General features: G+C 44.2%; 92 protein-coding genes. 49 read left to right on the forward strand and 43 right to left on the reverse strand.

The genetic code is table 11. The annotated features are described in order from the left end of the window. Window positions 1–462 precede the first annotated feature (462 nt). Window positions 463–1,266, forward strand: a complete 804-nt coding sequence (locus tag AACW75_RS08490; RefSeq protein ID WP_237297706.1) for an AraC family transcriptional regulator — start codon at window positions 463–465, stop codon at window positions 1,264–1,266. Between the two features lie 72 nt (window positions 1,267–1,338). Continuing rightward, window positions 1,339–1,950: a LysE family translocator gene (locus AACW75_RS08495; protein ID WP_237297707.1), complete on the forward strand. Its 612-nt coding sequence runs from the start codon at window positions 1,339–1,341 to the stop codon at window positions 1,948–1,950. Window positions 1,951–2,438: 488 nt separating this feature from the next. Here AACW75_RS08495 and AACW75_RS08500 read toward each other — a convergent pair whose 3' ends face one another. From AACW75_RS08500 to AACW75_RS08560, 13 genes are all read right to left on the reverse strand, one after another. Then, window positions 2,439–2,981: a DUF3833 domain-containing protein gene (locus tag AACW75_RS08500; protein ID WP_145571325.1), complete on the reverse strand. Its 543-nt coding sequence runs from the start codon at window positions 2,979–2,981 to the stop codon at window positions 2,439–2,441. Beyond that, the gene (locus tag AACW75_RS08505; protein ID WP_145571327.1) at window positions 2,978–3,565 is read right to left on the reverse strand and encodes a chalcone isomerase family protein; all 588 of its coding nucleotides are present in this window, start codon (window positions 3,563–3,565) and stop codon (window positions 2,978–2,980) included. The genes AACW75_RS08500 and AACW75_RS08505 overlap by 4 nt, the downstream gene beginning before the upstream one ends. Window positions 3,566–3,568: 3 nt before the next feature. Beyond that, a complete protein-coding gene (locus AACW75_RS08510; RefSeq protein WP_145571329.1) occupies window positions 3,569–4,090 on the reverse strand; it encodes a DUF2878 domain-containing protein in 522 nt (173 codons plus the stop codon). Continuing rightward, window positions 4,068–5,348: an SAM-dependent methyltransferase gene (locus AACW75_RS08515; protein ID WP_145571330.1), complete on the reverse strand. Its 1,281-nt coding sequence runs from the start codon at window positions 5,346–5,348 to the stop codon at window positions 4,068–4,070. Before AACW75_RS08515 ends, AACW75_RS08510 begins: the two co-directional genes overlap by 23 nt. Before the next feature lie 105 nt (window positions 5,349–5,453). Further along, window positions 5,454–6,260, reverse strand: coding sequence for a DUF1365 domain-containing protein (locus AACW75_RS08520; RefSeq protein WP_145571332.1), 807 nt, complete (start codon window positions 6,258–6,260; stop codon window positions 5,454–5,456). Further along, window positions 6,257–7,528, reverse strand: coding sequence for an NAD(P)/FAD-dependent oxidoreductase (locus AACW75_RS08525; RefSeq protein ID WP_145571334.1), 1,272 nt, complete (start codon window positions 7,526–7,528; stop codon window positions 6,257–6,259). The genes AACW75_RS08520 and AACW75_RS08525 overlap by 4 nt, the downstream gene beginning before the upstream one ends. Window positions 7,529–7,530: 2 nt before the next feature. After that, window positions 7,531–8,262, reverse strand: coding sequence for an SDR family NAD(P)-dependent oxidoreductase (locus AACW75_RS08530; RefSeq protein ID WP_145571336.1), 732 nt, complete (start codon window positions 8,260–8,262; stop codon window positions 7,531–7,533). After that, on the reverse strand, window positions 8,262–8,693 hold the full coding sequence (locus AACW75_RS08535) for a nuclear transport factor 2 family protein (protein WP_017075546.1): 432 nt from the start codon (window positions 8,691–8,693) through the stop codon (window positions 8,262–8,264). The genes AACW75_RS08530 and AACW75_RS08535 overlap by 1 nt, the downstream gene beginning before the upstream one ends. 14 nt (window positions 8,694–8,707) lie before the next feature. Then, window positions 8,708–10,153, reverse strand: coding sequence for a deoxyribodipyrimidine photo-lyase (gene phrB / locus AACW75_RS08540; RefSeq protein ID WP_145571337.1), 1,446 nt, complete (start codon window positions 10,151–10,153; stop codon window positions 8,708–8,710). Then, window positions 10,150–11,097, reverse strand: a complete 948-nt coding sequence (locus AACW75_RS08545; RefSeq protein WP_017075544.1) for a YbgA family protein — start codon at window positions 11,095–11,097, stop codon at window positions 10,150–10,152. Before AACW75_RS08545 ends, phrB begins: the two co-directional genes overlap by 4 nt. A 176-nt stretch (window positions 11,098–11,273) precedes the next feature. After that, window positions 11,274–11,963: a ChrR family anti-sigma-E factor gene (locus AACW75_RS08550; protein ID WP_135453999.1), complete on the reverse strand. Its 690-nt coding sequence runs from the start codon at window positions 11,961–11,963 to the stop codon at window positions 11,274–11,276. Continuing rightward, window positions 11,956–12,603, reverse strand: coding sequence for a sigma-70 family RNA polymerase sigma factor (locus AACW75_RS08555; protein ID WP_017075542.1), 648 nt, complete (start codon window positions 12,601–12,603; stop codon window positions 11,956–11,958). Before AACW75_RS08555 ends, AACW75_RS08550 begins: the two co-directional genes overlap by 8 nt. Window positions 12,604–12,713: 110 nt before the next feature. Beyond that, window positions 12,714–13,334: an LON peptidase substrate-binding domain-containing protein gene (locus AACW75_RS08560; RefSeq protein WP_145563267.1), complete on the reverse strand. Its 621-nt coding sequence runs from the start codon at window positions 13,332–13,334 to the stop codon at window positions 12,714–12,716. A gap of 298 nt (window positions 13,335–13,632) precedes the next feature. On the opposite strand from AACW75_RS08560, the gene AACW75_RS08565 reads away from it, so the two are divergent. Next, window positions 13,633–14,019, forward strand: coding sequence for a tautomerase family protein (locus tag AACW75_RS08565; RefSeq protein WP_029225121.1), 387 nt, complete (start codon window positions 13,633–13,635; stop codon window positions 14,017–14,019). Between the two features lie 87 nt (window positions 14,020–14,106). Here the strand turns inward: AACW75_RS08565 and AACW75_RS08570 are convergent, their stop codons facing one another. Beyond that, window positions 14,107–14,928: a DUF4344 domain-containing metallopeptidase gene (locus AACW75_RS08570; protein ID WP_145571339.1), complete on the reverse strand. Its 822-nt coding sequence runs from the start codon at window positions 14,926–14,928 to the stop codon at window positions 14,107–14,109. A 252-nt stretch (window positions 14,929–15,180) separates the two neighbouring features. Between AACW75_RS08570 and AACW75_RS08575 the strand changes: the two genes are divergently transcribed. Further along, entirely contained in the window at window positions 15,181–15,537 is a 357-nt protein-coding gene (locus AACW75_RS08575; protein ID WP_017075538.1) for a YibL family ribosome-associated protein, read from the forward strand. Window positions 15,538–15,852: 315 nt separating this feature from the next. Next, the gene (gene gltS, locus AACW75_RS08580) at window positions 15,853–17,079 is read left to right on the forward strand and encodes a sodium/glutamate symporter (RefSeq protein WP_017075537.1); all 1,227 of its coding nucleotides are present in this window, start codon (window positions 15,853–15,855) and stop codon (window positions 17,077–17,079) included. Between the two features lie 183 nt (window positions 17,080–17,262). Here gltS and norW read toward each other — a convergent pair whose 3' ends face one another. The 4 genes from norW to AACW75_RS08600 all read right to left on the reverse strand — a co-directional run bounded on the left by norW (window position 17,263) and on the right by AACW75_RS08600 (window position 22,206). Then, window positions 17,263–18,411 (reverse strand): NADH:flavorubredoxin reductase NorW, encoded by a 1,149-nt coding sequence (norW, locus tag AACW75_RS08585; protein ID WP_145571341.1) that lies wholly within the window; start codon window positions 18,409–18,411, stop codon window positions 17,263–17,265. Window position 18,412: 1 nt separating this feature from the next. Further along, window positions 18,413–19,918 carry an anaerobic nitric oxide reductase flavorubredoxin gene (gene norV / locus AACW75_RS08590; RefSeq protein ID WP_145571343.1) on the reverse strand — a complete coding sequence of 502 codons (1,506 nt, stop codon included), beginning with the start codon at window positions 19,916–19,918 and terminating at the stop codon, window positions 18,413–18,415. 451 nt (window positions 19,919–20,369) lie between these two features. Next, window positions 20,370–21,026 (reverse strand): NAD(P)H-dependent oxidoreductase, encoded by a 657-nt coding sequence (locus AACW75_RS08595; RefSeq protein ID WP_017075534.1) that lies wholly within the window; start codon window positions 21,024–21,026, stop codon window positions 20,370–20,372. A 313-nt stretch (window positions 21,027–21,339) separates the two neighbouring features. Next, window positions 21,340–22,206, reverse strand: coding sequence for a hypothetical protein (locus AACW75_RS08600; RefSeq protein WP_017075533.1), 867 nt, complete (start codon window positions 22,204–22,206; stop codon window positions 21,340–21,342). A 571-nt stretch (window positions 22,207–22,777) separates the two neighbouring features. Between AACW75_RS08600 and AACW75_RS08605 the strand changes: the two genes are divergently transcribed. The 3 genes from AACW75_RS08605 to AACW75_RS08615 all read left to right on the forward strand — a co-directional run bounded on the left by AACW75_RS08605 (window position 22,778) and on the right by AACW75_RS08615 (window position 26,590). Further along, complete coding sequence (locus tag AACW75_RS08605; RefSeq protein ID WP_054546108.1) at window positions 22,778–24,664, forward strand: PTS mannitol transporter subunit IICBA; 1,887 nt, start codon at window positions 22,778–22,780, stop codon at window positions 24,662–24,664. Window positions 24,665–24,854: 190 nt separating this feature from the next. Continuing rightward, a complete protein-coding gene (locus AACW75_RS08610) occupies window positions 24,855–26,003 on the forward strand; it encodes a mannitol-1-phosphate 5-dehydrogenase (RefSeq protein WP_017075531.1) in 1,149 nt (382 codons plus the stop codon). Window positions 26,004–26,053: 50 nt separating this feature from the next. After that, window positions 26,054–26,590, forward strand: a complete 537-nt coding sequence (locus tag AACW75_RS08615) for an MltR family transcriptional regulator (protein WP_200909002.1) — start codon at window positions 26,054–26,056, stop codon at window positions 26,588–26,590. Window positions 26,591–26,890: 300 nt separating this feature from the next. Here AACW75_RS08615 and nagB read toward each other — a convergent pair whose 3' ends face one another. Then, window positions 26,891–27,691, reverse strand: coding sequence for a glucosamine-6-phosphate deaminase (gene nagB / locus AACW75_RS08620; RefSeq protein ID WP_017075530.1), 801 nt, complete (start codon window positions 27,689–27,691; stop codon window positions 26,891–26,893). 531 nt (window positions 27,692–28,222) lie between these two features. Continuing rightward, window positions 28,223–28,576, reverse strand: a complete 354-nt coding sequence (locus tag AACW75_RS08625; protein WP_017075529.1) for a DUF413 domain-containing protein — start codon at window positions 28,574–28,576, stop codon at window positions 28,223–28,225. Window positions 28,577–28,730: 154 nt separating this feature from the next. On the opposite strand from AACW75_RS08625, the gene AACW75_RS08630 reads away from it, so the two are divergent. Further along, a complete protein-coding gene (locus AACW75_RS08630) occupies window positions 28,731–29,624 on the forward strand; it encodes a LysR family transcriptional regulator (RefSeq protein WP_029225120.1) in 894 nt (297 codons plus the stop codon). Between the two features lie 201 nt (window positions 29,625–29,825). Here AACW75_RS08630 and AACW75_RS08635 read toward each other — a convergent pair whose 3' ends face one another. Further along, window positions 29,826–30,029 (reverse strand): hypothetical protein, encoded by a 204-nt coding sequence (locus tag AACW75_RS08635; RefSeq protein WP_017075527.1) that lies wholly within the window; start codon window positions 30,027–30,029, stop codon window positions 29,826–29,828. A gap of 236 nt (window positions 30,030–30,265) precedes the next feature. Here AACW75_RS08635 and AACW75_RS08640 point away from each other — a divergent pair, with 236 nt between their 5' ends. The 3 genes from AACW75_RS08640 (at window position 30,266) to AACW75_RS08650 (ending at window position 32,921) form a co-directional block, all read left to right on the forward strand. After that, window positions 30,266–31,750 carry a DNA-3-methyladenine glycosylase 2 family protein gene (locus AACW75_RS08640; RefSeq protein WP_145571345.1) on the forward strand — a complete coding sequence of 495 codons (1,485 nt, stop codon included), beginning with the start codon at window positions 30,266–30,268 and terminating at the stop codon, window positions 31,748–31,750. A gap of 46 nt (window positions 31,751–31,796) precedes the next feature. After that, a complete protein-coding gene (locus AACW75_RS08645) occupies window positions 31,797–32,279 on the forward strand; it encodes a methylated-DNA--[protein]-cysteine S-methyltransferase (RefSeq protein WP_017075525.1) in 483 nt (160 codons plus the stop codon). A 255-nt stretch (window positions 32,280–32,534) separates the two neighbouring features. Beyond that, window positions 32,535–32,921 (forward strand): hypothetical protein, encoded by a 387-nt coding sequence (locus AACW75_RS08650; protein WP_145571347.1) that lies wholly within the window; start codon window positions 32,535–32,537, stop codon window positions 32,919–32,921. Here AACW75_RS08650 and nhaD read toward each other — a convergent pair. Further along, the gene (gene nhaD / locus AACW75_RS08655; protein WP_145571349.1) at window positions 32,918–34,357 is read right to left on the reverse strand and encodes a sodium:proton antiporter NhaD; all 1,440 of its coding nucleotides are present in this window, start codon (window positions 34,355–34,357) and stop codon (window positions 32,918–32,920) included. The two genes, AACW75_RS08650 and nhaD, sit on opposite strands and share 4 nt — an antisense overlap. 248 nt (window positions 34,358–34,605) lie before the next feature. Continuing rightward, window positions 34,606–34,776, reverse strand: coding sequence for a hypothetical protein (locus tag AACW75_RS08660; protein WP_186437208.1), 171 nt, complete (start codon window positions 34,774–34,776; stop codon window positions 34,606–34,608). Window positions 34,777–35,310: 534 nt separating this feature from the next. On the opposite strand from AACW75_RS08660, the gene AACW75_RS08665 reads away from it, so the two are divergent. The 4 genes from AACW75_RS08665 (at window position 35,311) to AACW75_RS08680 (ending at window position 38,102) form a co-directional block, all read left to right on the forward strand. After that, a complete protein-coding gene (locus AACW75_RS08665; RefSeq protein WP_017075357.1) occupies window positions 35,311–36,048 on the forward strand; it encodes a nucleoside recognition domain-containing protein in 738 nt (245 codons plus the stop codon). After that, on the forward strand, window positions 36,048–36,515 hold the full coding sequence (locus AACW75_RS08670) for a YjiG family protein (RefSeq protein ID WP_004732741.1): 468 nt from the start codon (window positions 36,048–36,050) through the stop codon (window positions 36,513–36,515). Before AACW75_RS08665 ends, AACW75_RS08670 begins: the two co-directional genes overlap by 1 nt. Before the next feature lie 661 nt (window positions 36,516–37,176). Continuing rightward, the gene (locus tag AACW75_RS08675) at window positions 37,177–37,563 is read left to right on the forward strand and encodes an MAPEG family protein (RefSeq protein WP_017075356.1); all 387 of its coding nucleotides are present in this window, start codon (window positions 37,177–37,179) and stop codon (window positions 37,561–37,563) included. An 8-nt stretch (window positions 37,564–37,571) separates the two neighbouring features. Continuing rightward, the gene (locus AACW75_RS08680) at window positions 37,572–38,102 is read left to right on the forward strand and encodes a DNA mismatch repair protein (protein WP_145571353.1); all 531 of its coding nucleotides are present in this window, start codon (window positions 37,572–37,574) and stop codon (window positions 38,100–38,102) included. Between the two features lie 47 nt (window positions 38,103–38,149). Here AACW75_RS08680 and AACW75_RS08685 read toward each other — a convergent pair whose 3' ends face one another. Continuing rightward, window positions 38,150–38,785, reverse strand: a complete 636-nt coding sequence (locus AACW75_RS08685; protein WP_145571355.1) for an START domain-containing protein — start codon at window positions 38,783–38,785, stop codon at window positions 38,150–38,152. 268 nt (window positions 38,786–39,053) lie between these two features. Then, complete coding sequence (locus tag AACW75_RS08690; RefSeq protein WP_017075352.1) at window positions 39,054–39,530, reverse strand: YHS domain-containing (seleno)protein; 477 nt, start codon at window positions 39,528–39,530, stop codon at window positions 39,054–39,056. 109 nt (window positions 39,531–39,639) lie between these two features. Between AACW75_RS08690 and AACW75_RS08695 the strand changes: the two genes are divergently transcribed. Then, window positions 39,640–40,479 carry an AraC family transcriptional regulator gene (locus tag AACW75_RS08695; protein ID WP_145571357.1) on the forward strand — a complete coding sequence of 280 codons (840 nt, stop codon included), beginning with the start codon at window positions 39,640–39,642 and terminating at the stop codon, window positions 40,477–40,479. Between the two features lie 176 nt (window positions 40,480–40,655). On the opposite strand, the gene AACW75_RS08700 is transcribed toward AACW75_RS08695, so the two are convergent. Beyond that, window positions 40,656–41,696: an acyltransferase gene (locus tag AACW75_RS08700; protein ID WP_145571359.1), complete on the reverse strand. Its 1,041-nt coding sequence runs from the start codon at window positions 41,694–41,696 to the stop codon at window positions 40,656–40,658. Between the two features lie 122 nt (window positions 41,697–41,818). After that, a complete protein-coding gene (locus AACW75_RS08705; protein ID WP_017075349.1) occupies window positions 41,819–42,775 on the reverse strand; it encodes an AEC family transporter in 957 nt (318 codons plus the stop codon). Window positions 42,776–42,999: 224 nt separating this feature from the next. Between AACW75_RS08705 and AACW75_RS08710 the strand changes: the two genes are divergently transcribed. Then, window positions 43,000–43,593 (forward strand): TetR/AcrR family transcriptional regulator, encoded by a 594-nt coding sequence (locus AACW75_RS08710; protein WP_017075348.1) that lies wholly within the window; start codon window positions 43,000–43,002, stop codon window positions 43,591–43,593. A 175-nt stretch (window positions 43,594–43,768) separates the two neighbouring features. Further along, window positions 43,769–44,617: an alpha/beta hydrolase gene (locus tag AACW75_RS08715; RefSeq protein WP_145571360.1), complete on the forward strand. Its 849-nt coding sequence runs from the start codon at window positions 43,769–43,771 to the stop codon at window positions 44,615–44,617. A 154-nt stretch (window positions 44,618–44,771) separates the two neighbouring features. On the opposite strand, the gene AACW75_RS08720 is transcribed toward AACW75_RS08715, so the two are convergent. Then, complete coding sequence (locus AACW75_RS08720) at window positions 44,772–47,312, reverse strand: glycosyl hydrolase family 18 protein (protein WP_145571362.1); 2,541 nt, start codon at window positions 47,310–47,312, stop codon at window positions 44,772–44,774. 427 nt (window positions 47,313–47,739) lie between these two features. After that, entirely contained in the window at window positions 47,740–48,204 is a 465-nt protein-coding gene (locus AACW75_RS08725; protein ID WP_017075345.1) for a DUF2850 domain-containing protein, read from the reverse strand. Between the two features lie 307 nt (window positions 48,205–48,511). Here AACW75_RS08725 and ppnP point away from each other — a divergent pair, with 307 nt between their 5' ends. After that, window positions 48,512–48,793: a pyrimidine/purine nucleoside phosphorylase gene (gene ppnP / locus AACW75_RS08730; RefSeq protein WP_017075344.1), complete on the forward strand. Its 282-nt coding sequence runs from the start codon at window positions 48,512–48,514 to the stop codon at window positions 48,791–48,793. Window positions 48,794–49,031: 238 nt separating this feature from the next. Here the strand turns inward: ppnP and AACW75_RS08735 are convergent, their stop codons facing one another. Next, the gene (locus tag AACW75_RS08735) at window positions 49,032–49,904 is read right to left on the reverse strand and encodes a pirin family protein (protein WP_145571364.1); all 873 of its coding nucleotides are present in this window, start codon (window positions 49,902–49,904) and stop codon (window positions 49,032–49,034) included. A 157-nt stretch (window positions 49,905–50,061) separates the two neighbouring features. On the opposite strand from AACW75_RS08735, the gene AACW75_RS08740 reads away from it, so the two are divergent. Beyond that, window positions 50,062–50,343 (forward strand): hypothetical protein, encoded by a 282-nt coding sequence (locus tag AACW75_RS08740; protein WP_029225092.1) that lies wholly within the window; start codon window positions 50,062–50,064, stop codon window positions 50,341–50,343. A 28-nt stretch (window positions 50,344–50,371) separates the two neighbouring features. Here AACW75_RS08740 and AACW75_RS08745 read toward each other — a convergent pair whose 3' ends face one another. Next, window positions 50,372–51,562, reverse strand: coding sequence for a GGDEF domain-containing protein (locus AACW75_RS08745; protein ID WP_145571412.1), 1,191 nt, complete (start codon window positions 51,560–51,562; stop codon window positions 50,372–50,374). Window positions 51,563–51,895: 333 nt separating this feature from the next. On the opposite strand from AACW75_RS08745, the gene AACW75_RS08750 reads away from it, so the two are divergent. Beyond that, window positions 51,896–52,234 (forward strand): DUF1840 domain-containing protein, encoded by a 339-nt coding sequence (locus AACW75_RS08750; RefSeq protein ID WP_145571367.1) that lies wholly within the window; start codon window positions 51,896–51,898, stop codon window positions 52,232–52,234. A 157-nt stretch (window positions 52,235–52,391) separates the two neighbouring features. Here the strand turns inward: AACW75_RS08750 and AACW75_RS08755 are convergent, their stop codons facing one another. Next, window positions 52,392–53,180 carry a hypothetical protein gene (locus AACW75_RS08755; protein WP_237297708.1) on the reverse strand — a complete coding sequence of 263 codons (789 nt, stop codon included), beginning with the start codon at window positions 53,178–53,180 and terminating at the stop codon, window positions 52,392–52,394. Between the two features lie 241 nt (window positions 53,181–53,421). Here AACW75_RS08755 and AACW75_RS08760 point away from each other — a divergent pair, with 241 nt between their 5' ends. The 7 genes from AACW75_RS08760 to AACW75_RS08790 all read left to right on the forward strand — a co-directional run bounded on the left by AACW75_RS08760 (window position 53,422) and on the right by AACW75_RS08790 (window position 64,097). Beyond that, on the forward strand, window positions 53,422–56,337 hold the full coding sequence (locus AACW75_RS08760) for an alkaline phosphatase family protein (RefSeq protein WP_145571371.1): 2,916 nt from the start codon (window positions 53,422–53,424) through the stop codon (window positions 56,335–56,337). A gap of 389 nt (window positions 56,338–56,726) precedes the next feature. Next, window positions 56,727–58,121 (forward strand): hexose-6-phosphate:phosphate antiporter, encoded by a 1,395-nt coding sequence (gene uhpT / locus AACW75_RS08765; protein WP_017075339.1) that lies wholly within the window; start codon window positions 56,727–56,729, stop codon window positions 58,119–58,121. A gap of 218 nt (window positions 58,122–58,339) precedes the next feature. Beyond that, window positions 58,340–58,948: a transcriptional regulator UhpA gene (gene uhpA / locus AACW75_RS08770; RefSeq protein ID WP_017075338.1), complete on the forward strand. Its 609-nt coding sequence runs from the start codon at window positions 58,340–58,342 to the stop codon at window positions 58,946–58,948. Beyond that, entirely contained in the window at window positions 58,948–60,444 is a 1,497-nt protein-coding gene (gene uhpB / locus AACW75_RS08775; protein WP_145571373.1) for a signal transduction histidine-protein kinase/phosphatase UhpB, read from the forward strand. The genes uhpA and uhpB overlap by 1 nt, the downstream gene beginning before the upstream one ends. Before the next feature lie 8 nt (window positions 60,445–60,452). Beyond that, window positions 60,453–61,793: an MFS transporter gene (locus tag AACW75_RS08780; RefSeq protein WP_145563225.1), complete on the forward strand. Its 1,341-nt coding sequence runs from the start codon at window positions 60,453–60,455 to the stop codon at window positions 61,791–61,793. A gap of 300 nt (window positions 61,794–62,093) precedes the next feature. Beyond that, entirely contained in the window at window positions 62,094–63,299 is a 1,206-nt protein-coding gene (gene manA / locus AACW75_RS08785) for a mannose-6-phosphate isomerase, class I (protein WP_145571375.1), read from the forward strand. A 669-nt stretch (window positions 63,300–63,968) separates the two neighbouring features. Next, entirely contained in the window at window positions 63,969–64,097 is a 129-nt protein-coding gene (locus AACW75_RS08790) for a hypothetical protein (protein ID WP_017075334.1), read from the forward strand. 71 nt (window positions 64,098–64,168) lie between these two features. On the opposite strand, the gene AACW75_RS08795 is transcribed toward AACW75_RS08790, so the two are convergent. The 7 genes from AACW75_RS08795 to AACW75_RS08825 all read right to left on the reverse strand — a co-directional run bounded on the left by AACW75_RS08795 (window position 64,169) and on the right by AACW75_RS08825 (window position 71,873). Further along, entirely contained in the window at window positions 64,169–64,426 is a 258-nt protein-coding gene (locus AACW75_RS08795) for a YdcH family protein (protein ID WP_017075333.1), read from the reverse strand. A gap of 210 nt (window positions 64,427–64,636) precedes the next feature. Continuing rightward, window positions 64,637–65,626 carry an oxygen-dependent tRNA uridine(34) hydroxylase TrhO gene (gene trhO, locus AACW75_RS08800; RefSeq protein WP_135458862.1) on the reverse strand — a complete coding sequence of 330 codons (990 nt, stop codon included), beginning with the start codon at window positions 65,624–65,626 and terminating at the stop codon, window positions 64,637–64,639. 327 nt (window positions 65,627–65,953) lie between these two features. Further along, a complete protein-coding gene (locus AACW75_RS08805; RefSeq protein ID WP_237297710.1) occupies window positions 65,954–66,868 on the reverse strand; it encodes a GNAT family N-acetyltransferase in 915 nt (304 codons plus the stop codon). A 321-nt stretch (window positions 66,869–67,189) separates the two neighbouring features. Next, complete coding sequence (locus AACW75_RS08810; protein WP_017075330.1) at window positions 67,190–69,064, reverse strand: alkyl sulfatase dimerization domain-containing protein; 1,875 nt, start codon at window positions 69,062–69,064, stop codon at window positions 67,190–67,192. A 105-nt stretch (window positions 69,065–69,169) separates the two neighbouring features. After that, on the reverse strand, window positions 69,170–70,081 hold the full coding sequence (locus tag AACW75_RS08815; protein ID WP_102554027.1) for a LysR family transcriptional regulator: 912 nt from the start codon (window positions 70,079–70,081) through the stop codon (window positions 69,170–69,172). Window positions 70,082–70,236: 155 nt separating this feature from the next. Beyond that, window positions 70,237–70,572 carry a 5-carboxymethyl-2-hydroxymuconate Delta-isomerase gene (locus AACW75_RS08820; protein ID WP_145571379.1) on the reverse strand — a complete coding sequence of 112 codons (336 nt, stop codon included), beginning with the start codon at window positions 70,570–70,572 and terminating at the stop codon, window positions 70,237–70,239. A gap of 152 nt (window positions 70,573–70,724) precedes the next feature. Continuing rightward, entirely contained in the window at window positions 70,725–71,873 is a 1,149-nt protein-coding gene (locus AACW75_RS08825; protein WP_145571381.1) for an aminotransferase-like domain-containing protein, read from the reverse strand. A gap of 114 nt (window positions 71,874–71,987) precedes the next feature. On the opposite strand from AACW75_RS08825, the gene AACW75_RS08830 reads away from it, so the two are divergent. The 7 genes from AACW75_RS08830 to AACW75_RS08860 all read left to right on the forward strand — a co-directional run bounded on the left by AACW75_RS08830 (window position 71,988) and on the right by AACW75_RS08860 (window position 79,986). Then, window positions 71,988–72,857, forward strand: a complete 870-nt coding sequence (locus AACW75_RS08830; protein WP_017075327.1) for an AraC family transcriptional regulator — start codon at window positions 71,988–71,990, stop codon at window positions 72,855–72,857. A 256-nt stretch (window positions 72,858–73,113) separates the two neighbouring features. Then, a complete protein-coding gene (locus tag AACW75_RS08835; protein WP_145571383.1) occupies window positions 73,114–74,448 on the forward strand; it encodes an MATE family efflux transporter in 1,335 nt (444 codons plus the stop codon). Between the two features lie 201 nt (window positions 74,449–74,649). Beyond that, on the forward strand, window positions 74,650–75,408 hold the full coding sequence (locus AACW75_RS08840) for an ATP-binding cassette domain-containing protein (protein WP_145571385.1): 759 nt from the start codon (window positions 74,650–74,652) through the stop codon (window positions 75,406–75,408). Continuing rightward, window positions 75,405–76,256, forward strand: a complete 852-nt coding sequence (locus AACW75_RS08845; protein ID WP_145571387.1) for an ABC transporter ATP-binding protein — start codon at window positions 75,405–75,407, stop codon at window positions 76,254–76,256. Before AACW75_RS08840 ends, AACW75_RS08845 begins: the two co-directional genes overlap by 4 nt. An 82-nt stretch (window positions 76,257–76,338) precedes the next feature. Then, entirely contained in the window at window positions 76,339–77,850 is a 1,512-nt protein-coding gene (locus tag AACW75_RS08850; RefSeq protein ID WP_145571389.1) for an ABC transporter substrate-binding protein, read from the forward strand. Between the two features lie 4 nt (window positions 77,851–77,854). Next, the gene (locus AACW75_RS08855; RefSeq protein ID WP_145571391.1) at window positions 77,855–79,591 is read left to right on the forward strand and encodes an ABC transporter permease subunit; all 1,737 of its coding nucleotides are present in this window, start codon (window positions 77,855–77,857) and stop codon (window positions 79,589–79,591) included. A 152-nt stretch (window positions 79,592–79,743) separates the two neighbouring features. Further along, window positions 79,744–79,986 (forward strand): hypothetical protein, encoded by a 243-nt coding sequence (locus AACW75_RS08860; protein ID WP_012601190.1) that lies wholly within the window; start codon window positions 79,744–79,746, stop codon window positions 79,984–79,986. Between the two features lie 148 nt (window positions 79,987–80,134). Here the strand turns inward: AACW75_RS08860 and AACW75_RS08865 are convergent, their stop codons facing one another. From AACW75_RS08865 to AACW75_RS08875, 3 genes are all read right to left on the reverse strand, one after another. Beyond that, a complete protein-coding gene (locus AACW75_RS08865; RefSeq protein WP_145571393.1) occupies window positions 80,135–82,990 on the reverse strand; it encodes an FAD-binding and (Fe-S)-binding domain-containing protein in 2,856 nt (951 codons plus the stop codon). Window positions 82,991–83,430: 440 nt separating this feature from the next. After that, entirely contained in the window at window positions 83,431–84,570 is a 1,140-nt protein-coding gene (lldD, locus tag AACW75_RS08870) for an FMN-dependent L-lactate dehydrogenase LldD (protein ID WP_145571395.1), read from the reverse strand. Window positions 84,571–84,877: 307 nt separating this feature from the next. Then, complete coding sequence (locus AACW75_RS08875) at window positions 84,878–86,584, reverse strand: L-lactate permease (RefSeq protein WP_145571397.1); 1,707 nt, start codon at window positions 86,582–86,584, stop codon at window positions 84,878–84,880. A 247-nt stretch (window positions 86,585–86,831) separates the two neighbouring features. Between AACW75_RS08875 and AACW75_RS08880 the strand changes: the two genes are divergently transcribed. From AACW75_RS08880 to AACW75_RS08930, 11 genes are all read left to right on the forward strand, one after another. Beyond that, entirely contained in the window at window positions 86,832–87,749 is a 918-nt protein-coding gene (locus tag AACW75_RS08880; RefSeq protein WP_145571399.1) for a LysR family transcriptional regulator, read from the forward strand. Window positions 87,750–87,760: 11 nt separating this feature from the next. After that, a complete protein-coding gene (locus AACW75_RS08885; RefSeq protein WP_145571401.1) occupies window positions 87,761–89,815 on the forward strand; it encodes a prolyl oligopeptidase family serine peptidase in 2,055 nt (684 codons plus the stop codon). A 360-nt stretch (window positions 89,816–90,175) separates the two neighbouring features. Further along, a complete protein-coding gene (locus AACW75_RS08890) occupies window positions 90,176–91,465 on the forward strand; it encodes a carbohydrate porin (RefSeq protein ID WP_017075315.1) in 1,290 nt (429 codons plus the stop codon). 229 nt (window positions 91,466–91,694) lie between these two features. Continuing rightward, window positions 91,695–93,713, forward strand: coding sequence for a methyl-accepting chemotaxis protein (locus tag AACW75_RS08895; protein ID WP_145571403.1), 2,019 nt, complete (start codon window positions 91,695–91,697; stop codon window positions 93,711–93,713). Between the two features lie 462 nt (window positions 93,714–94,175). Continuing rightward, window positions 94,176–95,183: a LacI family DNA-binding transcriptional regulator gene (locus AACW75_RS08900; RefSeq protein WP_017075313.1), complete on the forward strand. Its 1,008-nt coding sequence runs from the start codon at window positions 94,176–94,178 to the stop codon at window positions 95,181–95,183. 18 nt (window positions 95,184–95,201) lie between these two features. After that, window positions 95,202–96,446: an ABC transporter substrate-binding protein gene (locus tag AACW75_RS08905; RefSeq protein ID WP_017075312.1), complete on the forward strand. Its 1,245-nt coding sequence runs from the start codon at window positions 95,202–95,204 to the stop codon at window positions 96,444–96,446. 67 nt (window positions 96,447–96,513) lie between these two features. Continuing rightward, window positions 96,514–97,500 (forward strand): carbohydrate ABC transporter permease, encoded by a 987-nt coding sequence (locus AACW75_RS08910; protein ID WP_017075311.1) that lies wholly within the window; start codon window positions 96,514–96,516, stop codon window positions 97,498–97,500. A 46-nt stretch (window positions 97,501–97,546) separates the two neighbouring features. Beyond that, on the forward strand, window positions 97,547–98,395 hold the full coding sequence (locus AACW75_RS08915; RefSeq protein ID WP_016792728.1) for a carbohydrate ABC transporter permease: 849 nt from the start codon (window positions 97,547–97,549) through the stop codon (window positions 98,393–98,395). A 17-nt stretch (window positions 98,396–98,412) separates the two neighbouring features. Continuing rightward, window positions 98,413–99,762: a GH1 family beta-glucosidase gene (locus AACW75_RS08920; protein WP_145571405.1), complete on the forward strand. Its 1,350-nt coding sequence runs from the start codon at window positions 98,413–98,415 to the stop codon at window positions 99,760–99,762. Beyond that, window positions 99,762–100,853: an ABC transporter ATP-binding protein gene (locus AACW75_RS08925; protein ID WP_135458841.1), complete on the forward strand. Its 1,092-nt coding sequence runs from the start codon at window positions 99,762–99,764 to the stop codon at window positions 100,851–100,853. The genes AACW75_RS08920 and AACW75_RS08925 overlap by 1 nt, the downstream gene beginning before the upstream one ends. A 125-nt stretch (window positions 100,854–100,978) precedes the next feature. Further along, window positions 100,979–103,393 carry a GH36-type glycosyl hydrolase domain-containing protein gene (locus AACW75_RS08930; RefSeq protein WP_145571406.1) on the forward strand — a complete coding sequence of 805 codons (2,415 nt, stop codon included), beginning with the start codon at window positions 100,979–100,981 and terminating at the stop codon, window positions 103,391–103,393. A gap of 149 nt (window positions 103,394–103,542) precedes the next feature. Here AACW75_RS08930 and AACW75_RS08935 read toward each other — a convergent pair whose 3' ends face one another. After that, window positions 103,543–104,490 (reverse strand): aldose 1-epimerase, encoded by a 948-nt coding sequence (locus AACW75_RS08935; RefSeq protein ID WP_145571408.1) that lies wholly within the window; start codon window positions 104,488–104,490, stop codon window positions 103,543–103,545. 64 nt (window positions 104,491–104,554) lie between these two features. Here AACW75_RS08935 and AACW75_RS08940 point away from each other — a divergent pair, with 64 nt between their 5' ends. Together AACW75_RS08940 and AACW75_RS08945 are read left to right on the forward strand one after the other, a co-directional pair. Then, window positions 104,555–107,629 carry a GH116 family glycosyl hydrolase gene (locus AACW75_RS08940; RefSeq protein WP_145571410.1) on the forward strand — a complete coding sequence of 1,025 codons (3,075 nt, stop codon included), beginning with the start codon at window positions 104,555–104,557 and terminating at the stop codon, window positions 107,627–107,629. Between the two features lie 98 nt (window positions 107,630–107,727). Further along, the gene (locus tag AACW75_RS08945; RefSeq protein ID WP_017075305.1) at window positions 107,728–108,741 is read left to right on the forward strand and encodes a LacI family DNA-binding transcriptional regulator; all 1,014 of its coding nucleotides are present in this window, start codon (window positions 107,728–107,730) and stop codon (window positions 108,739–108,741) included. Window positions 108,742–109,012: the final 271 nt, after the last annotated feature.

The following is a 109,012-nucleotide window of genomic DNA, read 5'->3' on the forward strand; positions in this document are numbered from 1 at the left end:
CCTGACTAATTCGTAGCACTAGTCAAAGGATTACGTAAAAATAGAGACCGTCAATTTCCCTCGGTAATTAAGCGAATGACAAAGTCGCTTGGTAGTTACGATACGACAGAATCGCTTGGTGATCACACTTACTGGCGGAGCAACTTAACTCATAATTGCCCCACTTTAAGGTAGAGTAAACACTCATTCACACTCTGTTAATGTACATTTGCCCTATAAGAAGTTATCCATTCTTCTGTTGTTGCCCGCTGCGCTGTAATTTTTGAATTGTCGCTGAACTCATACTTCAGAACAATTTTGCGACAGAACCTTTTTTATTTAGAGAGAAGTGAATTCTCATTTACAAAAATCAGATCCTCAATAGTGAACCTGTCGACTTAAGATGAGTCGCCGTTTAAACAGAAGCTTGTTTGATTATTTGATGCGACATATATTGATAATCAAAATGTAAAAGGATTTTCAGTGGAAACAGCAAAGATATGGCAAAGCGAACACTTTTCAGGGATTGAATTGTTGTCCGCTAACTACAACAAATTTGAGTTCGCTAAACATTGGCATGATGAACTTGCTATTGGTTTGATCGAAGAAGGAGCGGAAGGGCTCTTGTATCGCGGTCAAAACATTGTGGTGCCTAAAAATCATATCATCGCTATAAACCCTTCTGAGATTCATACTGGTTACGCAAGTTGTGATGACGGTTGGCGGTATCGTATGTTTTACTTCGACTTACATACAATCTATCAGCAGTTTGAGCAATCAGGGCTTCGCGTCGATCCTATTTTGGATAAACCCGTTATCAACGATCTTGAGTTGTTTGCCGAACTCAAGCAACTGCATTTAGCACTTGAAAATACAAGCTTTGATTTGACTAAAGACACTTTGCTCACGGTGGTGTTAGAGAAGCTATTCTCCCGATATGGTTCGTCGAAATCAAACTGTGGTACTGGTAAGGACGATGATAGAAGTGCATTGTTAACCAGAGAGTATCTGTTGGACAACTGGCATCTCAATGTGTCACTTGAACAACTAGAAGGTGAGACTGGGAGATCTAAGTTTCAGTTAATTCGCGCCTTCAAGCAGGCTTATGGCATCACCCCTCATCAATTTCTACTGTTGGTCAAAGCCCATAAAGCCAAGCAATTATTAGCGTACGGGAATAGCTGCGTCGACACCTCGCTAGCGTGTGGGTTTTATGACCAAAGCCATTTCAATCGTAACTTCAAACGTGCCTTTGGTATAACGCCCAAAAACTACAATCTTCGTTGATTGCAATTTTGTACAAGAGACTTAAAAGCCGATGAAATATCCTCCCTACAAACTGCAGAAGGAGGTAATGCTATGAGTTTGTTTTTTATTTGGTTAGGCGTGATGTTTCCCTTGGTTTTTAGCCCAGGGCCAGCGAACATTATTTTTGCAGCATCAGGTGCGAAGGTGGGCGTTAAGAAATCACTACCGCTTCTGGTTGGCGTGGATCTTGTTTTTATCATCAAGTCACTAATCATTGGTCTTGGGTTAGGTCAAGCTGTTCAGAGTTACCCAAACACAATGAATGTTGTGCAACTTATTGGGGCGGGTTACCTGATTTATTTAGGTATAGCCTTTTTAAAAAACTCAAGTGGCGACTCGCAAAATGAAGATAAAGTATTTGGGTTTGTTGATGGTTTAATCGTTCAGCTTCTTAATAGTAAGGGATGGTTGATGGTCTTTCTGATGTTCTCACTATTTAGCGAGCAAGCTCAGAACACATTTGGCGAACACGGCACTTTAGTCTTGGTTATTTGGCTCGCGATATTGAATGTATCGATGCACTTAGTGTGGATAAAAATGGGCTTTTGGTTGTCTAGAATCAGTAGTAGTGAACACTATGCTAAAGGTTTGAACTTCTTTTATGCGGGATGTTTACTGGTAGTTTCCTTGGGGTTAGTCATTAATAACCCAATCTGGGCTTAAACGAAGGTGCGGACTTAGTCTGCGCCTTTATGGGTTCTGTCGCAAAGTTCCCCCCCCTTTACCAAAAGTGATCTGCACCGTCAATGCTGGACTCCAAATTAAGTGATTTTCCATACTTTTAGTTATTCATAAATTGCTAATTTAGGTGAAGCCCTAACACACATTTGTCCAAAAGTGAGTTGGATGACAAGTGTATATGTGTGTGATCACCAAGGGATTCTGTCGTAATGACTATCAACTTATAGGGAGACCTTAGTTTTTATGACAAGTTTACGCTTGGAAAAGCATCAAAATCAGCCCGATTTACAAAAAATTATGACAACTGCTATAATTGAGGTTCAAAAAGAGAAGTTATTAACCTAACTCACTGTTAAAGATAGAGTTTGTTATAAATCGTCAGAAATTGAGTCCGAAAAAAATTCCAAGGGTAGAAATTTTGGGGTAACGGTTATCACTGATGGAACTGAGAATCAGAAACGACGGTTAAATTAAATCTTCTCGATATATAAGATCACTTCGCCTACTTTAAAACCAAATTTAGACATCTCAGTTTTGTTGAACAAGCGTTTGTCGTCCATCAAGAACATCCAGTCGTCTAATACGACTTCATAGGTGCTGCCGTCGACTTCAATTTCTAAGTCATATTTCCAATATAGAGCAGAACCTAGAGTCTCGCCATAAGCGGTACCGACTACATCATTAGCAGTGCCTGAATAGGTGTTTTCGCCGGTTTTTATTAGGTTCCAAACGCGTGTTGAGCGCTCGCCATCAGCAAAAGAGAACCACTCTTTGATTTCTCCTTTGTCACCGTCCCAAGTCGCGATAAGCTTGACGTCAAAGCGGCGCAGTAAGTCGCCTGAACGATCGAGTACCATACCATAGGCCTTCAGTTCACCATTAAAAAAGGTTTCAAGCTTAAGTTCCGGAGTGGTGTCTACGTGGTTATCTAAACTTGCGGAACCACAGCCTGCTAGCCAAGTCAGCGACAAAATGGCTACCGCGAATTTTATTATTTTTGTTTTTGGATTCATTTGTTCAAACCTAATAGTTGTTTGCGTAGGCCTGGCTCGGATGTGTTTTCAGATAACCAAATCGCTAGAAAGGCTTCACCAAATTGCTTGTCTTGGATGGTGCCTATGGGTTGCTCATCGAAATAGAAGCGACTTACGTTGTCTTCAGCGACACGGATAGTGAGGGTACTTCCTTCTTCAACACTGGGCCACATTGCGTACAAAGGCTTCAACCAACGTTGGATATTGTTGTTGGAGTAACCAAGTTTGCTCCACTGGTCTTTGGTTGCGTCTACAAGGTCTTTGCTGTCAATTGCTCGGTAGTACTCAAGTTTCAAAGCACGCTCAGAGTTAGATGGAGTGGTATAGAACTCTGCAGAATACAAAGTCCAAAACAAGTAACTCATCTCACCTTGACCACGCTTGTTTAAATCATCGACAGCAGAAGCTTTGGCATTTTCGGTAAATAGGAGTGCTGCGCAAATGAGGGTTAAGGTGACTAAGCTAAATAGTCGGTTTCTTGATTGCTCGCTTGTTTGAGTGCGAACGCGACTAACGTTGCTCTCAGATTTGAACGCTTGCGTAGGGTTGTGTGGAAAAGCCATAAGTCACCTCGTTGATGCCATTTTAGGTTGTACTAAGTTGGAGTAGGCGGCCACCAGTAAGGGCAACAAAAACCCCCAACTTATTGCAAGGGCAGCTAACACCGATGCATCTGGCCAAGTAGTAAGAAGGGCGCCTGCTTTGATGCCTCCCCAATAACTACTAGTACCTGCTACGAACCCTATGGCAAACAAGATCACTTTCGAGCATTTTAAAAGCCAATTTAGGCTGTGGTTAAAACTGATTAAAAACATGATCCACAGGCAAACGAGCCACACTGGAAACCACGATTGATTAGCAATTTCAGAGTCGACGGCAAACACGCCGAAGTGAAGTAAGAGGCTATCAAGCAACAGCCCTAATGGTAATAAAACGAGTACTTTCAGATCGCTACTGCGAGTGGGGGAGAGAAGGAAGTGAACGGCCACAATCAGTGGCGTCACGAACGGGGCTTGCGCGGTAAAGAATGCGCTGCAAACCCAGGTCGCTTGAAACAGAACGAGATTAATAATCCAAAACCGTTTCATCTTTTGCTCCAAAGTAACGAGGTTTTCTTGCAACTAGGTGGTGAGTGCTGATCACGCGCTCTAAGAATGCACCTTCACAGTAGCAGAAGTAGAAGATCCACAAGCGTTTGAACTCTTCTGAATACCCTAAAGATTCTAGCTCTTCCCAACTGTTTTCGAACGCGATGTTCCAATCGTTGAGGGTTCGAGCATAGTGCAGACCAATGTCATCAATTTCTTGAACCACAAGATCTGTGCTGGTCGCAAGGTGTTGGGTCATCACTGAAACCGAAGGGAGACAGCCGCCAGGGAAGATGTACTTCTGAATAAAGTCGACGCCTTTGCGATATTTATCGTAACGACTGTCGGCAATAGTGATCGCTTGAATCAGCATTTTTCCCGAAGGCTTTAGCAATGAGGAGCACTTTTCAAAGAATGTCTCTAGATATTCATGTCCGACCGCTTCTATCATCTCGATAGAGACCAACTTGTCGTACTCACCAGAGAGGTTTCGATAATCCTCTTTGAGGAGGGTAATTTTGTCGGTTAAGCCGAGTGCTTTTACTCTCTCTTCTGCGAGAGCGTGTTGAGCATCTGAGATAGTGGTTGTTGTCACTTTGCAGCCGTAATGCTGAGCCATGAATATGGCCAAGCCACCCCAACCAGTACCTATCTCAACCACGCTGTCCGATTCAGACAGCTCTAACCGTTCACAGATAGTCTTCATTTTGTTTTGCTGAGCTTCTGAAAGGGTTAGTGCGTCTTCACGGTATATTGCTGACGAGTATTGCATTGAGTTGTCTAAGAAACGCTCATACAAATCATTGCCGATATCGTAGTGGGCAAGAATATTACGTTTAGAACCCTGCTCGGTGTTGGCATTCTTTCGGCGCAATAATAGGTTTTTGATTCGTGAAATCCATTGTGTTTTATCGTCAAGCTCGTCGAGTTGAGATTGATTTCGAGCCATGATTTGGATCACTTTGGTGAGATCTGGGCTTGTCCATTTGCCGTCAATGTAGGCCTCAGATGCACCAATACTGCCATTGATGACCACATCTCTAAAAAAAGTGGCATCATGAATGACGATTTGACCTTTTAGGTCTGCTTCACGGTCACCGAACACCGAATGTTGGTCTCGCTCAATTATCTCGAGCGTCGCAAATTGTAGACGCTCAAGCACTTTGAATATTAAAGCCCGATATTTACAGTTGCTCGAAACAGCAACGGCTTTAGCTTGTTGCTCAATATTGTTGTTTTGTTTTGCAAGCTGTTCCATGTAAACCTCGCTGAGAACTGGTTCTAATTTTTATCCAACTAAGATTATCTGATGCTCATCTGATTGAGCTAACCAAAGCCTTCTGTTTAGTCGTAATGAAGACGCTTAAGATGTTGAGTCTGGGTGCGTCACAAACGGTACTTTTTTCAGGAATAATTTGAGAGCCTGATAATAAATGCCCATTACGACTTTGATGGTCATCGCTGGGATTTTGAATACCGTTTTTCGAATGTTCGTCTTGGTTACTGACTGCTTTGTCAGTGCTAATGTCGCATCGAAAAGCTTGTCGTCTCGTCGGCTTTCAATGTGGACGAGTGTTCGCTTCGCTGGTGGCTTAATCTTCCAAAAGTAGGTCATGTCTAAATCCATGAACGGCGAAACGTGAAACTCTTTTTTAACCTTCAATTCTTGGTGCATGTCGATCAGGTAGTAATGTCGTTGGCGCCATGGAGTGTTACTCACTTCAGCCAACATAAAGCGACAGTCTCCGGTTTCGTCATAGCAGAAAAAACAGTTAATTGGGCTGAAATAGATACCTAGACAACGGCATTGAGCTAGCATCGTCACACGGTTTGAATCAGACCAAACGCCACCAAGTTGTTGTACTTTGGATGCTATACGTTGCTTAAGTGATTTGGGTTCACTATCGGTGACATTTTCTTTTTTTTCAGCGAGATAATCCGATTCGACAAAGCGAATAGGGTTGTACCATTGAGTCCCGAACAGCGCACTACGCGCTGTGGTTTGGAGTAGCTCATCAAGATCTAACCCCATCATGTAAAGCTCGTAGCTAAACTGGTGTGTGATATCGCCAAAGCGGCGATGTCTGACGTTACCCCAATAGATACCGCTGAGCTCTTCACTCTTTTCTGATGCGATCTCCATTTCGGATGTCAGGGTTTGACTGCTCATAGCGCTGAACTCGTACTCAAATCTAAACCGAAGCGTTTGGTTACATCGAGTGCGCTGTGGACACCATCTTCATGGAACCCGTTATACCAATAAGCACCGGCAAAGTGCGTCTGATTTTTGCCACATATTTGCTCACGCTTGTGCTGAGCTTCTACTGTGTTCGAGTTAAGAACGGGGTGATGATAAACAAAGCTGCGAATGATTTTTTCTGGGTCGATAGCTTCGCTCTGATTCAAGGTCACACAGAAGGTGTCCTGGCTTTCGATGCCTTGCAGGATGTTCATGTTGTAAGTTACACAGGCAGGTCTCTGACTGTTTCCATCCAACATGTAGTTCCAACTTGCCCACGCAAGTTTTCTGTCTGGTAACAATCGGGTATCAGTGTGCAGAACCACTTCATTGCGACTGTACGGAATTTCGCCAAGCACTTGTTGCTCTTGTTCTGTCGCATCGCCGAGTAAACGTAGTGCTTGGTTTGAGTGGCATGCAAAGATAACTTCGTCGAAGTGTTGTGTACCACCGTCTTCGAATTCGATGGTGACGCCTGTTTCTTGGCGAGTCACTTGTTTGATCGATGTGTTTAACGCGACAGGTTTGTTCAGGCGAGAAAGGATGATCTCAACGTAAGAGCGAGAGCCTTTAGGGACTACGTACCATTGAGGGCGATTAGCAATATCTAATAGGCCGTGGTTGTAGAAGAACTGAATGAAGAATTTAAGCTCAAATTCTTCCATCTCTTCTAGACTTGTCGACCAGATAGCTGCGCCCATTGGCAAGATGTAGTGCTGACTGAAAAAGTCTGAAAACTGATTGTCGCGCAGGAAATTACCAAGGGTTACGTCGGGCGTAAATTCGTTACTTTCGAACTGAGCTTTGCACAGCTTGTTGAACTTGAGAATGTCGGAGACTAAAGACCAGAACTGAGGTTTGAAAATGTTACTCCTTTGAGCGAATAACGAATTAATGCTGTGGCCGTTGTATTCAAACTTAGTCGTCGTGTTATGGACACTAAAACTCATCTCAGTGGGTTGCCTTTCGACACCCAATTGTTCTAGCAGTTGGTTAAAGTTTGGGTAGGTTCTATCGTTGAAAACGATGAAGCCCGTATCGATTGAAAACGCCGTGCCTTGGTGTTCAATATCAACCGTGGCGGTGTGACCCCCGACGTAGTCATTTTTTTCGAATACCGTTACGTCGTGGTGCTTATCTAATATGTGTGCGCAAGTCAGCCCAGAAATACCGGAACCTATAATGGCGATTTTCTTCATTGTTATACCATCCTTGAAGCGAGTTTTTGCCAAACTGAAGTTGGAAGCATTCTGAGTAGCTTCATCAACATGATGAATCGTCTTGGAAAATCGATTTCACTCTTTCCTTGAGCAATACCCGTTACGATTCGCTGAGTTGCAGCTTCGCTACTAATAATCATAGGCATAGAGAAAGAGTTTCGCTCGGTAAGTGGTGTCTCAACAAAGCCTGGATGCACAATTGAGACATGAATATTGTGCTCGGCCAGATCAACCGAGAGTGTTCTTCCTAAATACGTCAGTGCCGCCTTTGAAGCGCCATAAGCTTCCGCTCTGGGTAGCGGTAAAAAACTGGCGCTAGAACTTACTAAAACCAAGCGGCCACCGGGCTTGATGTTTTTTAGCCAGGCTTTAAGGGCGTAGCCAATTGAAATTAGATTGATGTTGATGACGCGCTCGAAAAGCTCAGCATCAAAATTCACGGGGTCGTTGATGTATTCACAATCACCCGCATTTAAAATCAGCAGATCGAGCGGCTTGTCTTGGTCGAGCTCTGGGAAGTTGTGGTAATCGGTTAAGTCGAAACAGAGCGGCGTAATGGATGAATGCGCGATGTCTGTCTCGTGAGAATCAACCAAGGCTTGCAGCTTGTCTGGGTTACGGCCGCAAGCAATCACTTGATGCCCTTGCTGAGCATAATCTAGAGCGAGTGATTGGCCGATACCAGAGGTCGCGCCAGTTATCATAATACGCATTATCGGCTCGCTCTTTTTTTGATGGATTTGATCGCGCAGCCTAACACTGGGATGTGTTCATACAACATAGCGCCAACGTCCAGGTAGTCTCTGTGATAGACCACTTGATCATCGAGCATTTTAAGGTGGCTGTGCCCTTGCACTTCGATAGGCTTTTGAGCGTTAAGCTGTTTATGAGCAAACTGCATGGTCCAATAAACCGATGCTTCGTTATTCGCCTCGAAGGCGTGTTCGATATGAAAGTTGCAGCTTGTCACTTGGGTATAAATGTTCTCAAAGTAATGAGTCAACGCATCAATGCCGCTGACGTGATGCAGCGGATCTTGGAATTCAATATCAGAGTGATAAACCGTTTTTAACACGTCGAAATTGTCGGTTCCGAGCTCTTGATACATGTTGAGAAAGTTATTAAGCCAGAGAGAGTTATCCATAATCTTCACTCTAATTATTTGAAAAAGGCTAAGGCTCTCAATCGTGCTTGTTTGTGTTCAACGATGGGTTGCCAGTATTCACTGTCTATTCCGTTTTTCTCGATGTAGTCATGTGGAAAATGCACATGCTTATCAGGAATGTTTTGCAGCTCTGGTATGTACTTACGAATAAAAACGCCTTTTGGATCAAACTTTTCACTCTGCGTGATTGGATTGAAAATTCGAAAGTAGGGTTGAGCATCACAACCAGTACTCGAAGCCCACTGCCAGCCACCATTATTAGCACTAAAATCACCATCGATAAGGTGCGACATAAAGAAACGCTCACCCCAACGCCAATCAATGAGCAGGTGCTTGGTCAGGAAGCTTGCGACCACCATTCTTAATCTGTTGTGCATCCAACCGGTTTCAACCAATTGACGCATTGCCGCATCAACCAATGGGTAGCCGGTTTTACCTTCACACCAAGCTTGGAAGCTAGGGTGATCGTGATACCAATCTAATCCATTGTATTTTTGCTGAAAGTTAGCACCTTTAACCAGTTTAGGATGGTGGAACATCAAATGCTTATAAAAATCTCGCCAAATCAATTCATTGAGCCAAGAAAAAGCAGGCAGCTGAGTATCGAATAGGAGATCAGGTTGTTGTTGAATCAACTGAATCGCTAGCCAGCGCGGACTGACCGCACCAATCGTTAAATACGGCGACAGACCAGAGGTTCCTTTGATCGAAGGAATGTCTCTAAATTTGCCATAATCGTTAACTTTGTTGGCTAAGAAGTTAGGGATCACGCTCTCTAACACGTCTTGGCTTAGTGGCCAGCGCTCTGAATCAATGCGCGGAAAATCAAAATCGTAGTCACTAGAAAATTGAGATGCTGTTAGGTCGCTTGTCTGCTGGTCTTTTTGAAGCTGCGACTGTTGAAGCTGCGTCTGTGGAAGATCTGTTTGCTCGACCGGAGAAGGGCTGCAAATAATACCTTTAACTTGTACTTCCTTTAACCACGCGTTTTTGAAAGGCGTGAAAACTTTGAACATCTCACCTTGTTTGTTTAAAACGCTGCCCAAAGGAAGAATGGTGTCGCAGTCGGTAATTTTGAGTTTGATGCCGCTAGCGATTAAGCGTTTGTCGCGTAATTGCTCATCTACTTCAGGCTCAGAATTCGCGTAAACACACTTGGCATCTAACTGTTTGTATAAATGTGTGAGTTGTGCGGCTTGGTCATCAAAGTCGGTGGCTTTCAAGTGCAACAAATTAATCCCGAATTCAACAAGCTGCAATTCAAGTTGCTTGAGGTGGCGATAAATAAAATCTGCTTTTATTGGTGCGAGATGATGCTGTTGCCATTGTTGCGGGGTTGAGATGAAAACGGCGTTAGTGACACCGTTTTCAACTGCCGCGACGAGCGCTGGGTTATCGTGAATCCGCAGGTCTCGTCTTATCCATAGAATGTCGCTCAATATCCGTATCTCAGCTTAAGTTCTTGAGGGTGAGGGTTTAGGTAAACTTGTGATTCTAGGTACTCGTTTGGATATTCCATCAAATAGTGATTGATCAACGTTAAAGGCACTAATAATGGAACAAGGCCCTCTCGAAATGATGAAATCTGATTGGTAAGCTCTTGCTTATGAGCACTGCTCAATTGCTTCTTAAAGTAACCTTGCAAATGATGCAGAGTATTGGCGTGGCTACCACGGTTCGCGTGGTGAGACAACGCGGTCATCAAACCTTCAATGTATTGTTTTGCCAATTCATCTATTTCGAGATCGTTGCTTGCCAATAATTTCCCAAGGTTCTTATAGCCTTCAATGTGATGACACATCACTAAATACTTGTGCACACTGTGGAACTGAATGAGCTTGTGTTTGGTCACGCCTTCGTCAACAAGGTCGAGCCATTTCTGATAAGTAAAAACACGAGTCATAAAGTTTTCACGCAGAATCGGGTCGTTGAGGCGACCATTTTCTTCGACAGGAAGTAATGGGTTGCCTTCCATCACTTGTTTGGTGAACATGCCTACGCCTGTCGATTCAGAGCCGCGACCGTGGTGATGGTACACTTTTACTCTTTCCATACCGCAGGTTGGGCTTTTTTGACACACAATGAATCCTGCGATGTGCTGGTTGCTCTTTGAGTAGCTTTGTCCAAACTCGATCAGATCATTGGTCACATCACCAGAACCGTCAGGTCTGGAAACGTGAATGATATTGTCTAGCTGACGAACTTGGCGAATGGTTGGGCGAGGTGTTGGAAGACCCACTGCCATCTCTGGGCATACTGGTTCTAGTTCAACATAATCCGCAAGGTCATCTGTACAAAAACGAGAGCGTTTGTGACCTGTATCGAAACGTACCTTATGTCCTGCAACACAAGCACTGATACCTATTTTAATTTTCTTTTCCATTGGCCAACTCCTTTGCTCTTGCTTTGAGCTATTTATTATATTTCAACATTGCTAATCGTACTTACAGAGCCGGGTGTGTTTTAAGTCTCAACACCGTTGATGTTTTAAGCCAGATGTATTTGACGATATACAGGATAACTTCATGCCATCCTGTATATTTATAGCGTGCAACTGGGTTAATAGATATATTTACCGAGTGGATTGAATAACTGGCTAACGCCTTTTGTGAAGTAAAGCGCATCACTTGAAACAGTTAAACAAACACAGCCTTCTTTGGTGGCTGGTTGGTGGGTATGGTCTCCATCTAGCCAAATGAAGTCACCTTTGTTGTAGACACCCATTTCGTCTTCGAAGCTACCCTCTAAAAGAAGCGTAATCTCAAAGCCTTTGTGAGTGTGACAAGGTACCTGCCCATCTTTATCTATATGCAGCAAGCTGGTGTGGTGCGATTCGTCATCGAAATCAAGTCTTGCGCGAGAAATCTTGCCCAAGTTCATCCAGTCTTTTCTGACTATTGAATTGAGCGCTCGAGGAATCGTGAAAGTCGTGTCAGATACCGTCTCTTGTTGCGCTTCAACAACGATTTCAACAGCCTGTGACAAATCCGCCGTGATTTGATTAATAGAATCAAAATCAAACTCTCCGTCGTCGACTAGGAACGCGTCCATTTCGCTATCTGAAAGTTGTAGCCCCGAGGTATCGCTTTCAAAGGCAGAGTCAGCAGCTTGGGCTGTCAGCATGCTGACTTGTTTTTGACAGTGTTCGCAAAGCTCTACATGGCTAGAAACAATCAGAGAGACAGAATCTGCTAAATTTCCATCGACAAAATCTTTCAAGATTGCGGCATTTGGGTGATGTTTAATCATGGTCTTGTTCCCCCATGTGAACTTTTAGTTTAGCGAGTGCGAGTCTTAGACGTGATTTCACAGTTCCAAGCGGGACATCGAGTTGTTGAGCGAGTTGTTCTTGCGATAACTCTTGGAAGTACACACCTTTCACAATGGTTTTCTGAGCGAGAGGCAGCTTCTCTATCTGAGTCATGACGTGACGGCTCATTAGATGATCGCCAAACGGAAGCTGCTCATTTTGTGATTCGGCTACCATGGCGTCTATCGGCCAAATGTCGTCAGCGATCGTTTGTTCTGCTTTGGCTTTTACCTTTCTCAGCATGTCGAAAGCAGCATTTCGCATCACGGTATAGACCCAAGTGGTCGCTGCGCCTTTCTCTTCGTTGTAGAGGTGCGCTTTCTTCCAAACGTTAGTCATCGTGTCTTGAACCAACTCGTTGGCAGCGGCTTCGCCACCCAACTTACTGATGCCGAAACGCTTGATTTTGGGAGCGAAGAATTTGAACAAACAAGTAAATGCCTGTTTATCTCTGTCTGAACCAACCAAAATCAGCCAGCTTGAGAGCTCTGTAGGTACCTTGCTTTCGGTCGGTAATTTATTGTTGGGGATAATGACATGCTCCTTGCCGTTCCCTGTACTTCTGCTTTCCACTTGCATAGTAATTAACCATCATGCGAATTTGAGTGGCATTACGTGGAAGGTGAAGGTCGGGATCACTTTAAATTAAAATAATTTCTACTATACAAAATTATAGTGAATAAAAGTGTTTATTGCCCCGTAATGATTTGATTCAGAAACGGAACTAACGACGGAAAACTAGCGGGCTCTGTGAACTCGGTTTTCTTTTCCAGAGGGATTGGCATCATTTCAAGCAATCGAGCGCATATCCATTGTGGGCTCTCAAAATCGGGTGTTGGATAAAGTGTTCTGATGGAGTCGTGATCTCGAAATAGTTGAGTCAAGAACGCGCTGAATACGTTGGGTACTTTGCATTCTAAGTCTGGCCAATGGGGCAGAGGGCGAAACTGGCTGTGAATCAGACCGTTCTCTGATCGGAAAGGGCAATGAAGTTGTACAAGCTTTTGACCTTCGACGTCTATTTCGAGAATTTGGTCATCAGACATATTAAAGTCAACGATAGTTACTTTGGTTCCCCAAGAACTTAGGTTTTCAGAGTTAGTATCATCTTGGGTGGCGAGAATGAAACCCTCTCCCTGCGCTGCACGAGCAACCATTGCAAGGTACTTGGGCTCAAAAATACGTAATCTTTGACGACCCCCTGGCAAAAGAAAAATGGGGAGGGGAAACACGGCGAGTTCCAGAGAAGACGCTACGGGTGTTTCTGATTCGGCTTCTGTTTGTGTGATCTTCTCAGCTGAATTCTGCACATAGCACTCCTTGGTTCATACATGATTTAGTCTGTACGAGTCTGATTCGTACGTTATTGAAAGATGTATACGCGTGCTTGTTGAAGTTCGATCAATGTGGGGTGATGTTGTTGAACAGGAACTTAGGGAGAAGGAGGCGTCGTTTTTTGTCGCATTTATTCGCAATTTAATTGGTTTAACCTTTTTTAACTTACGTCATTAGGTAATATATGAACAAATAGTAAGCGAATGGATAGCGGCCAAACGATGCTTCTATCTAACGGTCTTCTTTACCTGACATCACATCAAAGGAATGGTCATGATTGTTATCTATGGTATCAAAGAGTGCTTAAACCCAATTAAATTGCAGCTCTCTAATGTTTTGCAGCAATGCTTAAAAAGCGAGATGGGCTTACCTGATGACAAGCGAGCACATAGATTTGTGCCATTGGAAAGAGACGATTTCTTTTACCCTGAAGGAAGAACAGAAGCGTACACTGTCATTGAGATCAATATGATGGAAGGACGAGCGGTGAATACTAAAAAGCGCTTAATTAAGAAAATATTTTCTGAAATAGAAAAGCAGCTGGCTATTTCTCCTATTGATATCGAAATCACCATTAAAGAACAACCATCGCACTGTTGGGGATTCCGTGGGATGACGGGCGATGAAGCCCAAGACCTTAGGTATAAAGTGAAGGTTTAGATCTTCTCCGGTGGTTGGCTCCGCCAGTGTTTATTTACGCGTTTAATTGAGCCTGATTCAACAGTCAGGCTCAAGTGATGATTCTTTCTAGCTTTCATCGCTCTCTTTTAAGTATTGGTGCCAGTTGTCGTTGATGACATCAAAGTGCTCCACGCAAAACTCTTTTCTATCTTTCAAATAGTCGTTTTCCACTTCATCGAGCAAGTTCTTATAGGCTTCAGGGTCACTTCCATAGACTAAACACAGAGTAGAGAAGTAACGCTGGAGATCAAAACTGTGTTCATCGATGTATTCACCTAAATCATAATACTCTGGGCGATCTTCTGACTCGAAAGCAAACATGTCGGCTGCACTTATTGCGGCATCTCCGCCATGTTCTACGTAATTGAGCAGCAATATTGTTGCTAGGTTATCAACGGCATCTTCTTCTTTACCTAATATTGCGATCTTTTGGTCTTCGATGTAGGCGTGTCCTACCTCGTGTAACAGTGTATGCAGCAAGGTATCGATGGCCCCAGTTTGTGCCGATTTCCCGTACTCTTTTTCGTATTGGTTCTTCTCAAAGTAATTGAGTGATTCAGCGTAAAAGCTATAGGGGATGAGTACTTGATGCGTTTGCGGATCGTAGAGTGGGCCTTCATCACCGCCGTATTGAATGGTTAATGGTTTTTCAAACATGAAGAGCTGGTTTGATAGATCAATCATAGTGTCATTGACACCACTGCGTTGAATCTCTTTTTTGACCTGTTGTTCTGCCTTATTTTGAGGCACGGAAAACTCGATCATAAGGTTGCTGGGTAGCGTGTTTTCATTGGATGTTTCACTGGACGCATAAGTTGTGGCAAACACAGATCCAATGGCTAGGCTATAGATAAGTGCTCGTTTCTGCGCGTGTTTCAGAAATGTCATTGTGGATCCCTGTGATTGGTTTCGCATTGGTTGTGCTGCGGTCTTTCTCGTAGTGACACTGGTGAGTGAAATGTCACTTACCGTTGGTTCATATATTCTAGAATGATTACCGAGTAACGAGCGAGTGATAATCAGTTTAGGTTATATTTCATTCTACTGGCTATTTGTCAGATAAATTTCGGTTCAGGTAACCCCTTGTGCTATACTCCGCGCCCCAATCCGAATTGGCTTGCTTAATCTTAGGAAAATATTATGAGTGTTAAAAACGAACTTCAACAAATTAACAACCGTCTAGACAAGTGTCGCAACAAGTTAGCGGCTGCTAAAACTCGTAATGATCGTCCTGTTGTTCGTCAATTTGAAGACGAGATTAAAAAGCTAACCAAGAAAATTGCCCAGCTTAAACACAAAGAAAGCTTTGATGTGAATCAAGAGCGTAAATCGCTGATTGATATGCCATTTAGCCGTGAAATTACAAAAGCTGAGCAAGCGGATATGGGTAAACTGAAAAAGTCTGTAAAAGGATTAGTGATTGTTCACCCAATAACGAAGATTGGTAAAGAACTTCGCATTGAGGTTATGACAGGGTATGCCCCGAAAAAATTCTAATTGCCAGCAATGGTAATAAAAGAGGAGCTAGCAATAGCTCCTTTTTGCTTTTTTAGGTATTCAGAAATAGATTGATCAGCAATATTATTACTGTCGACTTATACTTTCGGGAGGTGATTATGGTCACAAAATCGTCACTCTCCTTTAAAAGTTAACGTGCTACTAACATGGCACTAAGTGGGCGCAGTAATGTGTTCAGTTTTTTCATCTACAATTTCTCACCCATTTTCGTAAATATAGGTAGAGCAGCACACACAATTACAGACAAAACTAGACTCATTAAGGAAGATGAGAACGTAATAAAATAGAGGTTATATGAATCACTTAATTTCAATAGGGCCACTAGAATCTTTCCTAATCGCGATTAGCGTTTTGTTTCTAGGTCATTTTGTTAATGCAAAGCTTCCGGTTCTCAAAAAGTACAATATTCCTGAGCCCATCGTCGGTGGCTTGATCGTCGCTTTTGCTATTACAGCCCTACACTTTAACGGACTTGACCTAGAGTTCTCGTTGCCACTACAGAACACATTCATGTTGATGTTCTTTGCAACTGTTGGCCTTGCTGCTAACTACACCCAATTGATAAAGGGTGGTGCAAAGGTATTTCTGTTCTTAGGGGTAGCCTCGGTTTATATCATTATCCAAAATGGTGTGGGCGTGACGCTAGCAACGGCACTTGGCCTTGAACCTTTGATGGGTTTGATCGCTGGTTCTATCACGCTATCTGGCGGTCACGGTACCGGTGCGGCTTGGTCACAAACCTTCGCAGACACATTTGGTATTGCTAATACCCTAGAGATCGCGATGGCTTCAGCCACATTTGGTTTGATTATTGGCGGTATCATTGGCAGCCCTGTGGCTCAAAAGCTGATTGATAAAAACAAGCTTGAATCTGAATATGGTACTGGCACACAAACGCACGAGCGTTTTCCTGAACTCGTTACTTACAATGAGTATGAAGAAGACAAAGTGACGGCGAAGAAGGTGATTGAAATTTTGTTCATCCTTCTTATCTGTATCACGGGTGCGAAATACCTAGAGCAGTGGGTAGCAACCTTTGAGATTTCTTGGTTGATGATTCCTGACTTCGTTTACGCGTTGTTTATCGGTGTGTTTATCACCAACGTTTTTGAAGTCACTAAGCTGCATAAAACCGACAGCGAAACGGTCGATATTCTTGGTACTGTGTCATTGTCATTGTTTTTAGCCATGGCGCTAATGAGCCTGAAATTGTGGAACATTTTTGATCTTGCGATTCCGTTCTTAGTTATCCTTGGTGTTCAGGCGGTGGTGTTAGGTGTCTTCTCGTACTTTGTTACTTTCAAAGTGATGGGCTCTAACTACGATGCGGCAGTAATGGCTGGCGGTCACTGTGGTTTTGGCTTAGGCGCAACGCCGACAGCGGTAATGAATATGGGCTCTTTGGTGAACCGATTCGGGCCGTCTCCACAAGCGTTCATGGTGGTGCCAATTGTTGGCGCATTCTTCATAGATATCGTTAACCTGATTATCCTACAAGGATACATCTCTTTTATTGGCTAATATGAAATAGCCAATATGATATCTGCTAATACAAAGCAGTTGATACAAAGAAAGCCAGTCGATTGACTGGCTTTTTTATTGCTAGCGTGAAGCTAAGACGTGGCGTTTGGTTATCTAAATGAAAATAACCACTTCAATTTTTCCCGAAATTGAGGCTGTACGTATTGTTTACTCACTCGCTATTTATGACGCTGAACTTACCTGCAACTCTTTCAGTAGAGGAAATGCGGCTTTGATGTGTTCACCAGTGACAATGAAACCCACTAGTTTATTCTCTTCATTGAAGCCTTTCGCAATCATTCCTTTAGGATCAAACCGAGTCTCCCAACTCTGTGCGGTTTGAATATCACGACCTGCCAGTTGAATAGGGTAACTTGGTGTTTTCACCTTAGTAATAATATGCGGTAGATTTAGCTTTCCTTCCCCTGTGGTGAGTTGTTTCGCTAATACGTTAGCTGACAATATAGCGGGTTGTAGGTAAGCCATCACTCGACCTTGAATCTCAGTACAATCCCCAATGGCATAGACATTTTTGATGTTGGTTCTCATGGTTTCGTCAACGAGAATACCTCTATTCACATCAATGTCCGCTTGTTTGGCTAATGCTGTGTTTGGCTTTAACCCTGCTGCGGCGATGACTACATCGGTTTTGATTAATCGAGAAGAGGTCGTTTGTAACCGGACTCCATCAGCAAGGTAAGTCGCATGGCTTACCGTAGCGTCAGTCTCAACAGTTACACCGGCTTTACGAAGCTCTCTCTCCAACTCTAGAGAGACAAAAGGTGGCACCAAACTACTTAATAGGTAACTTGCAGGTTCAATGATCGTAACATTTTTACCCGACGTTTGAAGATCGAAAGCGAGCTCGACTCCAATTAGCCCGCCACCAATAACGGTGATTCGCTTGGCTGCATCGATCTGAGCTTTGTGTTTTTCGAACTCTTCTAAGCTATTTAGCGTAATGGTCGCTCCAGGGTTCAAGCCCTCGGCTGGTGGTATGAAAGGCGTAGCACCTGTCGCCAGTACAAGTTTTGAATACGGGATGACATCGTCACCGGCGACAACGAATTGTTGCTCTGTATTAATCTCGCTTACCCAAACGTTGGTTTTAATGACAACGTTATATTGCTCAGCCAATTGCTGAGCAGTATTGATCGCAAGCTGCTGAGGTGTTTGAGCCTGACTAAACACATGCGAAAGATTGGGTTTACTGTACTCTATGCCTGCATCAGCGGTGACCATAGTGATCGCGATATTTTGGTCAGCTTTACGGAGCATCTTGATGGTTTGTAGGGCAGCAAAACCGCCACCCACAATGACAATATTTTCCATATTACTTCTCCACAAACACTTCTTTACCTAAGTGGCACTCTGGGCAAAGGAAATCATCAGGTACCTGCGCCCAAGGTGTTCCTGGTTCAACTCCTTGGTAAGGTTCGCCCAATTGTGGGTCGTACACCCATTCGCATACTGTGCAACGCCAGCAACTGCAGTCTGCGCTGTGTACTGACTTGTCTTGCGCTTCTTCTGGCTTCTGCTCTGTTGTGTCTTTGAGCTCGGCAGTGGTGTTTGCCGGTGCTGGTGTGGCCTCAATTGGTGTTACATTACGTGATACTTGTTTTGGTACGCTCACTTCATCGGCGTCTACGCGCCATACTTCAGCGAGTGTCATGCCGTAATCGATGCATTGACGTAGTGCGTCCGTGTCTGGTTTCCAGTGGATGTGTTGTGGTGCGCTGACTTCGAAATTGGCTTCATGTAGTCGAGCGTCGATGCGCTTTACTGCGCCTCCCGTCCAGCCTGAAGAGCCAAATGCTGCAGCTCTTTTACCTGCAAAGCGTAAGCCGTGGATCTCTTCTAGTAGTGCAGCGATTTGCGGCATCATCACGTTGTTCATGGTCGATGATCCAACAAGCACACCCTTTGAACGGAAGATATTGGCAAGAATGTCATTCTTGTCGTGCTTAGAGATATTGAAGACCTTGATTGCCGTTTCTGGGCTGCCTTTGCGGATACCCTTAGCGATGGCATCGGCCATCATGCGGGTGTTATTCGACATGGTGTCGTAGACAATGGTGATGCGGTCCTCTTTGTAGGCTTTAGACCACTCGTAATATTGCTCAACGATTTGGGTCGCGTTGTCGCGCCAAATACAGCCATGAGAGGTTGCGATAACATCGATAGGCACACCCAAGCTCAATACTTCTTCGATCTTTGCTTTCACTAAAGGCGCGAAAGGCGTCAAGATGTTCGAGAAGTAACGTAGGCATTGATCATGCAATTCAACTTGGTCTAACTGATCATTGAACAGGTTTTCATCACAGTAGTGCTGACCAAAAGCGTCGTTACTGAACAGAATTTCATCGCCAGTCAGGTAAGTCGCCATTGAATCTGGCCAGTGCAACATCTTCATTTCTACAAAGATAAGCTGTTTACCGTTACCCACGTCAAGTGTGTCACCGGTTTTAACGGTTCTGAAGTTCCAGTCTGGCTGGTGGTGATGACCAACAATTGAGTTAACACCCGCTTCGGTGCAGTAGATCGGTGTGTTTGGAATTTTGGCTAGTAGCGCTGAGAGCGCACCCGAGTGATCTTCTTCAGCGTGTTGACAAATAATGTAGTCGATATCGTTGATGTCGATTTCCATCTCAAGGTTTGCTAAGAATTGCTCAGTAAAGCGGTGGTCAACAGTATCAACTAGAACCGTTTTCTCTTCACGAATCAGGTACGAGTTATAACTTGTACCTTTGTTCATGTGGTATTCCTTACCATGGAAGTGTTCTGTTTCCCAATCGTGGACGCCGACCCAGTGAACATTTGATTTAACGTGAATAGTCATAATGATAATACCTTATTTAAATATCTGAGGTCATCATTGCATTAGCTGTGCCATGTTTTTAACTTGTTGTTTTGCAGGTATTTTGTTTTAGTTTGATAAGTAATCGTGTCATTATGACTTGTGGGTATTTGTACTTGTAATGATACGAATGTGTCGTTATGACTTTATTGGATGTAGATGTAGATGTAGATGTAGATGTAGATGTAGATGTAGATGTAGGCATGGGATGTGGGTAAAGATAGCTGAAACAGTATCTCTACAAATTTGGCTAAGTGATAGGGAAAAATCGGTAGCAGAGATAAAAAAGGCCAGACGAGTGTCTGGCCAAAACAAGGCAGTGTAATTTAACAGTCTAAAGTGCTGTTAAAACTATATTTTTGTAAAACGAAAAAGCGTTTTAAAAATTAAAGCGTTGTAGCTATCAGTACATAATGCATATGCATTGGAGCTATTACAGTGTTGTAACCACTTCATCAAGCGCTAGACGTGCTTTTGGTTTACCGTGGTTATAGTCTTCGCCGTCTTTGTGGTAGCCGATAGCTAGTGCTACATCAACAACGTGACCTTCTAGTTCGTCAGCAAATTCTTCGCCTATCAGAGCTGCGTCTACGCCTTCCATAGGTGTTGAAGCGATGCCAAGACGAGCTAGTGTGTGCAGTGTGTTACCTAGTGCGATGTAAACTTGAGACTTAGTCCAGTTACCGTTAAAACCCGTTTCGTCTGTGTTCATTTCTGCGAATGCGTAAGCACCCAAGAACTGCTCGTACATTTCAGCGGGTAGGTGACCAGAGCTTACTTCTGTGTCAGCACGCTTAGCGAATTTCTCTTTAGTGTACTTAGGATCGTGAGCAAACAAGATCGTATGTGACGCTTCTTTCGCATGTGGTTGGTTAAACTGGAACATGTTCTCGAAAGTATTGTGGAAGCGTTGTTTTGCTGCGTCACTCTCAATGATGATGAATTTCCAAGGCTGAGAGTTGATAGAAGAAGCTGACAAACGAAGTGCTTCTTTGATTACTTCCATGTCTTCCGCAGAGATGCGTTTTTCTGCATCGTATTTTTTAGCTGTGTAGCGAGTGTTTAGGTCTGAAATGATTGGATGAGTCATGTTGAATCCTAATATCTATTAATATAAATGTTGTAGGGTTTAATGTTCGGTAACGTCAACAATAAACGGATAACGCATTTAGGCTGTATATCTATAGAAGAACAGTAAGTCTCTATAAGACCGAACACTTAAATGGCTATCGAACATGCCCCAATAAATCGAGTATCTGCGGTAGCTCAAGTCGATGGGTGTAAGATAATAGAAGATTGGCTCGGGAAAAATAGCGAACACATCAAATCACTATGGAATTTAATGTCCATAATGAGTGATTAAGTGTGATCTTGATGTGCAGTGGAAAGCTAAGATCAGTGACTTAGTACGCCTTTATGCCATGTTGACGCAATAATGGTGGAAGTACGCTATCTAGGTTCGGGATATCTTCCGGTGTCAGTTCGATTAAGCTAAAGCCATGCTCACCGTATATTTCTCTCGTTTCAATGCGTTTTTCTTCAGCGATGGGAGCTGAATCGGTTCCCCAAAACTGGATGTACACCTTGCCACTTGGCAGATAAAAATCACTAATCACTTGTTTGGATATCGGTAGTGGACGTTCGTATGCATGAACGACTCCCGCCATATAAAGCCAGTTATCTATGATCAGCTCTCCTTTTGAACGAACATAGTGCCCATCTAAGGTTCGGTGTTTCGCTTCAAACTTCTGGCGAAAGCTAGAAAACGATACATCAGTAGAATGGCTTTCAGCATCGTGTCCTAAAAACTCGACAACAGATTGCTTTAATCGTTTATTGCGGACTAACGAATCGTGCCACACCACGAATAAGTTCTGAGTCGCTTTATCTTCTCTCTGCTCACCACCGGCCTTCAGTCCCGTTGAGGTGACGTGCCAGCCGTCTTCTTCTTTCTTTATCCAGCCAAGCTCATTGAGCAATAAGTTGATTTTCTTTGCACTGAGCTGAAAGGCACTACCCAACTGAGTCGCGGTTAGCGTTTTTCCTGAGAATGAGTCTAAGTCGATGAGCAGTTTTTCTGGCCATACTATAAAGACACCAAACTTTTTGTGTTCTACATACTCTCCACCAAAGCTTTCTCCACGCTCTGTGAGCACCCAACGTTCTTGTGAGCGCACTATATAGCCAGCAATTTTTAAATCGCTGAACAGAGTTTTAGGTTCAATCCCTTTGTGTTTCGCAAGTGCTGATGTGGAAATCTTGTCTGACATAGTTTTCTCAAATCGCAGAGTGACTGCAGGGTTGGTGTTGAAGGGAAGTTTAGGAAACATCATTTGAACAGATAAATACCATATCACATCTATTAATGCGAACTGCAGATCACTGGTCTATGTTTTTAATAGAGTGCCATGTCTTATTTAAGAATGTTGATTAGGTTCTATTTATGTAATTAAATTACATAAAATAAGCTTAGAACCATACTGATGCATATGGATTGAGCATGATACGGCGTTCCTTTGTACGGTATTTATAGATTCTAGATACTGTTTTTTATTAAGTGTGATTTAAGTCACTATTTATTTTTAAGTATTACAAAAGTAAGTGTGATCTAAATCCACATTGAATGATATTTATTATCGTTTATTTTGCTTTGTAATTTAAATTCATGCTGTTTTTGTGATCCATAATGCCCTTGTTAACCCCAAAGTGTTTTTTGTGTGTGATGTTTGTCACGAAATATGGGGCGAGGTGCATTTTAGAAATGTTGTGATACATTTTAATCGACTTTTGAGTAAACACTTTCGGTCATTTGACCAACCAATACATTACGGGGTTCTACCTATGTTATCACCAGAAGCTAAGATTAAGGTTCAAAACTTTGGTCGTTTCTTATCCAATATGGTAATGCCAAACATCGGCGCATTTATTGCGTGGGGTTTCATTACAGCACTATTTATCCCAACAGGTTGGTGGCCTAACGAAACGTTAGCATCAATGGTTGGTCCTATGATCACATACCTTCTACCGCTATTGATTGGTTACACTGGTGGTAAAATGGTAGGCGGCGACCGTGGTGCGGTTGTTGGCGCGATTACAACGATGGGTGTCATCGTTGGTACTGATATCCCTATGTTCATGGGAGCGATGATTGTCGGCCCTCTAGGTGGTATCGCAATTAAGAAATTCGATGAAGCTGTTCACGGTAAAGTGAAGAGTGGTTTCGAAATGCTAGTGAACAACTTCTCTGCTGGCATCATCGGTATGATCTGCGCAATCATCGCATTCGTTGTGATTGGTCCTGCAGTTAAAGTACTGTCTGGTGCTCTTGCTGCTGGTGTTAACGCGATGGTTGAAGCTGGTGCCCTTCCTTTAGCTTCTATCTTTGTTGAACCTGCGAAAATCCTTTTCCTAAACAACGCAATCAACCACGGTATCTTTTCTCCATTAGGTATCCAGCAATCTGAAGAAATTGGTCGTTCAATTTTCTTCCTAATTGAAGCGAACCCAGGTCCTGGTTTTGGTCTTCTACTTGCTTATATGGTATTTGGTAAAGGTAGTGCGAAACAGTCTGCTGCTGGCGCATCTATCATCCACTTCCTAGGTGGTATCCACGAAATTTACTTCCCTTACGTACTAATGAACCCACGTCTAATTCTTGCTGTTATCGCAGGTGGTATGACAGGTGTATTCACTAACGTAATGTTTGATTCTGGCCTTATCTCTCCAGCATCTCCAGGTTCTATCTTTGCAGTTCTATTGATGACGCCAAAAGGCTCTTACGTTGGTGTTGTTCTTTCTGTTATCGCATCAACCGCAGTGTCTTTCATCGTAGCTTCAATCCTACTTAAGACTGCAGCTCAAGGTGACGACGAAGATTCACTAGAAAAAGCATCAGCGCAAATGAAAGACATGAAAGCGTCTTCTAAAGGTGCGGCATCAGGGGCAAACGTGAACCTAACTGATGTAGAAGCAGTGTACGTAGCGTGTGATGCGGGTATGGGGTCAAGTGCAATGGGTGCCGGTCTACTGCGTAAAAAAGTAGAAGCAGCAGGCCTGAACATTGTGGTAACCAACTACGCAATCAACAATCTACCAGCTGATTCGCAAATTGTTATTACACACAAAGACCTAACAGACCGTGCACGTAAAACCGTACCAGGTGCAATGCATATGTCTCTTAACAACTTCTTAGATGGTGCTGTATACGACCAGTTAGTTGCAGACCTTGTAGAAGCAAAAAGTGGCGAAGCGAAAGCGCCAGTGACTGCAGCCGCTCCTACACAGAAAGGCAACAAACTTGCACTAACTAACGACAGTATCTTCCTTGGCCTTAAAGCTACGCAGAAAGAAGACGCTATCAAGTTTGCTGGCGACCAGTTAGTAAAACTTGGCAACGTGTCACCTGAATACGTAGACGGTATGTTTGCTCGTGAAGAGCTTGTGTCTACTTACTTAGGCGAGTCTATCGCGGTACCACACGGCACAATCGAAGCAAAACAATATGTACAAAAAACCGGCATTGTTTTCTGTCAGTACCCTGAAGGTATTCAGTGGGGTGAAGATGAAGATGATATCGCGAAGATGGTTATCGGTATTGCAGCACAAGGCGATGAACACAACATGGTGTTGATGGCTATTACCAATTCACTTGATGACGAAGAAGCAGTGGAATGCTTACAGAACACAACTAACCCAGATGATGTTCTACGTATTCTAAACGGAAATTAATACGCTCTAGTCAAGCTCCTGAGTGAAGGAGGCCGGTGTCCCCCCACTGGCCTCATTTTCGGTCTTACTCTTTATCGGTTTTAAAGATTCAGTCTGAATAGCTTACTGCTTAATGCTCAGAACGACGATTTCAAGGCATGTTGTTGAGTGGTTAGCTATCTAGATTCAAATATTTATAAGGTCTAAAATTATGAAAGCGTTACATTTTGGTGCAGGTAATATCGGTCGTGGTTTCATTGGTAAGCTTCTTTCTGATGCTGGTATGAAGGTTACGTTTGCAGACGTAAATGAAACGGTTGTTAATGCGTTAATTGAGCGTCAAGAGTACCCAGTAAAGATTGTTGGTGAAGAGTGTGTTGTTGAGATCGTGAAGAACGTAACAGCAGTGAACTCGGCGACAAATGCAGTGGTAGATTGCATTGCTGAGTCTGATCTTGTAACAACAGCGGTAGGCCCAACGGTTCTTAAGATTATCTCTAAATCTATCGCTCAAGGTATTGAAAAACGTGCTGCGGCAGGTAACACAGCTCCAATGAACGTAATCGCGGCAGAAAACATGGTTCGCGGTACTAGCCAATTAAAAGCAGCAGTTTTAGAGCACCTTTCTGATGAAATGAAAGCGTTCACTGAAGAGCACATTGGCTTTGTTGATTCAGCGGTTGACCGTATTGTTCCACCTGCAGAAGCGGGCGAAACAGATCCTCTAGCTGTGACCGTTGAAACGTTCAGCGAGTGGATTGTAGATCAAACACAATTTAAGGGTGAGATTCCAAACATCCCTGGTATGGAATGCACTGATAACCTAATGGCTTTCGTTGAGCGTAAACTGTTTACCCTTAACACTGGTCACTTAGTAACGGCTTACCTTGGTGTTCTTGCTGGCCATGAGACAATCAAAGATTCTATTGAAGACGACGTAATCCGCGCTGAAGTGACGGCAACAATGGAAGAAAGCGGTGCTGTGCTTATTAAGCGTTACGGTTTTGATCCGGAAGCTCACGCAGCCTACATCCAAAAAATCCTTGGTCGTTTTGCAAACCCATTTTTACGTGACGAAGTTGATCGTGTTGGCCGTCAGCCAATCCGTAAACTGAGTCCACAAGACCGCCTAGTTAAGCCATTAAACGGCACATTGGAGTATGGTCTTCCAAACGCTCATCTCGTAAAAGCGATTGCAGCGGCTTTCCATTACAAGAATGAAGATGACCCGCAAGCGGTTGAACTTCAGGCAATGTTTGCAGAAAAAGGGTTCGCTGAGACATTAGCGCATTATTCTGAGCTGAATAGTGACTCAGAAGTTGTTAAACTAGCGGAAGAAGCTTATCTAGCATTGAAATGATAAACCATCAAAGTGCCACACCAGTGGCACTTTCTTATTGCCGAGCCGTTATGCCAATACAAACTAGCCACGAAACTGAATTACTCGAAGCCTTATCTGAAGCTGAGAGCGCTAGCGCCTGTCTAATGGCGGCTTACGATGCATTGGACGACACGGTAGATGCCGTATTAAAAAACATTTTCAAGAAAGACGACACTGCAATTAAATTTGTTGTTGAACCACTTCTCAACAGTGGCGGGCCGTTGGGCGAGATTATGATCCGCGCTAAGCTGCTATTAGGGCTTGGTGTGATCAGTAAAGAGCTCTACGATGATTTAGAGATTTTCGTTACCTTGAAAGAGTGGGCGAAAATACAAGGTGAAGACACCAGCTTCACCGAAGTCGACGTTATATTTGAGCTCAACAAGGTGCAGGCGATTCAACGCATAATGCCTATCGAATATGACTCGGAGATGGTGAAAACCATGTCGGGCCCAATGCTTCAAATGTTTTTGGGTCGACATAACCAGAAAGTGAAGTCGACGATCGTTTTGGCTATCACTGACATTATCACGACCTTATGCCGAGATAACGCGCTGAGCTCTTAGTTCTAGTTTGCAGTCCTGCTTATCTTGTTTCACATCCTACATATCTTGTAGCTGTTCGTTCGTTTCAATCCAAAGCTTAAAATGATGGCGGTTTCTCTCGTTGGGGAAATCGCTTTGTTGTTTTTGTGTCTATCAAAAACTCTCGACACTTTCCCCCGCTTATCAAATACAAAAGTAGCAGATACAAAAAAAGCCACATTCAGTGGCTTTTTCTATTGAAGACGATTGTCTATTACAAACGCTCTTCTATTCGAGACGCTTTTTCTATTACTAACGCCCTTCTATGCAAGACTATGGGGATTATAGGTCTTGGATGTTCTCAGCTTCTAGCTCTTGGAAGTAGCGTAGAGTCTTAACTTTAAGCTCTTGTTGAGCTGGCTCATCAGCAACGATGATAGCTTTACGGTGCATCTGTAGAGCAGTAACAGTCCACATGTGGTTTACAGAACCTTCGATAGCCATTTGAAGCGCTTGCGCTTTGTTGTGGCCTAGAGAAAGGATCATGACTTCTTCAGAATCTAGAAGAGTCGCAACACCGATAGTTAGTGCGTATTTAGGAACTTGGTTGATGTCGCCATCGAAGAAACGAGAGTTCGCGATACGAGTGTCTTCAGTCAACGTTTTGATACGAGTGCGTGAAGATAGAGAAGAACCTGGCTCATTGAATGCGATGTGACCGTCGATGCCTACGCCGCCCATGAACAGGTTGATTTTGCCGTATGAACGGATTTTCTCTTCGTATGCTGCACAGTGAGCATCGATGTCGTCAGCTTTGCCGTCTAGCAGGTTGATGTTTTCTGCTTGGATATCAACGTGGTTGAAGAAGTTCTCGTGCATGAATGTGCGGTAAGACTCTGGGTGGTTAGGGTCGATACCAACGTACTCATCCATGTTGAATGTTACAACGTGCTTGAAGCTTACTTCGCCAGCTTTGTGTAGTTCAATCAGCGCAGCGTAAGTAGTTAGAGGTGTGCTACCAGTAGGAAGACCTAGTACAAATGGACGCTCAGCAGTAGGAGCGAATTTGTTGATAGAATCTGCGATGTGACGAGCAGCCCATTTACCTACTTTTGCTTTGTTGCTTAATGGAATAAGTCTCATTGATTTTGCCCCTAGAAATTAAATTTTATAGTGTTCTGAAACATTAATTCGCATTATAAAATAAGTTGTCGTGTTCCGCTATTGTTTTAGGTCAAGTTTTTGTTTTTTTCGTCGTATTTGTGACTATATCACTCAAAATTGCACAATTATTGTATGGATATTTGGTGGCGTTAAACAAGATTAATACGTTTGTCATATACCGCAATATTGGTTTAATTCAGCGTCTGAAAAAGTCAGTGTGCTTCGAAGTGTCTATAGTCTTTGGAGGAGTATAGTTGAGGCTAGGGAAATAACGATGGTCATGGATGACTATCGTTATAGAACAAAAGTCGGGAGGGGTGTGGTAAATCTGAAAGGGCTTAATTTCCCTTGAATTGATGTGAAATAATGAAGTGTCTATGCTATCACTATGAATTTTATATAAATGTTGGTAAAAGCAAGCAGGTCAGCTAAACTTATTCTTGTGAAGTTAAAGCGTGTTGAAGTCGAAAAAAAGCCCAAAGCGATGAGGTATCACTTTGAGCAATTTTACTAATCTTCTAACACTAACTCTCGTTCGTATTCTTCCCTAGGCACTTCACCGCGCTTGCAGCCATTTAGGGTATGAAAGCGACGACGTCCACGAGCAAGTTGAATATACTTCAACCAAACACGCTCTAACTTGGATTTAGCCTTATGAGGGTGAGACAACACTTTGATGAAGTGCTTCTCTTCCGCATTGGTTGGTGTGAGTTCACCAGTTTCAAGTGCGAACATCGTGTCACCAAACAAGGTTAGGATTTCCTCTTCTGAAAGAGTAAAATCACCCGACTTAGCAAACCCTCGTGGGAATTTAATGGTGTCATAAAAACGTTTTTTTCCGTGTCGGAATTCGGTCTCAGACATATCAGCCTCAATAATGTGGTTAGATAGAAATTAGTGTTTATTGTTCACGCGAAAATATTGTTAAAAGGCAAAAATAGAAAACAAAACGTTTTTACCTTTACGATAAACAATCTTAGATCGGCTAGTTAGCAGATTTATTACAGAGATGTATTTGATGGATGTGAAAGTATTTAGAACCTTTCTTGAGGTTGCAAGGGTGCGCCATTTTGGACGTGCAGCGGAAAATTTGTATCTAACACAGGCAGCAGTGAGTGCCCGTATCAAACAGCTTGAAGGCTATTTTGATACTCAGCTCTTCATTCGTGACCGCAATAACATCAAGCTTACCTCTTCCGGTGAACGTTTGATTGGTTATGCTGAAGTGATGGTTTCTACCTTACAGCAGGCCAAATTTGAGTTGTCGTTGGAGAGTGGTAAAGCCTTGCAGTTAACACTGGGTGGCACGCCGAATGTTTGGGATGCATATTTGCAAAATTGTTTGAGCGTAGTGACCGATTCTTTTGGTGGCTATGGCTTTATGGCCGAGGTGATGGGGCGCGAGCAACTTAACCGTAATTTGCTAGAGCGCACCTTAGATATGGCTTTCGCTTTCGATCAAATCAAAGCGGAAGAGTTGAACTGCAAAAAAGTCGCTGATCTGGTTTTGGTATTGGTGTCGACACAGCAAGATGACTTGGAATCCGTGTTCCAACATAAATATGTTTATGTGGATTGGGGGACTCGTTTTGGGTCTGAGCATGCAGAACGTCACCCTAAAGTGCCAGCGCCGTATTTACGCACATCGACAGCCCGTATCGCACTCGATTTCATTTTAGAGAAAGGTGGCAGTGCTTACCTACCGGTATCTCTGGTTGAACCTTTTATCGTTTCGGGTCAGTTACATAAAGTGAAAGGGGTTGAAGACTGGTATCGCCCAATTTACTTGAGCTATCGTAAAAGCAGTACCTCAGTTGACGCTATCATGCAGGTTGAGCAACTGGTTAACGAGATTGATCCATCCACGGCGTATACGCTGCAACAAGCGGCAGAACAAGCTCCAGAGGCTTAGTTTCAAGTTCATGATGTTTCGCACAATATAAAAAATGGCTCCTTATTAAGGAGCCATTTTTGTTTTGAAACCAGAGATAACTGTATTTTAAATCCGAGACAATCCTATTTTTTTAAATCAGAAATAGTCTCCAAGTCAAAAATAAGCTCTAAACCAAATAAAATAGGGTAAGCCTGGTATGTGTTACCTTGTTTAAAGGCACTATAAGTTCATTAGATTCTCAATTGACTCTTCAAGAGATCGAGACATGTACGAATGGATTTGATTTCCATCGGTAGCGTCAATTTCAATCTTAGAAATCCCATTACTCGCTTCGTCTTCTAGAAAGCTGAGAGATTGTTCGACTGATTGACTGGTGAGAACTTGTTGGTTTGATAAAACAATACGACACGTGTGAAGAACCATAGCCTTTTTTCCTTTTTATTAAACAGGTCTCTGCATCTTAGTGTGCTAAGTACCTATCGTTGGACGTTGGTAGAAGAATGCCTTCTACCCATTAAAAATAGCTGAATTGAATAAAAATAAAACTGTTTTTGTGATTTATTTAACCTTCATTTCCGAAAGTGGCTAGCGGCAGTGGCGGTTCACGGTAAACTTTTAATGACTTGAAAAAGAGCTGCCGTTAATAATAAGAGTATGACATGCTGAAAAATATCAACCACAACAGTACCTTAACCAATGAGCAGTGTAGCTTAGCTCGTTATGCACGAGATGCTCGCTTTGACGGGATGTTTTTTACTGCGGTAAAAACAACCGGTATTTTTTGTCGTCCTATATGTCCTGCTAGCCCACCGAAAGAAGAAAATGTCGAATATTTTTCTCATCAAGCACAAGCTTTGAGGGCTGGGTATCGTCCTTGCTTACGATGCCGCCCAGACAGCGCACCATTTTCTCCGGCGTGGAAAGGCGTCGAAACAACGTTTTTACGTGCCCTGCAATTGATCGACAACGGTGCTTTGAACTCAGGGTCAATCGTCGACCTTGCCACTCGATTAGGTATTTCAGACCGCTATTTACGAACCTTGTTTGACAACTACATTGGTGTGTCACCTAAGCAATACAGCTTATATAGCCAATTGATGTTTGCTAAGCAGCTACTGCATAACAGCAGCATGAGCATTACCGATGTGGGCTTTGCGAGCGGATTTAACAGCACACGTCGTTTCAATGACGCCTTTCTAAAAGAGTTGCAGCTTTCGCCAAGTCAAATCCGACGATCTAAGCCAAGCAGCAACCTCTGCAACCATATCCAACTCGCTTTTCATGGTCCGTTAGACTGGAAGCATTTGCTCAGTTTCTATCGACGAAGAATGATTGAAGGTTTAGAGGATGTCGGTGAAGACTACTATCAGCGCACAGTGAATGTGAATGGTTCGAAAGGTTGGTTCAAGGCGACCTTATCCAAAGAACATTGCTTGGATATTGAGTTTGAGTTGGATGATATCAGTCAGCTAAGAAGCCTAATCGCCAATATTCGACGCATGTTCGACCTTGATGTCGATATCGCTAAGGTGGAAGAGTTCTTTACTACGATCGACAAAAATTTGGTTGGAAAAAGTGGTATCCGTATACCTGGAGTTTGGAATACGTGGGAGGCAGGCGTGAGAGCGATTCTGGGACAGCAAGTTTCGGTAACGGCGGCGATTGGTCAGCTCAACTTGTTGGTGCGAGAGCTTTCTGATTCCCAAGGGTCTTCTGAATTACGAAAGCCGGTTGATTCACAAGAGCTTGTTGATTCGCAAGGGCTTCCAGTTTCGCAAGAGCTTCCAAGCTCACAAGAGCCTTTGAGTACACGAGAGAAAGCCTACTTCCCAACACCTAAACAGATAGCGGAGGCTGATGTCAGCTTCTTAAGAATGCCAGGAAGCCGCAAAGAGACCTTAAAGCGTTTTGCCGAATACATGGTCGACAACGAAGCCGAACATCCTTCTAAGTGGATTGACCTTAAAGGCATTGGGCCTTGGACGATTCAATATGCGCTACTGCGAGGGTTAAGTGAACCTAATCATCTGTTGGTTGGTGATTTGGTCGTGAAAAAGTTCATTGAACATCGTCCTGCAATTAATGTGGAGAGTGTTTCTCCTTGGGGAAGTTACGCCACGTTCCATTGCTGGAATCAGTCTTAATGAAAGAGCACCCGCAAACATCTGCAGTACCAGGCTAGGAGAGATTATGACTAACCGTTTTACCTATTATGAAAGCCCGTTAGGTGTCGTTACTTTACAGGCTAACGATGAAGGTCTGTTAGGCCTTTGGTTTGAAACACACACCACCAAGCCGGAACAGTTAGGTGTTCAAGATGATAGCTTTCCGGTCTTTGGACTGGCGATCGATCAGCTAAGTCGCTATTTTTCTGGCGAAGCCATTCAATTTACTGTTCCGATTGCCGCAAAAGGTACTCCGTTTCAGCAGTCGGTTTGGCAAGCTCTCACGACAATCCCATACGGTGAAACCTGGAGCTACGCACAATTAGCTGATGCGATTGGTAACCCGAAAGCGGTTCGTGCGGTTGGCCTAGCGAATGGTAAAAATCCGGTGTCAGTGATTGTGCCATGTCACCGTGTAATCGGTAAAAATGGCAAGTTGACCGGGTATGCCGGTGGTGTAGAACGAAAGCAACGCTTGTTGGTTATCGAAGGACGAGAACAAGAGTAAATAGGTTCTGTAGAGAGTGGTGATGGGCTTTATCGAAAGTGGTTGGATAGTGTATTGCGATGTATTGCGCACAAATCGTTAGTGAGCACTAATGTTATTCATAGATTCATAGATTCATAGATTCATAGATTTAGAATTAAAGAATTAAAGGGTTAGAGACGTAAAGAGTGACTTTGCAATAAAATTGGCGCTTTCTGGAAAATACTTGTTTGGTTGCATATTATTTAACTATGTTCTCTAGGCAAGGATGCCCAAATGAATAGTCGTCATTCGTTAATCTTCGGTTGCTGTGCCGCGTTATTGTTGTCCGGTTGTTTAACTGACACCAGTCGTCCCTTCGAAGTACCACAACTTGTTTTGTTCAAAGGCATGTATGAGAACGCTGATAATGACAGCTATTTGCTGTTTGAATCGGGACAAGTGACTTATCAAACAACGAACAATACCGTCACCCGTACGTATAATGTCGAAGATGACTTGATCAGTATTAAGTTAAACTCCGCAAATAGTCGAGTTGACCCGGGGTTGGTAATGCGAATTCAACATGAGGGGGCGGTGCTCACCTGCAACCGATGTCCAGCGATGCAACTAAGCAATGTCTGGACAAGGGTTGAGAAGCCTTTGGGTGACTCCTCTTATTAGAAAAGATCACCATTAAGCCATAGGTGAGCGGCGATGCTGACGACATAACCAATCATGATCACTGGCATCCATTTTAAGTGTCCAAAGAAGGTGTATTTTCCATGCGCCGCACCCATTAAAGCCACGCCTGCTGCACTACCAATTGACAACAAGCTGCCCCCGACGCCCGCGGTTAAGGTGATCAGTAGCCAGTTGCCCATCGACATTTGGGGTTCCATGGATAACACGGCAAACATCACCGGAATGTTATCGACAATAGCCGATAAGATCCCCACCATGACGTTGGCCCAAATTGGATCCCATTGGCTATACATCACGCCCGAGGCTAATTCCAAGTATCCAAGTAAACTCAAGCCACCGACACACATTACGACGCCGTAGAAGAACAGCAACGTGTCCCATTCGGCATGCGACACTCTTCGAAATACATCGAATGGCACAACAGAACCGAGTCGTTTCAGGGCGCCTTCATCGTTATTGGCGATCGCCACCGCTTTTTTCTTCGCGAGTGAGTTGGGTAAAGTCTTACGTAAGTAATAACCAAAGAACTGAAGGTAGGCGAGCCCCATCATCATGCCCATCACAGGAGGGAAGTGGAGTACGGCGTGGAAAGCAACCGCGGTCGCTATTGTCATGATGAACAAGAATACGATTCGTCTTGCTCCACGCTTTAATTCTATGAGCTGATGAACCGTGTCAGGTTGAGTCGTCGGAACAAAGTAAGACATGATCAGGGCTGGAACAAGGTAGTTCATCACTGAAGGAATAAATAGAGGAATGAACTCGGTAAAGCTGACATGGCCAGCCTGCCATACCATCAGCGTTGTGATGTCGCCGAATGGACTAAATGCGCCGCCAGCATTGGCTGCTATGACAATGTTCACACACGCGAGATTGACAAATTTAGGGTTGGACCCTGCGACTTTAAGAACCACTGCACACATTAATAGGGCGGTGGTGAGGTTATCGGCAATAGGGGAAATGAAGAAGGCCAGAATACCGGTAATCCAGAACAGAGAACGGAAATTAAAGCCTTTGCCTACCATCCACGCTTGCAGCGCATCAAACAGTCTTCTCTCTTCCATGGCACTAATGTATGTCATGGCGACGAGTAGAAAGAGTAATAGCTCGGCGTATTCCAAAAGGTTGTGTTCGAGCGCTTGTTTGGCGACTTCAACAAGGTTGTGTTCTTGGTAGGTAAAACCAATGATTATCCAGATCAGGCCCGCCGCAAGTAGAACGGGCTTGGATTTTCGGAGTTTTAGGTATTCTTCCATCATCACCACGATGTAGGCGACAACGAAAATGGTCAGCGATAAGTAGCCAGCAAATGAACTGGTTAGCTTGAGCGGCTCTCCCAACTGAGAAGTGGCAGCGCCTGCTACCGTAGAAAAAAATAATAAAGAGAGAACAGCAGAAAGCTGGATACCTAACATGGATTACGCTCCAAAGTTAATAAGTCATTAACACGGGTAAAAGCGTAGACCTAAAAATCTAGGTGGGGTGTGATAGATATCTTAATAATTCAATAGATTATAGTGAAAACAATAGACGGTACTGAAAATATTTAACTGGGCGAAAGCATTAATATGAAGTGAAAGCATCAAATTGGTTAAAAGCCTTAGACTAAGGATAAAGCTCTACCGGGCTTATTGCCGATAGAGCTTTCCCTAAACTGCCAACATCATGCCGCATTACGATCAAACGTCATTGTTTGTTCTGCGGCACATATTTCAACAGGCCAGCCATAGGATTGGTATTCCATCGCAAGTTGGTCCGCTACTGCGCGAGATACCGTTACTGTGATCCATGAGCCCTTGCCCATTACTTGATATTTAAGTGTTTTCATTTCCATCGTAATCACCGTTTTCCTTCTATATTGGCTGCGCGAAGTCTATAGCACCTCTATTGGCTGGAATTTCGAATTGAGCTCAAATCCTTTATAAAATGGCTCATCGTTTGAGCTCAGCTCAAAACTCAACCAATGAAAGGTAAACGTTTACATTTTTGGAAGAAAAATCGCAATTTAAGTGTTTGTATTATAATTGAATTAAAACTGTGTGCTGCAAGCTATGTAAGAGATCTCTTACGTAATTATCAGAGATCAGCTTGCATGAAGGTTTTTCTCTTCAAGCCTGATCTATGTGTTGATTCTGTGTGTTTTCGGTTGCGTTGTTGAAGCGGATTTTGTTTAGTTTTGTATGTTAAATATTCGAACTTATGCAGTGTATATTTCTATATTTGAATTGAAATCACAGTTTTATATGTTGCTATGGTTCTTATATTTAAACTTATACGCTATTTGATTTCAGTCAGTAATCTCTTGCCCGTAAGTTTGCACTATCTATACGTGTTCTGTTCCACATAAACGAGATGTATAGAGGTCCCTATGACTAATCCAACCACAACCGACCGTAAAGTTACGATCGGAAGCTATATTGCACTCGCTTTTGCGATTGTGTTCTTTTCAGGCTTAATGCAGTCCAATGAATGGTATGGGGTGCTCGATTTTACGACGCTCAATGGCTCATTCGGTAAGGTTGCCTACGATGTCAGTGAAACCGCCGATGGTATTCAAGCTGCAACCACTTCATTACGCGGTAAAGGCGGTAGCGGTGCTCGCGACGGTTTCATTTTTGCTTTGACACTTATTCCGACCGTGATGTTTGCACTAGGTATGATCAACGTTCTTGAGCACTACGGTGCTCTTGATGCAGCTCGTAAGCTACTTACTCCGCTACTTCGTCCTTTGATGGGTATTCCGGGTAACTCAGGCTTGGCACTGATTGCGTCTCTACAAAGTACCGATGCTGGCGCGGCAATGACCAGACAGCTGAAAGATGAAGGGCATTTAACTAAGCGAGAAACAGACGTATTCACCATGTTCCAGTTCACGGCTGGTGCCGCGATCGTTAACTTTTTCTCGTCGGGTGCAGTGTTGTTCACTCTTACTGCGATGGACGGTTCTCTGGCGGTAACATCGTCAATTGGTCTTGCGGTTGCTGTGATGTTTATCTTCAAATTTGTTGGCGCAAACTTGTTCCGTATTTATCTCAATATTACTGAAGGCAAAGAAGACAAACCAAAAGCAGATAAAGAACAAAAACTGGAAGAGGAAGTAGCATAATGAGCGAAGTTAAAGCAAAGAAACCAATGGTTACTGATATTTTCGTAGAAGGTGCTAAGAAGGGCTGGGTAATTGCGACAACCTCTACAGTGCCTAATGTTCTGATGGCGTTTGTCATCATCAAGGCGTTGCAAATCACGGGTGCTCTTGACCTGATGGGCAGCGTGTTTGCGCCTATCATGGCGGTATTTGGGTTACCGGGCGAAGCGGCGGCAGTATTGATTGGCGCGTGGATGTCGATGGGCGGTGCTGTGGGCGTGGTGATCACGCTGTTTGACCAAGGTATCTTGAACGGAACTCATATCGCTATCTTAGCGCCAGCTATCTACTTGATGGGCTCTCAGGTGCAATACATGGGACGTATCATGGGGCCAATTGGTACTGAAGGTCGTTATATTCCAGTGATGATCGCGATTTCAGTATTGAATGCGTTTGGTGCGATGTTCTTGATGAATATTATTCTATAATTTTTGTAGAACGACAGTTCTCGAAACTTTTTTAGAGTTTATGGCAAATGAATTGCTAATAAGACTTTTCAAACGCTGAAAAAAGGAAACCCCGTTTGGCTTTCACCAAACGGGGTCTATTCTTTTCGTAGCCATCCTGCTACTGCGCGTTACTTATCTTTCAATAGATAACGAATGCTCCCTGCATCGTTCCTTGACGTGGCTAAATCCTTTAACCTATCCAATTCGTCGCCTTCCTAGCGGTGTCCTTCAAACTCATCTTCCTGACAAGTGACTCTATCCTAGAGTAATAACTTCCATGCTGATAACTCATCCTAAGCCATCAAATTTTCGTCCTGAAGATACCTAATCCGTTAGGCTTTTTCCTGTTCCTGCCAACTCCCTGTCGACATGTGTATTAAACACTCTGGAGGCTTTGCTCGCAATCTACCCCAAGAAAAAAATGCAGTCGCTAGCCGAAAGAAATATGCGTGGATTCATATAAAACAAGGAGTTGAGTTTGTATTTTAGGAATTTTCTGCGAAGCTTGATTGTGATCTCTTACGTTCGATGTAAGAGATCTCTTACAAACTTTCGGGCTCGACTATCATTTTGCGTTGACCGCATCAATGAATTGATGGGTAATGGATGATGAATAAACACCAAGTAATAGGGAAATATAATGGTTACAGCACTTTACGCAGCCTTGCTTACGGTAGTAATGATCTGGTTAGCGATCGAAGTTATTAAGCAGAGGCGAATTAATCTTGTCGCTCACGCCGATGGCGGTGTTGAGTCGTTGCAGATAGCACGTTCTGCACAAAGCAACGCAATGGATTACATCCCAATTACTATTATCCTGATGGGATTCTTAGAGATGAATGGTGCCAATGTTTGGTTTATTCATGTGCTCGGCGTAGCGTTTCTGGTGGGACGAGTGATTCATGCAAAAGGGATTTTAGCGAAGAACTTCAAAGGACGAAAAGTAGGGATGGTGTTAACGCTTATCTGCATGATCTCTTTGATTGTCCTAAACTTAGCTTACCTACCTTTTGATAAAATGTTCTAGGGAGCATTATGGCATTGCGCCTTCCTCCTGCTTGGGCAATTGTCCTCGCAGGTCTCATACTTAACGTCATGGCCATTGTCATGTCGAGTTTGGTGTTAGACAAAATTGAAGCGGAGAAAGCGGAATACAACGATCGTAAGTATGGCAATGTGTACTCGATACAACTGGCCTGGAACACGATTGAAACCCTAGAACGTAAGCGTGAAGCCATTTTGATTCATCTTGATAAGCTGTCAACAGAAGCGACTCAACCGACCCCGGCTCTTGATGAAGCGTTGCGCGGTCAACTTAGGCGTTGGGTGAGTGATGAAGTGCCGATTATCTCATTGGCTAACTTATCTCAGCTTATGGTGTTGATAAACCGTGCCCAAGAAGCACAAAGAACACGAATCGATGACTATTATTTGGATAACTTGACGTTAGTTGAGTTGATACAAAGACTCGACGAAAAAATGGCTTTCTATAAAAACATCGCCTTGTTTCTTCAGGTGTTTGGTTTAGCACTTATCTTAGCTCGAGACTTAGCAAGAAGACCTTAACAAGAAAACCTTAGAAGTTGATTTTTCCATTGCTGGTACCTGTAACTCTAGCGAGACTCGCTTGGCAGGTTAGGGTGCTGTTGGCCTTGGTACTTTGGTAGCTGTTCTTTTAACCCCTTGAACGTGCTCAGTGCACTGCCGATCGACAACTTGTTCATCAACCAGTTGGGTAATATTCCCCCCGCGTTCGCATAAGCGGTGTAGGTGATGTAGGTATTGCCATTGGTGAGTGGTTGCAGTGTCCAAAGTGCATCCACATCATAAATTCGAATATACCCCGACTCTTTCGCCAAATAGTTAGACGCATCCTTAATCGACAAGACAAACTGTCCATCCTCGATGCTGTATTGGGAGTAGGTCACCATATCTCGATCTCTGGCAGGCCAAGGTGCGGTGAACTGGGTATAGACGATATTCTCTGTATTAGAAATCTGCATTAATACTCGGCTTTCGGAGACGTTGTCGAGCCAATTCGGCACGTTATCGCTGTCTTCCAGCAACAGCAAAAAACCAGAGTAACTGGTCGGCGTTTGCATTTGCGCTCGTATTTCTACCAAGCCTTCGCTATGTGGTCTCTTATCAATGACGATGCCATCTTCGCTTTTCACAAATTGCCAGGGGGCGGCGAAGGTGAGCGTTGATAGAGCGCAAAGCCCGAGTGAAAAAATCCTAGGTAATACCATTATTCTTCCTGAAAAAGAAAAGCTTATCTTAATAGGAGTATAGAATAAAAATGGGTTTGATTCGTGCTGGGGGCTTTATGCAAATCTCTGATTTGAGCGTCACATCGTTGTTTATTGTGGTGTTATCAATAGGTGGCTGTTTACCTGTATTTGAACATTGAACATTGAACATTGAACATTGAACATTGAACATTGAACATGAAAACGGAAGCGTTCGGTCGCTTCCGTTTTTATTAATGGGCAATGGATAAAGGCTAAAGCTTATAGACTAAAGCTTATAGGCTTCGACGGTTTTGATCGTCGTCCAGTTGCTATTGGCGTCTTGGATGAACTCTTGCGTATCTTCCAACCATCGTTTTTGTACTGATTTGTCTAAGTTTAGATACAGTTTTCCATCTTCGACTTTCCATGCGTTAGGGTCGGTCTCAAATTTCTTACCCATAGCAACACCAAAGGCACAATAGCCACCGTATTGAGGCGCATAAGCTTCAGGATTGGTGCGGAACTGATCTCGGTTGTCACTGTTTGCGAACTGATAAATAGCGTTCTTATAAGTCGCAGTGAATTCTGATGAACCCTGAACGGCACCAGCATCAGTAAAGTAAGCCACTGGGTCATAGCCTTTGATCGCGATGTCATTGCTATCAACGCTCATGTCGATGTCAGCTGCCATCAGTGAAAAGCTAGTACCTAACAGCGCTACCATTAGAGTGAGTTTTTTATTGGCCGGTTTGATGTATGACATAACAAATTCCTTGTCAGTGTTAGTTATCTTGTTTGAATAAATTAGCGCACTACTCCGGTCTATAGAGGGACAAAAGAACTAAAAAGTAAGCGAATCGTTCGGAGGGTGCATGGATCTGCTGTCACAATTAATGGAACATTTCTCGATACGTACTGGTGTCTTTTACTCTGGGAACTTGTGTGGCGTATCGTCATTCAAGCCACAACAGGGTAAGGAGGGTCATCTTCATGTGCTGAGTGCGGGTGAGTTGACCCTATCTCGTGCTCACAAGGAAAATAAGCAACTTTCACAGCCTTGCATGGTTTATCTACCGAATAGCACACCACATGCGATTGAAGGGGTCGGAGAGGGTGCTGAGTTGGTGTGCGCAAATGTGGAATACCGAGCCGGGCAGATGAATCCTTTGTTATCCGCTCTCCCTGACGTGATAGTGATTCCGTTTGACGAGGCTCCTAACTTAATACCAGTGATTGAGGTGTTGTTTCGTGAGTCGGGGCAAGCATTTTCAGGACAACAATCGTCAGGACAACAATATTTAATGGATAAGTTGAGTGATGCCTTGATGGCTTTGATTTTCCGTCATCTCATTGAGCAACAGAAAATCGATAAAGGGGTATTTTCGGCCCTTGCCCATCCGCGATTGGCTCCGGTAGTGACCGCTATCCACAGATTGCCTGCTCGTCATTTGTCTGTTGCAGAAATGGCGTCATTGGCTGCGATGTCTCGCACTCAATTTATCGAGGCTTTCAAAAGAGAGGTCGGTGAAACGCCCGGAGATTACGTACAAAAGTGGCGGATCTCTGTAGCTCAATCTTTGCTACTGCAAAGTAAGCCAATCAATTGGGTGTCTGATGAGGTTGGTTACAGCAGTTATTCGGGCTTCTCACGTGCGTTTCAGCATGTTTCTGGTATATCGCCACGGCAGTGGTTAAAAGAGATAGAGGGATAGCGGTGAGTATTACAATGAAGGTTGGTGTCGATATTTATCTTAGGTTTATGTAGGTATTTGGTTTGGTGTCGATACTTGGGTTAAGTAAAGGCTGCCAGTGAAAGCGAGTGAGTGCTTTGACTGGCAGATAAGCTCAGTTGAAGGAGGTAGTTTACGGCGTCGTTTTTAGATTAGTGTTAGCGAAGCAACCAGCGTCGTAGTGGCGTTTTTTCGATACCAGCAATCAGCATAAAGCTCAGGATAAAGGTGCCAAAGAAGACGGTGATATCTTTACCAAGTTCCGTGATCCCCAAGACTCCACAAACATTGAACAGCACGATGATGATCAGCAGATGGCAAACGTAGATGCCCAACATACGATTCGAGATAGCGCGAACCCATGAGTAGTCACCAATGTTTGGATTAGCCAGAAGCCACATAAATACACCCATTCCCCATAGAGCCGTACCAAACAAGAAATCATTCATGTTGAATGCGATATCAAACGTGGTTAGCCATGTGGCTTCGGCAAAGTGGATGAACATGCCTAATGCTATTAACCCCAATGCCTTGGCTGATGACACTGTCCACTGATGTTGACGAATCAGGAAACCTAAGGTCACCATTAATGTGCTAAAGAACGGACCGTTACGAGTGAAGAACGGCGCACTGAGGTCGGTTAAGCTTGTGTAACTGCCCGCCAACACACCATATACGTAAAGTAGAATAGCCGTTGGTAATAGCAGTTTGTCGAGTTTCATCTCAACCATTAAGGCGATGATCAAAACGGCGAACATTAGAGCAGGGAGGAACCATAAGTGAACTAATCCGCCCTCTAAGAAAGAGTTGAGCGGGGTGTTCATTAGGAAGCCCCAGTAACTTTGGCGTTCGCCTAAGTAACTCAATTCTTCAACCTTAACAAGGTTGAATGGCATGACCAGGCAAATGATGCTCCATACCAACCAAACTTTGAGTAGTGGTTTGGAGTAGTTGACGAAGGTTGTCCAAGGCGACGCTGTGAGTTTAGGTTGGATCAGATAGCCGGAAATAAGGAAGAATAGCGGCACGGCGAAGCGCGCGGCTTGGTTAAGGACATAACCAATCCATGGCACTTCATTGATTTGCCAATAAGTAAGGGCCATTTGGCCGTGTAAGCCAATGATCGCCAAGATAGCAATCACTCGACCTAACTCGATACTGGCGATGCGTTGTGAAGGCATATTTTGAACGGAAGACATATCAGATCTCTAAGAAAAATTTCGTAAAATCTAACAGTCTTTATGTGGAATCCGTTAGTCCTAAATCAAAGGTGGAGGCCTTTGATTTAAGGCTTATATTGATTTTTTGAAGCCTGTCGCAGCTATATTAAATCCATTGCAGTCAGTGCAAATATGCCAAGGGTGCAAGTGATAAGTGAAACGACAGTGGTTAACGCGATAATATTGGCAGCCAATGTGGAGTTTCCACCCATCGCACGGGCCATAACATAGCTTGCAGCTGCCGTTGGCGCGGCGCTCATCAAGAAAATAAGACCAAGATCTAACCCTCTAAAACCGAAGAATAGGGCAGCCAGTGTGATCAGTAGCGGAGCTAAAACCAGTTTGTATCCTGTAGAGAACCAAGTTGGGCCCTTATCTTTTTTCAGGGAGCGTATATCAAGCGACCCACCAGTACATAATAGGGCTAACGGTAACGTCATGTTGGCGAAATACTGCCCTGCGTCAGTCACCATTTTAGGTACTGGAATCGATAGTAAGTAAAACAAGACACCCATAGCGATCGAGATAATAAGAGGGTTTTTGGTGAGTGTTTTAACGATCACTTGAACGGCTTTGTCACCTGACTCTTGGCCTTTCGGCGTGAGTGCGATAACTGCCTGAATATTATAGAGAACCGTTAAAGAGGCGACATAAAGTGCAGCGAGTGCGACACCGTCGTTACCGTAGATGTTGGCAACATAAGCGAGACCAATAATCGCGGTATTGGCACGAAAACCACCTTGTACTATTACGCCTTGGTCTTCTGGTTTTTTAAAGGCCACCTTTGTGCTTACAGTGGTGAATACGAAGAACACAAAGTTCGCCACTAAACCAAAAATAACGAGCTTGCCGCTAGCTGCAAAGTCGTGGTTAGACTGAACAATACTCAAAAATAGCATTGCGGGTAGGGTTACTTGAAACACTACCTTGGATGCGACATCAATGAAATTGTCATTAATTAAGCCGATTCGCTTGAGCATGACACCAAGAAACAACATTAAACAGATGGGGCCTGTCACCGAAGCCGAAAACGCAAACTGTTCCCAAAGTGTGTTCATTCTCTTTCCCTAGTTACTAAACTCAATAATGACTAAATTCAAATGTTACTCAGCTCGACCACTGGTTAATTCAATAATCGGTTAACTCAAATTCCTTTGAATACTGTCGCATTTTTCCACAATTTTCTTTGAAGAGAAATTAAATCCCAACGGTTAAGTAAAAAACTTTGAAAAAAAGTACGAACGTGCTAAAAATAAACCATCAGATTTATCATTGGTGAATAATGAGCAAGGGAAAGATAACTAAAGAGTATATTTTGAGCCATGCATTTGCACTTGCGAGTGAAAATGGTCTCGAGAGTTTAACGATTGGTGAATTAGCTAAGCAGTGTGGCATGTCTAAGAGTGGACTGTTCGCGCATTTCAACTCTAAAGAGAACCTGCAGCTCTCTGTACTCGAGTATTCCAACGCCATATTTACTGAAAGAGTCATTATACCTGCGAGACAGTTGGGCGACGGTGATATTGAAGCGAAATTGAAACAGTTACTCGATAATTGGCTAGGCTGGAATCATTCATTCCAAGGCAGCTGCATGTTTATTGATGCTTGGAAAGATGCAGGTAGCGAAACCTCTGTGATTCAAAAGGCGCTGCAGAAAACCATTTCCGTGTGGATTGATTACTTGACGATTCAGGTCGCAAAAGCGGTTGAGAGCAAGCAGTTTAGAGCTGATTTAGACTCGAAGCAGGCAACCTTCGAGTTATATGGGCTCTACTTGAGCGCTAACTTGTTTTACTCATTACGAGGGCAACAAGCGAGCCACACCCATTTTTGGAGTGGTGTAGATCGCCTAATAGCCAGTTGGAAAGTCGCTTAATTCGTTTTTAAGCGGAGCTTTACTTAAGTAAGGCTTAAAAAAAATTTTAGAGAAGTGGCGGTAAGCGATCATTAATCGCAGTAACGCCATTTTTTAGATAAGTAAATAGCACGGTCGTTCGATTTTTGGGGCCGAGCTCTATCCGCCAAGATTTATGGCGAAACAAGGACAGGTCATGAGTGACAAAATCTATTTTAATACATCGAACAAATTCAGTTTTAAGGGCAGCTTAATTGGTGCCACGACGAACCTTCACTATATTCTAGCGCCAAGTCATGCGAAGAAAACAGCACGTAAATTGCTGCTGACTCCAATGCGTACCGAGCAAAAGAATGCCGATCCACAAGGTTTGATTAAAAGTGAAATCAAAGGTCGTGACGGTGTATTGAAGACTTACTCTTTGGGTACGGGGCCAGTTTGGGTGCTCACTCATGGTTGGTCAGGCACCGCGAGTCAGTTTTTTCCTTTAATGGAACACATCGCTGCTAAAGGTTTTACTGCCATGGCTTATGATCACCCTGCGCATGGTGGCAGTGATGGTGTACATGGTCATATTCCAGCGTTTGTGAACGGTTTAGAGGCCATTCTAGATTCGGTTGGTGAGGTGGCAGGCTTGGTCGGTCACAGCATGGGTACCGCTTCTGCGTTGGAATGTAAGCACGTTAAATTAGAAAACAAACCTTTGTTGCTGATTGCACCTGTGTTGGATTATTTAGAAAATCTATTTGGCAGCGTGGCGCGTTCTGGTTACTCAATGAAGTTGTTTGAGGCAGTAGTAGGTGAAGTGGAAGAGCAGTTCAACTACCCGATTCAATCGGTTGATCCTTATGGAAAGCTAGCGCTTCGTGAATCGCAGACTATCATCGTTCATGATGAGCAAGACAAGTTTACGAAGTTTGACGTGTCTCAGCGTGCGGCTAATGAAATGGGTCGTGTTACCTTGATCGCGACTCAAGGCCAAGGCCACGGACGAGTGATGAAATGCCCACAAGTATTCGAGAGCTTTGATAACTTAATTGACTAAGCCTAACGATCGCAAGTCAGTAGAACGCCAGTAAAAAGATCGTAAGCTCAAAGCTCAGAAAACATAAATAAAAAGGCCAACCAGACATTATCTGGTTGGCCTTGCTTTTAGGTGTTTAGTCGACGCTTAGTTAGCGTTTAGCTAAACCCTATTTTTAGCTTGCACAGTTTGCAGGGCCGATCTCTTTCCACACGCCCCATTGGCCTGTGGTTGTTGGATCTTCACCTGTTGTCCACCATTTCGCTTCCCAAACCTTACCGCCTTGAGTCACTTGGTCGCCGCCAGTGTAAACCGCACCTGAATCCCAAGCGTTAGTACACGTACCGCCGCCTGTGGTTTTCTTAAGAACCTTCACTGAAGTAGCCGCTACCGATGTATCCGCGCCATCACTCACTGTCACAGAGAAGTTCAGTACCGTGTCTTGCGTGTATTCCGCCGCGACAAAGCTTACTGAAGCGCCTTGTACTGTTGCGTCGATACCAGCAGGAACATTCCACGTGAAGGTCAGTGTATCTTGATCGGCATCGCTAGAAGCTGAAGCGTCAACCACAACTATATCGCCCGCATTCACTTCAGAAGGAGCTGTAACCACGGCTACCGGAGCGGTATTAACTGGGCCTGTCTCTTTAGGGCTTACTGTTACAACCACTGTGTCAGTTGAAGTAGCCCCTTCGTTGTCTGTCACGGCTAGGCTAAAGGTCAGTGTTTCTTGCTGTGCGACTTCAACAACATCGAAACTTGCAACAGCAGCATTCGCGTTGGCCAGAGTGACTGCTGTTCCGCTTACTTGTGACCAAGCGTAGCTAGCAATGGTGCCGTCGCTGTCTTTTGAAGCGCTACCGTCTAGAGAAACAGAATCCGGGCCTTCAACCGATTGATCAGCACCCGCTGCTGCGGTTGGTTTACGGTTTACAGGATCGGTTGTTCCGCCTGCTAGACCTTCATGCATTGCATTCAGAATATCGCCGTTATCTGCATCAATTTCCCAAGAGAACAAACCCGCAAGACCAAGGCTACGAACGTATGCGCCTTTTGCTTTCACTGAGCGGTCATCATCAAATGTAATCAACTTGCCCGAAGTACGGTTCCAAACGTAAGGCGCTTCTGCCATTTCGTCGTAGCCATATTCAAAGCCGTTGATGCCTTGGTTGTTTGCACCAAGCATGTTCGCTTTAATGCCTTTGTAATCGATAACGCCATCTTCCCATACACCTTGAGCAGAGCTGCCGGTCAGTTTGCCATTACCCACGCCTGTCATTGGATCGCTTGGATCTGAAAGTGATGATGGTAATACGCCTTCCCAACCACGACCGTACATCGCTGTACCAACCACAAGTTTGTTCGCTGGAACACCTTGCTCAAGCAACAATTGGATGCCGTTGTCTGTGGTATAAGCAGGACCAGTGTACTGTTCGCCATTTTCATCAAGGCCTGTGCCATCACATTGACCAGGGCGCATGAAGTTACCGCAGTTTAGTGCTGTTTGGTGACCTAACACGTTGTTCCAACCGCCGTAGAAGTCGTAAGTCATTGCGAAGATGTAATCCATGTATTGGATAGCATCGCCGTAGTTCACGTCTTCAATCTTATCGTGACCAACACCGATCGCCGATGTCAGCTCGTAAGTACGACCATTTTCAGCTTCTAGTTCATCTAACATCACGCGTAGTTCTGCCATCAAAGCGATGTAAGCAGGGCCGTCATTTACAGGGTCACCAAGATCGGGAGCAGCACCGCCTCCACCAGGGAATTCCCAATCGATATCTACACCGTCATAGAATTTCCATGTGTTGAGGAATTTCTTAACCGATGCAACGAACGTGTCGCGGTTCGCTTTTGTAGTGAAATCGAAGAACGGGTCTGACAGTGTCCAACCACCAATAGATGGGATGATTTTCAAGTCTGGATTGCGCTGTTTAAGCGCCATCATCATCGCGTAGTTACCCTTGATAGGTGAGCTGTATTCGTGACCTGCTTGAGGGAAACTCTTCTGGAAAGCCGCCCAAGGGTCATGAATCACCACTTCGTAATCGTTAACGCCCTGACAAGCAGTCATGAGTGCGTTGTAGCTGTTACCGCCTACTGATTTCACTGATTCATTAGGACCACAAATTGGGATGAAGCCATAAAGGATATGGGTCAAGTTATCAACGGGTAGGTTATCGACTGTGTAATCACGGCCATAGATGCCCCACTCAACAAAGTAAGTACCTACTACCGTGTTTGGGTCAGTGTTGTATGACTTGTTGTTTGGATCCACGTTCATCGCAAGTGGTGCTAAGTGTGAGCCATCGGTATCGGCGATTGTGATCTGAGCGGGTGCACTCTTGCTACAGCCTGTTTCATCACACGCTTCGATTTCCATCTGAAATAAGCCGCCTTGGCCGTATTCGAATGAAGCCGTGGTTTGGCTGCCAGTGATTGGGCCTGTAGCAATTTTAACGCCATCAAAGTAGATGTTATACGTGTTTCCTGACGTTCCGCTCCATTGGTTGAACTTGACGTCGACCTTTGCTTTGTCGTTATATTTAACCATCTGGTTGTAGCCAGACGTTGTTTCCATCGCGAGTTCAATTTTCGAAAACTGCAGGTTGTTGGAACCGTACATGTCGATGCTAGGTGCTGTTGGAGCAGCTAATGCTGTGCCAGATAGCGCTAGAGCAATGCTCGCCGCACAGGTATTTATACGAATCATACTTTTTCTCTCATTCCTTGAAGGTTACGAGAACCAAATGGCCCCATAAACGGCTCCAGTCAGTTTTGAAGGAGCTTCCCAGTCAGTATTCGAGAGAGTTTTAATTTTATAACTGAAAATAAATCCGTTTTCGATGGACAACTAAAAAATAGTATTTCGTTACAATTCTGTTGCTTAATGAGTGAGAGGCTGAGTCCATGCTTTATAAAATTAAACAACACTCAGTAGTAAAATCTCATAAGTGAAAATACACGACATGAAGTTATAAAAAGGTGCGACAAACTATAGGAATATATCGTGAATTGAAGCGACATCACAAAGCGAAGCGTGTTTGGGGAAATCAGGTTGATAAGAAGAAAATGCAAAAGTGTTGCGATAGGGAGTGTCACTGTAGAGCGTATTAGTAATGGAAATAGAGTTGCAGTGGCTATCTTTTAAATTGTTCAGCCAATGAAGCACGGCGTTGCTGCATTACACTATGGGTATCACCCGTTGCAGTCTCTTCGTAGCCTTCTTTAATGAACTGTTGAGATGGTGTGCTAGGGAACAGTCGTTTTAATCGAGGCGAATCGTAGGTACCACTGATGGTGTAAATTGTTGGCCCGGAACCTGTGTTGACGGTGACAACCTTGCCATCAAAATCAAAAGAGGTACTGATGAAACGATGGTTCATCATCACGCCATTGTCTGAGAGTGTCAGGATATCGGTTTTGTAAGGGGGAGCACCGATTTCTATCCAAGTACCATGGACATTGTTCGGACTGACAGATTGTTGGTGGGCTTGATAAGCAAAATAGCCTGCGGTGAGGGCAATCATAAAGCCAGCTAATAGAAAGCTGTAGAGTAACGAGTTGGCAAATATATCTCTGCTTTTAGTGGGCTTTTTTGCCATTATCTCTTCATTTATCTACATGTACTGTTGGTCAGTTTATAAACTAAAATCTTAGTTTGCAAAGATTCTTATGATAGTTAGAAGCAGGATCGAATGTTCTAATAAATTTGGTTGCGTTAGTGGTTTTAGCTTAGCCTCTTCAGTATTGACGCTATCAATGAAAGTGATTCCCAAAAAAGCTTAAGCTATGCGTATTTATTTCTTGTACGAAAGTCGTGAATTGGTTAAAACAAATATAACCTAAATTTACGCATAGGCTTATTCGTTGAGCCTGATGAATGCAATTTGAAGATAACAAGGAAGTACAATGATTAAAGAAAACACATATTTTGACGGTGGTGTTAAGTCGTTAGCGTTTACCCAGTCTGGTGCGGACGTAAGTGTTGGTGTGATGGCTGCTGGCGAATATACATTCGGCACAGCGGCTCCAGAAAAGATGACCGTTGTAAAAGGTGCTTTGATTGTAAAGCGTGTTGGTGATGACGATTGGACGACATACCAATCGGGTGAGTCTTTTGACGTTGCTGGCGATTCTTCTTTTGACCTACAAGTCAAAGAAGCGACGGCTTATTTGTGCGAGTACTTATAACCAAGTCTGAATGTGTTCCATCAGGGTATCGTTTATCTCTGATTTAATAGAAAAAACCACGCTCTAGGAGCGTGGTTAAATAAGTGATAGTAACCGGCAGTGGATAGTGTCACTTGTTTTTACAGTCATCAAATGGACGACCAAGATTCGTTGCTTGTTGTAAAATCTCTTCAATATCCTTCTCAAAACTCAAAACTCAAAACTCAAAACTCAAAACTCAAAACGGGACATCTGTAAATCAGTAAGTCTCAAATACGCCTTTGTTGTAATCCTGAATTGTCTGTTCAATCTCTTCCATCGAGTTCATGACAAACGGACCATAATGCACAACAGGTTCATTAATCGGTTCACCAGAAAATATCAGTACACCTGAATCTTCTAAACTATCTAAAGACAGCAACTCAGCTTTGGTGAGCAACGCCAATTGACCTTGGTTGATGACCTTGTCGCCGATCCTAATACTGCCTCGGTATACGTAAGTCATCGCGTTGTGATCAATGTTGGTACCTAACGTAATTATTTGCCCTGAACGAGACTGCCAATCTGAAACGCTTAACGGCACACCTGTCTTTTGTAATGGACCTTGTGCACGTAAAGTCTCTAAATCATTGTCAGCTTGGTTGTGCAGATCAAACTCACCGGCGATCACTCTCAGCAAACCGTTTTTATCACTTTGGTGTTCTGCAATGCTTTCACTTTGGAAGTCATGATATTGCGCTGGCAGCATTTTGTGTGAAGCAGGTTGGTTTATCCAAATCTGAAAACCGTGCAACGCGCCTTCTTCCATCATCGGCATTTCACTGTGAATTACGCCACGGCCAGCGGCCATCCACTGTGCGCCACCACTGCGAAGTTCTCCAACATTGCCCATATGGTCCTTGTGTTGGAAGTGACCTTTGAGCATATAAGTGAGTGTTTCTATCCCGCGATGCGGATGAGGAGGAAAGCCGCCAACATAGTCTTTGCTTTCATCTGATTTAAGTTCATCGATCATCAAAAATGGAGAGAAACGTGTGTTATTAAAACCAGCGAGTCTTTGGATTTTTACGCCATCTCCATCCGAAGTCGCATGTGCTGAAATTACATGATCTACTGCTCTTACACTCGTCACTTTGAAACCCTCATAAACTTGAATAGATGTAGTTTATGTAATTTGATTTAAAAAGAAGATGGCATAGCGTTGAGTGACTTATTCGAAAATTTTGAACAGGTAAGAAAGTGGAATTATGTCTATACTTGAATAAGACTAGACCGCCAAGGAGGCCGCTATGGCAATACAGCAAAAGCATGGCGATAGGCAAGGTCGGATGGACTTTGATAATGACTTCACAACAGAACAGAGCCAACGTTTTAGCGCTGTCGCAAACACTGCAATCAAACGCCGTGTAAAAAAACGTGAGATTGAAGCGCCGTTTATTCAGTCGGCTAAGCAAGCTGCTTTTAAAACGGTAGTGAGACCTAGAGGAAATAACCCAAACCGAACACGACAAGTCGTATGGATTATTGTGATCGGGTTAGTGAGCCTATGGCTTATGTACATGGCAGGTTAGTGCGCTTAGCAGTAAGCGATTTTAATGGTTAACGTTGACGCGTTTTTAACAGCGTAACATTGTTCCCTTCGACTTTTGCTTCAAGACAATCTTCAAGCTCAGATGAACCAGATTCTGAGAAGGTTAGATTCGTCGGTAGTTCTTCTATCAAGGTAGACACTGGATTGTCGTGATAATAAGCGTATCGGTTTTTTCCTGATTGCTTAGCGACATACATCGCTTTATCAGCACATCGGGTCAATTCATGTAGCTCTGTGGCATCTTGAGGATATAAAGAAACGCCAACACTGAGAGTGAGTTCCTTGATTCTTTCATTGGTTTGACACCCGCTCTCAAATAGCCCGCATATTCTCTCTAAAATGCCATCTAGGTCTCTTCGAGTTGGAATATCGTAGAGCATCAAAACGAACTCATCTCCGGCAAACCGAGCAATGGAATAATCGTATTCGTGATTTTTTCGATCTCGGGTCCGGATATTGTTGCTCAGGCGATTCGCAAAATGCTGCAAGACACTGTCTCCAACATCGTGTCCATAGCTATCGTTAATACCTTTAAAGTCATCAATATCTAAAAAAACCAAAGCGGTAAGTGAACGTTTGCTATCCACTGTCGCGAGCTTTTCAACTGCCCACCTTTCGAAACTCCAACGATTTGCTAGCCCTGTGAGTTGGTCTCTGTAGGCTAAGTCTTCAATCCCTTCTTTATAAAGGCGCTGAATATAGCTCACTGCTTGTGTGTAGTAATAAGCGGATGTATGGCAAACCAAGCTCATGGTAAATAAGCTGAGAATAAAGCGATGGGTGCTGTTAAATGGTAAAGAAAAATTGCTCGGTAACGCTGTAATTAGAGTGCTAATAAATACACAAAATGAGGTGCTGAATATGATGCCAATTCTGAAATCATTAATAAAAATTACCGCAGCTAAAATGGGGTATAACCAGAGTATGCGATCGGGAATAGCATGGCTGTACAAGAATAAAATAACGCCTTGCACGAGCAGAACACAGCTCAAAATTAATTCTGAATATTGAGGGTTGATGAACTTTCTTACATAAACTGCATTTGAGATTGCGATAAAAGCAAAGCAAAGTTCGAAAATAGACAGTGCGTAATGTTGACCTTGGAAATAAGCCCAAGTGTAAAAGATAAATAGTGCCGCGGCAGTCAGTGAAAATGAATGGACAATTTTTTGTTTGCGGGTGGACCGTATGTCCGCCATTTCTTCTAGGTGTCTGCCGACTGGCCTGTTCATGTGATTTGTGCCACGAATTTTGATAATGGTATTAATACTAGATTAAATAATAAGCTTGTCGGAGGTTTGCTTACCTATTTAATGCGACAAATATCAAGGTTTTATATTAAAAGCTAATTAATCCATTATAAATAGTGATGTGCATCACCGACGGTGCAAGTCAACCTTACAACGCACTATTCAAAGAGTGGGTTGGTAGCGGTTATTTGATGATTATGTACTTGCTTTCCAATGATTTACTCAACATAGTTTGTAGATACCTAAATGTTTATAGATACCTAAATTTGAGAGAGGCTCATTATGTTAATTACCTTTAGTTGCAAGGCTCATGCTAGCGTCACGATGTTCGGTGAGGTAGGCCTTCAGTTCATTAAAATGCTTGGACATAGTGGCACGATACCTGGTGCTATTGATGCTTCAGAAGTACCTCAGGCACTGAATAATTTACGAGCGGCGGTTACAGCAGAGCAAAGTAAACCGGTAGAGCGAGAGAATACTGATGACGACAATGAAGAAGAGGTTGTTGAAGCACCTGTCAATATCGGCAGTCGAGCTTTTCCATTGGTTGAGTTGCTAAAAGCAGCCATCAAAGAAGAGTGTGACGTGATGTGGGAAGATGGAAGTGGCAAACGTTTGTAGGCTGATTTAATGACTTAAGTTTCGTTCCCTAAGCTCCATTATTTAAGATGAATTGTTCGGGCTCTGTTTAATGGAACCTGTTTGTCAAAGCCAGTATCGGTCATGCTGATCAAATGTGATCGCAATGGTTCGAGACTGGCTTTGTTGTTTCTATCTTCTAGCTGGCTTTATTGAAGCGGATAGATTGTAGCTTCTTTTCAGAACCATCGATGTACGCGTAGCTGTCGATAATCCATAACTTATCACTCACCATCGCTAATTCTAGGCGAACATCAGCACTGTTCACGTCTTGGTAAATGATGTCTTGAATATTGGTTGGGTAGAAGTTGTAACGATTCGCTTGTGGTTGATGTTCACCTGCGAAGTTAACCGTCACGTCTGTTGCATCGTTCATCACGTCCAGTTGGTAACCTTGTTCAACGGTATAAGAGAACTGTGCAGAGAGCTCAACGCCTTGTTGGTTTTCAATATTGATGTTGGCTTGGCTGATACTCGCCAGATTGCCCATTGCTTGAAGGCTATCAATATTGCTGTTGGTATCAACATGGTTACGAATGGTCACGTTCCATTCGCCAATGAAGTTATTAAGCTCTTGCCAGTTTTGCTGTGTTGTTTCTGTATTAGCAGGGCTTACCGCTTGCGTGCCACCGGTTTGTACAATCGCATCGTTACGGCTGTCGTGACGGATGTTTTCACGGTTGTTCTGAAGGTCATTACTCGCACCCGCTACGCCTCCTGCTAACCCGCCAACCATCGCTCCTTGAACCGCTAAATCCGCTAAATCCGCTTCACCGGTCAACGCGCCAAGCGTTAAACCAAGTAACGCACCCCCCACAGCGCCTTGCTTAGTACTTGCGTTGGGATCGTCCTCACCAGGTGTCACACACCCTGCAAGTAATGGAAGACTGATAGCTGCGGTCAGCGAAGCTTTAGTAAACGAGTTCATAAGTTTGGCCTTAAAATGTGTACAAATAAAGAGCAGGAGACTTTATCAATACAATGTCAGGAGATGATTATGAACAGTGTTTTATTTGTTGCGAGGTGTTTCAAATGTTACGAGCAGAATAATATCGAGCGATGAAATTTCCAATGTTTTTATAAGCACAAATACACATATTTTTGATAATTAAAGTAAACTGGAACAATAAGTTATATTTATAAATGCATCTTGAGCTAAAGGATATTTGATGAGTTTCTCTTCCCAAGCCCGTCGCTACGCCAGTTTGTTTAGTACCCTATCATTGGTGGCTGTGTCGGCGCCGAGTATTGCCGATATCTCAACAACCCCCGTGATTGGTGGGGTGTTCAGTTCCAGCGAGGTGCTAAAAAACCAGGTGCTTTCCAGCTTAAGTTATTCCGCTAAGTTCACTCGTGATGCGGCGCTGTTTACTATTGGTGGCGTAACCTTAGATGCGTATATTCTCGCGCTTCCTCTAGATGCCAAAACGAAAGCGAGAGTCATCGCTCAGTTATCAAACCCATCTTACTCGATTCCTTTAGGCTATTTTCTCTATAGCTATTACGACCGCTATTCAGGTTTGGGAAGTGAGGATGTCTTTAAAGCGTATTTGTCGACGGTTTATGATGACAAGGCTTTAAAAGGTTTTGAGCATAGTCTCTATTATGTCGGCGAAGAAGCGATCTCAGAACACAAAGAGCCTGATACTTCGACCGAAGCGACAGGGCATCATGAGGGAATTCGTATCGATGAACAGTTCATTGCCAATATGGTTGTGATCTACGATGCGCTATTCGAAATTGGTGTTTGGCAAGACATGGACACGCTTCCTGATAGCTACACCTACTTAACGAACAGCCCTGAAGATTTAGCGATTATTGCTCAGATTCAACCGATTATTGTCGATTTGATTGGCAAAGCGGGGCAGGGGATGGACGACGGTGACATGAAGTCTGCGATGCTTGCGATTGCAGAAGATGGTAAACCAGAGAATGCAGATCAGCCGAATAATAAGGCGCAAGCGCTTACCATCACGCTTATTGATTTTGTTCGCTTAAACTTACTCAAAGCCTACCGCCAATTTGTTTATAAAGAAGAAAGAGCTGTTGCACTTGATGATTGGATGCAACAAGCGTTTAGTGACCAACCTGATGCGTTAATTCAATTCTTAGAATCCCAACAAAATAAACGTTTTGCGGTTCAAGTAACCGTCGACGGTTTACAACAAGGGTTGATCGAAGGCTTGGTTGATGAGGGTTCGCCTTTCATCTCTGTCGCTTATCAGAATCATAAAAATCGAACTCAATATAAACCTCAGTTAGAAAAAGTGATTGAGCCTGAGCACCAACAACAAGTGAGGTTCATGGAAACTCTGTCTGAGCAAACTTACCGTGATCCGCATTATCTTCCTTTCTTTAAAAAGCTCTATCAAGAACATCGAGACAACATAAGTCGGGTCGGTATTTCATCGACTCCTACAATCAGTGTCCGCAACCTGCCAATTATCAAGACCGGAGCGAAAGTGTCTGGCTCTGGAGGCACTGGTATTCCCAATTTCCATTTTGTCGACCGTGAGATCGACCGAGCTTATTACTTCTTTGGTAATGACGCTCTGCAACTGGATGTGCTGATGGCTAATAACAAGGTACAGACTATGTTCGATCGCCTTGATTATCTGAAAACGCTGAACTGCAATGCTCAGTACGATTGGAATGCTCACACGACTTACGATGGGCTAGTGAACTTGGGTTTGGGTGAGTCGCTACGTGATTACGGGGAGAAACGCTGCGTTAAAGAACTTCAAGAGCGTTCTGAAGTGGAAGTTGTTCTGCGAAATAAGCGTGCAGCCTTGATCCAAGATATTGAAGCATATCAGTCTATACCTGGCTTTGATTTCGTCACTAAATATTCGAAGAAAGCTCAGGTTAAGCAGGCAATCACTCAGTTTGCTGAACTCGATGGTAAAGGAATGCCGGACTACACCTTGGTTTACAACCCGTGGCCAGATCACTTTGCGCACTTTACAGGTCCCTTTAGTGACGAAATCTTGATGCCGACTGGAGAGTTGAACCGATTGGATTATTGGATTCGTCAAATTGAAGCAACCTACCGCAGTGCAGGCGTTTACGATAAAACGCTATGGGGCATGGCTGGTGATCACGGTTTAACGCCGGTGTTCTACGCGCTTAATCCTGAGAAACAGGTGTTTGAAGGTTTGCAAGTGGATCTAAACTACCCCATTGTTGTGAAGAAAATATCTTCAGATGAAGGCGAGGGGCCTAAAATTACCAACGCTTTAAGCTACCCAAGCTCTAAGGCTATTGATGTGGTAGTCGCTTCTACCGCTGGTGGTAATTTTATGATGGATTTCTTTAACTCGAATCAAGGTTGGCAGGTTCAACCTGTCTATCAAGAGCTCAAGCAGTGGAGTCCGATTGCAGCGCCAGCAGGTCAGAGCATTGATGTTATTGATCAGATAGCGCGACGCTTACCTGAAAGTCTTGATTACATGGTGGTGCGAGAAAGCGAATGTGACCAACAACGGTGCGCGGTTCGTGTGATTGGCAATCGCGATTTAGAACGTGTCGATGAATTGATTACACGCGAAAGTGATAAGCTTTTTTATGAGTCGTTAGAAGCAAATCGAACGCCAGTTCTACTCAACACACAAGAGCTGAACCCCTATCTGAAATCACCTAGTGAATCTGATTTCGCGCTCTACTCTCAATTAGTTGAACAGTGTATAAACCGAGCGGTTAAGGTGGATGTCACAACGTGGTGCAGCAGTGCCGAGTGGACGTCATTAACGCAATTAACGCCTCGACCAGATTCAGTAAATCAATTGGCCAATATTTATCTAGAAGACAGAGCTGGAACGATTAACTTGTTTCCTAAAGCGGGGATTGGTTTCAATACGAAGGTTCCGGGCCGTCATGCTGGTGAAGATTATCTAGAGAAAGATGCATTCATTGGTTTTTGGGGGGCACCAATAGGTGGTGAATCTGAGCCATTGAAGATCGAAGCGAATGGATCTTTAGCGCCAACTTTGTTTGAGTATTTAACCGGTGAACCTGTGGTCGCAGGTGAAAACGGGTGGGGATTCCCATCTTTGCTGAATCAACTGGATGTGCCTAAGAACCACTAAACCTAAGTACTTATTGCTTAAGGCATCTATCGTTTAGACGGTAAACCAATAAAGCAGTAAAGCGAATCTAATGTGGCTTTCGCTAGCCACTTTAGATCACCACAAATGGCACCGTGGAACAGCGATCCATTCTGCTTTGGTTAACTAATGAATACCTAAAGTAACGACTTCTCTCTAACATTCCCTCAAGATATAACACATTTTAAACAAAGTGATGATCTTCACGCTTTCATGCTTCTTGATTCTGAACTACGAATTTTTCCTAGTTATTCTAAGACCCTCTCTCATGCGGTCGCTTTTTAGACTCCTTATTATTTCATGGTCAAATTACAAAGAGTGCATGGTTGGAAATAACCGTGCAGACCTCGCAAATAAAAAGAGAGTTCACAATGTTAAAGTTCCTAGATCAGGTTAGAAAGCCGACGCTCGATCTTCCTGTCGAAACCAGAAGAAAGATGTGGTTTAAACCTTTCCTACAATCTTACTTAGTTGTATTCATTGGTTACCTAACCATGTATTTGATCCGTAAGAACTTCAATGTCGCACAGAACGACATGATTTCTACTTATGGGTTATCGATGACCGATCTAGGTCTTATCGGTCTTGGCTTCTCAATTACTTACGGTATTGGTAAAACAGTTGTTTCCTATTACGCCGATGGTAAAAACACCAAGCAGTTCCTACCATTCATGCTGATCCTTTCTGGTCTAGCCATGTTGGGCTTTAGTTTCAGCTTGGGTGGCGGCAGTGCTAGCTTATTCATGATGGTTGCCTTCTACGCATTGAGTGGTTTTTTCCAAAGTACTGGTGGGCCTTCAAGTTACTCAACCATCACTAAATGGACGCCTCGCAATAAGCGTGGTTCGTATTTAGGCCTTTGGAATATGTCGCATAACGTTGGTGGCGCGGGTGCTGCTGGTGTTGCTTTGTTTGGTGCGAACTACCTATTTGATGGCAACGTTGTTGGCATGTTTGTTTTCCCATCTATCATCGCGATTGTGGTGGGTTTTATTGGGATGCGTTTTGGTAACGACTCTCCAGAAGCATACGGCTTAGGCACAGTAGAAGAGTTGTTTGACGAAGAAATCAGCGAAGAAGATACGGCTGCTGAAGAAAATCAAATGACCAAAAAAGAGATCTTTGTTGAGTACATTCTTAAAAACAAAGTGATTTGGTTACTCTGCTTCGCGAATATCTTCTTATACATTGTTCGAATCGGTATCGATCAATGGTCTACCGTTTACGCGTATCAAGAACTAGGTTTATCAAAAGAAACAGCAATTTCAGGTTTTACTCTGTTTGAAGTCGGTGCATTAGTCGGCACATTGATGTGGGGTTATTTGTCTGACTTAGCCAATGGTCGCCGCGCTCTAGTGGCTTGTGTTTCTCTTGGTTTAATCATTGTTTCTCTTGAGTTTTACCAGAATGCAACCAGTGAGTTCATGTACCTTGCTTCTTTGTTCGTGCTTGGTTTCTTAGTGTTTGGTCCTCAGTTGCTAATTGGTGTTGCTGCTGTTGGTTTTGTACCTAAAAAAGCAATCAGTGTTGCTGATGGTGTTAAAGGGACCTTTGCTTACCTAATTGGTGATAGTTTTGCAAAACTTGGCCTAGGTATGATTGCTGACGGAACGCCTATTTTTGGCTTAACAGGCTGGGAAGGCACATTCGCAGCACTCGATACTTCAGCCGCGATTTGTATTGTTTTGTTGCTATTCGTTGCTATTGCTGAAGAGAAGAAGATTCGCCACGCTAAGAAAATGCACCTAGCGGCTCAAAACGCGTAACCAGGTTCGCGAGCTTGTTCTCGCAAACCTAGCTCCACGAACATAGTTCCACACACATAGTTCCACATGCATAATCTCGCGTGCTTTATTTGCCTAAAGTACGCGAGATCATACCAATCGCTAGTTCGATTCAGTATCATCTCTGGCATTAAACCTAATTTTATATAGCTCCTGTTGGGGCTATTTTTCTTTTCTACTCTTTCGTTCTGGTTAGTATCATGATTAATGTTGCACTTGTTGATGACCACGTCATTGTCCGCTCTGGTTTTGCTCAGTTACTTAGTCTTGAAGCTGATATCACAGTCGTCGGTGAATTCAATTCTGCGGCAGAAGCGCGTCTTGGGCTGCCAAGTTGCCATCCTGATGTCGTTATCTTGGATATTTCAATGCAAGATGAAAGTGGCTTGAGTTTATTGGCGGAGATTCCATCAGGGATAGCTAGCATCATGTTGAGCGTACATGACTCTCCCGCGATGGTTGAAAAATCATTAGAGTTAGGAGCCAAAGGCTATCTCAGTAAGCGCTGTAGCCCTGATGAGTTAATCCAAGCGGTACACACGAGCGCGAATGGCGGTTGTTACCTTACTCCAGATATCGCAATAAAGCTCGCCACACCAGTTAAGAACAAAGCCTCTTTAAATCAACTGACCCGCAGAGAAAACGAAGTGTGCCAATTATTGGCGACAGGGCTAGATGTAAAATCGATTGCTGTTGAACTTGGGGTCAGTCATAAAACCGTACATGTGCACCGCGCCAATGCGATGGATAAACTTAATGTTAAAAACAACGTTGAGTTAGCCAAACTATTCACCCAAGAACAGTACTAATGCGCTCTTATCTGGCCACTTCCCTATGTGGGGTTTTTATGGCTGGCTGCGCATGGTTCTGCTTGTGGGTCATCGCATTCTATTTCATTAATGACCCTGAATTAGCCATTCTACTGTTTCCATTCTCGTTGCGACTGGGTATGACGTTGCACACTCGTACTCACTACTGGCCTGCGATTTATGTTGCGGAATGGGGGCTCGCGATTGCTTTAGCCCTATTACTCGATGAGCCACAGTGGTTAACCATATTAATTGCGAGTGGATTAAGTATTCCCGTTACTTTACTTGCTAAGCGGTACTACTTTGGTGACCAAAATCGTCACCTGTTAGTGATGGCGAGCTTGATCATGGTTACAGCATTGATCAACGTGGCTGTGATGAGCTCTCATGTTTCTGTTTTGTATATGGTGGGCTTAGTGAGTATCACTGGCGGGCTCATGCTCGTCCCTATGTGTTATTTGGTTTGGAATTACTTATTTCAAAACAAGTGGATCCCACTGAGCTCCCATTTAATCAATAAGGTTGTTGAGTTTAAAATACGTCACATTGCTTTATACAGTGTGTTGCTGGTGGCCAGTATTTTGATACAAACCAGTTTGCCTGATGAGCTAAGACGCTTCGCCCCATTTTGTATGGCGATACCTATCATCTTGTTGGCCGTCCGTTATGGGTGGCAAGGTGCTTTGCTAGCGACCCTGTTAAACAGTGTCGCTCTTATTGCAGCTCACAGTGGAACATCCAAACTCGAAATTACCGATTTACTTCTGTCACTTTCAGCTCAAACCATCACCGGCATATTGCTTGGTCTTGCGGTTCAGAAACAAAAAGATTTGAACTCAAAACTGCGAAGTGAACTCTCTCGAAACCAAAACCTTTCTCGTCAGTTAGTGACGGCAGAAGAATCGGTTCGCCGTGATATTGCTCGTGAGTTACATGATGAAATAGGTCAAAACATCACCGCAATTCGCACTCAAGCCAGCATTATTAAACGTGTAGATGCGGCTGAAATGAGCGTTCGCTGTGCGGGTACGATTGAATCATTGTCTTTGAATGTTTATGACACCACCAAACGCCTATTAACAAAACTAAGACCAAAAATGTTGGACGATCTTGACCTAAAAGATTCCGTTGAACAGCTTATACGGGAAATGGAGTTTTCGAATCACGGTGTTGATATCGAGTTAAATTGGCAAGGTGATTATTCATGTTTGAGTGACACGCTCAAGGTCACTATCTTCCGACTGTGCCAGGAATCCTTAAACAACGCCCATAAATATGCCAACGCGAGCGAGATTAGAATTGAACTGATTCTAGAGGAACAGGTTGATCTTCAAATCTCAGATAATGGCGTTGGTTTTACAGCGCAAGATCTCCTCAAAGGAATGGGTGTACGGGGCATGCAAGAGCGTGTTCAGGCGCTTGGCGGCAAGATGAGAATCAACGCTCACGGTTCCTCTTGTGGCACCAATATCAGCGTTACATTACCAAAAGTGTGAGGACGAATATGTTTGGATTTCTGCGCTCAACAACGTCAAATAGTCATGCTCTAACTGATGATGAGGTCAATCAGAGTTATCGTTACTGGCGTCTTCACATCATGTTAGGGATGTATGTTGGCTATGCTGGTTTTTACTTCACTCGTAAAACCTTCAATTATGCCGCACCGGCGATGATCACAGACCTTGGCTTAGACAAAGGCGATATAGGCCTGATTGGCACGCTCTTTTATCTCTCTTACGGCTTGTCCAAATTTATTTCGGGCACGATATCTGATCGCTCAAACCCGCGGTACTTTATGGGGTTTGGCTTAATCGCGACGGGTCTGATCAATATTGCTTTTGGCTTTTCTAGTTCTTTGGCGGCTTTTATCTCGCTTTGGGTGCTCAATGCATGGTTCCAAGGTTGGGGGTGGCCATCATGCTCTAAACTACTCACGACTTGGTATTCTCGTTCTGAAAGAGGGTTTCGCTGGGCAATTTGGAATACGGCGCATAACGTCGGCGGGGCATTAATTCCTATTCTTGTGGGCTATCTAACTCTCCAGTACAGTTGGCGGGCAGGGTTTATCTGGCCAGGCGTTATTGGCGTTTTTATTGGACTTATTGTCTGCTGGCGTTTACGTGATAAGCCCACCACTATGGGGCTTCCCACTGTGGGGAAATGGCGTAAGGATCACCTAGAGTTAGCACAAGAGAGTCATGGACAAGGGTTAAGTTACCGAGAAATATTGAAGACTTACGTGTTCAGCAACAAGTACATTTGGTTGCTCGCCTTTAGTTATGTACTGGTTTATATCGTAAGAACAGCCGTTAACGATTGGGGGAATTTGTATCTAACCGAAGAGCACGATTACAGTTTGATCAATGCGAATGCTGCTTTGTCTCTGTTTGAAATTGGTGGTTTTGTCGGTTCACTTGTTGCGGGATGGGGATCAGATAGATTGTTTGGTGGCAACCGTGGCCCGATGAATATTTTGTTTGCCATCGGCATATTTCTTTCAGTTTCTGCATTGTGGTTGATGCCATTAACCAACTTTGTGTTTCAAGCTGCTGGATTATTTTGTGTTGGCTTCTTTGTTTTTGGCCCTCAAATGCTCATCGGCATGGCTGCAGCGGAATGTTCGCATAAAGACTCTGCCGGAGCTGCAACTGGCTTCGTTGGTTTATTTGCTTACATGGGAGCAGCGCTGTCTGGTTATCCATTAGCGCTCGTTCTTGAAACCTATGGCTGGAGTGGTTTCTTTATTACTATTTCTACGTGTGCTGCCGTTATTGGGCTACTTCTACTGCCTTTCTTACAAGCACAATCCCCCCAGAAAAGCGCAGAAGTTCGGTCGGGTTTCTAACATTCTTTCTCAAATAAGATAGTTGCTATTGCTGCTTCTATTACAAGTAAGCAACTATCTTATTTTTACTGCATTTTATTCTCACAACATCCTATTTTCAGCGCTTTTTATACGTGATATTCAAATGTGATTCTTTTCACGCTTTTCATCTATATCTCCCGTTTCTAAGAATTTTTCCTATTGCGTCTAAGACCTCATCTCATGTGAGTTCTTACCCCTCTCTGTAGTCTTTCTAATCATTCACATTTTAGAAATATGCTCTCTTGAATTGTGCTCAGAGAGTTCACTACGGAAAACGCCATGTCACTCAGTCATCTCTCAGAACACTCATTTTTCCCAATGGTAAACACCATTCAAAACTATGCCTGGGGAAGTATTTCTTCGATACGTGAACTGTTTGGTTTTAAGAATGAGTCACAACAACCGCAAGCGGAAGTTTGGATGGGCGCTCATCCTAAAGGGTGTTCAATGGTGATGTTTGACCAGAATCCGCTGTCGTTATCTGAGCTCATTAATAAAGATAGGTCGGCATATCTGTCCGCAGACATCGCAAAAGAGTTTGGCGAATTGCCGTTCTTGTTAAAAATCTTAGCGGCAGATAAAGCGTTATCCATTCAGGTCCACCCGAGTAAAAAGCAAGCAGAAGACGGTTACGCTAAGGAAGAGCTAGCTGGTATCCCTTTAACAGCAGGGCATCGTAATTACAAAGACTCGAACCACAAACCTGAATTGGTTTACGCGATCACTGAATATCAAGCGATGAACGGGTTTAGAGAATATGAAGAGATCATGGCGTTATTCAAGCAATTGAGTTCTTTCGAGCTCGCAAACTTGGTAGAAGACTTTAGCAACAACCTCACCCCACAAGGCTTAGCAGCTTTTTTCTGTGCGCTATTAACGTTGAATGATCAGAAGAAATCTAACGCATTGGATGAGTTATTGGCCTATGCAAATGCTCATTTAGATCAGGCTGAATTTGCGTTAATCATCGATCTCAATGAGCAGTACCCAAATGACGTAGGTCTATTTTCAGTCCTGCTTTTAAATTTGATTACATTGAAGCCTGGCGAAGCCATGTACTTAAACGCAAATACCCCGCATGCCTACTTAAAAGGAACAGGGTTAGAGGTGATGGCTAATTCTGATAATGTGTTGCGTGCTGGGTTAACACCAAAACATATCGATGTGCCTGAACTGGTTAAGTGCACACGATTCGAACCAATATCGTTTAACAGTCTAATATTGCCGCCCTCTAAGGTTGGACGATGCGATAGCTATGAGATCCCCGTCAACGACTTCAATTTCAACATCATTCAATGCCCTGGAAATGAAGCAATAACGACGGATAGCGCTGAAATACTCATGGCGATAGATAGCGATCTAACTCTTACTAATGACCAAGGTGAAAGCTTAACGTTAACCAAAGGTGAGTCAGTGTTTATCCCTGCTTATATTGGCCATTATGTTGTGAGCAGTAAGGGACGAATAGCGAGAGCTTTTAATTAGACTGCGTAGCTGTATTCGAGCAGTACACTTTTGATTTGTTGATACGAAGACACAGTAGTTTCGTGTTTAAACGACAAAAAACCTCAACCCTTTAGGTTGAGGTTTTTTTGTGCTTGAGGAACGTAGGTGAGATGTGTTTTTTGAGTTTCTTCCTTATTTACGCTCAGATACTGACTTAGCCCTTATCCTACAACGCTTCCAATAAATTCAACTAATTAGTGGTTATATTATTGGTTTTCTTGATTTTTTTTCAAACAGAGAACTAGCGTAAGAATATTGGATCGATCTTTATCAGCGTGAGCGTTTTATTGATCTAAATCAATACTCAAAGTTGGTGGTTCTCGTTAAATACGGGAAAATAAAGAGGTTATGTAATATAGAGTGAATACATCAAGTTGTGCTTATATTGAAGTGAGCACACAACATATGGTGTATTTTAATATTTAAATAGGAGGTAAGAATGACTATGTTTGAGATATAAAAAAGCCTACACGAGGTAGGCTTTTTTATCTGTATCACGCACGTTGTAATAAGCAAAGTTTAGAGTCTTCTCCTACAAAGTCTTAAAACTTCTGGACAACAATTATGATGACTTGTTTCAAGGCGAATCATATCAAAGTCCACGCAAAAAACAATGTGCTCCATTTATATAAATAGAGAGTACAGTTTATGATGAATAAAGTTAATGTTTTGTTAGACGTAGCTGAGAGAGTATTAGTAATTCTAGACTTCTTAGTGTCTGAAGATTTTCAATTACCGACTGCCATCATTCAGCTTTTTGCTACATTAGCAGCGTAAATTTGTGGTAAACAGCCCATTAATGGGCTGTTTATGAAACGTTTTTGAAGGCAAAGGTATTCTCACTCGACTTAAACGATTTTAAGCGCGTGATGTTGAGTAAGTTGTTTGTGTAGCGAGTCTTTTAATGCCATACGTTCAACCTTGAGGTTGTGCATACTGTCGTCATCGATTGGGCTGCCAGAGATTTCTAGCTGACGGATGTCGTAGTCGAGTTGATGGTATTTCTGCATGTCTGCTTTGAATTTTTCGTCGTCGTGGTTGAGCTGAACAATGTCTAATTTAAGATCTGGGAAATCTAAGATAAAGGCATGGTTTTCATTGAGCATTGGCACTTCCTCTCTAGTCGGATTAGATTCAGTATAGAACCTATTTCTGAAGATAAATGTGTGCCTAAACACAAAGCGAGAACAGGATCAAAAAAGGGCATTGGCGTTCCATTATGGATTTGCTAATGCCCTTTGTCGTTTCAGTAACCTTGAGTATTACTGAGCTTTTCCAAAAGTACTTTATTCAAAACTGATTTTCTTTGACTTAAGCTACTTCGCTTGCTTGCCAGAACGTTGCTGTTCTTTGTGTGCTAGCTTTTCTTTCTTACGTTGATCGATAAGGTGAGCGGCTTCGCCACCTACGTGGGTTTCGCCACGTGCATTAGAAAGCTGAACTTGCTTTTCACGTTCACGGAAGCGAGCTTTCTGCTCGTCGCTGTGCTTATCAATACATTTAGGGCAGCTTACGCCTTTCTCAAAGTGCTCAGACGCTTTGTCTTCGTCTGTGATTGGCAGGCGACAAGCGTTACACACATCGTAACCGCTCTTTTCTAACTGGTGGTTTACCGCAACGCGGCCATCAAATACGTAGCAGTCGCCTTCCCACATGCTCTCTTCTTCAGGTACTTCTTCTAAGTACTTAAGAATGCCGCCTTCAAGGTGATAAACCTCATCAAAGCCTTGCTCTTTCATGTAGGCTGTTGATTTTTCACAGCGAATACCACCCGTACAGAACATCGCGACTTTTTTGTGTTTCTTAGGGTCGAGGTTTTCTTCAACGTACTGAGGGAACTCGCGGAACGTTTCCGTGTTCGGGTTTACTGCATTTTTGAATGTGCCGATGTCTACTTCGTAGTCGTTACGAGTATCAACCAAAATCACATCTGGATCAGAAATCAGCGCATTCCATTCGTTTGGTTTTACGTAAGTGCCGACAACGTGACGAGGGTCGATGCCCTCAATGCCCATGGTTACGATCTCTTTTTTGAGCTTAACCTTGGTGCGGTTGAATGGCTGTTCTTCGTTGAATGACTCTTTGTAAACAACATCTGCTAAGCGAGTATCTTGCTTGAACCATTGAAGAAGTGCATCGATAGATTCGCGCTTACCTGCAACAGTGCCGTTGATGCCTTCACTTGCAAGAAGCAAAGTACCGCGGATTTGGTTGGCTTCTAACACTTCAGTTAGCGGCTGGCGAATTTCTTGGTAATTATCAAGTGCTACAAATTTATACAGAGCACATACAACATATTGAGACATGGTTTTTCCTTTCTGCGAGCTGGAACGTAAATCCAGAGCGGTTGCCTGTTGTTCGTTATAAATGTCGATAGAACAATGGTGTGTTGCTATTAATGTATAACGGTAGGCTTATTAAAATCAGGCGCAGTATAACCAAGGCTATGTAGGACAAAAACCAACCAAAAGTAGGGCTATTTATCATTTTGAATTGTGTGGTTTTAGGCTTGCAAAGATGCGTGCTCATTGAGTGGGATGGATAGGTAAGAGAATTGCCACATGCAGGCCTGCCAAAGGGGAGTGGTTGGCAGGCTGCTAATTTATTGAATCGCTCAATCTTTTAAGACTCAATTACAGGTGAGTAGGTAGCGTAAACTCTTGTGTTTCAGTTGCTTCGTTGAGTCGATCTCTCGTTAAGCGCATTGGCGTTACGGGCATCCCATAGAAGTCGAACTTGTCACCTAAAACTTCTCCACCGAGTCCTTTTACGATATTGACAGTCGTGTCGCGCGCTTCGATATGGATTTCGTTAATGTCTTTCAACGCTTGAACTAATGAGTAACGAGCCAATGCTTTTCCTATGCCAAGGCCGCGGAATCGGTTGTCGACAACAAAGCGCCCCCAGTGCCATTCTCCATCGCTCTCCCATGCCGCTACGGCGCCCAAAACATATTCTCCTGAACGGGCCAACCACCATTTCTGAGGTATGTCAGGAGACAATGGAATGAGATGCTGTGGGATACTTTGTTCACCAGAAAAGGTATCTCTGATCAAACTGTCGATCTCAGTGCGATATACCGAAGTGCAAGCTTCGAGCTGAATTCTGGCTTTGTTGTGAGTGGCGTTTTTCTGAAAAGCGCTGAGTCGCAATGTTCTTAGTCCATCAATCACATTTTGGGTATCTTCTGGGCTCATCAAATTCAGCAATTGAGACAGTTCATTGTTGGCTGACTCATCGGCTTCTTCTAGTCTTTTCAATCCTTCAGCTTTGAGTGAAAAGTTCTTCTGACGTTTATCCGTCTCACTTAAAGATGGTTCGATATATTGCTTTTCAACCAGAGAGTTGAGCGTTCGACTAAGGGAGGCTTTTTCTACGCTGAGTTGTATGCTGAGTTCAGAAAAGGGAGTGATTCCATTCTTACGTAGGTAGGTAAGAAGGTGGACTTGTGTCAGTGATAATCCTGAGTTGAGGCAGTTCTTATCCAATAGCCCAAGCTCGCGAACGAGATAACGTAACTCGCTTCTGATCTGCATAACCGATGACATACTCACTCCTTAAAAATATACGTTGATAGTATCAACAGTAATGTTAAATACCGTTTGATGTCAATAATGTTGATACTATCAATGAAATTGCCATATTTTAGTCTTGATAGTTGAATTCAATACGTTGGTCATCTTCAAAGTCGTCCTGATCAAACGCATTCGACGTTAATAGGAGCAGCGATATGGATGCGGCAGTGATACGGTTTTCATGTTTTTCCTCTTTGATTGTTTCTGGTGCTTAAAAAGCTTTTATTTGGCGCTAAAAAAAGCGGCTCCAAATGGAACCGCTATATCTATCAGCATTGATGGTGAATTGGCGTGTTAGTTAGGTAGAACTAGGTTGATGTCATTCGCTTTGTTATGGTCGAACAAGCTAAAGAACGTATCCACAGATTGACTGTTGCCCTCGATGGTTGCGTTACTGACATCACCAGAGGCAAAATAACCCAGAACCTCTAACTTCTTGCCGCTTAACGTTGCATCTGCGCTTGGATCTTGCTCTAGAGAGAAAACAGCAATCTCGTTACGTACCGTGTAGTTCGCGACTTCTCCGGTGTCAGATACCTTAATGTTGATAGATAATTCTTTCCCTTGAGCACGGTCTGCGTTTAGGTTTACGCGCTCGGTTTCTAAGATTTTGGTGGTTGGTAGCACCTTCACAATGGCTGGGTTAGCAAAATCCCATGCCACAGAGCGGTCTAATGTACCGTCCAATTCTGCTGCGTTAGAAATCGCATAACCTCTCCAGTAAATGTTGGTTTGAGCATAACCCCACTCACGAAGTGCTTGCGCTTTTAGGTCACGCGCTTCCATGTTGTCAGGATCTGCATTGTTCACGTGAGTCAGCACTTCTGCCGCCCAGCCGTAGTTCTTCTCGGCATACGCGTCGCGAGCAATATCGATGACTTTATCTTCGCCGCCCATCGCATCAACGTAATCTTGAGCCATGTCTTTCACGCCCGGACGAGCAAGTTTGGTTGCATCACCGTCCCACCAGCCAAGATAGCCGTTGTAAATATTACGAACTGAGTGCGCCACTGTACCGTAGTATTCACCCAACCAAGGGTCGTTGGCTAAGTTCTCTGGCAGTACAACTTTTTCTGCCAACTCATCGCGCTTGATACCGCGGTTGATGTTGTAGATTGATTGGTCGTGTACAAATTGAATCGCATCACGGTAGTTGGTTATGCGCTCATTGATGAAGTCGTGTCCAACCCATGCTCGCATGTGAGAACCACTATAGGTATTCGATTTTTGTGCGTACTCCGATAGCGTATCAATGCCTTTGTACCACTCTTGCACATCACGATATTTGGTGCCGCGGAGTGTATACAAATTCGGGAATGTTTCGCCTTGGATCGTTTCGCTGCCGTGTACGTGTTTGAATTGTGGGAAGTAGATATCGACTTCATCGTCACCCGCATCGCCGTAAGCACCAAATACTTCCATATCAATACCAGAGACGGTAATTTTCAATGGCTCATCATTACTTACCAAGACATTAGGCATGAAGAAAGAGATAGGGCCAGCTGTAAATGTTGGGCCTAGGCCGAAGTGAGCAGGGCGACCTTTTTCCCCTTTAGGTAAGTAGACACTTGCGTAAGCCGTACGTTGAGTCAGGATTTTACCTGTTACGCCAACATCGTTCACAAGGTTAGGAATAAAGTTATCTGATGCGATGATTTTTACTTCGCCTGACTTAACCTGTTCTTCTGTTACGCCCCAACCAGCAGCACCAAAGGCGTGGTCTGGATGACGGTGGGTGTAAATTACCGCTTTAACAGGCAGTGTTGAAAATTGGTTGAATGCCTCCATTGACTCTTTAGCGGCGGTATCATTTTCACCAGGGTCAACAATGATAAGTCCATCATCACCGACTGCTACAAGGGTTGAAGCTAACTGGAAACCTGAGATTGAGTAGAGTTTTCCCGGAGCGATTTCTTGGATTTTTGGTGCCATCTGCTTTGCAAATTCAGTCATGGCAACAGGCATGTATTCAGAGCTCTCGGTGAATGCTCTGTTGTGTTCTGCGTCTTCCCAAACCACTTTTGCTAAGTGGCTTTGTACTGAGTCGTTAGTGAAGAACGTTGGATCAGAACTGCGCACTAAATTCTGGTCCATTGCGAACGCTGAGCTCGCTGTTGTGGTAAGAAGTGCGATGCATATTGACTGAGTTAAAAAGTTTGAAGCTTTCATTGGTGATTCTCTCTAAATTTACGGACTCGACCATTCGGCCCGTCGATGAGAGAGATGTTAAGGCTTAAGGTTTAATCAATCGATAGAGTGAAACTTAAACAATAATTAACTATTACTTAATTGTTTACTCCCTGTTGTGGTTTCAAGTGCATTCCTAAACCACTTATGTCCCGTATCATTATTTTGAGAATGATGCCAAGTCATGTAAATAGGGACAGGCTCGGCTTTAAACGGTAATTCAAAGATTTGATATTTTCCGCTACCTGCGACTTTGTTGGCTAATGAACGAGCATTAACACAAAGCCAGTCAGTACTTTGAGCCAAGACTAGTCCTGTTAGCCCTGATCCTGTTGTATAGGCGATCTTTCGAGTTGGTAGGCGTTCACAAGCAACAGAATTGAGCGTGTAGTTATCCATCCTTTGAGTCTGCCACAAAATATGATGTTCAAAGAAGAATTGCTCAACGGAAATACTGCCTTGAATACGTGGGTGATCGATACTCAGTGCCACCACAAGATCTTCTTGAAACAGTTTTAGATTATGGTATCCGTGTTCTTCTAATGGCACCGTAGACAAGATGATGTCGACCTTTCTTTGCCTAAGATCAGCTTGGCGGGACTGTTCATCAATATGTTCAATATCAGCTTGTATCGTGGAGTTTGGGGCGTGCAGTTCCCGGTATTTGGTCAGGTTAGGAAATACCAAGATATCAATGTCTTTGTGACTGGATATTCGAAATGTGCGACGACTTGTTAGAGCGTTAAAGTGTTGCCGTGACTTAGCTCCGTTGATTAGCAGGCTTAGCGGCTCTTGTACTTCAGCATGAAGCTCTACTGCAAAATTGGTTGGTGAGATACCTCTACCTTCACGCACGAATAATGGATCTTTGTATTGATCTCTTAGTCGATTGAGCGATTGACTGACGGCGGGGGCAGAGATCCCTAAAGCTTCTGCTGCGACGTTAACACTACGGGCCTTCATTACAGCATCAAATGTTTTTAATAGGTTTAGATCCATGTCTTTCGATCTCTAAAAGCTAACTGTTAAGTAATACTTAGCAGTTTAATTAGTAAATCGAAAGTAAATCTTATCAAAAGTAACGATGGGATATTCGGCGACCATGACTTCGAGCAACGCGAATAGAGGCGTATAAACTCCCCGAACAATAATACTTAAACCAATACTTTAGAATAGCTCGCTCTATCTATATCAATGATCTCTACAGTCAGAGAAGCATTTGATAGTGTAAGAGATAGTAATTGTTCCAAAATGGACTTGGAGAGCATCGCTTTATCGCTTTCGTTACGCCCTGATAAAATACGCACAGAGACATGCACGAAGTCTTCTTTTAGCTCACCGGTTTGGTAATGCTGGTAGGCAAGGCTGCGTACCTTGATGTCTTCCCCTATAGGTGAAAACAACTGAGATTCCATCGCGCCGAGAAACACTTTTTGATTGAGTTGCTGACCATCAATAGTCGATGAGTGTTCGATAATACAATGCGGCAAAATGATGTCCTTTCTATGTTTAGACGACCTAAAATTAAGGCCAATGTGACTCCCTTACTGAGAATAACATTGGCCTTTAATACTAAATCGTGACGGATTTATCGGTAACAAGCTGATCAGGCAATTGATAAATCAGCCAGTAGTGTCAGCGATTACGCTTGGTTAAGTACTTCCGCTAAGCGCTTTACCGCTTCGGTTAATTCTTCTGGGTTGGCGTTGGTGAAGTTCAAGCGCAGTGCTGCTTTTGCTTCGTCTGCTTTTGGATAGAATACTGGGCTTGGTACAACCGCGACACCATTCGAAAGCAGAGTTTTAGCCAGTTCAAAGGTGTCACACTCTGGGATTTCAACCCAAATGAACATCCCACCATCTACGGCTTTTAACACGCAATCTGCAGGCAGTTGTTTCTCTAGCTCTGAAAACAGCACTTCATAACGAGACTTGTACAGGGTGCGAATGTTTTCCATATGCACGCCAAAGTCTTCATGTTTTAGAAGACCAACCAGCAGTGCTTGCATTGGTACACTTGAGTGTAAGTCGGCGCCTTGTTTAACTTTGATTAGCGGCTCTAGGTAGCTGCGTTTACCTGTTACCGCACCAATACGTAAACCTGGCGATGCAATCTTAGAGAATGAACGAAGCACGATAGAGTTATCAGGGCAAAAAGAAGAAACCATTGGCAGCTCAGTACCTGTGAAGCGCAATTCGCGGTATGGCGCATCTTCAATGAATACCACGTCGTATTTGATACACAGTTCAGCCACTTTTTGACGAGTTTCTGTTGCCCAGCACACGCCGGTTGGGTTGTGGAAATCTGGCACGGCATAGAACATTTTTGGCGCTTGCTCGGCAAAACACGTCTCTAGCTCGTCTAGGTTAGGGCCAAATTCTGTTTGAGACACAGTTGCAATGTTTGCTTGAACTAAGCCAAACACTTGCATCGCACCCAAGTAGCTTGGCGCTTCCATCACAACCACATCACCCGGATCAACATAAGCACGCGCAATCAAATCCAAACCTTGCTGAGACCCTGTGCAGATCATTGCTGTGTGGGATTCTGGCAATTGGTAGCTTTGTGTTAAGTGTTCAAGCAAAGGGCCATAGCCAGCAGTTGAACCGTATTGGAAAACTTCCGGCATGTTCGCTAGGTTTTCTAACGTTGGCTTCATTAAATCGATAGGGAATGTTTTCTCGTCAGGTAATCCACCGGCCAATGAAATGACATTTGGATCGCTTGCGGCCGCGAGAATTTCTCGAATGTAAGAAGACTGAATCTGTTGCAGTGATTGTGCGATTTCCATGTGTTGTGTCTCGTCATTTTCGTTTTTATTTTATGGTTTGATATTACACGGCAATTGTAAAAACTGGCGTGTCCGTTTATGCTCTTAAACATGTCCATTTATGCTATTTGAACGATGTCACGACAACACATATCCCGAATCAATGATGTTCTGTTCCATATTCACCAAGACATCAGCCAACCTTTGTCGGCAAAAGCGCTCTCTGAAATTGCCGCTTATTCAGAACAACACTTTCATCGCACATTCAAAAGTGTGGTTGGGGAGTCATTGCATCAGTACATTCGACGTACTCGAATGGAGTATGCGGCGAATCAATTGATGTTTGATACCACGTCGTCAGTGGTAGAAATTGCGAGCAAATGTGGCTTTCACTCGGTGTCTTCGTTCAGCCGAGCATTTAAAGCGACCTTTAATATGTCGCCGGGAGAGTGGAGAAAACATGATCTGCAGATCGCAGAAAAACCGTATCTGAAAGATCCCGAAGTCGCAGCGGGTTATCAAAAAGTCGCGCAACAGACATTGCCGGAACCCAAAATTGTAGAGGTGTCAGATCGCATGGCGGCCTATGTCCGACATACTGGATATAACCGCTCTATTCGCAATGCATGGCTGATATTGAAAGCGTGGGCGAATTCTGAACAGCGTGATTTTTCGAGTCAGTTTGGCTTGCATCATTCCAACCCCGCTTGGGTCGAAATGGATCAGTGCCGCTATGTGGCGTGTATCGCGATTGATGAGCCAATTAAGTATCGCAGCGTGGTGAATCAGATGGTGATTCCTGGTGGGTTGCATGCTGTTTTCCGACTCAATGGTCGTTATGGTGAGCTGCTACCACAGATCAGTATGGTGTTAGAGAAGTGGTTGCCAACGTCAGGTTTTAAGCAGCGTTCGACGCCCGCTTATGTTCATTATCATCAGAATCACTTTCTCAACAGTGATGAAGTGTTTGAATTAGATTTCTATCTACCCGTGAGTTTTTACTGAGTCTCTATTAGCCCAACCAATGAGTTGAGTCTGTCATACGTATTGTTGTGTATTGTTGTGTTTTGTTGAGTGTGGTTTTGCTTATTTGTTGTGGTGAATATGCTTGCTAAATGACTGCATGTTCTCTTATGTTGGTCATGAAATGTATCTCAGTTTTGTTGATAGTTTACTCTAAGTAAATGATGACAACGTACGGATTAAACGATAGCATTCTTTTCTAATTGCAAATAGTTCTTAATATCACTCGCTAGCCAATATGACCATTACCCACAAAGATTATCTGAAAATCGCTTTCCCCTTCATCATAGCAACGGTGACGCAGCCTCTGCTTGGCGCCGTCGACACGGCTGTTATCGGGCAACTTGGTATTGCTGAACTGATTGGTGGTGTGGCGATCGGCACCATCATCATGAATACCATCTATTGGTTGTTTGGTTTTTTCCGTGTCAGTACGACAGGGCAAAGTGCGATGGCACTGGGTAAGGGCAATCGTTCTGATCTCGCGGGCAGCTTGATGCGTCCTTTTGTGCTTTCTGGTTTGGTCGGTTTGATTTTTATCTTGATACAACCGTTCATCTGGCAAGGCGCAATGTGGGTGATAGAGCCTGAAGCGAATGTGGCCGAGCACGCGCATATCTACTTCAGGATTTTGATTTATGGTGCGCCTTTTGTACTGCTCAATTATACCATTATTGGCTGGTTGATGGGGCAGGCGAAAGCCAAAGAAGTCCTTTACACACAAGTGTTTGGTAACGTGTTAAACATTGTCTTAGATGCGGTGTTCGTACTCTATTTCGACTTAGGTGTTGCGGGCGTGGCATACGCAAGTTTGATTGCACAAATCACTACCTTTGTGATTGGCATGACGCTGGTGATGAAGACTAGCAATATTTCGGTATCTGAGTTCCTGCAAGGCTCGAAGATGACCAAGAAAGACCTTTCGACAATCATCTCATCGAATACTGACCTGCTGTTACGCACGATATGTATCTTAGTGTTCTTCAACATGATGGCGCGTACTGGTTCTAAACTGGGTACTGATGTTCTGGCTGCTAACGCGATTCTGATGCAGGTGACCTTTATTGTTAGTTACATGTTTGATGGCATTGCTAACGCATCAAGTGTGTTTGCTGGCAAAGCGGTCGGCCAGAAAAATCCTTCAATGCTTGACCGTGTGTTAAGGCTCAACTTCCAGTGGACGGCCGGTTTTATTGCTGCGCTAACGTTGTTGACCTTGGTATTTAAAGACATGATTGTTTTCTTGTTTACCGATATTCCAGCGCTGGTTGCCTTGTATCAAGAGATGGCTCCGTGGCTGATTGTGTTCCCGCTGGTGGCAGGCTTTGGTTTAACGGTTTACGGCATCTTTACTGGAACAGGAACCACACGTCCGGTTAGGGACTCTAGCATCGCTACTTTAATGGTCTTCTTAGCGGTACAGGCGTTCACAATCGATATTTGGGGCAATCATGGTCTGTGGTTGGCGTTTACCTTGTTCTATCTTGGGCGTATTGCATTCCTATATCCGTTCATTTCTCAGATTAAACAGAAGTGCCTTCCAATAGAAGATGCATCGGTGGCTAATCACTAGCGAACTCGTATTGATTCATTATGAAAGCGCCTGACTATCGTTATACGATAAATTTAGAGGGCGCTTTTTTGTATCTAATGACTAATGAAAACCGGTCAATTAAATAGCAAATAAAATGCAATACGGTTCAATGTTCTCTTTTCATCATGTCAGCTAAATGATAGAGTTGTTATGTTATAACATCCACCAATGAGTACCTGTGTGAACGCCCCACTTTTGTCTGTTGATCAGCTAACGATCAAAACGTCTTCGAGAACACTTTTCCAAGATATCCATTTTGATGTATATCGAGGTGAGCTGTTGGCGGTCATGGGGCCATCAGGTATTGGTAAGTCGATGCTTTCGCGCGCGATTGCGGGGTTTCTGCCAGAAACCGTTGAGGTTGAAGGCTATATTTCTCTTTCTGGCGATGCCGTGTGTGGTTTACCTATATTGCAAAGAACTGCAGTACAACGACCTGCGGTTATCTTCCAAGATGCACTTCAAGCGTTAAACCCTCTTGTTTCAATTGAAGGCCAACTCAGCCTAGCATTGGCGGGGACTCGCACTAAGCTTAAATCACAAGACAAAACCAAACTCACCGAATTATTGGTTCAACTTGGTTTCCCTAATCCTGAAACCATCTTGCCGTTATACCCGAGCCAAATTTCTGGAGGGCAACGCCAACGGATTTGTATTGCGATTGGCTTGCTGAGTAACGCCGATCTTATCATCGCCGATGAGCCCACCAGCGCGTTAGACCCGGTGACAGAGCAAGAGATACTTACGCTGATTCGCGACAATGTTAAGCAGCGCCAAATCGGTGGCTTGTTGATTACTCATGATCTGCACAGTGCGTTAGCGTGCGACAAGTTATTAGTTATCGATGATGGTGGTGTGGTGGCTTATGGCGAGCCAAAACACGCACTTGAGTCGAGCTCTCACGCTTTCTGCTGTTCATTGAGAGACCTCATCGCATGAGCTCGACCTTATCATTAAATTCAGAAGTCTCGCCGCTAATGCCTGTGATTGATTTAGAAACACAAACTCCGATCGAGATTAAGTTTGAGAATGTCGGTGTTCACTATTACTCAATCCCAAGTTGGTTGGGTGGCAAGGCGTTCAAAGCGCTACAGAACATCGACCTTAATGTTGAAGACAAAAGTTTAGCCATTGTCGGACGTTCTGGTGCCGGTAAATCAACGCTGATTGAGCTGCTATTTGGCCTTAAAGCCCCAACTGTTGGCCGAATCAGCTTATTTGGTTATTCACTGCCTATTCGTGATAGTAAAGCGCAAGCAACAGTGTGTCGCCTTATCCAATTGGTGCCACAAGAGCCGCACACAAGCCTCAACCCTTACTATACCGTTCGACAGATCTTAGCCGAGCCGCTAAGTAATTTAGATGTTTCTGGCAATCATGAAAGCATCATTGAAGAGACGCTGTCGGATGTTGGCTTACCAGTCAGTCTGCTGTCACTCAAGCCAAATCAGCTTTCTACAGGCCAAGCTCAACGTGTGGCGATTGCTCGGGCTCTTGTCGTTAGACCTGCTGTGTTGGTGGCCGATGAGCCAACCAGCAGCCTTGATCCGGTGAATCGTCAAAAATTGTTGGATTTACTTAATTCATTGAAAAATAAGCGCGACATGCGCATCGTTCTGGTGACGCACGATCTAGGCGCAGCAAAAGCGCTTTGTGAAGAAATTCTGGTTCTTGATCAGGGCGAGATGGTGGAGCATGGACCAACACCTCAAGTGATGAGTATACCTGCTCATCCTGCGACTCAGTTGTTGATTCAATCTCAGCCACTTTCAAAATCTACTTGTTAACACAACCTTATTTATTACGAAATACAGTTTATTAACGAAATACAGCTTATTAACACAACACAGCTCACAGAGAAAAATAACTATGCGTTTTAATTCAATCAAACTGGCTTGCGCGCTTGCGTTAGCTCTGCCTTTGACGGGCTGTTTTGACTCTCAACCTGAGTCGAGCGATGCCGCGGTCAAATCGGAAATTCGTGTTGCAATGATGCAGCCGCCAAGAACGGGTTTATCACCACTGTCTGATGATGCGTTCAAACTGTCGCGTTGGAGCACGGCTGAAACACTGGTTAACTTGAGCCCAACTTCCCAAGCACTGCCGATGCTGGCAACCGATTGGAAACACGTTGATCCGCTAACTTGGCAATTCACGATTCGCCAAGGTGTTAAATTCCACGATGGCTCGACATTAACGGCAAACTCTGTAGTGAATTCTCTACAAAAAGCACTTGAAGCTGCCCCTAAGCCACGCATTTTAGATGGCATAGATTTAGAAGTGAAAGCGATGGATAACTACCGAGTAGAGATCAAAACCACCTTCGATGATCCTCTTTTACCTAGCCGTTTATCAAGCCCTCAGTTAGCCATTCTTGCAGCAAGTGCATACCAAGAAGATGGCCGTGTTATCCCAACTGGCGCAGGTACTGGCCCGTTTGAACTGACCGAGATTAACGGTCAAACAAGCGCAAAACTGAAACGATTCGATGGCTATTGGGGTCAAAAAGCGCAAGTTGAATCTGTGATTGCAGAATACGTACCTAATGGGTTTGCTCGTGCTGCGGCATTAAGAACGGGCACAGCGGATATTGTAGAAGCGGTGCCTGTTTCACAAATTGCGACCATTGATCCTAACCTGCTTTACGAAGTAGCAATGCCAAGAACTAACACGCTTTATCTGAACAACAAGTCAGGCGCGTTCAGTGATATTAACCTGCGTAAGGTAGCGGCGGCAGCGGTAGATCGAGAGCAAATCGTGAATACCGTTTATGAAAATCACGCGGACATCGCGCAAGGCCTGTTAGGTCCTGCTCTTGCTTGGGCTGAGCCAATTCGACCTGAAGGTCAGGCATTAGACAAAACGCTAAAAGCGAACGGTGAAAGCATTGTTATCGGTACCTTTACTGACCGTGCAGAGCTTCCTGAGGTTGCAGCGTTACTGAAACAGCAACTTGAAGCGGCAGGTTTCAAAGTTGAGTTGGATATCCGTGAATATGCTCAGATCGAGAACGATGCGCTATCCGGCAAATTCGATGCGTTTATCCTTTCTCGTGCAACGGTTCTCGATTCGGGTGACCCCGTGGCTTACATGATGAGTGACTTTGGTTGTAAGGGTTCATTCAATCTCGGTCAATTCTGTTCTCAAGAAGTAGACCAAGCTCTGACTCATGCAGATCTACAGACATTAGGTGAACTGCGTCAGCAAGCGATCATCGAAGCTGAGCAAAAAATCCTCAACGACTTTGCTGCTATTCCACTATTGCACGAACGTGTAATTCAAGGTGAAAGTGAGCGTGTAAGCAATGTAGTTCGTGATCCAAGCGAGCGTCGCTTAGTTGACCAAACTACACAGATCAAACAAGCGACACAGGCTAACTAAATAGATGCTATCTGCTGAGACTCTGCGTCGAACCTTATTTCTCTTGACGCCTTGGGTATCAAGAATCGCTTCACTGATTGTGGTGGTGATTCTTGTTGGTTTGATGCCTGACATTGCAGGCATCGACCCAAGCCAATCCATTCTGCGAGCGAGGGCGGGGCAACAACATTTGCTTACGCCTGAAGCTTTGGCGGCGGTACGCGCTGATCTTCAGCTTGACCGTTCGGCAAGCGAGCGACTGATTGACTGGATAGGAAGTGCCTTTTCTGGTGACCTAGGTAAATCCTGGATTGATGGCTCTTCGGTTGCATTAGGCATTCAAAAAACAGCGTCTACGTCTCTGTTTTTGATGTCTAGCGCACTTGTGATGACTTTCGTACTGTGCGGTGCAGGCTTGCTTGCTACCTTGCGCAGTTGGAAGAAGGGCAAACTAGGGCAGAGTTACAGCAGTTTAAGCACGGTATTAATATCCTTGCCAGAGTACGTGGTGGCCTCGGTATTGATACTGGTGTTCTCAATCTGGTTAGGTTGGCTACCACCGTATGGCTGGCAAGGTTGGCAAGACATTTGGCTACCGAGTCTAGCGCTCGCATTACCTGCCAGTGGCTTGTTTAGTCGCCTACTCAGAGACAGTTTACAGCGCGTTTTAAATGAACCTTGGGTGATCACTTGGCTCAGTGCCAACGTTCACTCCAACCAAATTATTCGCTTTGCGCTGAAAAGAGCGCTGAGCAGCCTGATCCCACAGATCGCGATGATCGTGATCGGTTTGACTGGTGGCGCGGTCGCGGTTGAGCTTATCTTTTCGATTCCCGGTATCGGTCGCATGATCTTAGGCGCAGCCAAGGCGCAAGATTTACCGATGCTGCAAGGCGGTCTGTTGGTATTGCTGTTGTTTTCAATTGCTGTGAGCAGCATGAGCTTGTTTATCCAACAGCTGATTCTGGGCCACAGCCTGAAAAGCGGTAAGCTCATCAGCAGCCACTCTTCGTTTCGTTTTACGCAAAGCCGTACCAAGCGTGCTGTTGCCTTCTCAATATTCTCATTCCTAATTGCTATTGTGGTTTGGGCTGCATTTCGCGACCCATACACCAGTCAATTTGCTCGTTTAGCGGATCCAAGTTGGCAAGCGCCATTGGGTGCGGATGGCATTGGCCGAGACCTGTTAGCGAGAATCGGTTCAGGCATGGTATCGACCTTCCAAGCCGGCATCTTGGCGACGTTTTTGAGCTTGGTGACAGGCATCATCATGGGGTTCAATACCCGCTTTAGCCAAGGCCTTATCGAGATAACTAAGGGTATCCCTTACATTATTGCAGGCTTGCTGGTTGCGGGTTTAACGGGCATGAACCCGAACAGCGCATTAATCGCGATTGTATTGGTATCTTGGGCGCCATTGGCGGCGCATTGTTCAAGCTTGATAGTGGAAGCGAAGGCTCAACCTTATACGCACCTCGCGCCTTTGTGGGGCACGAGCAAGCTCAGAATCTTCCGCTTCTATCTGCTTCCTTACGTGTTGCCACCGTTACTAAGGCACGCGATGTTGAGGCTGCCAGTGATTACATTGAGCCTGACCTCACTAAGCTTCATTGGCTTGGGAGCGAAGCCGCCTGCACCGGAGTGGGGTTTGATGATTGCAGAGAACCTGCCTTACATCGAGCGTGCACCATTGGCGGTTATGGGGCCAATTGTTGGGCTGATTTTATTAGGCGCTGCCATTAACATGATGTTTGATGATTAACAAAAAAGAACAGGTTGGTTAAGTTTTAGACGGGCTATTGGATTGAGTGTTCGATTTGCTCTTTATGTTGTAACCTTAGGCCTGCTTTGTATAAGCGCTTTTAGAGCTGCTCGAAAGTTAAACAGACCCTAGTTAAGTGTTAAGGATTCAACATGTATCTCGTTTTGTATTGCCACAATATTGGTATGACCGACTTTTCCTTTTTTGAAACAGAAGATTTTGACAAAGAAGAGGGCTATATCGTGCGAGGTAAGTGGCCGAACGAGAAAGCGTTTCGTGATTACTTAACCAAAGAGTTTGGTGACATGAGCGAATTTCAAGTGATCGACTTAATCGCCAAAGGCGCAGAAGCAGAACACTACTCGCCAGAAGAGTTGATGCGCTTAGCTTTGTAATATCTAGTTTAATAACGGTTAGCTCATCGGCATCGAGTTAAGTAGCATCTTTCGAACAAACGAATAAAGAAATGGCAGCCTGATTGGGCTGCCATTTTCGTTTTAGGTTTAAGCTAATTGCTCGACACCTCAAGTGGTCAAATTTGCGCTATTGCGCCACTTCATCCACCAAGTACAAGATTGACTGATACGGAATGCCACTGTGATGTGACAAACCGATCTCACAGGTTCGGCTGTTGCTGAATCCACGAGTGCAGTTGCTTGGTACTTGTTCTTTGAGTGGGTGTACCGCCGCTTCATTCAGCTCTGGAGTGGTAAAACCTTTATCACCTGCCCAGCCACAACATTGAATATGCTCTGGAACGATGACCTCTTCGGTACAGGCTTTAGCAAGGCTTAACATAGCGCCTTCCAAACCCATTCGACGAGAGCTACAAGTCACATGCAACATCACGGTTTCTTGCAGCGGCTCAAGTGTCAGATGTTCAAGCAAGTATTTGTTCACAAACCCTGTCGGCTCTAATACCTCTAACGGTTTGGTGAACTGTTCAATACTGCGTTTAGCACATGGGCTGGTATCCATTAATACTGGGTATTCACCTTGACGACTCGCTTGCCATAACACTTCTTCGAGTTGTTGTGCTTTAGATTGGGCTAAATCGGTCATGCCTTTGCTGTCGTAAGGCATGCCACAACATTGATCATCGAGCTTCTTCGGCAGTATTACCTCAAATCCGGCTTTGTTAAGCAAAGACATGGTCACTTCAGTAAGAGGACGTTGGTCGCCCGCATCGCTCTGTTGTCCCATGGTACGACTTGCACACGAAGGGAGGTAGACAACCTTCTTATGATTGCTTGAGGATTCTGCCGTTACGGGTGATGAGACGAGAGAATGGCTATTGGATTGCGGCATCTCAGGCATCCAAACGGGTGTCGCGCCTTTGGTCACTGAGCGCAGGCCGTTGGTGAGCTTGCCAACCGTGTTGGCGCCTAAAACTTTGCTCGCCACTTGGTTGGCTTTGAGGCCAGCCTTGGTCAGCTTGGTGGTGGTCGAGAAATGATCCGCTGTCCACTTCGCGATTGGCGTAAATTTCTCGTACTTGGCAATACGAAGTTTCTTAATCAAGTCGCCGGTGTTGATTCCCACTGGGCAACGCTCGGCACACAGGCCAGTTGCGGCGCAGGTATCGATACCTTGGTATTCAAAGGTTTTCTCTAGCTCACTTGCTTCTATCTCTTCACCTGCGGCACGGCGGCGTTGTAGCTCTCGGTACAGAACAATACGTTGGCGTGGCGATAGGGTTAAGGTACGAGACGGACAAACAGGCTCACAGAAGCCACATTCAATACAGCGGTCGATAAGGTCATCGGCAGCAGGCATTGGCTTCAAATTGGTGATGTGTGAATTCGGGTTGTCGTTGATAATCACGCCCGGGTTGAGCAGCCTTTCTGGATCAAACAGTGCTTTGATCTGTTGCATCAAGGCGTAGCCATCTTTACCCCATTCCAATTCGACATAAGGCGCCATATTACGGCCAGTGCCATGTTCTGCTTTCAGTGAGCCTTGGTATTTCACCGCGACCAGTTCGGCAACGTCATCCATGAAACCGCCGTAGCGATCGATTTCTGTTTGGCTGTCGAAGCCTTGAGTAAACACAAAGTGCAGGTTGCCTTCGAGGGCGTGACCAAAAATGATCGCTTCGCTGTACTCGTATTTATCGAACAACTCTTGCAGCTCTCGAATACCATTCGCTAGGTTTTCGACAGGGAAGGCTACGTCTTCGATGATAACGGTCGTGCCAACTTCACGTACTGCGCCAACCGCTGGGAACATGCCTTTTCGAATGCCCCACAAAGTCGCGACTGTCTTTGGATCGGAGGTGAAAGGGACCGATTCAACAATCGTGTATTCAGTCAATGCGTCCAAAATTGATTTACATTGTAAATCTAAGTCCTGCTGGGAGCTGGCGTGTGATTCCACCAAAATAGCCGCGGCTTCCAAGTCCAAACTTGGCATAAATGCAGGCATACCCGGTTTATCAGCTACTGAGCGCAGCGCTCTGCCATCCATCAATTCAACCGCAGCAACTGGCGTTTTTGATAGCGTAGTAACGGCTTTACTGGCTTGTTCGATGTCGGCAAACACCAACAGCGCCGAGGCTTTGTTCGGGTGTTCAATAACCGTGTTGTAGGTGATCTCTGCGATGAAGCCTAGCGTGCCTTCAGAGCCAATCATCAGGTGTTTGATGATCTCAATTGGGTCGTGGTAATCGACCAAGGCATTGAGCGCGTAGCCGGTGGTGTTTTTAAGGCGGTATTTGTGGCGGATTCTGTCTGCAAGTTCTTGGTTTGAAGCTGTCTGTTGATGTAATTCAACAATGCCTTCAAACAGTGCTTTGTGTGATTGCTTGAATGCCTCAACACTTGCGTTATCAGCCGTATCAAGCAGGGAGCCATCACTCAATACGATCTTCATGCTCTCGACGGTGCGATACGAGTTTTGCGCAGTACCACAACACATGCCGCTGGCGTTATTCGCCGCGATACCACCGATTTTACAAGTATTGATTGAGGCTGGATCAGGGCCGATTTTACGTTGGAAAGGAGCAAGGTATTTGTTGGCATCAGCACCAATCACACCGGGCTGAAGAATGATTTGATTGCCGTTATCGACGATCTCATGGCCACGCCAGTCGTCGGTCAGTGTGATGAGTACCGAGTCTGAAACGGCTTGCCCTGACAGGCTGGTGCCCGCGGCGCGAAAGGTAAAATGAATACCGAGTTCGCGACAGCTTTGAATGGTGAATATGACTTCGTCTAAGCTTTTCAGCCTTAGAACCATTTTCGGCACCAAGCGATAAAAACTCGCATCGGTGCCGTAAGCCAATCGCTTTGCCTCTTGAGTGACAATGCGTTCTGTTTCTATTTTTTGAGCCAGTATCGATTCAAGCTGCTGATAAGATTGTGCGTCTACTACTCGCTCATGGGATGTGTTTGTCTCCATCTTTGCTTCCTTGTGCTTCTTATTTGGCACTGATTGGGGCGTGTTGACCTTTCGTGGTTAAATTTTGTTCGAGATAAAAGCGTTTTAATCGCGGCGAGGGGGAAGTAGCCTAGTCACTCTAAGCAAATCCCCCTCAACAAAGAGTAAAACGCTTTTAGCCGAACCCTTCGGGCAGCGTTTTCTGGCCATTTCTACTACGTTATCGGCTTCTCATGTAGGCTAGCTACACATCGACGCCTCTGCCTTGTATAAATACCCAGAAACTCGCTGCAAAAATCAACTCGAAAGATCAACACGCCCTAGTTTTTATTTTATTTTCCAGTGCTTAAACGGTGTCACAACGGCAGTGGAATTGCTGTGACACCGATTGAACTTCAGTCTAAGTAGACCAAAGCATTAGTTTTAATCTGAACTTGAATCTAAATCAGAATCGTGGCGGCTTAATCTAGCCCTACCAAAGATTCACGAGTTAAGTTTTTGATTGTCTTGGCGCCTGTTAATGTCATGGCAACGCGCATCTCTTTGTCGTAAAGATCGAGCAGGTTCTCAACGCCTGCTTGTCCTTGTGCCGCTAACGCGTAAACGAAAGAGCGGCCAAGCAAGGTGCAGTCTGCGCCCATCGCCATCATACGAACTACATCTAAGCCAGTACGAATACCAGAGTCGACCAGAATCTTAGTGTCGCCTTTTACTGCATCTGCAATCGCAGGCAAGGCTTTAGCACTCGATAGAACGCCATCAAGCTGACGACCACCATGGTTTGAAACCACAATGCCGTCTGCGCCAAATCTTACGGCGTCTTTTGCATCTTCTTGATCAAGAATGCCTTTGATGACCATTGGGCCGTCCCAGAAATCACGGATCCACTCTAGGTCTTTCCACGAAATCGATGGGTCGAAGTTGTCACCTAACCAACCGATGTAATCTTCCAGTTTGGTTGGAGAGCCGCGGTAAGTCGAGATGTTACCAAGATCGTGTGGCTTACCTAGTAAACCTACATCAACGGCCCAACTAGGATGACGCATAGATTGAAATACGCGGCGTATTGCTGCATTTGGGCCACTCATTCCTGAGTGCATGTCACGGTAGCGAGCGCCTGGTACAGGCATATCAACCGTGAAAACCAGCGTTGTTACGCCTGCCGCTTTTGCACGTTCCAATACGTTCTTCATGAAGCCGCGATCTTTTAGCACGTAAAGCTGAAACCACATTGGGCGTTCGATCTTAGGTGCGACTTCTTCAATTGGGCACACCGACACGGTAGACATGGTAAAAGGAATCCCCTTGTTGTCAGCCGCTTTAGCCGCTTGTACTTCGCCACGTCGTGCGTACATACCGGTTAAGCCAACTGGCGCTAAGGCGATTGGCATTGCCAGCTTTTCGCCGAACAACTCGGTTTCCAAATTCAGATCTGACATGTCATTGAGGACACGTTGCTTGAGCGCGATCTCTGCAAGATCGGCGGTGTTGCGGCGTAGGGTATGTTCTCCGTAAGAACCGCCGTCAATGTAGTGAAAAAGAAACGGCGGTAATTTCGCTTTTGCTGCGGCGCGGTAATCAGTCGATGCGGATATGATCATAATTTCAGTCCTAAATTCTTGGGATGTTGCCCTTCTATGAGAGCTTGGCTTGGGCTGCTTTAATTCTTGAAAAAGTAAGTGTTGGCTCTTTCTTAAACGGTGAAGCGATTAACCGGTGAAGTAACTAATTGGTGAAGCAACTAGCCTATGAAGCAAATAAACAGTGAAACAATAAAATGGCGTTAATACCCGAGGGTGTTGATGTGTTTTAGTATCCATTCCGAAACTCACCAACTGTCTTATTAGACGGTGTTGCAGTCGGGGAATTGAGTATTAACGCCAAGTGCTTTTGTAACGACTTATGGATTTACATAAGTGCGTCTGTCATTTTGAAACCGTAGACAACTACTAGGCCAATGATTCCGGTCATCACCAAGTAGTAGAACGTTGGGATAATCGTTTTACGTAACGTTGCACCTTCACGTCCTAGTAAGCCTACGGTTGCCGATGCGGCGACCACGTTGTGAATCGCGATCATGTTACCTGCTGCAGCGCCCACCGCTTGTAGAGCGACAACCACCGCACTAGAAATAGACAGAGTTTGTGCTACTTCGAATTGGAACTGGCTGAACATCATGTTTGAAACTGTGTTAGATCCTGCAATGAAGGCACCTAACGCACCAATCGTTGCACTTAACGCTGGGAATGCGCCGCCGACTAGGTCAGCTGCAAAGTTAGCAGTTGTTACTGGCATACTCGCTAAATCAGAGCCGTTCACACCTGAGTTAATGAAGATACGGACCATTGGGATAGTGAACACCAATACAAAGCCGGCACCAATCAGTGTTTTGCTCGATTCCCCAAAGGCTTTAGCCAATGGTGCTGCGCTGCGTGATTGCATTAGAACAGCAACCAGTGCGACGAAGACCAAGATGCCGCCAGGTAGATACAGAGGTTGAATCGCTGTGCTTACGCCTGTCTCGCCAAGAATGTTGCTGAAAGAAAGGCTAACGCTCTTAAGTAGGCCTTTGAACTCAGGGCTCACACGGCTAGCAACTAGAGTGACAGCGAGCAGCACGTAAGGTGCCCACGCCATCGCCATGCTCATTTTTTTATGACCTTGCTTACTGTTTGAATGAGTGTCATCTAGATCGATTTTCAAAGAGCCTAGCCATTCTGCTGGCCACTTATCTTCGCTTTCAAAATCCCATTTTGATTTTGGTACTAGGAAGCCGCGTTTTGCTGCTGTTACAACAATTGCTAGGCCAACCAAACCACCAATCAGTGATGGGAATTCAGCGCCAAGGAAAACACCCGTTAGTGCGTAAGGAATGGTGAAAGCGGCACCTGCGAACAGTGCGAATGGTAGGATATCAAGACCTTCAGTCCAGCTTTTGTTTTTGCCGAAGAAGCGAGTCAGCATCATCGCCATCAATACAGGAATCATCACACCAACGCAGGCGTGGATGATTGCAACACTTGATGTGATCTGTTGTAGGTAAGCATCCCATGTTGAACCATTGGCAATCAGGCTTTCACCGATGTTGTGCGTATCTAAACCTTTGTTCACACCAACGATAATAGGTGTACCAACCGCGCCGAATGATACTGGCGTAGATTGAATCATCATGCCCATCAGAACCGCAGCTAACGCTGGGAAACCGATTGCAACGAGTAAAGGAGCGGCGATTGCAGCGGGTGTACCGAAGCCGGATGCGCCTTCAATGAATGAACCAAAACACCAAGCGATGATGATCGCTTGTACACGACGGTCTGCTGAGATATCAGTAAAACCGTTGCGGATGGTGGTGATAGCTCCGGTGTGTTTCAAAGTGTTTAATAAGAAGATGGCGCCAAACACAATCCAGAGAACCGACACGGTAATGCCGAAGCCTTGGAATACTGAAGCCAACACGCGAGTGCCAGACATGTCCCAAGCTAATAGGGCGATAGCAACGGTTAATGCAAATGCCACTGGCATCGCTTTTTTAGCTGGCCAGTTAAGGCCGACTAGCAGTATCGCTGCAACTACTATTGGCGAAAAGGCCAATAGAGCTAGTAGAGTTTCACTCATGGGTACTTCCTCGTACTTGTTTTCAAACGTTCATGTTTGAAGTGAATAACACGTTATTGGTTTTGTAGGTGTAATCTGAATCTCGAGGATTCAGTTGTTGTAATTAGAGTTGCTGTATTTGTAATCGATTTGATTCCAAAAGCTGTGTTTGTAATTGTTTTGTTAATTTGGCGTGAATTTACCCCTTTATTTTTTATTGATATAGGGAAATAATGAAAATAATTAATTCCAAAATTGGCATAATCAAATGCGAGCAGACGATTTGATCCTGTTTTCACAGGTCGTAGAACTGGGTAGCTTTAGTAAGGTGGCAGAACAAAATAACCTTACGAATTCGGTAGTTAGCAAAAGAATTGCGCGTCTGGAAGAAGAGATAGGCGTACAATTATTGTATCGAACGACGCGTAAATTGACCCTGACCGAGGCGGGTAAGGCAATGTTACATAGCGCCAAAAATGTGAAGCAGGCGGCTCAAGAGGCTATGGACGCAGTTTCAGGCTTTGGTGAAAATGTCAGTGGTCATATCAAAATGTCAGTGCCTACTATCTCGGGAGATTTGATTCTGGCAGACGCTGTTGCCGAGTTTTGTAATATGCACCCAGGTTTAACGGTCGATATGTCACTTAACAATCGCTTTGTCGACTTGGTTGATGATGGCCTTGATTTGGTCATTCGAACCGGTTACTTGGAAGACTCCAGCTTAATTGCCCGTCATATCTTGGATTCGCAATGGGTGGTGTGTGCTTCTCCGTCTTATATCGCCAAGAACGGCAAGCCGATGCAACCAAAGGACTTGGTTGTTCACAACTGCCTGCAATACGCCTATCAAACAACAGGTGCCAGTGAATGGCAGTTCCTGCATAGTAAAGACGGCTTTACTGATAACGATAAATACATCGTACGTGTTTCGGGCTCTTTTTCTACCGATAATGCGACAGCATTAAGAAAGGCGGCGTTGGGCGGTCATGGGGTCGCGTATGTGCCGCGCTGTCTTGTTTATCACGATATTCGTAACGGCCAGCTGGTGGATATCTTCCCTGATTTGGTCGGCAAGAAGCTCGGTATCTATGCGGTGTACCCGTTCACTCGTCAGCCACCTAACAAGATTAAGTTGTTGATTGAACACATCAGAACTCGCTATCTGACGATTTCACATTATTTTTAATAAGGATCACGATGAGCTATTCAAAAGAGTATCAATATCCAATCACCAACAAACAGATCGTCAGCGATGATTATTTTGATCAAATAGTTGAAGACCCTTATCGCTGGCTAGAAGATGATCGAAGTGATGAAACCGCACAGTGGGTGGCGAGCCAAAATGAAGTGACGTTCGATTATCTTGCTCAGATCCCGTATCGCGCAGAACTGAGAGAACGATTGGCGAAAGCGCAAGACTACAAAAAGAGTTCGCAGCCGTTTGTGCGAGGCGACTACACCTACTTCTATAAGAATGATGGCCTGCAGAATCACAGTATTCTTTATCGCCAGAAAGAAGGGCAACAAGAAGAGATTTTCTTAGATCCGAATACCTTCTCGGAAGATGGCACCACATCACTTGGCTCAGTGTCGTTTTCAAAAGATTACAGTTTAGTTGCGTACAGCATCTCCGAGGGCGGCAGCGACTGGCGCAAGATCTTTGTGATTGATGCCGAGACTAAACAGCAGCTTGAAGCCGAAATCACCGATGCGAAGTTCACCGGTATATCTTGGTTGGGTAATCGCGGCTTTTATTACTCTAGTTACGACAAGCCAGACGGCAGCCAGCTTTCTGCACGTACCGAACAGCACAAACTTTACTTCCATGAGTTGGGTACAGAGCAAGCCAGCGACAAAGTGATTTTTGGTGACAACAACACCGAGCAGCATCGCTATGTATCTGGCTACACCACCGAAGACGACCGCTACTTGATCATCCTAGGGCGAGAGTCGACATCGGGTAACAGACTGTTCTATATCGATTTAAATTCACCAGAACAATCGCTGAATACGCTGATTGACCATGTGGATAGCGATACTTACCTCATTGATAACCAAGACGAAGTCTTCATCTTATACACCAACCTCGATGCGCCAAACGGCAAGGTGGTGAGCTTTGATACTCGCGATGGGAAATGGCTCAAAATCATCCCTGAAAAGCCACAGCCGTTAGATATCAGTACGGGCGGTGGTTACTTGTTTGCTCACTACATGGTCGATGTGGTGTCCAAGATCGAGCAACTGGATTACCAAGGTAACCTAGTTCGTGAAATTCATTTGCCTGGGCTGGGAACGGCCAGTGGCTTGGGTGGAAAAAACGAACAAACCCAGCTTTATTACACCTTTACCAACTACGTTACGCCGCCAACGATTTTCTCTTTTGATGTTGAATCTGGCAGCTCTGAAATCTACCAACGATCTGAGTCTCCTTTTGAGTCGGATCAATTTGAGTCTAAACAAGTCTTCTATACCTCGAAGGATGGCACCAAGGTTCCGATGCTTATCTCTTATAAGAAGGGACTCGTGTTAGATGGCAATAACCCAACCATGCTGTATGCCTATGGTGGTTTCAATGTCAGCCTAACGCCTGCTTTCTCGGGCACGGTCGGCAGTTGGTTGGATCTGGGTGGTGTGTATGCGGTACCTAACCTGCGTGGCGGTGGTGAGTATGGTAAGGCGTGGCACAAAGCCGGAACTCAGCAACAGAAGCAGAACGTGTTTGATGACTTTATTGCGGCAGCGGAGTTCTTAATTGAAGAAAATTACACCTGCAGTGATAAGTTAGCGATCCGCGGCGGTTCTAATGGTGGTTTGTTGGTTGGCGCGTGTATGACGCAAAGGCCTGAGCTGTTCAAAGTGGCTCTGCCTGCGGTCGGTGTGTTGGACATGCTGCGTTACCACACCTTCACGTCTGGCGAAGGTTGGGCGTATGACTACGGCACATCTGCGCAGAATAAAGAGATGTTCGAATATCTCCTTGGTTATTCTCCGGTCCATAATGTAGAACGCGGCACGGACTATCCTGCCACATTAGTGACAACCGCTGATCACGATGACCGCGTAGTGCCCGCGCACTCTTATAAGTTCATTGCAGAGCTCCAAGACAAACATCAAGGTGTTTCACCTGTGATGATCCGCATTGATGTTAATGCCGGCCATGGTGCTGGTATGCCTTTGAGCAAGGCGATCGACTTAACAGCCGATATTTATGCCTTTACTTTGTTCAATATGGAAATCAATTCGTTGAATTGATTTTGGTGTTCTAGCCTCTAACGCTCAAATTAAGCCTCAAAATCTACCTTAGATTTTGAGGCTTTTCATATATATGAAAACCAATCAGATCAAGACCCTGTTCTCTTCCATTATCCCCACTCTTTTTCGTGATAGCCGCCACCAATACTGATGAAATGAAAGCGATTTCAAGGCTGAAATTTATTCTTTATTGTTTCTAATTGATTGATCTTAAATCAATAGTTTTACGCCTAAATATTCTAAAAGTTTCATGGCTTTGAAGCTGATTTGTCAATGTGAACAGCGACTAACTTTTCAAGCCTTTCATTGCTTAATATTTCCCTGTTCGATGAAAACTCAAAAAAATAATAGGGAATTACAATGCAAAAATTTAAGCTTTTGCCAATAACGGTCGCAGTGGCGGCATCGCTTGCTTCACTCTCTTCTTTTGCTGCTGATACTAATATCGAAGCATTAGAAAAACGAATCCAAGAGTTAGAATCTAAGGTTGTGGATATTGATTATGTCAACGATCAACAGCCCGCTGTCCTAACTGCAGAAACTAAGGTGCCAGATGGCATCGTCTTCTCTGGTTATGCTCGTTACGGCGCTCACTACAAAAGTGGTGATGAGCGTTACGTAGACATTGGTACAACAGGTCGCTCTGTCGGTCGTTTGGGTAACGAAGCCAACGGCGGTGAGGTTCAGCTAGCTAAGCTTTTTGAAGCTGACAATGGCGCTATCTGGGACATCGTATTCATGGCTGACCACTGGGAAGCAGACGCTTGGGCTGACGACGGCGGTCTGAGCATGAAGAAAATGTACGCAGGTGTAACTAATGTATTTGAAAGCCAACCAGAACTTTACATGTGGGCTGGTCGCGACTTCCATCAACGTCCGCAACAAGGTTTGAACGATTACTTCTGGATGACACACGATGGTCAAGGCGCAGGCTTTAACAACTTAGATTTCGGCGGCGCGAAGCTAGATATGGGCTTTGTTGGTCAAGTGAAAGGCGGCCTCGTAAATGACAATGGTCGATACGCAATTACTTCTAAGCTTCATTCAATTAATGCAGGTATCGGTCAACTAGATCTATATGCGAACTATGGTTTTGCTTCAGATGAAGCAGACTCAGACGTAGTGGGTGATCCAAAAGTCAGTGATGAAACTGCTTACCTAGTGGGTGCAACATTAGGTTTAGGCGATTCTAACCGATTAATAGTGAAATACGGTGACGGTGCAGATTCATCGGTTTATGACCTAAAAGGCGACTACCAAACTTTGTATGCAAGTGTTGAGGGTAGCTACGCGGCATCTGAACAGTTCATCATCGATTACTTAGTGTCTTACAAAGACAATTCTGGCTCAGACTTAGATCGTGAGAATACTGAATACGCGGGTATCGTTCGTCCACAGTACCAATGGGATGATGTTCATTCTACTTGGTTAGAAGCGGGCTACGGTATGGTGGATTACGATGACGACGGTGAAGAGAACGCATGGAAAGTAACGCTGTCTCAAAACGTTTCTCTAGGTGGCTTACCTTGGAGCCGTCCAATGCTGCGCTTCTACACAACTGTGGGTGATGTAGAAACGAAAGGTAACACAGTGAAGACAACCAATGTTGATACATTGTCGTTTGGCGCAATGTTTGAAGCTTGGTGGTAATCACAAGATAGAAACAGCAGCTCTTTGAATTAGGCATATTTTCAAAGAGCCCTACTTTCGAATATCCATGCTTATTAAGATCATACGTTGAAATACCTATGCTTTTAAAGAGTAAGCAATACTGTCCATTTAGCCCTAAAGGCAGATTGATTAGGGCACGTTTCAATTAACTCCATTCTTGGGCACATTTTTTGTGCCCTTTTTTTCGCCACTAGATCAAGGAATAACTATGAGACTTTCTTCCATCGTGTCTAGAGTTTATTTAGGTTTCTTCACGCTGATAGTGATCATGCTTGGTAGCGCATGGTTGAGTATTAACAGCAACAAGAACATAACCTCACACATCGAAACCATCACTCAACAAGCTACCCCTTTAATGCTCCAATCTTCCACGCTTACCATCCGTTTTTTGGATATTAACCGAAGTTCAATTCCTTATTTATCAGCGGATTATATTGACGAGCTAGAGCCACTAAAACAAGCCGTTGTGAATAACACCGAGCATTATCAGCAACAATTAAATTGGTTTGAAGGCAAAGCTAAGGCAGGGTCGCCACTTGAATCCATACTCGAGAATATTGATGAAACGGGTGTTGCCACCATTGATAAGATAGAGCAGGTATTAGAGCTTTACGTTTCTTATCTGGATACTAAAGATCTCGGTTCTATGGAGCAGGCACAATTTCAATCGGTAGTGAATCAACTTAACAATACCTTGGTGAATCAATTGGCGAGCGCGAGCTCAGATGAAATGCAAAAATCGGTTGAAGCATTACTGGTTCAATTGAGTTTGATTGCTGCGGAAGCGAATGAGGCTTTTTCGCTACAAACATCATCAGAGGTTCGTAGTATCGAACGTCGCCTACAAAGTCGTAAAGAGCGATTTGAAGAAGCGGCCACTGATTTGGAGGCGTTAAATCCCGCTTTGATGCGACGTAGTAAACAGTCTTTGTCGTTACTTGCCTCGCATGCCTTTTCTAAACAAGGCTCGATTTCAACTCATATGGAAACCGTAAAGTTAAATGAGGCTATCGCACAGCAGAGAGTGGAGGTTGAACAACTCATAGATGTGCAGTTAATTCATTTCGATGAGCTTTCCTTGTACGCAGAAAATACCGCGACACGTTTATATCAAGAGTCGATGGAATCGTCTCATCAAGCCCTATTGATGCAAGCCATCATCTCGGCAGCATCGGTTTTCATTGCTCTATTGATAGGGTTGAACATTGCGAAAGGGATCCGTAAGCCAAGTAAACTCGTGCAAAGTGCGTTAGACCAAGTTGCGAACAAAGACCTGAGTTCTAAGATTGAGTATCGATCCAATAATGAATTTGGCTCGGTTAGCGACAAAGTTAACTTGGTGATCAGCCATCTAACACAAATGATTGAGAACATGCGCCAATCATCCATGCATTTGCAACAGGCTTCTCTGGAGAATCAAAGCACCAGCAGTTCACTGCGTGAAGCGATGCAAGACCAAACCAATCAAACGGTTATGGTGGCAACTGCGATGGAACAGATAGAATGTTCCGTGACGGAAATCACTCAAGCGGCCAACCAAACACTGACGTTGGTCACCGAGGCAGTTTCAAGCTCAAGTGATGGTCAAAAGACTATGGATAAAAGTGTCGAGATGATGGGAGGCCTGGAAAGTAAGTTGGCGGAATCGACGGTGACCATTGCTCAGCTTGAAAAAGAGAGTGCCAGCATTGGTTCGATTCTCGATGTGATATCGGGTATCTCAGAACAAACAAATTTATTGGCACTCAACGCAGCCATTGAAGCGGCACGAGCTGGGGAGCAAGGAAGGGGTTTTTCTGTGGTTGCTGATGAAGTTCGAGTATTGGCGGCTAAAACCAATGCATCAACTCAAGAGATCCACCATAAAATTGAACAACTGCAAACCAGCTCTAAGTTGGCGGTTGAGCAAATCAACCAATGTGTGGAGGGGATGATTCAATGCGTAGAACAGACCGGAGAGGTCAATCACTCGATTTCAACGGTGTTTGATCTTCTCAATGAAGTGGAGCAACGAAGTCATCAAATCGCGACAGCAACCACAGAGCATCAGGTTGTGGCTTCTCAGGTCACGCAAAATATCAGCCAAATACATATGCTGGCAGAAGCGAACTCCGAGCGTTCTCAGGTGCTTTTCTCACATGGTCAGCAGCTAGAAGTAATGTCACAAGAGCAGTTCTCGTTAACGCAGGAATTTAAGTTAGCAGAGCATCCAAATAGTAAGGATTAGATACGGCATCGAAATAGCAGGGATTAGACACAACATCGAGTTTTTCATGACTTAACGCCCGGCCTTGCGCTGGGTGTTTTTGTCTCTGGGATGCTCGACTTAAAAAGGAGTGAAATGTTCTCATACAATTTCGTATTGCCGTTGAAATAATAAGGTCAATTTTATCCCGTATATTGCCGTCAATTGTGGGCTCAGCACGAAATAGCCCTTTACCAAAATAGGGGCATTAGACGTACTTGTTTGATCTGATGGATGAATAACAAAACGTCGTTCTGATAATATAAACAATAATCTCATGAAACAGTTTCATGGCGTGAAGGGAATCTGTAAGCGCTTTCAAGATTTCCATATTCAGCCTTTTTACCTCCAAGTTTAGTGTGATGGTACTCACTTCAACCAAAGCGCCTTTCTTTAATAATCGTTTTGAAAGCGGTTACAAGCTAATGAAGTATCGAGGTTCGAGTGGCAACAATTAAACACGTATCAGAACATGCAGGTGTATCTCAGGCGACAGTGTCTAGAGTCATTAATGGCACCAGTAGAGTCAGTCATGACAAGAAGCTAAAGGTAGAAAAAGCGATCAAAGAGTTAGGCTATCGCCCGAATTCTATCGCTCAAGCTTTGGCGTCAAGTCGTACTGGTAGTGTGGGTGTTGTTGTTCCAGAACTTGGTGGCTCGTTCTACTCAGGCATTTTGCATAGCATCGAAGAGAACTTACGCCGCTTTGGTTACCACGCTGTTGTTGCTGCGGGTTCAAACACTGAACAAGGGCAGCGCGAGTCTGTGGAGTTTTTGTTGGGGCGTCGTGTAGATGCTTTGATTCTTCATACTCAACTGCTGAGTGATGACTATTTAATTGAATTGGAAGAACAGGGGACCCCTGTGGTTTTAATTAACCGCTTCATCCCAGAAATGGCGATGAGTTGCATTGATATTGATAACGAAGTCGGGGGGCTACTCGCTACCCAATATCTTTTGCAAAAGGGACATACAGATATCGCGTGTATTACCGGGCCTTTAGATAAAGCAGATGCTAGGGGGCGTTTGCAAGGTTATCGAAAGGCTTTGGAAGAAGCCGGTGTGCCATACGATGAAGCCTTAGTCTCTGAAGCGGGATTTACCGAGGAGACGGGTATCAGTGCAATGAAAAAGCTGATTAATCGTAAGTGTCATTTCACAGCAGTTTTTGCTTCGAATGATCATATGGCTTTTGGCGCATTCGAAGTTCTACATCAAGAAGGATTGTCTGTTCCGAAGGACGTCTCATTGGTGGGCTTTGATAACACCATCTTCGCGCGCTATCTGACCCCTAGTTTGACCACCATTAATTTCCCCATTGAAGAGATGAGCATTGAAGCAGTGCAGCTCACTCTACAAAAGCTAAAAAAAATAAAACATGACGTGAACTTTAAATTGCTGCCGACGTTGGTCACTAGAAACTCGGTATCGGATTTACCAGTTACCCTATAAAAATATTAAGGATAGAACATGAAATTTAAGACCTTAGCGCTTTCATGCGCGGTTGCTTTAGGATTAGGTACAACGGCACATGCTGCTGATAAAGAAATTCGTTTTGACGGTTTCCCTGATTTTGATAGCAGCCTAAAGGTATTGCTGCCTGATTTCGAAAAGGAAACGGGGATCAAAGTCGATTATCTAATGAATAACCACGGTGACCACCACACTAAGCTAACCACTAACTTGGCAACAGGATCTGGCGCGGGTGATGTGATCGTTGTAGATGTAGAAAAAATCGGTCCATTCGTGGGTTCTGGTGGCCTAGTTAACTTATCTGAAAACTACGGTGCAGATAAGTACGAAGAACGATTCGCACCTTACGCATGGGCACAAGGCAAAGGCGCTGATGGCAACATGTACGGTATTCCTGTGGATCTAGGTCCTGGTGTTATGTACTACCGCACTGATGTATTCGAAAAAGCAGGCATTGATGTAGAAGAAGCAATCAAAGATTGGGATTCATACATTGCTGCTGGTGAAAAACTGAAAGAGCAAAACGTACAACTTATCGCTTCAGCGGCAGACGTTGCACAAGCGATTATCTTTACGACTGTTCCTGAAGGTGAAGGTCTTTACTTCGATAAAGATGGCAACCCAGTTGTGACATCAGAACGTTTCGTTCACGCTTTTGAAGTAGCGAAAGAGATTCGTGACAAAGGTTTAGATGGCCAAATTCTGGCTTGGTCTAACGAATGGTACGAAGGTTTCCGTAACGGCACTTTTGCAACTCAACTTTCTGGCGCATGGTTACTTGGTCACCTAAACAACTGGATTGCTCCTGAAACTAAAGGTAAGTGGGCAGTAGAAAACCTACCTGATGGTATCTACGGCAGCTGGGGCGGTTCATTCCTTTCAATTCCAACTCAATCAGACAACCCAGATGAAGCTTGGGCTCTTATTGAATACATGACGACTGATCGTGAAGTACAGCTTAAGCACTTCGAAACGATTGCTGCATTCCCTGCAAACGTAACGACGTATGACGATGAGTTATTCCAAGAAGAGATGGAGTTCTTAGGTGGACAAAAAGCACGTCTTATCTTTGCTGAAGTAGCACAGAACATTAAGCCTGTATCTCCAGCTCAAGGCGACCACGTTGCACGTTCTATTATTTTAGAGAACGCGTTGATGGAAGTGCTTGATGAAGGTAAAGACATTAAGACAGCGCTTAAAGAAGCGGAACGTCTAATCAAGCGTCGTACCCGTAATCTTTAATTTGTTATTTTTTTAAGTAAGTGAGGAAGCGTGGATAACGCGCTTCCTTTTCTAAGAGGTCGTTACTATGAATCATACAGCGAGCACAACGATAGAACCTTCGGAGCAAAGCCTTTTTTCTCGCCTAAATTTGAAAGCGCTTTCACCGTATGGATTTCTTCTGCCGTTTCTGATCATTTTTTCTGTATTTGGGATCTTCCCGCTGTTGTTCTCTGTTTACCTGTCGTTCCACGAATGGAACCCGGTAAGAGGCATGGATGCGATGGAGTTCGTTGGTTTTGAGAACTATTACATTGCATTGACTGACCCATGGTTATGGCGTTCGTTGAAGAACACATTGTGGCTAGCGGTTACATCAGGCGTGGCTCAACACTTGGTTGCTATTCCAGTCGCTTACATGTTGGTTTCAATGGGTGACCGTATGCGTCACTGGCTAACATCGGCATACTTTCTACCGTTTATTACATCAACGGTCGCAGCGTCACTGATTTTCTTCAATATGTATTCTCCTAACTCAGGAATTATTAACCAAACGCTAATGGCATTGGCTGATAGCACCTTGTTTGGTTGGGCATTCGCTTGGGTTAATGATTTTCAACCGATTCGCTGGTTAGACGATGCCACAATGGTGAAACCGTCTATCGCAATCATGGTTTTCTGGAAATACACCGGTTTCAACATTGTTCTGTACACCACAGGTTTGATGACTATTCCTAAAGACATTTTAGAAGCAGCTCGTATGGATGGTGCTAATGCCTTCCACCGCTTCTGGAACATCTCACTACCCATGATTCGCCCGTTTATTTTCTTTGCTATCACGATGACCATCATTGGCAACTTACAGATGTTTGAAGAACCGTTCGTCTTAACTCGTGGTACGGGTGGTACGGGTCAATCTGGTTTAACTATTTCGATGTACCTATACAAAGTCGGTTGGGAATGGTTAGAAATGGGCACAGCATCTGCTATCTCGTGGTTACTGTTTGCACTTATCGCGACTTGTACATTGGTTCAATTTTTACTCTTCGGTAAAAAAGGTTTAGGGGAACATTAAGATGTCGACATCAATTAAGACAAATACCTCACCACTAAGTGGCCTAATGCCAAGCGAACGCACCATGTACATCATGACTAAGATCTTGATGGTTATGCTCGGCATATTACTGGTTGTTTCAGCGATTATTACGGTATTCCCGTTCGTGTGGTCAGCACTGCTTTCAACACGCGATCGCTCGGAAATCTTTGGCTCGGGCATTAGCTTTGCCATTGGCGATAGCTTAGCGGTTAACTACGCAAAATTGCTGGAAATCATGCCGTTTTGGAAAGCGATGTTTAACTCTATTTACGTGGCTTTCTTAGGTACAACCATCTCTCTGCTGTTTTGTAGCATGGGTGGCTACGCGTTTGCTGTATTTAAGTTCCGCGGTAAGAACGTGTTGTTCGGCATGCTGGTTGGCTCGATGGCGATTCCGCCAGTGCTTAGCTTGATTCCGTACTTCATGATCGTGAAATTCCTAGGTTTGTTAGACAACCATATGGCGGTGTGGCTGCCGTTCACAACGACACCATTTGGTATCTTCCTGATGCGTCAGCACGTGATTGCATCGATTCCTAAAGAGCTATTGGAAGCCGCAAAACTGGATGGTGCTGGTGAGTTTAGAACGTACTGGAGTGTGGTACTTCCGTTGATGAAGCCTGCATTAGCAACGCTTGCCATTGTTCAGTTCGTTTTCTTCTGGAACATGTTTATGCAGCCTCTTGTGGTACTGAACAACCCTGACAACTATGTCATTACACAAGCACTACGAAGCGTGCAAGGTATACCGAATACGCCATGGGGCGCGGTAATGCTAGGTACCACAATTTCAATTTTACCTCTCGTTATTACTTACCTGTTTGCATCGAAACAGATGATCAGTGGTTTAACGTCCGGCGCAGTCAAAGGTTAGGTTTAAGGGTTATAACAATGAATAAATTTCAACTTCCAAGTGATTCAAAGTTACGCAGTAAGGAATTTGTATTCGGTGTCGCGACATCTTCATACCAAATTGAAGGCGGCGCAGCAGAAGGCGGTCGTACACCGTCTATCTGGGACACGTTCTGCAATAAGCCGGGTAAGGTTGATAACGGAGATAATGGTGACGTGGCGTGTGACCACTACCACTTATGGAAACAAGATATCGAGATGATTCAAGGCTTAGGTGTTGATGCTTACCGCCTGTCGATTGCGTGGTCACGTATCCTGCCACAAGACGGCGTTGTAAATCAGCAAGGCCTTGAGTTCTACGGTCAGATTATTGATGAGTGTCATGCTCGCGGCATGAAAGTGTATGTCACGCTTTATCACTGGGATCTACCGCAATACCTTGAAGACAAAGGCGGCTGGCTAAATCGCGAAACGTCGTACAAATTTGCAGAATACGCAGAAGTGGTTAGCCACTATTTCGGTGACAACATTGATGTGTACACCACGCTAAATGAACCGTTTGTATCAGCGTTCCTCGGTTATCGTTGGGGCGAGCACGCGCCTGGTATCAAGGGCGAAAAAGAGGGCTACTTAGCGTCGCATCACTTGATGTTAGGTCATGGTTTGGCGATGCCGATTCTTCGCAAGAATGCACCAAACGCTAAGCACGGTGTTGTATTTAACGCGACACCGGCTTACCCGTTAACTCCGCAAGACCAAGGTGCTGCAGATTACTGTGAAGCGGAAAATTTTCACTGGTTTATTGACCCAGTATTGAAAGGTGAATATCCGCAGTTGGTGGTTGAACGCCAAGCGATGAACATGCCTATGATTCTTGAAGGTGACTTAGACATCATCAGTGCACCGGTGGACTACATCGGCATCAACTACTACACCCGTAATGTGGCTCGTTTCAATGAAAACGGTGACATTGAGTCTGTAAAACAAACTGAAGCAGAACATACCTACATTGGTTGGGAAATGTACTCGCAAGGTTTAACTGATTTGTTGGTAAGACTGGATGCTCGTTACGAAAACATGCCGCCTATCTACATCACAGAGAACGGCGCAGCGGGCGATGACCAATGCGTTGATGGTCGAGTAAATGACGAACAGCGTGTTCGCTATTTCCAAACTCACTTAGAAGCCGTACATAACGCAGTAGAAGCTGGCGTAAAAGTCGATGGTTACTTTGCGTGGAGCCTAATGGACAACTTTGAATGGGCGTTCGGCTACTGCCAACGTTTCGGCATTGTCCACGTTGATTACCAAACCCAAAAAAGAACATTAAAACAGAGTGCTATCGCATACCAAAATATGCTTCTAGAGCGCGCTGAGGAGAACAAGTAATGGCTAAAGTTGAATTTAAGAACATCAAAAAATCATTTGGCGACGTTGAAGTTGTAAAAGAGTTTGATTTTACGGTTGAAGACGGTGAGTTCGTTGTTTTCCTTGGTCCATCAGGCTGCGGTAAATCGACAACGCTACGTATGCTTGCTGGCCTAGAGAGCATCAGCTCTGGCGACATCGTAGTTGGCGGCAAAGTGATGAACAAAGTCGACGCGAAAGACCGTGATTTGGCGATGGTATTCCAAAGCTACGCACTGTACCCACACATGACAGTGTACGAAAACATCGCATTTGCTCTAAAGCTGAAAGGCATGCCTAAAGCTGAAATCGACGTAGAAGTGCTGAAAGCAGCGAAAATGCTAGAGCTTGATCCGTTACTAAGCCGTAAGCCGAAAGAGCTTTCAGGTGGTCAGCGTCAGCGTGTTGCGATGGGCCGTGCGATGGTTCGTACGCCTAAAGTATTCTTGTTCGATGAGCCGTTATCTAACCTTGATGCAAAACTTCGTGGTGTGATGCGTGAAGAGATCAAACACCTGCACCGTGAACTAAAAACGACCACGATTTACGTAACGCACGATCAGATTGAAGCGATGACACTGGCGGATCGTATCGTGATTCTGAAAGACGGTTATGTGGCACAAGTCGGTACGCCAACTGAGGTGTTCCAACGCCCTGCGAACAAGTTTGTCGCGCAATTCATTGGTAACCCGTCAATGAATATGCTGGAAGCGAAACTGACTGAGACTGAAGGCGAGTACTTCGTTGAAATTGGCGATGTTCATATCCCACTGCCTGAGCGCTTTAAGTCTCTGGCGTCTAAGAACCTAGCGCTGCACTTTGGTGTTCGTCCAACAGACATTCACCTACGTGCCGAGCAAGTGGACCACGATCGCGTGCTGCCATTCCCTGTGAAAATCAAAGACAAGGAACTACTGGGTGCAAGCATTCTTCTGAAAACAGAAATCGGTGGTCAGCCGTTAATGGTTGAAACTCAAGCGGCTGAAGTAGACGTGAAAGAACTGACACTTTACTTGGACTTGGATGCATTCCACCTGTTTGACGCGCTAAGTGAAAACTCACTAGCGAGCTAATTCGTTAAATAAAGCGAGTTCGAGAAAGCAGATTCAAATGGCTCAGTCAGCCATCGAGCTGATATCAACCAACTTACGACAAATTGTTTTGGCTCCTCCTGATTTGGGAGGGGCTGGGGATAGTGATGATGAAATTCGGATATTTTGACGATAAAAACAAAGAATACGTAGCAACCACACCGTGTACACCGATCAAATGGTGTAACTATGTGGGCACATTAGATTTCGGTGGCATTGTAGATAGCAACGGCGGCGTGTTGTTGTGTAAAGGCGATCCGGCACTCAACCGCATCACCAAGTACATTGCTCAACTGCCAAACTCTGATTTCAAAGGCTCGACCTTATACCTTAAGGTGCGTGATCAAGCGGGTAATGTAGAAGTGTTTTCTCCTTTCTACACACCAACTCTGAAGCCATTGGATAAGTTTGAAAACCACACGGGTTTGTCTTACACCACCATTATTGCGGAAGCATTCGGTGTGCGCTGTGAAGCGACGTTCTTTGTGCCAAAAGCTGACCAAGTACTGTTGCAAGACATCAAAGTCACCAACATTTCAGACAAAGCGCTGCACGTTGATGTGGTACCTGTGTATGAGTTCACTCACTTTGATGCACTTAAGCAACTGTTAAACGCAGACTGGGTTCCACAAACTATGACGCTTAAAGCGCATCAGCAAGAGTCTGGTCATACCGTGCTTGAGCAATACGCTTTCATGAAGCGTGATTACGCGGTGAACCTGATGACAGCGGATCGCCCTGCGACTTCTTTTGACGGTGATCGCCAGTCGTTTTTAGGTAATTTGGGATACGGTACATGGGCAGCGCCAGAAGCGCTAAACAATGATGAGCTGGGTAATACTGAGTGCTTGCGTGGCGATAACATTGGCGCACTAAATCTGCGCTTGGGTTGGTTATCACCAGAGCAGACAGAACGTACGATTGTACAAATCGCACAAGAAGAGAGTGTTGAAGCGGCGCTGCCATTATTGGCTAAATACCGCGACCATTCTGTTGTCGATGCTGCGTTTAGCGAACTATCTGAACATTGGGATTCTTACCTACAAACGGTTCAGGTTGAAACGCCAGATCCTGCGATGAACTCAATGCTTAACGTACATAACCCGCGTCAGTGTCATACGACTAAGAACTGGTCTCGTTACCTGTCTTTGTATCAGCTTGGCTATGGTGCTCGTGGTATTGGTTTCCGTGACTCGTCGCAAGATACATTGGGCGTTATTACACATATGCCTGAAGAAGCGCGCGAATTTATCGAGCGTCTGCTTTCTGTTCAGAACACTAACGGTTCAGCGATGCACCAGTTCTTCCCATCGACGATGGAAGCGAACGCGGGTGATTCTCGTGAAGAAGAAGATCGCCCTGATTACTACGGAGATGATCATCTGTGGATCATCTACGCGGTGACTCAATACGTGAAAGAAACGGGCAATGCGGACTTCTTGAATAAAGAGATCCCGTTCTACCAGAAAGACAAAGACGGCAACCCTGTTGAAACCGGAACCGTTTGGAACCACCTATGTCGCTCTATTGAATTTACCTACACCAATACGGGTGAACATGGCTTACCGCTATTAGGTTTCGCTGACTGGAATGACACGGTGAACCTACCAACAGGTGCTGAGTCAATGATGGTTGCCAATATGTACGGCAAAGCACTGCTCGATATGTTGGACCTATGTGAGTTGCGTGGTGAAGCGAAACTGACGGCTAAGTTCAAGGACCAATATCAGCAGATGCAGAGCACGGTCAATGAGTGTGGTTGGGATGGCGAATGGTTCGTTCGTTACTTCGATGAGCAAGGCTTGCCAATTGGTTCTCATAAAAACGAGCAAGGTCAGATCTACACTAATGGTCAAAGCTGGCCTGTGATCTCTGGTTTTGCAACGCAAGAGCGCGCAACACAAGCGTTAGATTCGGTTTACAACAAACTGAACACGGCGAATGGCATCAAGCTTTCAACGCCAGGCTACAACGGTTTTGATCCGAAGCTTGGTGGCGTTTCAACGTACCCACCGGGCGCGAAAGAGAATGGCGGCATCTTCCTGCATTCAAACCCTTGGGTAATGATTGCAGAAGCGAAAATGGGCAACGGCGAACGTGCGTATGAGTACTACCGTCAAATAAACCCAGCGTCTAAGAACGATGACATTGATACCTTTGAATCTGAGCCTTACTGCTACCCTCAAAACATCTTGGGTGACGAGCACAAGCAGTTTGGTTTAGGACGTAACGCATGGCTTTCTGGTACTTCATCTTGGACCTACGTTGCAGGTACGCAATGGATCCTGGGTGTTCGACCTGAAGTTGATGGTTTGCTGGTGGACCCTTGTATTCCGTCTGAATGGCCTGAGTTCAAAGTGCGCCGTCAGTTCCGTGGTGCGACGTACCACATTCATGTGACTAACCCAAATAATGTTTGTAATGGTGTTGCACAAATGAAGGTGAATGGTGAGGTGATTGAAGGCAACAAAGCACCGGTATTCACGTCAGGTGAGCATACCGTTGAGGTTGTTTTAGGTTAAAAAAGAGAAGGGCGCTTTATGCGCCCTTTATTGCTTCTTTAGTTTGCTTTTCTCTCTTGTAATGCGTTCTCTGGGGGGGCTGATTTCGCATTAAGCGGTGGCTTTTTTTTCTGTATTTTGCATTCAGAGGCTGCCTTACTTTGGTTGCTTTATTGTGGTTGAAAGATGGCTTGGCATTGCCAAGTGAAGGTTTGCGATTGATTAGCCTCAAGCGTTAATAAGCCGATTTGGTTGTTGAATGCGTCTGCAGGGCAAGTCATCGGTTCTATCGCAATACTTTGCTCGCTAGCGGGCGTGTATAGCTGAACGAATGGGTAGCTTGCATCTTGTTGATAACGAAGAACAGCTGACGAATCTGAGCGTGTAAACGCAAGTTGGTTGGTAGTTGTTGAATCAAACTCAAAGCAATGGTTGAGACTTTGATTGGTGAGTGAGTCGCCTAGTGACAAACAATCAAACACTTGTTTTTCGCCATTGGGTAGGTCGTCCACGTGCACGACTTCAGAGCAAGGTGACATGGTTAGTTTGCAGTGCGCCAGATCTGTGCCTAGTGAAAAATAAGGGTGCCAAGCATCACCGAACGGGAATGCAGAATCACCAAGGTTAGAAACAGTTGTTGAAGACGCGAGTTTACCCGTGATGTCGACAGTGAAGGTGACTTCAAGGTTGAAGGCAAACGGAAAACCAGGATGCAAAGACGATGTTTGATACTGCAACGTTACACTGGCTGACTCTTCATTGGCTGCGCTGTTTGTGATTGAAAAAGGTTGGTTGTAGAGCAGGCCATGTACGGCGTGATCAGACCAAGGAAAGTTAGCTGGGAGTTGATGGTTTTGGTTATCAAAACTGTAACGACCTAAGTTTAAACGGTTTGGAAAAGGGAATAATTTAGCACTGCGGGAAAAGAACGGATGTTGGTTGATCAGTTCATCATAATTCTGATAGCCACAAATAAAAGAAAATGGACTGTTATTTACGATGAGTTTATTAATAACAGCGCCAAATCCATTAATTATTTGAAGTTCGATGCCATGTTGGTGATTTATTAATTTGACAGAGTCAATATTTCCAAATTTTTCATTTATAATTTTAAACATGTTGATGTCTCCATTTTTAAAAGATATTAACAAGAAAAATAAAATATTCAATGGTGGTTTTAACATGAAGAATAAAATTCCATACACAAGCTATTCAGGAAACTCAGAACATCTGTGTAAAAAAGGGGATGCTGTAGAATTTATTCAACCTTGGTACACACCGATTTCAACCACGCCCAAAAATACTGGCATGGCGGTGGGTGGAATTGGCAATACATTTACACTGACACCAAACGGCAACACACCAAATTTCAGCTTTATTCCAGGAATATTTGTTGATTGCTCAGAGCAAGTTATTAATTTTAATGATTTTTATGCTTCAGTGATGGATGTGCCAACCATTGATACACTTCAAGTTTTTAACGAACAAGAGCTGAGTGTTCATCTGAATTTTTATCCCGCTTTGTTTGATGGGAATAAAATTGACAACAAAGAGATGTCGAATGCGCTTAGCCTCATTAAAACAGCATTAAAAAATGGCAATTTTTACCAAGAAAATAAAGATAACTTTATAAAGTGGAATGTTGAGCTCTCAAATAAGACTCAATTATTGATTGAGGAAAATTCATCTTCTATTGTTTGTCAATTATATGTAGCCTTAGATTTCTTTAATGGTTTGTTAATAAATGATACAACGAGATTATTATCACTTACTGTCGATGGTAATAATGATATAGAAAGTGTTAACGGAAGCGATATAGAATATAAAGCTTTGTATCCATTAGCTGAATATAAATATAATAGCTTTGATGATATTAAGATAAAGCGGAAGGTCGTCTCTCCTATCGTAAAGGAAGATAAACGCCTTTGTTCTTTGCCAATGCACTGGAATCACTTCGAACTGACCAATAATTCAGATAAAACACGAGTCGTGACCTTGGTTCAGCCTTTGCAGAACTTGATTGGCTCGACGTACCAAAAAGGTCGTGATGGCATTCAAGATTCGACATGTACTCTGTCTCAAAACCCAATCGCTCAGCAGCATGATGCGGTTAACTTAAAGGGCGAAAGCTGCAGTTTTACTGGTGTTCAACTCTACAGCCAATCGCCTTATCAAAGTGATATTGAAGGCGAGGTGGTATTCGGTGTCCAAACTGATAATCGCCTGACTGAATCTGGCAAAGTATCGGTGTCCGTGAAACCGACGTTTTATACATCTAAAACGGCGAAACAAACCGAATTTGCACTGAAAACAGGTCGCACAAACGGTGAGTTCCAAACGGGAATATATACAGGACGTGAAGCTCTGAGCGCATTGGTTGTGGTTCAGGTTGAGCTCGAAGCCGGTGAATCTGTTGACCTACGTTTTGCACAGGTGATGGCACACAGTAAAGTCATGCTAAATGGCTGGCATTCAGACAAGGCTTACACGCAATTCTACCCGCAAGCTAAGCCTGCTTTGCCGATGCTAGAGGATGTATTACCAGAGCTAGAAACGATTGAACAACAGATCGTTGAACAACAAACAGCCTTCCTAAAACAAGCTAACACTAAGATCTCTCAGCCTGATTCCGCACTTCGCTATGCGACGATGGCAATGAACTCACTGTCTTTCTTAGCGGAATCGACGGTGTGGGACAAAGAGGATAAGTTCTTGGTCAAAGAGTGTGTCGACTACCCATTCTTTAACTCTTTGGATGTGTATTTCTACGGCTCATTCTCGCTGCTTTATCTTCTACCTGAGCTTGATGGTTGTGTGATGAAAGAGTTCTCGAAAGCCATTTTGGCGGAAGACTTCACTCAGCGTCGCTATTGGGAATATGAAGCGACACCAAACGCAGAACTTATTGATGATAAATACCAAGGTGTGCGTGCCATTCGAGGTGCGGTAATTCACGATTTGGGCAGCCCATTCGACATCCAACCTGACGCCTACAGTTGGCACAATGTGAAAGAATGGAAGGACTTAGCGCCGAAATACATCTTGATGGTGTATCGCCATTATCAAAACACCCAAGATATCTCTGTGGTTAAAGAGTGCTGGCAAGCCGTGACTGAAAGTATCGAGTTCTTATCGAATCTTGTTGCTGAAGGCGACGACTTACCGTTAACACGAGGCACAGATGACACCTTTGATAACTTAGCTTCTCACGGTATTTCTATTTACTGCGCGAGCCTTTGGGTCGCAGGCTTACAAGCCGCAAGTGAGCTTGCACAATTGATGGACGAAAGCGAGAGAGCCGCGGGTTACTTAGCACGTTCGAAAAAGGCGTTAGCCACGGTAGAACAAAGCTTATGGGATGATAAAGAAGGCTACTATCATTTCTTCGTCACTCCAGTTCAAGCCAAGCACTTAACGGGACAAGGCTACCAAGTATTGGAAACCTTGGGGCTTACGTTGACTGGCGATACGATTGCCGATAAGAACATTCTGAACGACTATCTTAGCCAAACAGATATTTCAATTGATGTTAGTAAGGTATCTCAAAGAGTCTCCAAGAAACGTTTGCTGAGTGAGACAGCACCTCACGCCTTTACACAAGAGTACCTAGATTTAGTGCCGGACTCTGACAACAGTTTTGGTGATGCGCTGTTAGCCGACAGTTACTTAAAGCTCATCGGTCTAGAGGGCATTTTCCCAGAAGACAGAATACAACGTGCACTAGACTATGTTTATAAGCACAACTTTGAGATCAACAGCCCTAAGTTGGGTGTTGCAAATATGACGCTGGCTGATGGTTCACCACATGAAGCATTCCAAGCTCAAGATGTGTGGATTGGCGTTCAGTTTAGTGTCGCGACTGCGTTGAACTTGGCGGGTAAATCGCAGCAAGCGGAAACCTTGATGGATACCGTGTATACCGCGCTCTATGACTATTCGAAAATTCCTTTTGCTGCGCCAGAAGGGTTCAATTGTTCAGTTTCAATTGATGAGAAAGATCTAACTGAATATTTTAAATTGTCACAAAATGATGCGAAAAGTTGGCTTCTTGCACTTAAATATCAAAAATGTGTTCTATCTGACGGTCGAGTGAGCCCCAGTTTGACTAAAGACAGTGATAAGTTTGTTAGTATGCTGCAAGGCAAAATCTCAGCGGAATACGCCATTGTTCTTCATAAATGGCTATTGAGTACGGGATTGAAATATACCGCAGGTCGCTACTTCAGACCGGGGATGATATTCGCCTACTTGTATTAATTTAACGACACGATTTTTCAACTAAAGCAGTGGTATGCACGTTGAAACTGATGGGGAGCTTTTGGGCTCCCCAAACGTCACTTGATTAGGGTATCGAGATGCGTACAAAAACAAAAAAAACCACCGTATACGATGTAGCGAGGCTAGCTGGAGTATCTCCAAGCACGGTTTCTCGTTTTCTTAATCGAACGACTTATGTGTCGGATGATAAGAGCCAAAATATAGAACAAGCGATCAAAGACACCGGTTATAAGCCTAACTTCCAAATGCAAGAAAACATCAACCGTCGCTCACTGACGATTGGTGTATTGGTGCAACACCCTGATAGCCCTTATACCAGCCGTATTTTAAATGACATGGAGAAAACTTTGATTGCTCAAGGTTACTCTCTAGTGATTGCGACAGGGCATTGGCAGAAAAAGCTGGAATTACATGCGCTGGAGTATCTGGCGAAAAGTAATGTTGATGGCATGATCATCGTGACTGGCAGTGTGACTAAAGAAGACATAACCAAGTATGCTCAAGACATTCCTGTCGTGGCGGTAGGATACGACATTGTTGATGACAACATCCGCACGATAAACATTGATAATGTGCTTGGAGGCTATATGGCCACTTTGCATCTCCTCCAGCAAGGACATGTAAATATTGCACATATCAAAGGGCTTTCTAGTCAGCCAGATTCTGGGAGTCGCTTTGAGGGCTATAAAAAAGCACTTCAAGAAGCGGGCATAAAAGTGATGCCAAAACTGGTTAAGCAGGGTGATTTTAGTAGTGAGTCTGGCTACGAAAAAACCGTTGAATTGATCGAGTCAAAGATTCACTTTTCAGCCCTGTTTGCAGCTAATGATCAAACAGCTTACGGCGCGATTAAGGCATTGCATGATCACGGTTATAAAGTGCCAGAAGATGTGTCGGTGATTGGGTTTGATGACTTGCCAACCTCTAAGTATTTCACGCCAGCGCTAACCACCTTGAGACAGCCTATTGAAGAAATTGGAGAGGTATGTGCTCAATCGATTTTGAACCTGTTATCTGGCGAGAGGCATGAAGCTCGCTTGCCACCGATTGATTTGATTGTGAGAGAGTCGACTAAGTCTTTGTATCGTTAATTTCAAGACAAGCATCAAGGTGGTGCGCCCGTGATGATTTGTATTGATATCAATGCGAACCATGGTGCAGGAATGTCGCTGAGTAAAGCTTGCTTATATTTGCGCGTTCACATTGTTCAATATGGGGCAGGTAAGCTAAAACACTTCTGCCCCATTGTTTGCTTCGACCGAATGAACACATAGCTACACCCAAGTACCACTTAACTTACTTTTCGTCATATCAGTAGTGCTCCTATATAAACGAAGCTAACACCAGAGGTAAGAAAAGAAT

Origin of the sequence: Vibrio sp. L3-7 (assembly GCF_963898195.1) — a bacterium.
Lineage (GTDB): Bacteria > Pseudomonadota > Gammaproteobacteria > Enterobacterales > Vibrionaceae > Vibrio > Vibrio echinoideorum.

Bases quoted from the DNA above. Each gene is read 5' to 3' on its own strand.
- AACW75_RS08495 (WP_237297707.1), top strand. From the start codon at position 1,339: ATGAGTTTGTTTTTTATTTGGTTAGGCGTGATGTTTCCCTTGGTTTTT.
- AACW75_RS08500 (WP_145571325.1), bottom strand. From the start codon at position 2,981: ATGAATCCAAAAACAAAAATAATAAAATTCGCGGTAGCCATTTTGTCG.
- AACW75_RS08505 (WP_145571327.1), bottom strand. From the start codon at position 3,565: ATGGCTTTTCCACACAACCCTACGCAAGCGTTCAAATCTGAGAGCAAC.
- AACW75_RS08510 (WP_145571329.1), bottom strand. From the start codon at position 4,090: ATGAAACGGTTTTGGATTATTAATCTCGTTCTGTTTCAAGCGACCTGG.
- AACW75_RS08515 (WP_145571330.1), bottom strand. From the start codon at position 5,348: ATGGAACAGCTTGCAAAACAAAACAACAATATTGAGCAACAAGCTAAA.
- AACW75_RS08520 (WP_145571332.1), bottom strand. From the start codon at position 6,260: ATGAGCAGTCAAACCCTGACATCCGAAATGGAGATCGCATCAGAAAAG.
- AACW75_RS08525 (WP_145571334.1), bottom strand. From the start codon at position 7,528: ATGAAGAAAATCGCCATTATAGGTTCCGGTATTTCTGGGCTGACTTGC.
- AACW75_RS08530 (WP_145571336.1), bottom strand. From the start codon at position 8,262: ATGCGTATTATGATAACTGGCGCGACCTCTGGTATCGGCCAATCACTC.
- AACW75_RS08535 (WP_017075546.1), bottom strand. From the start codon at position 8,693: ATGGATAACTCTCTCTGGCTTAATAACTTTCTCAACATGTATCAAGAG.
- AACW75_RS08545 (WP_017075544.1), bottom strand. From the start codon at position 11,097: ATGGAAAAGAAAATTAAAATAGGTATCAGTGCTTGTGTTGCAGGACAT.
- AACW75_RS08550 (WP_135453999.1), bottom strand. From the start codon at position 11,963: ATGATTAAACATCACCCAAATGCCGCAATCTTGAAAGATTTTGTCGAT.
- AACW75_RS08555 (WP_017075542.1), bottom strand. From the start codon at position 12,603: ATGCAAGTGGAAAGCAGAAGTACAGGGAACGGCAAGGAGCATGTCATT.
- AACW75_RS08565 (WP_029225121.1), top strand. From the start codon at position 13,633: ATGATTGTTATCTATGGTATCAAAGAGTGCTTAAACCCAATTAAATTG.
- AACW75_RS08570 (WP_145571339.1), bottom strand. From the start codon at position 14,928: ATGACATTTCTGAAACACGCGCAGAAACGAGCACTTATCTATAGCCTA.
- AACW75_RS08575 (WP_017075538.1), top strand. From the start codon at position 15,181: ATGAGTGTTAAAAACGAACTTCAACAAATTAACAACCGTCTAGACAAG.
- gltS (WP_017075537.1), top strand. From the start codon at position 15,853: ATGAATCACTTAATTTCAATAGGGCCACTAGAATCTTTCCTAATCGCG.
- norW (WP_145571341.1), bottom strand. From the start codon at position 18,411: ATGGAAAATATTGTCATTGTGGGTGGCGGTTTTGCTGCCCTACAAACC.
- norV (WP_145571343.1), bottom strand. From the start codon at position 19,918: ATGACTATTCACGTTAAATCAAATGTTCACTGGGTCGGCGTCCACGAT.
- AACW75_RS08595 (WP_017075534.1), bottom strand. From the start codon at position 21,026: ATGACTCATCCAATCATTTCAGACCTAAACACTCGCTACACAGCTAAA.
- AACW75_RS08600 (WP_017075533.1), bottom strand. From the start codon at position 22,206: ATGTCAGACAAGATTTCCACATCAGCACTTGCGAAACACAAAGGGATT.
- AACW75_RS08605 (WP_054546108.1), top strand. From the start codon at position 22,778: ATGTTATCACCAGAAGCTAAGATTAAGGTTCAAAACTTTGGTCGTTTC.
- AACW75_RS08610 (WP_017075531.1), top strand. From the start codon at position 24,855: ATGAAAGCGTTACATTTTGGTGCAGGTAATATCGGTCGTGGTTTCATT.
- AACW75_RS08615 (WP_200909002.1), top strand. From the start codon at position 26,054: ATGCCAATACAAACTAGCCACGAAACTGAATTACTCGAAGCCTTATCT.
- nagB (WP_017075530.1), bottom strand. From the start codon at position 27,691: ATGAGACTTATTCCATTAAGCAACAAAGCAAAAGTAGGTAAATGGGCT.
- AACW75_RS08625 (WP_017075529.1), bottom strand. From the start codon at position 28,576: ATGTCTGAGACCGAATTCCGACACGGAAAAAAACGTTTTTATGACACC.
- AACW75_RS08630 (WP_029225120.1), top strand. From the start codon at position 28,731: ATGGATGTGAAAGTATTTAGAACCTTTCTTGAGGTTGCAAGGGTGCGC.
- AACW75_RS08635 (WP_017075527.1), bottom strand. From the start codon at position 30,029: ATGGTTCTTCACACGTGTCGTATTGTTTTATCAAACCAACAAGTTCTC.
- AACW75_RS08640 (WP_145571345.1), top strand. From the start codon at position 30,266: ATGCTGAAAAATATCAACCACAACAGTACCTTAACCAATGAGCAGTGT.
- AACW75_RS08645 (WP_017075525.1), top strand. From the start codon at position 31,797: ATGACTAACCGTTTTACCTATTATGAAAGCCCGTTAGGTGTCGTTACT.
- AACW75_RS08650 (WP_145571347.1), top strand. From the start codon at position 32,535: ATGAATAGTCGTCATTCGTTAATCTTCGGTTGCTGTGCCGCGTTATTG.
- nhaD (WP_145571349.1), bottom strand. From the start codon at position 34,357: ATGTTAGGTATCCAGCTTTCTGCTGTTCTCTCTTTATTATTTTTTTCT.
- AACW75_RS08660 (WP_186437208.1), bottom strand. From the start codon at position 34,776: ATGGAAATGAAAACACTTAAATATCAAGTAATGGGCAAGGGCTCATGG.
- AACW75_RS08665 (WP_017075357.1), top strand. From the start codon at position 35,311: ATGACTAATCCAACCACAACCGACCGTAAAGTTACGATCGGAAGCTAT.
- AACW75_RS08670 (WP_004732741.1), top strand. From the start codon at position 36,048: ATGAGCGAAGTTAAAGCAAAGAAACCAATGGTTACTGATATTTTCGTA.
- AACW75_RS08675 (WP_017075356.1), top strand. From the start codon at position 37,177: ATGGTTACAGCACTTTACGCAGCCTTGCTTACGGTAGTAATGATCTGG.
- AACW75_RS08680 (WP_145571353.1), top strand. From the start codon at position 37,572: ATGGCATTGCGCCTTCCTCCTGCTTGGGCAATTGTCCTCGCAGGTCTC.
- AACW75_RS08685 (WP_145571355.1), bottom strand. From the start codon at position 38,785: ATGGTATTACCTAGGATTTTTTCACTCGGGCTTTGCGCTCTATCAACG.
- AACW75_RS08690 (WP_017075352.1), bottom strand. From the start codon at position 39,530: ATGTCATACATCAAACCGGCCAATAAAAAACTCACTCTAATGGTAGCG.
- AACW75_RS08695 (WP_145571357.1), top strand. From the start codon at position 39,640: ATGGATCTGCTGTCACAATTAATGGAACATTTCTCGATACGTACTGGT.
- AACW75_RS08700 (WP_145571359.1), bottom strand. From the start codon at position 41,696: ATGTCTTCCGTTCAAAATATGCCTTCACAACGCATCGCCAGTATCGAG.
- AACW75_RS08705 (WP_017075349.1), bottom strand. From the start codon at position 42,775: ATGAACACACTTTGGGAACAGTTTGCGTTTTCGGCTTCGGTGACAGGC.
- AACW75_RS08710 (WP_017075348.1), top strand. From the start codon at position 43,000: ATGAGCAAGGGAAAGATAACTAAAGAGTATATTTTGAGCCATGCATTT.
- AACW75_RS08715 (WP_145571360.1), top strand. From the start codon at position 43,769: ATGAGTGACAAAATCTATTTTAATACATCGAACAAATTCAGTTTTAAG.
- AACW75_RS08720 (WP_145571362.1), bottom strand. From the start codon at position 47,312: ATGATTCGTATAAATACCTGTGCGGCGAGCATTGCTCTAGCGCTATCT.
- AACW75_RS08725 (WP_017075345.1), bottom strand. From the start codon at position 48,204: ATGGCAAAAAAGCCCACTAAAAGCAGAGATATATTTGCCAACTCGTTA.
- ppnP (WP_017075344.1), top strand. From the start codon at position 48,512: ATGATTAAAGAAAACACATATTTTGACGGTGGTGTTAAGTCGTTAGCG.
- AACW75_RS08740 (WP_029225092.1), top strand. From the start codon at position 50,062: ATGGCAATACAGCAAAAGCATGGCGATAGGCAAGGTCGGATGGACTTT.
- AACW75_RS08745 (WP_145571412.1), bottom strand. From the start codon at position 51,562: ATGGCGGACATACGGTCCACCCGCAAACAAAAAATTGTCCATTCATTT.
- AACW75_RS08750 (WP_145571367.1), top strand. From the start codon at position 51,896: ATGTTAATTACCTTTAGTTGCAAGGCTCATGCTAGCGTCACGATGTTC.
- AACW75_RS08755 (WP_237297708.1), bottom strand. From the start codon at position 53,180: ATGAACTCGTTTACTAAAGCTTCGCTGACCGCAGCTATCAGTCTTCCA.
- AACW75_RS08760 (WP_145571371.1), top strand. From the start codon at position 53,422: ATGAGTTTCTCTTCCCAAGCCCGTCGCTACGCCAGTTTGTTTAGTACC.
- uhpT (WP_017075339.1), top strand. From the start codon at position 56,727: ATGTTAAAGTTCCTAGATCAGGTTAGAAAGCCGACGCTCGATCTTCCT.
- uhpA (WP_017075338.1), top strand. From the start codon at position 58,340: ATGATTAATGTTGCACTTGTTGATGACCACGTCATTGTCCGCTCTGGT.
- uhpB (WP_145571373.1), top strand. From the start codon at position 58,948: ATGCGCTCTTATCTGGCCACTTCCCTATGTGGGGTTTTTATGGCTGGC.
- AACW75_RS08780 (WP_145563225.1), top strand. From the start codon at position 60,453: ATGTTTGGATTTCTGCGCTCAACAACGTCAAATAGTCATGCTCTAACT.
- manA (WP_145571375.1), top strand. From the start codon at position 62,094: ATGTCACTCAGTCATCTCTCAGAACACTCATTTTTCCCAATGGTAAAC.
- AACW75_RS08790 (WP_017075334.1), top strand. From the start codon at position 63,969: ATGATGAATAAAGTTAATGTTTTGTTAGACGTAGCTGAGAGAGTATTA.
- AACW75_RS08795 (WP_017075333.1), bottom strand. From the start codon at position 64,426: ATGCTCAATGAAAACCATGCCTTTATCTTAGATTTCCCAGATCTTAAA.
- trhO (WP_135458862.1), bottom strand. From the start codon at position 65,626: ATGTCTCAATATGTTGTATGTGCTCTGTATAAATTTGTAGCACTTGAT.
- AACW75_RS08805 (WP_237297710.1), bottom strand. From the start codon at position 66,868: ATGTCATCGGTTATGCAGATCAGAAGCGAGTTACGTTATCTCGTTCGC.
- AACW75_RS08810 (WP_017075330.1), bottom strand. From the start codon at position 69,064: ATGAAAGCTTCAAACTTTTTAACTCAGTCAATATGCATCGCACTTCTT.
- AACW75_RS08815 (WP_102554027.1), bottom strand. From the start codon at position 70,081: ATGGATCTAAACCTATTAAAAACATTTGATGCTGTAATGAAGGCCCGT.
- AACW75_RS08825 (WP_145571381.1), bottom strand. From the start codon at position 71,873: ATGGAAATCGCACAATCACTGCAACAGATTCAGTCTTCTTACATTCGA.
- AACW75_RS08830 (WP_017075327.1), top strand. From the start codon at position 71,988: ATGTCACGACAACACATATCCCGAATCAATGATGTTCTGTTCCATATT.
- AACW75_RS08835 (WP_145571383.1), top strand. From the start codon at position 73,114: ATGACCATTACCCACAAAGATTATCTGAAAATCGCTTTCCCCTTCATC.
- AACW75_RS08845 (WP_145571387.1), top strand. From the start codon at position 75,405: ATGAGCTCGACCTTATCATTAAATTCAGAAGTCTCGCCGCTAATGCCT.
- AACW75_RS08850 (WP_145571389.1), top strand. From the start codon at position 76,339: ATGCGTTTTAATTCAATCAAACTGGCTTGCGCGCTTGCGTTAGCTCTG.
- AACW75_RS08855 (WP_145571391.1), top strand. From the start codon at position 77,855: ATGCTATCTGCTGAGACTCTGCGTCGAACCTTATTTCTCTTGACGCCT.
- AACW75_RS08860 (WP_012601190.1), top strand. From the start codon at position 79,744: ATGTATCTCGTTTTGTATTGCCACAATATTGGTATGACCGACTTTTCC.
- AACW75_RS08865 (WP_145571393.1), bottom strand. From the start codon at position 82,990: ATGGAGACAAACACATCCCATGAGCGAGTAGTAGACGCACAATCTTAT.
- lldD (WP_145571395.1), bottom strand. From the start codon at position 84,570: ATGATCATATCCGCATCGACTGATTACCGCGCCGCAGCAAAAGCGAAA.
- AACW75_RS08875 (WP_145571397.1), bottom strand. From the start codon at position 86,584: ATGAGTGAAACTCTACTAGCTCTATTGGCCTTTTCGCCAATAGTAGTT.
- AACW75_RS08880 (WP_145571399.1), top strand. From the start codon at position 86,832: ATGCGAGCAGACGATTTGATCCTGTTTTCACAGGTCGTAGAACTGGGT.
- AACW75_RS08885 (WP_145571401.1), top strand. From the start codon at position 87,761: ATGAGCTATTCAAAAGAGTATCAATATCCAATCACCAACAAACAGATC.
- AACW75_RS08890 (WP_017075315.1), top strand. From the start codon at position 90,176: ATGCAAAAATTTAAGCTTTTGCCAATAACGGTCGCAGTGGCGGCATCG.
- AACW75_RS08895 (WP_145571403.1), top strand. From the start codon at position 91,695: ATGAGACTTTCTTCCATCGTGTCTAGAGTTTATTTAGGTTTCTTCACG.
- AACW75_RS08905 (WP_017075312.1), top strand. From the start codon at position 95,202: ATGAAATTTAAGACCTTAGCGCTTTCATGCGCGGTTGCTTTAGGATTA.
- AACW75_RS08910 (WP_017075311.1), top strand. From the start codon at position 96,514: ATGAATCATACAGCGAGCACAACGATAGAACCTTCGGAGCAAAGCCTT.
- AACW75_RS08915 (WP_016792728.1), top strand. From the start codon at position 97,547: ATGCCAAGCGAACGCACCATGTACATCATGACTAAGATCTTGATGGTT.
- AACW75_RS08920 (WP_145571405.1), top strand. From the start codon at position 98,413: ATGAATAAATTTCAACTTCCAAGTGATTCAAAGTTACGCAGTAAGGAA.
- AACW75_RS08925 (WP_135458841.1), top strand. From the start codon at position 99,762: ATGGCTAAAGTTGAATTTAAGAACATCAAAAAATCATTTGGCGACGTT.
- AACW75_RS08930 (WP_145571406.1), top strand. From the start codon at position 100,979: ATGATGAAATTCGGATATTTTGACGATAAAAACAAAGAATACGTAGCA.
- AACW75_RS08935 (WP_145571408.1), bottom strand. From the start codon at position 104,490: ATGTTTAAAATTATAAATGAAAAATTTGGAAATATTGACTCTGTCAAA.
- AACW75_RS08940 (WP_145571410.1), top strand. From the start codon at position 104,555: ATGAAGAATAAAATTCCATACACAAGCTATTCAGGAAACTCAGAACAT.
- AACW75_RS08945 (WP_017075305.1), top strand. From the start codon at position 107,728: ATGCGTACAAAAACAAAAAAAACCACCGTATACGATGTAGCGAGGCTA.